We start from the raw sequence: 112,347 nt of genomic DNA on the forward strand, positions 1-112,347 counted from the left end.
TCGGCCAACTGCTTCAGCTGCTCCACCGACAGGTTCCGCAGGTCCGCCGGGCAGGACACCCGGTCCAGAAGCGGAAAGCGACCCCGCGTCGGCACCGATCCCGCCTGCTGCCCTTCTGACTGCTGTTCGGTCATGATTGTCAGCTCCTGCGATCGACCACGTAATGGATGAGATCCCGGAGCCTGTCGGCCTCGGCACCGAAAATATCGAGATGGGATTCCGCCTGCTCGGCCACGCGTCGCGCTTCCCGCGCCGCGCCGTCGACCCCCAGCAGGGCGACATAGGTGGACTTGCCGGCAGCCTGGTCCTTGCCCGCGGTCTTGCCCAGTTCCTCGGCGCTGGCCGTCGCGTCCAGCACGTCGTCCGCAATCTGGAACGCTGCCCCGAGATCCCGTCCGTAGGCGGCGATGCGCGATCGCACCGACAGGTCGGCATCGCCCAGGATGGCGCCGGCTTCGGCGGAATAGCGGATCAGGCAGCCGGTCTTCAGCGCGTGCAGGCGCTCGACCTCCTGCAGGGCGAGGGCGCGTCCTTCTCCCTCCATGTCGATCATCTGGCCGCCGACCATGCCAGCGGCGCCGGATGCGGCGGCCAGGGCGGCGACCAGACCGATTCGCACGCCGGCGTCGGGATGGGTCGCCGCGTCGGCCAGGATCTCGAACGCCATGGTCTGCAGCGCGTCGCCCGCCAGGATCGCCGTGGCCTCGTCGAACTTCCGGTGGGTCGAGGGCTGGCCGCGGCGCAGGTCGTCGTCGTCCATCGCCGGCAGATCATCATGAACCAGGGAATAGGCGTGCAGCATCTCCACCGACGCGGACACGCGATAGGCACCGGATTCGGCAACGCCGAACAGGCTGGCCACTTCGGCGGCCAGATAGCCGCGCAGCCGCTTGCCCCCGCCCAGCGTGGCGTAGCGCATGGCGTCGACAACCCGCGCCTCGCTGCCCGGAACCGGCGGCAGAAGGCTGTCGATCGCGGCTTCGACCGCCGCGGCCCGCTTCGCCATGGATGCACGCAGAAGGCTGCCCCGATCTCCGGAATTCCCCACGGGGGCTGTCGCTATTGTCTGGCTCATCGGCGCATCAATCCATAGATTTCGTCTCCAGCGTGCCATCGGCCCGCTGGATGATCGCCTGAACGCGGGCCTCGGCCTCGTTCAGCTTGCTCTCACAATGTCGTCTCAGGGCCGCGCCACGCTCGTAGGACGCGATGGCGTCCTGGAGCCGGAGCTGCCCGCCTTCCAGTTGACGAACGATCTCCTCCAACTGGACGAGGGCGTCTTCAAAGGACAGCAGGGACAGGTCGTCCGTCATGGGTGCGGTACTTCCATCATGAGGCGGAGGAATTACTCCCTGCCGGGCGCATCTGCCAAGGGCATAGGGGGAATGGCAGGAATTTGTGGAAGATGTGGCATCCACGCAACGTGTTCGGAACGCTGAAGGAAAAGCCTCTTCAGGTCCCTGGAACTGCGTCGGGGCGGCGGCGGATGACGAAGGACAGGACCCCGCCATCCTCGCCGAAGGCGATCAGCGCGTGGCCTGTTTCCCGGCAGAACGCCTGGAAATCGGCGACGCTGGCACGGTCGGTCGCAATGACGCGCAATCGCTCGCCCGGCTGCATGCCGCGCAAGGTGCGATTGGCCTTGAGAACGGGAAGCGGGCAACTTAGCCCTTTGACGTCGAGCACAGTCTCGCTCATGAAAATGGGGGCTCCGGCGGGGGGCGGCCGCGTCCGGCCTGGTGCGGGTGCGATGTTTACGACACATCTCGACGCATCATATGATGAAACAGCCAGCGGATAAAATATGACGACGGACAATGGGACGGACATGACCGGCTATCGGATCGGTATCGATTTCGGCGGAACCAAGATCGAGATCGCGGCCCTTGCGGCCCGCGACGGGCGCGAACTCGTCAGGCGACGCATCGCCAACCCCGGCTATTATGACGGGGCGATCCAGGCCATCCGCGATCTGGTCGCGGGCGTGGACGGGGAACTGGGCGGGCAGGGCACCGTCGGCATCGGAATTCCCGGCTCGATCAGTCCCGACAGCGGCGTCATCAAGAACGCGAACGCCACATGGCTGAACAACCAGCCATTCGGCCGCGACCTGACTGCCTCCGTCGGGCGAGAGGTCCGGGTGGAGAACGACGCCAACTGCTTCGCCCTGTCCGAGGCCGTGGACGGGGCGGGAGCCGGGCATCGCGTGGTCTTCGGTGTCATTATCGGTACGGGAATGGGCGGTGGAATCGTCGTCGACGGCAAGCTGCTGACCGGCGCGCACCACATCGCGGGCGAATGGGGACATGTCCCGCTGCCCTGGCCGAGGCTCGAGGAAATGCCCATGCCTAAATGTTTCTGCGGAAACGAGGGCTGCCTGGAACGCTTTCTCAGCGGTTCGGCCCTGGCCCAGGACTGGAAGGGGCCAGGCAACCGCAGCACCGCCGGAATCGAGGATCAGGCCGAAGCCGGCGACCAGGCTGCGATCGGCGCACTGGACCGCTACATGGACCGCCTGGCCCGGGCGTGCGCCATGGCAATCAATTTCATGGACCCCGATGTCATCGTCCTGGGGGGCGGGGTGTCGAACCTGAATTCGATCTATGAACGCGTGCCGCTGCTGATGCCGCGCTACGTCATCACGCCTCGCTGCACCACGCCGATCATACGGAACCGGCATGGGGACAGTTCGGGCGTGCGCGGGGCGGCATGGCTGTGGTCGGACGGCGAGGTGCCGGCCTAGAGTAAAGAATCGGCCAGATCTGGCGTTGCGGGCATCTTCACGCGTTCGGGTCCTCGTTCCAAACGTGATCCAGAAGCGTGAAGACACGCGGAAGAGCAGGTCGCGCGGCCGGTCAGGTATCCTGTTTGATCCGATCGGGCCGGAAGCCCGTGGCTACCACATATAGCTCGCTCGATTCCTTGCGGCTGGCCGGCGGCTTGGCATGGCGGACCGTGGCGAAGGCCTGTTTCATCGGGGTCAGCATCTGCCGTTCCGATCCGCCTTGGAAGACTTTCGCGACGAACGCCCCGTTTTCCGCCAGCACCTTGGTCGCGAAATCGAGCGCCAGTTCAGCAAGGCCGATGATGCGCAGATGGTCGGTCGGCGCATGGCCCGTCGTATTCGGTGCCATGTCCGACAGCACAAGGTCGGCCGGCCCCCCCAGTAGCGCGATCAGCCGATCAGGCAGGTCGGGATCGTTGAAATCCCCTTCCAGGATCGTCGCGCCGGACACGGGATCGACCGGCAGCAGATCGACGCCGACCACATGCGCCGCGCCGCGCTTGACCGCGACCTGCGTCCATCCTCCGGGTGCCGCCCCCAGATCCACCACGCGCATTCCGGGCCGGATCAGGTGGAAACGGTCGTCCAGTTCGATCAGCTTGAAGGCCGCGCGGGACCGCCAGCCCTGCTTACGCGCCGCCAGGACATAGGGATCGTTCAGCTGCCGGTTCAGCCAGCGCTGCTGCGCGGTTGTGCGGCCACGGGCGGTGCGCAGCGATACGGCCTGCGCGCGCGTGGTTTTCGCGGCGCCGGCATCCGCCTGTGCGGACGTGCCGCCCGGCGTTGCGCTGCTGGAAAGGGACTTGCCGGGAACCCGCGACTTGCCGTTTCCGGCCGGGGGACGTCGCTTCATGGACGAGAGACGCCGACCGTGGTCAGTCTGGGCCGTGCAAAGGGCAGGGCGGGAGGGAATGGCGAAAGGGGCGCCATGGCCGAATCGTTGATCATGCGCAGCAGCATACCATCGCGCAGTCCCCGATCCGCCACGACGATCTCGGGAACCGGCCATATTTTGTGGATGGCTTCGAAAATCGCGCATCCCGGCAGGACATAGAGCGCACGTTCCGGCCCAACGCAGGAATGCTGCCGCAGGCCGTCCGGCCCCATGCCGGCCAGGGTCCGGATCGCCGCCAGGGCCGCCTCGGACGGCAAGATGGTGCCGTCCACCGCCGAACGGCTATAGCGCGCCAGGGACAGGGCGATGCTGGCCAGTGTCGTGATGGTGCCGCTAGTTCCCATCAGGCTGACATTGCCGCGACTGATTTCCCGCCCGATGCAATGGACGTCCTCGAACGCGCGCAATTGCCGCGTCACGGCGTCGACCATATGGCGATAGCCGTCCTCAGTGAGGGCCGCGTCGCCGAATTGCTCGGCCAGGGTGATGACGCCGACCGGAAGGCTGAGATAGCCGATCAGCTCCTGGCTGCGCGACCGTCGCTCCGTCCGCACCCATGCCACTTCGGTCGAGCCGCCGCCGATGTCGAACAGGACCGCGCGGTTCCGTGCGGGGGACAGTCTTTCATCGTGCAGAAGCGCCGAGCAGCTGTCCATGGCCAGCTCAGCCTCCTCGCGGGGCGAGATCACGCCGATATCCAGGCCCGTCTCGCGCCGGACGCGCTCCAGGAAGGCGCTGCCGTTTCCGGCGCGGCGGCAGGCCTCGGTCGCCACGGCGCGATACCGGCGCAGCCGACGCCGTCCCATACGCGCGGCACAGATCTTCAACGCGTCGACGGTCCGATCCATCGCGTCCTGGTCCAGCAGTCCCGTCCGCTGCAGACCCGCGCCCAGCCTGACGATGCGGCTGAAACTGTCGACGACGCGGAATCCGTCGGCCGACGGCGTCGCGATCATCAACCGGCAATTGTTGGTCCCGAGATCAATGGCAGCGTACATGCCCGACATCCCGTGATTCGTTGTGAATCCGGAGGCACGGGAGAATGGTTGTCCCTCCTGGCCATCGCGCCAGGACATGCTGTTGTCCATCGGACGGTCCCTTTGCCGCTGCTGGATTCATAGTGGATTCCGACCTGCGCGAAGGGCAAGTCAAATATGCCGCATGCAGGAAACTTCGCCAGAAAGGTGCTTGTCACACCGATCCGCCGATGCTATCAGCCGCTCACCGCACGGCACGACACGCCGCAAGGCAGTGTTGGGGGATAGTTTAGCGGTAGAACTACCGGCTCTGACCCGGTCAGCCCTGGTTCGAATCCAGGTCCCCCAGCCATTTCCCTGAATGGGTGAAATCACTTCGGCTTCCGCTTCTCTATCGCGGAGAGCTGTAGGAAATGCCAGGCCAGTCATATGACCGAGGCAGGTATTTCGGATTTTCCTGATTAGGCTGCCGGACCGGCAAATCCCGTTCAAATTTCTCACCCGCTGCAACCGGATTGACGCCCGCTTTTCGGCTCGGATGTGTCGAGCACCGAAGCCGAGCGCGGAAAAGGCGTGTCGGGCCACCGCGCGCATTTTCAAGCATGCGCCGCATATTCGTCGAATGTGGTGCATGACGGATGCTGCGACGACCTTTCAGATCGATACGATATGATGATAATTTCAGGATCGGAGGGCGTTGCGACGCCGTGGGCCAGGGAGCAGCAAGGATGACACGCCAGATTTGCGAACCCGCTCGGATGATCGATGTCATCGTGGAAACCGACGTCCTGGTGGTCGGCAGCGGCCCCGGCGGTCTGGCCGCGGCCCTCGCGGCGGCACGTGCCGGGGCACGGACCATCCTGCTGGAGCGCAACGGGTGTTTCGGGGGCAATATCACCCAGGTCGGAGTCGAGGGATTCGCCTGGTACCGACACGAACACACCATCGACAGCGAAGGCATCGGCGTGGAGTTCGAGGAGCGTGCCCGGGCGATGGGCGCGACGACGCCGGAACCTCAATCGATCAGCCACGCGCTCGACGCCGAGATGTTCAAGTACGTCGCCGACTGCCTGGTGGAAGAGGCAGGCATCACGCCGATGCTTCACCGCACGTTCGTCGCCCCGATCGTCGAAGAGGGGCTGCTGCGCGGCATCATCACGGAAAGCAAGGCGGGGCGCGAGGCCATCATGGCCGCGCGGATTGTCGATGCAACCGGCGACGCCGATGTCGCCACGCGGGCCGGCGCGCCGGTCCACAAGACCCCGCGCGCGGATATGATGTCGGTGTCGGTGATGTTTTCGATGAACGGCGTCGACAAGGCGCGATTCATCGAACAGGTGAAGGCCGACCCGCAGACCTACGCCGACTGGGCCGGCAATGGCGAATGGGACATCGAGACGACAGGAAAGGAGGACGACATGTTTTCTCCGTTTCTGCGCAAGCCCTTCCGGATGGCAGCCGAGGCCGGACTGATTCCGCCGTCGCTGGCGACCATTGCGGGAACCTGGGGATCGGTGACGGATCAGGGAGACCTGACCTATCTCAACCTTGTGCATCTGTCGGAGTGCGATGGCACCGATCCCGACGATCTGACGCGCGGCGAAATCGCCGGCCGGCGGCAGGCTGTGCTGGCGGTCGAGGCGCTTCGGCGCTTCATGCCGGGGTGCGAAGGGGCGAAGCTGCGTAATTTCGGCATGACGCTGGGCATCCGCGATACACGCAAGATCGACGCACAATACAACCTTACGGCCCACGACGTGCGCGGACAGGCGCGCTTCGAGGATTCGATCGGTATCTTTCCTGAATTCATCGACGGGTACGGTCTGCTGATCCTGCCGACCACCGGCCGTTATTTCCATGTGCCCTATCGCGCCCTGCTGCCCAAGGGGGTTGGAAACCTGATCGTCGCGGGCCGGTCCATCGGGGGCGACAGGGTGTCGCATGCCGCCGTGCGCAACATGATGTGCTGCGCGGTCAGCGGACAGGGGGCCGGGGTCGCAGCTGCGTTGTCGGTGCGCACCGGGCAGCCGTTCGATTGCCTGGATATTTCATTGGTCCAGGCCGAATTGCTGCGACAGGGGGCACGCATCCGTTGACGGCGAGCAGCGGCGGGACAGCCGCAGCGGCGCGCCGCTGGTGGATGCTCATGCTGTTCAGCCTCGCGATCGCGGGAAATTATTATGCATATGATTCGATCGCGCCGGTCGCGGACCTGCTGCGCCGATGGGCGTGCTGGTCGCAGGACCGCATAGGGCTGCTGAACGCCGTTGTCAGCCTGCCGAATATCGTGGTGGCGCTGGCGGGTGGATTGCTGATCGATCGTCAGGGCGTGACGCGCGTGCTTCTGGGCACGGCCGCCCTGTGTTTCATCGGCGGCGTGCTGACGGCCATGGGCAGTGCCTATCCGGTCATGGTCGCGGGGCGCCTGTTCTTCGGACTGGGCCAGGAAACGCTGCTGATCGCGTTGCTGGGCGGTCTGGCGCGCTGGTTTCCGGCCGACCAGATGGCCTTCGCAATGGCGTCGTTCTTCAGTCTGGCGCGCGTGGGGTCCTCGCTGGCGGATCTGTCGCCGGTCTGGGCGCATGGGCTGTATGCCTGGGGCTGGCAGGCCCCGCTCTGGTTGGCGGCGGCGTTGACGGGGGTCAGTCTGCTGGCCGTGTGCGCCTATGCATGGCTGGACCGGCGGGCGATGGCGGTGGCGTATCCCGGGGGGAACGTCCCCCATGGCACGGTGCGCGACGCATGGGTCGGGTTAAAGGAGTTCGACCTGTCGTTCTGGTATATCCTGGCATTGAACGTGCTGTTCGCTTCGGCGGTCTTTCCATTTCGCAGCACCTTCGCCATCGCCTATTTCCAGGACGCACGGGGCCTGACATTGGCCGATGCGGGGCGGATCAACAGCCTGGTCTTCCTGGCCGCCATTTTCGTCACGCCGCTGTGCGGCATGGTCGCGGACCGCTTCGGGCACAGGACGTTGCTGATGGCGTTTGGCGCGGGCCTGATGCCGCTGGCCTTCCTCATCCTAGGGATCACCGGCTGGAGCCCGTGGATTTCGGCGGTGTTGATGGGTGTCAGCTTTTCGATTGTGCCGGCCGTGATCTGGCCGTCCACCGTAAGGCTGGTGGATCGACGGGTGCTGGGCACGGCGCTCGGCCTGGTCAACGTCCTGCAGAACGCCGGGCTGACACTTGCTAACCTGCTGATCGGTCGGATCAACACGGCGTGGGGGGCCGGTCCGGACAACCCGTCAGGCTATGACGGGATGTTGGCATTCCTGGGATTGGTCAGTTTCCTGGGATTCCTGTCGGCCGCGCTGCTCTGGCAGCGGGAGCGCGGACCGAACGGGCATGGCCTGGCGCTGCCGGGCGCCGCATCGCATGGTCAGGAATAGCGATAGACCACGTCCGGAAACTGGTCGGTCGCGAAGACATAGAAGAATTTCAGGTCCGCAGCGGATTCGTTGCGTATGCCATGTTCGGCATTGCCGGGAATGAAGATCGTCGTCCCGGGACCGACATTGGTGTCCTGGCCATCGATAGTCATGATCCCGGTGCCTTCGACAATGAAATAGATTTCTGGATCTTCATGCCGGTGAAGCTCCAGCCTGCCTTCGCGGGCGGGGACCGTCGCCAGACCGGCGGTCAAAGTGTCCGTAGGAGTGATGTTCCCGCTGATCAGCGTATGCCAGGAGACAAATCCCGTGGCCGAATGTTCGACCGGGCGCTCGGCCGCGCTGGTCACGACGGGTGCGATAGGGGTCTTCACGTCGAATGCTCTCCTGTAACCGGCGGATTTTCCGTCATTGCGGCATCGGATCGTAATGCCCTGGAAACCTGGTGTCTGCATCCTTCATGCGACGCGGGCGTGGACAGCCATGCCCCATCGGCGATACTCACCGCTTTTAGAGTCCGCTTGGAGAAGATGCTGTTGCGATATTGTGTCGTAGGCGCTGGTTTCAGCGGGGCCATCATGGCCCGTGCCCTTGCCGAGGCCGGCCACAAGGTCCTGCTGCTGGACGAACGAGCGCAAGTGGCGGGAAACTGCCATACCAGCCGCGATGACGAGACCGGTGTCATGGTCCATCGGTTCGGACCGCATATCTTCCATACGGCCGACGAACGGGCATGGACCTACATCAACCGCTTTGGCGTGATGAAGCCCTACGTCAACCGGGTAAAGGCGCAGTCGCAGGGTCGGATCTACAGCCTGCCCATCAACCTGATGACGATCAACCAGTTCTTCGGCACGACGCTGCGTCCGGACGAGGCCCGGCAGTTCATCGCCGCGCGCGCCGACCAGTCCATCGCCACGCCCGAATCGTTCGAGGAGCAGGCGCTGTCGATGATCGGTCCGGAACTGTACCGGGCGTTCTTCCATGGGTACACCAAGAAGCAGTGGGGCGTATCGCCGACGGGGCTTCCGGCCTCGATCCTCAAGCGCCTGCCGGTCCGATTCAATTATGACGACAATTATTTCAGCCATCCGTGGCAGGGCATGCCGGAGAACGGCTACACCGCGATCATAGAGAACATTCTGAAGGCCGAGGGGATCGAGCTTCGTCTCGGCCAGTCGTTCGAGACGGTGGACGAGCGTTTCGCCCATGTCTTCTATACCGGGCCGATCGACCGGTATTTTTCCTACGCGCTGGGACGCCTCGGCTACCGGACCCTGGATTTCGAGGCTTTCGTCGCCGACGGGGATTACCAGGGAACGGCGGTCATCAACTACTGTGACGAGACCGTACCCTATACCAGGATCACCGAACACAAGCATTTCGCGCCGTGGGAGCAGGAGCGTTTCACCCGCACCATCTGCTTCCGCGAATACAGCCGCCAGGCCGGTGCCGACGACATCCCGTACTATCCCATCCGTCAGGTCGGGGAGAAGGCGCTGCTGACCCGCTATATCGAGATGGCGCGGGCAACGCCGGGCGTGTCGTTCATGGGACGGCTGGGAACCTACCGTTACCTGGATATGGATGTGACGATCTCCGAAGCCCTGGCGGCCTCGGATCGCGTGCTGGACGTCGCACGGCAGGGCGGCGTTATCCCGACTTTCTTCGTCGATCCGTCCTGATGGTTTCCTTCTCCCCGGCCGGGTGTTGGCCGAGAGGGAGCAGACGTTCGGTGACCCGCCGATGAAGGTCGGCGGCCTCGCCTCCCGGCAACAGGGCCAGTGTTTCCCGCATGGCCTGCAGAATGTCCTGGGTCGCGTCGGGCAGGGCGCGGGTCCACCACGCCAGGGCGTCGGGGACCTGACCCGCTTCGGCCAGAAGGGTGGCAAGATTATGCTGCCCGCGATAATCGCCGGCCTCGGCCGACCGGCGATACCAGGATAGCGCCGCGACGCGGTCCTGCGGCACGCACCAGCCTTCATCGAGAAAACGCGCCACCAGATTCATTGATTTTGCATGGCCGTCCTGCGCCGCCGCCAGGAACAGCCGCCATGCCTCGTGCTGCTGCCGTGGAACGCCGCGTCCGCGCATCAGCATGTTCGCCAGATTGTAGCGCGCCCAATTGTCGCCGGTGATGCTGGCCGCGCGATACCATGTCGCGGCATTGGCCGGATCGGCGGTGCATCCCCATCCGCGCTCCAGGCAACGGCCCAGCATGTTCATGGCCGGCGCATGGCCGGCCCGCGCCGCGATCGTGAACCACGCGAGCGCCTGCGCCTGGTCCCGTTCGATCAGGACACCGTCCAGAAGGGCCTGACCCAGAAGCAGCTGGGCCGCGACATGACCGCGTTCCGCCCCATCGCATACATCCCGCATTTTGGGCGACAGGGGCACCGCCATGGGCCGTTGTCGTCGCACCGCATGACGACGCAAGCCGTCAAAAATACGGTCGAAGGGAATTGTCACAGTTTGACACCTAGGCTAGTTGGTGAGAGCAATTCTGATAATCATTATCAACTGGTGACCTTCATGACAATCCGATCCGGTCTTCCTGCACCGTCCGGCCAGAAGAACGTGGGCTCGACGACACTTGGTCTGATGCTTGGGGCGGCATGGCTCTTTCCCCACGACGCGGGGGCGGCCGACATGCAGACCCCCGCCACCCCGTCACGGGACAAGAGTGCCGAGACGGCGGAAAAGGAAAAGAACGACGCCCGACACCGTGCGGAGCACCTGATCGTCACCGGACATGTCAACGACTATCAGGAAACCCGCCCGCATCTGGATCGCATCCTGACGAAGCTGGTGGATACGCCGCAAACCATTGCGGAGATCCCGAAGGAGCTGATGCAGGATCAGAATACGACCAACATGCTCGACGCGCTGAAGACCGTGCCGGGCATCAGCATCGCGGCCGGCGAGGGCGCGCAGCAGGGCGATAATCTGTCGATTCGCGGTTTCAATGCGCAAAACGATTTCTATCGTGACGGCATGCTGGATTTCGGCAGCTACTACCGCGACCCGTTCGACCTCGAGACCGTGGAGGTCCTGAAGGGGCCGTCCGGCACCCTGTTCGGGCGCGGATCGACCGGTGGCGTCATCAACCAGGCGACGAAGCACGCGGACATGACATCCCGGACGGCCGGCACCCTATCCTTTGGTACCGATGCGACGAAGCGCCTGACGATCGATATCGACCGGTCGTCGAATATGCTGGGCGGCATGGCATTCCGACTGAACGCGATGGTCCACGATGCCGGAATCGCGGGCGTGAATTTTGGCGAAACCCGCCGCTATGGCATCGCGCCGTCTCTGGCGTTCGGGCTGAACACGTCGACACGGGTTCGGATCGACTATCTGCGTCAGCAATCCTATGATTCCCAGTCCTATGGCATCCCGTGGCTGAACGGGTCTCCGGCGCCGGTCTCGCGCTCCAACTTTTATGGCTATGACGGGGACTACCTGCGTTCGGCGGTCAATATCGGAACGGTGCGGGTCGAGCACGATTTCAGTCGCCATTTCACCGTTCACGACCAGATCCGCTATTCGACCTACAATACCGGCCAGCGCGCGGTGGAAGGGCAGCTGCTGGGTTATACCTCGTCCACTGATATCGTGCCGGCCGGCGTTCCACTGTCCCAGATCCAGGTGTCGCGCAACACGCTGGCCCTGAGTGGCCCGTCGACGCTGCTGGACAACCAGACGGAGGGCAATGCCGATTTCCAGACCGGCATCCTGCGCCATCAGATCGTGCTGGGGCTGGAGGAGCAGCGCCAGACGGCGGACATCACCCGCTACACCTACCCGAAAAGCCTGACGTCCCTGCTGGATCCGGTGCAGGTTCCATTCACCTACGTGTCCCAGCTGCGAAGCATGTCGGGCAGCGTGTCGAACGATCTGGCGCCGTACCTGAACTATACCCTGTCGATCGGCAGGCACTGGCAGATTCTCGGCGGATGGCGCTGGGATCATTACACCACCGAATACAAGCAGATCGTCGCCCCGGCGACGTATGTCACGCGGGACGACAAGGTTTCGACCTGGCGCGGGGCGATCGTCTACAAGCCCACCGAAGACAGCAGCATCTATTTCAATTACGGCACATCCTTCGACCCGTCGGGGGAAAATATCTCGCTGACGGCCTCCACGGCCGCCGTGGCGCCGGAGAAGTCGCGCACCTTCGAGTTCGGCACGAAATGGAATTTCGACCGGTTGTCGCTGACGGCGGCCGCCTACCGGATCGAGATGACGAACGTGCGCGAGACAAACCCGGCCGACGCGACCGAAACGATTCTGGCGGGCAACTACCGTTCGCAGGGGTTCGAACTGTCGGCATCCGGCCATATCACGCCGCGATGGAGCGTTTTCGGCGGATACAGCTATGATGACGTGACGGTGGTCGCATCGCCCAACATCCTTGAACTTGGCAACCAGCCGCCGAACGCGCCCAAGCATACGATCGCCTTCTGGACGGAATATCACCTCCCCTGGCTTCCCGTCGAAGTGGGCGGCGGCGTGAATTATGTTTCCAGCCGGACGGCAAGCTCTCTGCCTGTGACGGGAACGACGGTGATCGAACGCGCCCCGGGCTACACCACCGCGCAATTGATGGTGAAATATCGCATCAACCCCAACCTGTCCGCCCAGGTGAACATCGCCAATATATCGAACACCTATTATTACAGTGGTCTGCATCCGACGCATATCGTCGTCGGCCCCGCCCGCTCCGCACTGTTCTCGCTGAGCGCGAGCTTCTGATGCTTCTGGCGATTCCGCATGTTCTGGACGACGCGGAAATCGCGTCGTTTCGGACGCGCCTGATGACGGCGTCCTGGACCGACGGCCGCGCGACTGCGGGACATCAATCGGCGCGAGCGAAGCAGAACCTGCAGATCGCCGAGGACGATCCATTGGGGCGCGAACTGGGCGAGGAACTGGCGCGGGCGCTGGGACGGATGCCGTTATTCGTGTCCGCGGCCCTGCCTCAGCGCATCTTTCCCCCGCTCTTCAGCCGTTATCGGGCGGGGGCAGGGGACAGGTTCGACAACCATGTGGACAATGCCATTCGCTACGACGCGCGCGGAACGATCCGGACGGACGTGTCGGCGACGTTGTTCCTGACGCCACCCGACGAATACGACGGCGGCACGCTGGTGATCGACGATGTCTTCGGCCCGCGTGAGGTACGCCTGCCGGCGGGTTCGCTGGTGCTTTACCCGTCGTCGTCGTTGCACCGCGTTACTCCCGTGACGCGTGGGGAACGGCTGGCGGCGGTATTCTGGATGCAAAGCCTGGTTCGCGACGAGGGCCAGCGCCGTATCCTGTTCGACCTGGACCGCAGCATCCAGGACCTGGCCGCGGATCTCGTCGACGATCCGCGCATCCTGTCGCTCACCAACATCTATCATAATCTGGTACGGCGCTGGGGAACGCCGTGACGCCGTTCCCCCCGACCTTCAATGGGCGAAGGACAGGAGGCGCGACGACGGTCGGGCTGACGATTTAACGGACGGTCGCCAGCTTCGCCGCTGCGGTCGCACGTTGGCGGATTTCGGCCACATCCGGTACGCCGGGGGGAACGAGCCACGATCCGCCAACGCAGCGTACCGACGGCAGATCCAGCCATTGGGGCGCCCGTTCGAGGTCGATGCCGCCGGTCGGGCAGAAGCGGATGCGGCCGAACGGCGCGGACAGGGCCTTCAGCGCCTTGATGCCGCCGGAGGCCTCGGCCGGGAAAAACTTGAAGCGATCAAGGCCCAGGTCCAGTCCGCGCATGATGTCGCTGCTGTTGGCGATGCCGGGCAGGAAGGGAATGCGGCGGGCGATCGCGGCCTTGGCCAGACCGTCGGTCAGACCCGGACTGACGATGAATTCCGCGCCGGCCTCGATGCTGGCATCCAGGTCGGCCTCGTTCAGCACGGTGCCTGCGCCGACGACCGCCCCTTCGACCTTGGCCATTTCCGCGATGACGTCCAGCGCGGCCTCGGTGCGCAGGGTCACCTCCAGTACGCGCAGCCCGCCTGCCACCAGTGCCTCGGCAATCGGGCGGGCGTGGGCCGCGTCCTGCACCACAAGCACCGGGATGACCGGGGAGAGGCACATGATGCGATCTATTTCGGACATGGCTGGTTCTTTCTTCCTATGGGGCGGCAGGCCGGGCGATCGGATGACATGACGACCGCCCGGCGAAATCTGTTGGACGGGCCTATTGCTCCATCGCGGCCAGCATCGCCGACGCGCCACGCTCGGCACTGTCGGCGCCACGGCGCATGAAGGTGAACAATTCGCGGCCGGTGCCTTCCTCCGCCCGGGGCGGGGGACACAGTTCCCGGGCGTCCCATTCGGCCTGGTCGACCAATGCGTCGATCCGGCCGTCCTGGGCGCTGAGCCGCACCAGGTCGCCGTCGCGCAGCCGGGCAAGCGGGCCGGTGGGGAGGGCCTCGGGCGAGAGATGAATCACCGCCGGGACCTTGCCGCTGGCGCCCGACATGCGTCCGTCAGTCACCAGCGCGACCCGATGTCCCCGATCCTGGAGCACGCTCAGCGACGGCGTCAGCTTGTGCAGTTCCGGCATGCCGTTTGCCGCCGGTCCCTGGAACCGCACGACCACGACAACGTCGCGGTCCAGCCGGCCCGCGCGATAGGCGGCCAGGACCTCTTCCTGGTCGTTGAAGACGGCTGCCGGGGCCTCGATGGTCCAGCGGTCGCTGGATACCGCGCTGGTCTTGAAGATGCCGCGTCCGAGATTGCCCTGAAGCAGGCGCATGCCGCCGTCGGCGCTGAAGGGGGCTGAGGCAGGGCGCAGGATCGTCTCGTCACCCGGAACGGATGGCGTATCCGTCCAGACCAGCCGGTCATCACGCAATTCCGGCGTGCGTGTGTAGGCCCGGAAACCCTCGGGGGCCACGGTCAGGATGTCCCCATGCAGCAGGCCCGCGTCCAGCAGCGTCGAAATGATGAAACCCATGCCCCCCGCCGCGTGAAACGCGTTCACGTCCGCGGCGCCGTTCGGATAGACGCGCGCCAGCAGGGGCACCGCGCCGGACAGACGGTCCAGATCTTCCCAGTCGATGACGATGCCGGCGGCCCGAGCGATCGCCGGCAGATGGATTGCGAGGTTCGTGGACCCCCCCGTCGCCAGCAGCCCCACCGCCGCGTTGATGATGGCCTTCTCGTCGACGCAGTGCCCCAGCGGGCGGTAGTCGTCGCTATCCATGCCCATCGCCAGGACGCGATGCACGGCCTCGCGCGTCAGTTCCTGGCGCAGCCGGGTCGTGGGGGGGACGAAGGCCGCGCCCGGAACGTGCAGGCCCATCACCTCCATCATCATCTGGTTGGTGTTCGCCGTGCCGTAGAAGGTGCATGTCCCGGCGCCATGATAGGACGCTGCCTCGGCTTCCAGCAGTTCCTCGCGGCCGACCTTTCCTTCCGTATAAAGCTGGCGGACCTTCTGCTTCGTCTTGTTCGGCAGGCCGGACGACATCGGGCCGGCCGGCACCAGCACCGTCGGCAGGTGGCCGAAGCGCAGGGCGCCCATCAGCAGCCCAGGGACGATCTTGTCGCAGATGCCCAGCAGCGCGACTCCCTCGAACATGCCGTGGCTGAGGGCCACCGCCGTCGACAGCGCGATCGTGTCGCGGCTGAACAGCGACAGTTCCATGCCCGGCTGGCCCTGGGTCACGCCGTCGCACATGGCCGGGACGCCCCCGGCTACCTGGGCCGTAGCCCCCTTTTCACGCGCGAACAGGCGCATCTGGTCGGGATAGCGGGCATAGGGCTGGTGCGCCGACAGCATGTCGTTATAGGCGGTGACGATTCCGATATTCATCGCGCCGCCCGCGCGGATCGCGGACTTGTCCTCGCCCGACGCGGCAAAGCCATGGGCCAGGTTCCCACACGCCAGGCGCGGACGGGCGACGCCACGGTCCCGCTGACGGGCGATCAGGTCGAGATAGGCGGTGCGAGTCGGCGCGGAGCGACGGATCACGCGATCCGTCACCTCGGCCAGGAGAGGGTTCATCTGCATGGGAGGTGACCGTGACAGCAGCGTCGGATTCGATGCAGAGCAGGCAAGACCGTAACTCCTGAATGTCATGTCCATGCGCGCCGAAGGCGGGGCTAGTTATGCATGACACGCATAGGATGGGAAAGTCGGGACTGATACCGTCTAAATATAAGGTGATCAAGTTAATTATTGATATAAATGAAGCGTTATGAGGGCGTATTTTGTAATATTATTACAATGAGCGCTATGCCGCCATAGGCGGCGATGCGTACCAGAAGCGGGCCGAGGGTGAAAACCTGCGCCCGTTCCCGTTCGGTCAGGCAGGCGTTCATGGCTTCGGCCAGCCATTCGTCCCGCCGCCGGCGATTCTGCCGCAAAATTTCGCGTCCTTCATCCGTCAGACGGACGCGAATCCTGCGTCGATCCACCTGATCGGGCGTGCGGGTGACCAGGGCCGATGCCTCGAGATCCCGCAGGATAGCCGCCAGGTTGGGCGACCGCATGTTTTCCGCTCGGGCCAGCGCCGATGGCGTCGCCTCATCGCCCAGGCGGTCGATAGCGCTGATGACCAGCATCCGCGTCCACGATTCGGGATCGTTCCGGGCTTCCTGCCGCAGGCGACGGGCCAGGCGGGTCAGGTCGCCACGCAGGCATGACACAGCGGTTGCGTCCATGCCGCATATCTCTATTTCCTGCACCTGGAACCTCTCTTTTTTTGCTACTTTATAATATCTATTAATTCATAGCAATATGCCGTCGTGAATGCCCCTTGCCAGGAGAGAACGATGACCGGGACGGAGTTCATTGCGGGTCGCATTCTTCTGACCAACGATGATGGCATCGACGCGCCGGGATTGCAGATCCTCGAACAAGTTGCGATGTCGCTGGCCCGCGAAATCTGGGTCGTCGCCCCTGAGCATGATCAGAGCGGCACCTCCCATTCCATCAGCCTGCACGATCCGTTGCGGGTCAGCCGGAAGGGGGAGCGGCGCTTTGCCGTGCTGGGCACCCCCGGGGATTGCGTCGTCATGGGCGTGCGGCACCTGATGGCGGGCCAGCCGCCCGACCTGATCCTCTCGGGCGTCAATCGCGGGGCGAATTTGGGGGTGGAAACGGTATTTTCGGGCACGGTCGGCGCGGCCATGACCGGCATGCTGCTCGGTCTCCCGTCCATCGCCCTCAGCCAGGCCTTTACCGGCGGGCAGGCGGTACAGTGGGATACGGCGCGCCGTCTGGCGCCGGATGTCATGCGTGCCCTGCGCTGCCTGGATTGGGCGGGGGCGTGCCTGAATATCAATTTTCCAGATTGTCCGGCAGAGCGTGCGGGACCGATGATCTTGACCGAACAGGGGGCTGGCCTGCTGGACGGCATCGACGTCGCGACAGGTTCCGATCCCCGAGGACTGGCCTATCATTGGCTGAAACTGTCCCGTTCCGCGAAGGATGACGCGGCAGGCACGGAAACCGCGGCGATCGCCGCCGGGCATGTCGCGGTAACGCCCCTGCGGTTTGAACGAACCGATGACGCCGTCCTCGCGCGGATGCGTGCCACGTTGGCGAAGCGCGAACAGGACGGCGCCACCCGACAGGCGACGTCCTGAAATCCGTTTTCAGACGGCTGCTGACATCAAGCTGAAAAAACGACGTCCTGCCGTCCCGCATCGCATCACCGCCTGAGGCGGGTGCGGGCAGGGACCATGGGCGCGCACGCGATCCGCCAAGGGGATGCGCGTTTTCGCGCGATATCCATGCCGGCATAAAAAGACTATTGCAAGGAACCGGTGAATGATGGCTATCTTGCATAGAACAGTTCCGCGCCGTGCGGGACCGCTCCGAGGATCGACACGCCGTGGACCCTAATCTCGTCCAGTTCAAAAAAGGGGTGCTGGAACTCTGTGTCCTGGCGCTTCTGTCCCAGGCCGACTCATACGGATACGACATCGCCAGCCGCCTGGCGGATGCGATCGACATGGGCGAGGGCACGATCTACCCGCTGATGCGCAGGATGCAGAAAGACGGGATGGTCACGACCTACCTGGTCGAATCCGCCTCGGGCCCCCCCAGGAAATATTACCGCCTGACCGCGAGCGGTCGGGACAGCCTCAATGCCCAAAAGGCCGCGTGGACCGATTTCACACGCTCTGTCGCCGCCGTCCTGGAGCAGCATCAGGAGAAAACGCCATGAATGAGCGACAGATGTTCCTTCGGCGGCTGAAGGCCGGCCTGAAGGGGATGCCGCGATCGACCGTCGCGGACATCGTGGCCGATTACGACAGTCATTTCGAGGCAGGGCAGGCGGCCGGTCGAAGCGAGGCCGAAGTCGCCTTCCGTCTGGGGGATCCGACGCGCCTGGCGCGGGAATTGCAGGCGGAGGCCGGCCTCCGCCGGTGGGAAGACGAACGCAGCATGGCCGCCGCCCTGGGCGTGATCGTCGGCGTGCTGGGATTGGCGGCGCTGGACCTGTTCATCGTCCTGCCGCTGCTGATCGCAGCGGTGGCATCCGTCTTTTCGTTCTTTGTCGCAGGCCTGGCCGTCTGCCTGAGCGGCAGCGTGATGCTGCCCTTTGCGCTGATCACCAACCTGCCGGGCTTCGCGGGCGATCGCCTCCAGGCCGGCTTGCTCAGCCTGGGCCTGGCCAGCGGCGGGGCGTCGCTGATCGCGTTCTGCATCCTCTTTACCATCGGGCTGATCAACGTGCTCGCCCGCTACGGCCGCGCGCATTATCGCCTGATCGCGCCCCAACCCTCCGTCTGATAACAGGAGAATTGTTTCATGATCCGCGGGATCGCACTTGTGGCCGTCGGTGGGGCGGCGCTTTCGGTGGCATGTTTCAGCGTGGCGGCCGTCCGGGGGCCCATGCAATGGCACATTCCGGACATGATATGGTCCGATGATGACGAGGACGCTGGCAAGGAGACATCGCCGGCAACGCGCACCATCGCCTGGGCAGGGGCCGAGAACCTGACCTTCGACGTGCCGGCCACGATCGTCTATACGCAGGGGCCGGCCCCAAGCATCACCGTCAGCGGCCCGCGCAAGGTCGTTGATCGGGTCAGCCTGCAGGACAATACGCTCCAGGCGGACGAGCATGGCCACCACCACTGGCATTCGGGTCGTCTCCGCATCGTCGTGACGGCGCCGGCGCTGAAGGCCATCACCGTCAATTCGGCCGGGACACTGACCCTGCAGGGCCTTGCGGTGGATCATCTCAAGCTGACGGTGGAAGGGGCGGCGGACGTGGTCGGCCATGGCAGGGCGGACAAGGTCTCGCTATCCGTCGCCGGTGCGGCGAATGCCGATCTTTCCGACATGATCGTGACGGATGCGGATATCGAGATCGAGGGCGCCGGCCATGTCAGCATCGGCCCCACAGGGCACGCGGCCGTTCATCTCAGTGGTGTCGGCGCGGTCGAACTGACCAGAAGGCCGGCATCCCTGACGAAGGACATCGAAGGGATCGGGACCGTTTCGGTTCCTGATGAACCGAAAGGGACACGGTTGTAAGGACGGTCCACGTTCGGATCAGACGCGCGGCAACTGGATTGCGTCCGGTCGTCGCGCGTCTGAGCATGTTGTTCATTGCCTGAACCAAAAGTCGCATAAGATATATTATGCCAACTCATATGGCCGAGCATGCGGGGGAGGACGGCATGTTTGGCAACGGTGGCGCAGCTGGGCTTCCGAATTCCGGTTTCTCGGTTACAAACGATCATTCCGGGAAATTGTCTGACGATCGGGAGCGCATGACCATATCCACTGTGTTGGGCTTTGCCTTTTCGGGCATTGAGGCAATCCCCGTGCGGGTGGAAGTGCAACTGGCGTCGGGGCTGCCATCGTTCCTGATCGTCGGCCTGGCGGACAAGGCCGTCGCCGAAGCGCGCGAACGCGTCCGCGCGGCGCTGTCCGCCATGGGACTGGCGTTGCCGCCCAAGCGAATCGTGGTCAATCTGGCCCCGGCCAACATCGTCAAGGAAGGCTCGCATTTCGACCTGCCGATCGCTCTGGCGCTGCTGACGGCGATGCAGGTGGTGCCGCCGGAGGATAGCGGACGTTTCGGGGCAATCGGCGAATTGTCGCTGGACGGGCGAATCAATGCGGTGCCCGGTGTCCTGCCGGCGGCCATCTGCGCGGTGGAGCAGTCCGTGGGGCTGGTTTGCGCCGCAGCCCAGGGGCGCGAGGCGCGATGGGCGGGTGACGGCCTGGATATCCTGGCCGCGGAATCCATTCTGGCTCTGGTCAACCATTTCACCGGCGAGCAGGTTCTTCCGTCCGTGGAACTGCCCGAGCGTCTGCCCGACGCTTCGGAGGGTCCGCATCTGGACCTGGCCGACGTGCGCGGCATGGAAACCGCCAAGCGCGCGCTGGAAATCGTGGCGGCAGGAGGCCATTCCCTGCTGATGACCGGGCCACCGGGGGCAGGAAAATCGATGCTGGCCGCGCGCCTGCCCTCCCTGCTTCCGGACCTGACGACCGAGGAAATCCTGGAGATCAGCCGCATCCACAGTGTCGCCGGGCATCTGCCCATGGGCATCCCGATCTTTCGCCCCCCATTCCGCGACCCGCATCATTCGACCAGCCAGGTCGCACTTGTGGGTGGTGGCTGAAAATTCTCACGGATAACTGCAAAGCACAAAGGATATTTGCACCGAAATGACTCGGATCGGTAGCTCCGTCGCCGTATGCTGTTAGGGCTCGGTATGATTCCGGGCGACTTCATAGTAGTCTGACGGGCATCCTGTATTTTGATTTCTCATTCGAATAACGGACTGGCTAAACCGGCTGTCGGACCGACAACCAGCCCAGATTCGCGTGAGCGATCGGCTCCATGACCGATTCAGGAAGACTTCGATATGACGGTTTTCCGATGGATGGCCGTCACCGCTGGCTGAGGTGGATTGATGGGCTCGATCTCCACGGTCCGACCGGATCGCCGACGATCAAAGCACATCTCGTCACCCTCCCCGACGCTCCGAATCCAGAAAACCTGCTGACGCTCGCCGTAGTCGCCGCCAGTGGCGCGCCTATTACACGGCATGAGGTGGTTGTGGGCTCCCTGCCCGCCCTTCGATTAGGAATGGTGTTTCTGGACGGCGAGCACGTAGGTGACCTCCGGATGGAACGGTTCGAACGTCGATCGCTGGGACCGTCCCGCGACGCTGAACTTATCGCGGCCAATAGTCCGGTGGAAACGCCGGAATGGGCTTCGGTCCGCTGGACCGTTCTCCCTACTACGAGCTATCCGCTTGGAAATGTGAGAAACTCGTTTTGCCTGCGACTGGTCTATGGTGGCTGCGAGGTCATCATTCCGGCATCCGAGGTATTCCGGGTATTCTGCGCTCCGGAAAGGCTACTGGCCAATGTGATCCTGTCGGGGGAATGGAAGGATGTCGCCGGAAAGCTCCTGAACGAATCTTTCTGCGAAAAGACCCCCACCGAATGGCGGGTCGGTCTGCGCACAGGCCTAACGGGGGCATCGGCCGCGGTTCTGGCGGCCTATCGGTGGACGGACGCCGGAGCTGCGGTAAGAAACCAGCTCAGATCCGGCTTGCTTCAGAACGACCATCGCCTTCAGGCGATGATCCCGTATGGATTTGAAGGAATTGAACTTTCTGGCGAAGGTTTGAAGCTGAGTAACCGGGAAGGAACGAGCCGGTTCCTCATGCTGAGAATCTCGGCGGTAAGGATAACCGGCCTTCATGAGATGAGAGTCCCGGTGCGTTTCCGGCTGGATAATTACACTGTCAAGCGATCATCCGATCGGGAGATGAAAGATAGGACTCCGTTCGTGCAGACCGCGCCCATCGTGGAGGAGTCGACGTCCGAGCCGATTGCGCTGTCCATCGCCGAACCGCCTTCCTCGGCGGCCATCGAGCGACAGTCGCCTTGCGAAGCCGCTGCCATAGAGGGACTTCCGGAGGTTTCTCGCTTGCCGCTGGATCCTCCGATGCGGCCCGAAGCTGAGCGGCGAAGGCGTCTCACGGTGCTGGAACCCACGAACGTCGGCTCGACAGCAATGCATCAGCGTGGCCATCGGCCCGTGGGTTCTTTCGCGCATCTCCCCGAGGTGCGAGCATCCCTTGGCTTCGATGCGGTGGGGACCGTCCTGAACGAGCTTCTGCGCACGAGGGACATTACATCCTGGATGCCAGTCATTCCTTTGGACCGGCCATGGAGGACGGTGTCTGGCCTCGAAGCATGGGATTTGCCGGCTGAGATTAAAGCGAAGCGGGCTGCGTTCTCTTTTCTGCGCGATGGAAATCGGCGTACCTGCTTGGTGATCGAGATCACGTTGGGCCAAGAAAAAGTCTTTTGGCTCGAACTCGAACGGCGACTTCCTGTTGGAAAGCATTCTGACGGATTCTGCTATCTTCTTTTGAAAGTTCGGCCTGATTACTTGGAAGACGCTATCGGTCGTCTCCTGATGTCAGCGGTGAAGGAGAAAGGGGTATGGAAGCTCGGGGATGTGGACAAAGGGACGTTTGCGGCGAAGGCGTTTCGGCATGCCTATTACGACACCGGTGCCATACGTATTGCTTCGGCAAGCCGTTCGATTCGCTCATTTATTTTGCAGAACAGATCCGGGCCTGTCGCATCTGAATAATGTTTTTTCAGGATCGTGCAATTATGGGCTTGGGTGAAATAAGCTTTCTTCATCTCCTTTTCTTGCTTCCAGAAACACGTCAAGCTCATCTTTGGCGTCTGGATCGAGATGGCCCTAACGGAGCACAGTCCCTTTTTCAGAAGGCATTCCCTTCCTCTCAACGTCACACATGGCGATCGACTTCAGTTAAGGTTTCGATGAAACGGACCACACAGCAACACTGCTGCGAAAATAGCACATCCTGAGGGTGGCAGTGTAACAGAGCGAATTCCCGACAAATTGCAGATCAACCACCACATCTAGTCGAAAATGAAAAAATAACCGCAAAATATTGAAAATTTGTGATTTGATGCAAAAATGCTATAATAATCAAAATTGTCGACTTGTGTTGCTCAAATGGCGCAATAAATTTGCGGTAGGTTTAGTGATGACCGAATGGTTCCTGCAACATGTGAGGCTTACTGCTTTTTCACCGCTCCTCAAGGCGTTGAGAAGCGAGGGCTCTGAAGCCCTATTCGAAGGCCTAACTGGAATAGAGCCTGAATTTGATGAAAAGCGCTTACAGGGAGGCTTTAGACGTCGAGCTGGTGTAGCTGGAATAACGCGGTTCGAATTGCTTGAGCAACTTCATCGGGTAGATTTGACGATGCAAGGTCCAGTTGACCCTCTCGCGGCTGCGTTAGAGGGAAGAGTAAGCGAGGCGGCACTGGGAAATATTTCCAATATTCAGGAATTTGTAGACGCGGGATGGCCGCTCTTGGATCAATGCGCTGATATTACACGTTTAGCTTTGGGTGCATTGTTATTTATTCCATATTCATCGGCTGAAGACGCCTATGCCGAGTTATCACGTAAAATAGATTGGACTACTGCTCGATATCCCAAAACGAAGGATTTTATGCTTCAAATAAATTACCCCACTGTTGTAGAAATTCAGGGGGGGATACCTTTAAATCGGATATTCTCTTGGGCCGTTGCGACTGCTCGTTTCGACCCTGCGCTTGTTATTGAACCGGCAACCTCAAATGAAGTATGGCTACAACTGACGATTGACATCAATACTGATGTAAAAAACCAAGTCGTGCTGCGTCAAGATGATTTACAGGAAATAAAGAATCAATTTATACGCCAGGCGATTGGCATGTCCAGAGGATTATTCCATGACTGATAATAAAAAATTGTCATGTGAAAATAAAAATCTATGGAAATTTTGCAGTGATAAAAAAATTTATGCTGTAGAGCGTCCCATGCTCAAGAGTTTTCGTGCAAATTCGTCAGCAATCGAGAATCGTCCGGAAATTTTTTATTCGACGGATTCTGTTGATTATAAAGAATATTCTTCATTAAACGATTTATGTATGAATTTTTCAACAACAGAGAGTGGTGTAGAGAATAATACTGCAAAATTTAATTTGATGACAGCTAAAGATTCTACGTCAGCATATGTGTTTGACGTAGGGAGATCTTTAGATCGTCTAAGCAAAATGAATGCTGAGGTGACGAAGCGAATAGGGCTGTTACAGAGCTTTAAAGGAGATGAAGAAGCTGGTTATCCTCGGCCAAGTCGTGCCGTGGTGGACAAAACAGTAACGCTTGTTTGTCAACTCTATCAAGCAGATCCTGTGCTTGAACCTCCAATGATTTCCCCCTCACTCGATGGGGATGTCCTTATCAGTTGGCGCACAGCTGGCCGCTATTTCATTATATATGTAGACCAAGACGATAAATCCGATGTTACATTCAAGTTTAGGAATTCGGGGTCTGGAAATATTGATACTAAAAATAACGCAATTATCAGAGGATTGACCCAGATAGTATCCGCTTTCCATGGAAAGCAATACTCTCCAAGCTGTGACACTTCGCTCAAATCGGGTGAGTCCACGATGAAATTAATGTCGCTTTAATGGCTTAATGTACGATGCCCAGCGTTTGGTCTTATGAAAAGCACGATTGTGATGAGAAAATCGGTCTTGTGGTATCCTACCCAAGGCATTTTCCACACGGTGTTTTTGATCCTTCTGCAACTCTAAAAAAAGACGATTTGGTAAAATGCAGTTGCTCAGTAGTGCGGTTATATTTTAGCAGCCCAAATGAAATAAATGATCAAGTAATATCGCCGCAGGCACTAAAAAATCCGAAATTTCGGCTTAGGGGAATTTTAGTTGCCTTTGAATCAGAAATAAAACAAGAAAAAAATGAAGAGGGTTGTCCGATATTCTTGGTGATACCGGATGGGATTCCAAATTTTCGGAGTCATTCAGTTCTGGGATTTGACCCAGAACTAAATATTACCTCCAAGCAGAAGCAAAGAGAATATCGAGACATTCTCGTGAGTATTTTCTACCCTCACGCAAACGAACAAGCGATTCCGGACGTGATTTTGTCCTGTTCGTCATTTTGTTCGGCCTCGTGTAGTCAACCATCAGAGCTTCGCCAAGACAGGCACGGAGGTATCATTTAATGCTTGGAAAGGCCGCCTATCCGAGACGCCGTTGCTCAGACTGAACATGTTACCTTCGCGGTCCTGATAATCGGCGCCCGCCAGGCATCTGGGGGGATCAAGCTCGGTAGCTGGCCTTTTTGATATTCTTGATGCGAGTTCCACGAAGAAAATAACGCGCGCTATCGACGGAGTACGGGGCGATGCCTGCGCGGCCGGCAAAAGGCATGTCAGCCGATCTGTCGGCGAACCGGAGAAAAGCGTTCGAAAGGATTGGACAGAGATCCACGATCGTATCGTCAATCCGTAGTTCGACGCGGTCCACTTTTGGGACCACATCGTTCCTGCGCATGGCCAGTACCTTTTCGAGCCGGACGCCGTGGATTGTGGTGATGGCCCATGCGAGGAGTGCGCGGCCTTTTCGCGGGTCGTCGCAAGCGGTCAATTGGTCGATAAACGTTTTCGCTTTTCGCAGCGTGGCGCACTCGCGCACGCGGACCGTCTTTCCGGCGCGGAACCGAACTTCGAGTTCCGGGCCGCCGGCTTCCTTGAGCCAAGACAAGAAGCAGTACACGTCGTTGGTCCTGCCGGGCCGGTGCCGTAGCCAGCTCTTCACATGACGCTGGGTCAAATCCGATGCATGCTCGATCCCGGCGGCTTCCAGTAGACCCCGCGCGGCGCTGACGTAGGACTTCACTGTGCGATCGGAGAGAGGCCTCGCTGACTGTCTAAGGGTCGCGGAGAACGCGACCAGATCTTCGTGCCAGCCTGCGTCAATCGATTCGTTCAACGCCGCCAAGGTGACTCTGCGTGCGGAATGCACGGCACCGGCCCGGGCGTCCCATGAGAGTCCAAGCCGCTTTACCAGGAATGTGACCAGCCTTTCCTGCCGGCGCAGCCCTTCGCGGCCGTGGAGATCGATCAGCGTCGTTTGGTCGATCTCCGTTGGGCGGGACAGAACACTATCCAGCGACGCGAGGAAGGTGGCGCTGGCAGCCACGCGTCGCGTCATATCGCCGGGCATGCGTCCATAGTCGAGCGACTCATGGAAAGCGATGAGGAGTTCCTTCGCCCAGGACTGCCGGAGATCTTCCGCCGCTGCGTGGACCGCCCGCATCGTGCGGCGGCGCAGCCCGCATGACGCGCAAGGTGTGAGACCGCCACCAGGAATCGTACGACCGCAGATTGGACAGCTATGGGTGACGGGCACGGCCCCTGCGCAGTCACGGCAGAGGGGATATCCGTCATCATTCCTCCGTGAAATCGGCCGGTGCCGACGGCAGACGCTGCATGTCGCATGGGTGTTACGGCGAGCGCATGGCTCGCAGATGAGACCACCGTGTGCCTCCGATCGGACGGGACGCCTCGTCGAGCGGGTGCAGGCCACACAGATCACAGGAGGGCGAGTTGCGTTGCCGCATGTCGGACAGACCGGCTTGCCGTTAACGATCCGGCCCGCCTTGGTGAACGACTTGATGCAGCGCGAGCAGATCCTGCGGGTGACGTGCGGATCAGGCATCGGTATGGACGCCGATAGCGTGCAAGATTCGGCATGCACGGAGCGCACTGTAGGCGGTCCGGTCCGTCCGGCGAAGACGGTTGATGACCGGTTCGTTCAGGATTGGTTTCCACTGCTTCCGGGCCGCCTTGCGCCGTGCTGGTAATTGGGCGACCTGCCGCGCGAGGGTTTGGGACATGGGACACCGCGCAAAGGTTCGATGGCTAGCGCCGATGGCCTCCGCGCCGAGGAAAAAATTGCGGGGCCAGTTCTCCATCCAGGCTGCCACCGTTTCCAGCCATGGCGTCCGGACAGCAAACCGCGCGTGCTCGAAACGCCGACGGTCGGCATCATCGTATGTCGTGGTTGGCGCGAGACCGAGCGCCTCACGGAGCGTAGAATATGCTGACCACGGTGCTGATGCGGCGATGAGGCCCCGGACTGTTAACGGGAGTTCGGCCCGTCCCGTTTCCAGCCATGCGAAAGCTGTCGGCCTCCGATCCGCTTGGGCCAGAAGATCAAGCAGTTGATTCTGCAAGCGTCGCGCGGACTGCGGGACGGGTCCCCCCCGAATCTCCCGCCCCCCCTTGGTAAGGTCCCTGCCGCATTGGTGGCAATCGATCAAGCGAATGGACATGGAGCGGTGCGGGATCACGGCGGCATCACAGTGCGGGCAGGCGTCCCGAAGCGGCCGACCATGACCCGAGCACCAAGTGGAGAATCCAAGTCGCCATTCCCGTCGGAAATACGGGATGCCGTCGGCGAGGCAGTTGGGGCAATACTGAAGTGCATGGCGGGTTCGCGTCCGATGGTAGATACCGGCGGACAGAATGAGCCGGCTGTCGGCGGCACTGACCGCGATGTTCGTCCCGAGGACCTCCCGCCAGCCCGTTAGAGTTGCGCCAATCACGGTTTCATAGGGAACACTAAGACGTTCGGCGATGTCGTCCAGCCAGGTTCTTGCTTCTGGGGTCCGGTTCATCCGGAGAAGGGTTTCTGGATCACGATCGAAATCGCGGTTCCAGACGGGATCGTGGTCCCAGATGAGGTTCAGAAAGCGATAAGGCGACAAGCCGTGCGCGAATGCGTTTCGGGTAAGGCAGGAGGATAGCAGTTCGCCGGGCAACGGTGGTAGGCGGCGCGTCCAGCTTTTGTTCGTCACAGGCTGCGCGCCCTTTCGTTGCGCGCATCGTCGGTTTCGACGCGGACGGATTGCAACATGTCCAGATCAATGCGATCGCGTCCGTTCCGAATAGCTAGAACCGCCGCCTCCTTGACCAGGCGTGCGATGCTGCCGATGCTGCCGTCGGTTCGCAAGCTGATGAGAGTCGCGGCCTGCTGGTCCGCCAAGCCTGAGGGGGCTGGGAGTGGTAAGACCTTCTCGAGGCTGCGTAGCAGGCGCAGGAATTCGGCATTAAGGGTCCATTTCGGTAATTCGAAGCGGTCGAGGCGGCGCTTGAGCTGTTCGTCGCTAAGAACGGCGGCTTGCGCGTCTTGGGTGCCGGCAAGGATCAGGTGCATCCTGAAGCGATTCGTCAGATCCTTGAGTTTGCCCAGGATGAGGCGTTGGTTGACGCCGGAGCCGGATAGGAGGTTGTTGATCTCGTCGCTGATAATGATCCTCGGTTCGAGCGTGCCCAGAACGGCGTAGGCCTGACGCAGCAGCAGCGCGGCTGGGTCAGTGGCTCGGTGGCAGGTCTGACAAGCTTGCAGCAGTTCCGACCACAGGTCCTTTTCCGTGGCTCCGGCCGGCATGGCCATTCGCACAACATCAACAACGAGGTCGCCGTTTTGCGTGGTTCGCGGCTGGAACTGTGACGCAAACCTTTCAAGAATAGTTGTTTTGCCGTTCCCAGGGCGGCCGAGAAGCAGCATGGCGGGAGATGTCGTAGTGCGAGGCCTGCGCACCAGATCGGCCATGGCGGCGAGCGCGGCGTTCGCTGCCGAGTAGCCGATCCAGCGATCCTCGCGGGCGAACCAGACGCGCTCTTCCACCGTCAGGTCCAGCACGTTTCGCGTGCTCGGCGCCAGATGGTGCAGTTCCTTATCCTGATCAGCAGACATTGGTTTTCCACAAGCGTTGTTCATGCTATGTGCCTTTGCATGCTAACAGTCGCCCCTTGGCTAGCGAAACAACCACTTCTTTCAGGCGTCGATGTCGTCAAACGGCTCGACAGGGATGTCGAACAGGCTCGGGACTTTCGTTGTGGGCGCTGGCGCGTCCGACTTTCTGGCATCATTGCCGGCCGGGAGTCTGACTGACGGTTTCCTGGCCGAGGCGGCGTGTCTGCGAGTATCTGCGGCGCGCTGGTGGACCTTCCGTGCGGCCTTGGTCTTTATGGCAGATTCTTCCGCGCGCTTGCGGAGGCGATCGTAAGTGCTGAATAGGAGCGGTTCGTCCACGGCCTTGGCTCCCTCGGATCGAAGTTGCCGCTGCACCGCTTTCCATTCCCAGCGGCTGATGGGCGGCCTGGTTTTGTCGAGGGTCGAAATGGGCAGATATTCTCTTCTGTCCGGGTCAAGAAACCAGACCCGAGAGATGTCGCGGGGGTCTACCCGAATCAGGAATTTCATGAGCTGTTTGGGCTGGCCCGGATCGGTCCTGCCGATCCAGTGCCTTAGTTCGTTCTCATAGTAGTGGAGGTGGTCGATGATGATGCCTCTGCGTCCCATGGTCCTCCATTCGAACGGCAGGAAGTCGAGCTGCAATCGTTGCGGGTCGCTCGGCGGTCTGGGCAGCCCGATGCGCTCGATGCCCTGTCGCCATTTCTCGATCGGAGGCATTCCGTCGAGCCGGGAGTGCGGCTGCTGGTGATAGCGGTTGACGACGTGATCGACGAGCCAGGACTCGAATTCGGCGAGCGTCATGACGGCCTTCGCGTCTGAGTCGTAGCCGGTCCGTTCTTTCGGGTTGGAGAAGGTGGCGCCCGGCAGTTCGCGGATGGCCTCGCCCAAGGTTCGCATGAGCCGTTCGATATGACCACCGTAACGCGGGGTTTTGACCCGGCGGAACTGGATGTCGATGCCGTACTCGGCGCAGGCAGTCTTCAGGACTTCGCCCCTGAATTCCTTGGCGTTGTCCATGTGGACGATGTGAGGCTTTCCGTATGCCGGCCAGTCTCCGGGAACCCCCTGTTCCCGGAGATATTCATCCTTGGGCGTCATGGCCTGGGCAATGCACCGTCCCGCCGCGAACGCGCTCGGAGCTTCCATGGAGACGACTAATCCGACGATCATGCGAGTATGGACGTCAATGGCGACGGTGATCCACGGCCTGTTCAGAGGTAGACGCAACGCCTCGTCGACGATCATGACATCGGCCTCGGAATGATCGATCTGCACGATGGACAGCGGGGCGACGGCGCCAGGAAGGCTACCGATCATCGGCCGGAACGCATCCGCCTCGTCCGATCGCCCCTGGCTTTGAAGGAGTTCCGCGCGGGGAATGGTTTTTACCCTGCGACGAATGGTGTTGGCATGAGGCGGCTCGATCCCGGCTTTCTGGCAGGCGTCCTCGACGGCCTCGATGACGTGGCTCACCCGTTTTCTTTGGGGCACCTTGAGGTTCGTTTCGATGGCGTGATCAATGATGGCGTCTAGCCTGGGATCGAGCGTCTTCTGCCCTGGCGCCGGGCCGCGCGGAGTAGGAATGAGCGAGGAGAGTTGCGGCGCGTCGTGATAGGCGGACAGCCAGTTGTAGATCGTGCGCACGCTTCTGCCGGCCGAGGCGGCCACGGCCTCGACCTGTGATCGCGGCCTCACCACGGCGCCGACAAGGGGCCTGATGATTTCCAGACGCTGCTGGGCAGTCGCGTAGGCGGGGGCGTCCGCCACGAGATCATGGGCGTTCGGCATGACGGCTGCCGTTTCGGTGGCCGGGGAGAGCGTCGCGATACGCAGGGTCTCGTATCGGCCATCGTCCGCTTTCTGGGCAAGAACGGTCTGCTCGGAGGTCTGCGCTTCGATCCGGTATCGGGCCTGCCCGACCTGGACCATCGCTCCTTTCGATATGTCGAGAAACCTGGGGTTCGGTGTCATCGGTCGGTTTCCGTTTGCATGAGGTGCTTGCGTGAATATGGATTGCAGCGCCGCCAGTCGGAATCCCGGTCAATCCAGAGGGGCGTGGTCCTGATGTCGATCTGGCCCTCATCGAGCCCCGCCATAATCCGGCGTGTGGCGACCAGCTTCCACATGTGAGGAATAGCTTGGATCCGATTTGACTCGGTCATGAACGCGGCCGCAAGCAGTCTCTGCGGCGTCGAAGGGCCGATGCCGGCGAGCGTGTGGACCAGGTGCTCCTCCATGGAATCGTCGTCCGGCAGAGTTCTGAATGGAGCCAGAAAATGATAGGCGTCGAGCGGCCAGCGATGGAGCTGGCGCTCCGTTAGGAGCTCGAAGGCCAGGCCGTTCTCGTGGGCAAAAGTGCGTCCCGCGTGCAGGCGAGGCTTGAGCGTGCGCCAGTCCCGTCGGAGGTCGGCCATGGGCTTGATCTCGACCACGAAGCCGCGCGGGCGGGAGCCTTTGTGGATTGTGAGAAAATCAGGCGTGTAGCGGGTCTGCCTGCCATTGGCTCCGACGCAGGGGATGGTGAAGGGCTGGGCGCGGATGGCGGCGAGCGTTGGGTCGAACTGCATAATGAGGAGAAAGTCGCGCTCGAGATGGGACTCATGATCTACAGACTGGCCGAGAAAGGACATGCGTCCGCGATTTCCGCGATGCCCGTAGCTAACCGTGCGCGCCGGTTTGGCTGGAACCAGTGCAAGCAATCTTTGTAATTCGTCCATTGGCGCAGTCATCCATGGTTTCTAGTGCAATTATCCGTAGTTGGAACAGGGCCGCAAAATCGACCTACAGTGCAGTTATCCATGAGAGTTTACAGTGGCAGCCGGGTCCGGCCGGGCGAGGTCAGCCTGGCCCATCGCGGCGTTCTGTTTCTGGACGAACTGCCCGAATTTTCGCGCCCTGCGCTCGAGGCCTTGCGGCAGCCCATCGAAACCGGGACGATCACTATCGCACGCGCATCCGCCCATGTGACCTACCCTGCCCGCTTCCAGTTGATTGCCGCGATGAATCCCTGCCGGTGCGGCTACCTCGGCGATGCCGCGCAGGAATGCCGGAAGGCCCCGCGCTGCGGCGAGGATTACGTGTCGCGGATTTCCGGCCCGATGCTGGACCGGATGGACGTGGCCGTGCACGTCGAACCCGTGCCGCCGTCGCAACTGGCCGGCCTGCCGACCGGCGAGACCAGCGCGGTGGTGGCGGCACGGGTTGCGGCAGCCCGTGCACGGCAGAAAGCACGCCAGAACGGCCTGTACAATGCCGAGGTCGCGCCGGACCTGTTTCCCACCGCCGCCGCCGCGCGCGATTACGCCGTGCTGGCGGCCGAGCGGCTGCATCTGTCCGCGCGCGGTTTCACGCGGCTGCTGCGGGTCGCCCGGACGATCGCCGACCTGGCAGGCGACGAGGAAATCGCGCAGCCCCATGTGGCCGAGGCCGTGGGGTACCGGCTGCGACGGCCGAACCGGCGATAGGACATCATCCGGCCAGGAAGAATTGCGTTTGTTGGGAGCGGCAGGCCGGAGGCAGTTATTCCCCCTGCCCGTTCATTCAGTCCTGGATCTACCCGACAGGACGTCCAGTCCCGCCGCCAGGTCGGCAATCAGGTCGTCCGGGTTTTCCAGCCCGATATGGAGGCGGCAGGCAGGACCGTCGTCGCCTGGCACGGGGTATGATCGGGTGATGCCGTGGGTCGTAGGCAGGACCAGACTTTCGTAGCCGCCCCACGACGCCCCCAGGCCAAACATGGTCAGGGATTCGATCATCGCGGTCATGTCCGCCATTGCGTATTCCGGTTTGAACACCAGGCCAAACAGCGCCGACGCACCGGTGAAATCGCGTTCCCACAGGACATGTCCCGGACAAGACGGCAGCGCCGGATGCAGCACGCGGCTGACTTCCGGCCGCTGGGCCAGCCACAAGGCAACATCGATGGCCGCGCGGGACTGCTTTTCCAGGCGGGCGCCCATGGTGCGCAGGCCCCGAAGCGTCAGCCAGCAATCGTCCGGCCCGGCCACCTGCCCGATCTGGATGCAGGTGTCGCGCAGCACATGCCAATCCTGTTCATCCGCGACGGATACCGCGCCGACGATGGTGTCGGAATGGCCTGACGGATATTTGGTCAGGGCCTGGATTGAAATGTCGACGCCGTGCCGGAAGGGCTGGAACACGCCGATGCCCCAGGTGTTGTCCAGCATCACCCGTGCGCCATGTTCATGGGCCACGTCAGCGATCATCCGGATGTCCTGGACCTCGAACGTATGGCTGCCAGGGCTTTCGGTGAACACGATCTGGGTATTGGGGCGCATCGCGGCGTGCAGGCCGGATGCGTCGATCGTCGGCGGATAATAGGTCGTCTCCACCCCGAAGCGGCGCAGCACGGTATTCGCGAATCGTCGCGTCGGGCCATAGACCGAATCCGGGATCAGGCAATGGCCGTTCCTGCCCAGGAAAGCCAGCAGCGGGGTCGTGCAGGCCGCCAGACCCGACGATACGATCTGGGTATGGCGTGCGCCCTCGACGGCCGCGATCGCGGTCTCAAGCTGATGCTGGATGGGCGTTCCCATCGCGCCATAGATCAGTTCATGGTCATAGCGTCGCTGGCCATTGCGCTGCATGGCATCGATCGTGGGAAACAGGACCGTCGATCCCCGCGTCACCGCCGGGTTCACGAGCGCGCCGGCCTGGTTCGTCGGCAGATCGCGGGCCACCTGGACCAGCAGCGTCGCCATTTCCCGCCATCCGCGCGAAACTTTTCGATGCAATGCGTCGCGGTCTAACGTCACGCCATCTCACTCCGTCCCGGGCCTGTCTCGATCGGCACCCCCGGGGTCGCCGCCCATTCGGCCCATGACCCGTCATAAAGGGCATGCAGGCTCCAGCCGCATGCCGCAAGACCCAGCGACAGGACGGATGCCGACAAGCCGGACCCGCATGTCGTGACCACGGGCCGGCCGTCGGTGACGCCCGCGCGCACGAAGCGTTGCCGTAGCGCCGTGCATGGCAGGAAGGCCCGGCTTTCATCGAGCAAATCGCCGTAAGGCAAACTGGCCGCACCGGGCATATGGCCCGACGGCAGGCCGGCGCGTGGCTCCGGCGCCGTGCCTTCGAACCGGCCCCGGGAGCGTGCGTCGAGGATCAGCACGTCGTCCCGTCCGATGGCATCGCGCATGTCGCCCAGCCCCCGTACCCTTCCGAACCGGGGGGCGGCCTGGAAGGTGGCGGTTGTCGTCTCGGCGGAACCGGCCTCCCCCGGCATCGGCCCCGGCTGTACCGGCCCCCCGGCACGCAGCCAGGCCGGCAGCCCGCCATCGAGGACCTGCACGCGATCCAGGCCGAACAGTCCGGCCAGCCACCACGCGCGTGCCGCCGACGCCGCGTTGCCCTGGTCGTAGAAGACGATACGGGAGTCGCCGCTGATCCCCAGGGCCCGTGCCAGCCGTTCGAATCGCGCCTGCGATGGTATCATGTGCGGCAGGGCCGAATCCGGATCCGAGAACAGCTCGATATCGAAATATCTGGCGCCGGGAATGCTGGCCTGGCTGAATCGCTGCACGGGGTCGAACTCCTCCCCCGGCAAGGCGAGCGTGGCATCGAGGACAACCAGGCCAGGTGAGGACAGGCCGTCCAGAAGTCGGGCCGGCGAAATCAGAGGATGCATGCGCAGGTCCCTCACCGGTCCGGCGCACAACAGACGCGCGCCGTCGACCGATCCTGTCCTTGTCCTTACCGGAGCGTGCGTGCGGCGATCAACTGCCATTGGTCCGGCCCCGTGCGGCCCCGCGTCATCACGACCGCGAACGAATGACGGACGCGGCGTGGCCGGGTCTTTACCGCCCTGCCGGTCTGCCACATCATCAGGTCATGCCGGATGCCGTCCGGCACCGGACGGAATGGCGGGAGCGCATGGCCGAACGCATCATGATGGGGCTGTTGCTGGGCGGGGTGGCCTTCGGGTGCGGCGCCATTCTCTATCCGTTCATGTCCGCGCTGCTCTGGGCGGCGATCCTGACATTCTCGACCTGGCCGATCCATGTCCGGTTGCGCCGGCAGTCCAGCCCTGTCCTAGCCGCGATGGGCATGACCATCCTGTCGGCGCTGGTCGTGGTGCTGCCTTTCGGTCTGGTCGTTTCCAGCAGCATCGCCGACCTGCCGGGAACCATCGAGAATTTGGTAGGCACGGTGACCCAATCGATCCACCTGCCCCCGCCGCCCCTGTGGCTGTCGCGTATTCCGCATTTCGGCCCCGACCTGGCCGATATCTGGACCCATTGGGGAACCGACCTGGGACATGCGGAACGCATGATCCGCCCCTATGCCGGCAGCATCGCGCAATCCATGCTTGCCGGCCTGATGCTGATCGCAAGCGGCCTTGCGCATTTGGGCATGGCGCTGTTCATCGCGTTTTTCTTCTGGCTGGGCGGGGATTCGCTCGGTGCTACCTTTGCCGCGATCATCCGGCGGATTGCCGGATCGTATGCCGATCGCATCCTGAACATCATCGGCCGGACCATCAGGGGAACGGTCTACGGTATCCTGGGAACGGCCATCGTCCAGGGAATCCTGACGGGGATCGGCTTCGCGATCACCGGCCTGCCCTATCCCGTGCTGTTCGGCGGGATCGCGGCGTTCGTGGCTGTCCTGCCGATCGGCGCCCCGCTGATCTGGATTCCGGGGGCTGTCGCCCTGCTTCTCTCCCATCATGTCGGCTGGGGCGTCTTTCTGATCATCTACGGAATCGTCATCATCTCCGGCGCGGATCATATCATCCGTCCCATGTTCATCTCGCGCGGTGCGCAACTGCCTTATCTGCTGACGGTTCTCGGTGTACTGGGCGGGGTGTGGACGTTCGGGGGGCTGGGGATCTTCCTTGGGCCGGTACTGCTGGGCGTCGGCTACACGCTGACGGCGGAATTCGCCGCCAATGGATCCGGGCGCGCGCGACACGGCGACCCGCTACAGGAGCCTTTTTTCGAATCATGACCCTCGCCCGTCCTTCCTCGTACGTGTCGGTTCCCCTGCCCCCTGGGCAGCGCCCGCGCCCGATCCATCTGCCCGCGACCGCAAGTGGGTCCGAACGCAAGATCGTCAGCTGGAACCTGCTGCGGCGGGTCGGCGCCACGCCGCGTGATGTCATCCACCTGATCGAGGAAGAGACACCCGATCTGCTGCTGATGCAGGAGGCGACGTCCGATTTCGATGCCCTGCCCGGCCTGATCGGCGGCTATTATGCCCGGGCCCCGCTGCCCGGCCGGATCCATGGCGTCGCGTGCTGGAGCCCGTGGCCCTTTCGTCGCCCCCCCCTGGCCTGCACGCTGCCGTCCGGGCCACTGGTCAGGCGTGTTGCCCAGATGATCGAATGCGCGCCGTTTACATTCACGGTTGCGAACGTCCATCTGTCGCACGGCCAGATCATGAACCGGCGGCAATTGCGCCGTATCGCGGAAATCCTGCCGCCGCACGCGGCCGTCCTGGGTGATTTCAATCTTGTCGGGCCCACCATGATGCCGCATTTCCGCGATGTCGGTCCGCGGGCCCCGACCCATCGCATGGTGGACATGGTGCCGATCCGTATCGATCGCTGCCTGGTTCGGGGCCTCACCTGCACCGAGGCGCGGGTGCTGGACAATTACGTGTCCGATCATCGCCCGATTACGGTCCGGCTGGAACTGTCGGGCTACAAATAAGGAAGACTACAAATAGGGAAGAAGAAGCCGGGCCCCGGCGTCGCGGATCCGGATGGGAAGCCGACGTCGGTCCAGATCGTGATGGGTCAGGCGATCGTGCCGGTGACGGACGACGAAATCGTCGATCATGCCAGCCAGCGCGTCGTCATAGGCCTCCAGATTGATTTCGAAATTCAGCCGCAGGCTCCGGACATCGAGATTGGAGCTGCCGACGAACGTCCAATGCCGGTCCACCACCATCAGTTTCGAATGATTGAACGGCGGGCTGGCCTGCCAGACCCGGCAGCCTGAATCCAGGAAGCGCGGCAGATTGGCCGCACGCGCCCAGTCGATCAAGGTGTGGTTGCTGTGCCGGGGAACGACAATATCGACCTCGATTCCACGCAGCGCCGCCAGCGCCAGTTCCGTCAGGAATCGTTCGCCCGGCAGGAAGTAGGGGGTCATCAGGCGGACGGAACGACGGGCCAGGGTGATGGCCTGCAGCATCGTGTATTCGATCTTCTCGAGGTCGGAATCCGGGCCGGCGGTGACGATGCGCGTCAGGGTCTCGCCGCTTCGACTCACGTCCGGGAAGAACGGATCGGCATGCAGGTCCTCGCCGGAGGTGAAGGACCAGTCCTGGGCGAATGCCTCGGTCAACTGGTGGATGATCGGCCCTTCGATACGGAAATGCGTATCCGAAACCGGATGTGCGGGCCGGCTGGCGATCAGGTTTTCCTGCCCGATGTTCAGGCCGCCGAGGAATCCCACGCGTCCGTCCGCCACCAGGATCTTCTTGTGGTTGCGCATGTTGATGAACGGCATGCGCCAGGGCAGCATGGAATGCATGAATCGTCCGACCGGGACGCCCGCGGCATGCAGCGCACGGGCGATGGGGCATCGGAAGTAACCGCTGCCGACGCCGTCGACCAGCACGCGGACGGCCACGCCCCGCCGATGGGCGGCGACCAGTGCGGCCACGAACCGCGCGCCCACCTTGTCGTCGCGAAAGATGTAGGAACACAGCAAGACGCTGGTGGTGGCGTTCGCAATGGCATCGAGCATCTGCGGATAGGCTTCGTCCCCATCATGCAGCATGCGGATGCTGTTCCCCGCCATCAGCGGGCGTCCGGTCAGCTTGCTGACCATGTCCGCCAGTGGGGCGAAGCCGCCCTGCTCTGCCCGCTTCCAGCGCGAGGTCAGGGTGCGACTGTGCCAGGATTGTCGCCCGATCAATTTGCGCGCCCGTCGATGGACGCGATTGATACCGAACATCGCGTAGAGCGCGCCGCCGGTCAGCGGCATCAGCACCGCGATCCCGATCCAGCCGATGGACGCGCCGACATCGCGTTTCGTCAGAAGCACATGCAGGCTGACCGTTCCCGCAACGACCACCCGCGTCGCCAGGACAAGATACAGGAACGTCTGCAGGTAAATGGGAAACATGAAACCACTTCGATCCAACATGCAGCCTGACGGGATTGCCGAATCTGCCCGGATGGGTCACCGTCGTTACGCGACGGCGTTCAGGCGGCAAGAACGGGGCATGGTAAATTCACGGCGAACGGACGGACAGGAAACGGCCGGCCCGACGGCACGGCGTATTGCCGGGGCGGCCGCATATCGGCGCGGTCGACGCGCCGAACAGGTCGCGATGGAAAGGCTGGCGGGTGAAGGCTGGACGATCCTGAAACATCGTGCCCGTACCCCATGGGGCGAAATCGACCTGGTTGCCGTGCGAGGCGGCATGATGATCTTCGTCGAGGTCAAATGCCGTCCGACATTCTCGCTGGCGGCGTCCAGTCTCGGTGCCCGCCAGATTCGCCGTCTGATCGACGCGGCGTCCATGCTGTGCGCCGAAAACCCCGGGTGGATTTATGACGAAATGCGTTTCGACGTCATGGTGGTGACGGCAGACGATACCGTTCACCAGATCGCTGACGCCTTCAGGCTGGAATAAGGGAAGAACAGACTCTCAGGTCCGGTGACGTGCCTTGCGCGCCGCCGCGTGATGTACGGCCGCATGCGGATGGTAGACAATGTTATGCACCAGTCCCCGGCTGCGGACGGTTGCCATGGCCGAGGCGTGATGGGCCAGGGTTGGCAGGGCATGGACGGGCCGGCTGTAGACCACATGCCGCACCGGTGGCGGCGCTGCGGTCAGGGCGTCGAGCGTCAGGCGGCCTGCTTCGTAATCGGTGACCAGATGCTGCGCCCGTGCCGAATGAGTTCCGACAGCCATCAGAAGGCTCCCTGTTCCGACCACGCACAGGGCGACTTTTCTGATCACGACCTGAAGCATCATTGTCCTCATCACCAACCGGGTGGGCCGAGGCTAGGCGAAAGCCCGGTGCGGCGACAAGAGCCACGTTGGAAAATGGTATAAAAAAACGGACCGGATGAATATCCGGTCCGTCCTTTCCAGCCCCGAGGCGGTGTACTCTTACGCCGATGCGGGAACGATGCCTTTTTCCTCGAACAGCTTTTCCAGTTCGCCGGTCTGGAACATCTCGGTCACGATGTCGCAGCCGCCGATGAACTCGCCCTTGACATAGAGCTGCGGCACCGTCGGCCAGTTCGAGAAATCCTTGATCCCCTGGCGCAGTTCCGGATCTTCCAGAACGTTTGCGGTCTGGAACGGGGCGCCCATGTGGGTCAGGATCTGCACCACCCGGGCCGAGAAGCCGCACTGCGGGAACAGGGCGTTGCCCTTCATGTACAGCATGATCGGATTGGTATCGATCTCGTTCTGGATACGCTGGGTAATGGTGTCAGCCATGGTTCGGTCCTGTCCGAAGGGCAGCCGGGGGCGGCCGCGCGATTGTTTTCTTATCGGGTCGTCTTATCGGTCCGGAGCACTTGTCTGCAGCGCCAGGGCATGGAGCTTGCCGCCCATATGGCCCTGCAACGCCGCGTACACGATCTGATGCTGGCGCACACGCGACAATCCGCGAAAGGATTCGCAGACCACCGTGCAGGCATAATGATCGCCATCACCGGCCAGATCCTCGATACTGATCGAGGCGTCCGGCAAGGCGGTGCGGATATAGTCTTCTATTTCCTGTGCCGTCATTGCCATCGGCGGGGAACTCCTTCTCCGGCGCGTTACGCCTACTGGTCCATCAGGGCGGGGAAAAACGCCGAATTGACCGCATTCAGCCGCGCCGTCGATATTGTGGCGCCACTGGGCAATGTCAAACCGCTGCCGCCCGAATGGCCCAGAACCCGCGTTTCCACACCGGCCTGCGTCGCGGCGAGGGTAAAGGCGTCTACGTCGCGAACCGCCACAACATATCGTGACTGATCCTCGCCGAACCAGAAAGCCTCGGGTCGCATGCCGGACTGCGGGGCCAGCAGCACGCAGCCGACATCGCCAGCCATGACCATTTCCGCCAGGGTGACCAGCAGGCCGCCGTCGGCGACGTCGTGGCATGCCAAGATGTCACCCGCCAGGATCCTTGCCCGGACGAAATCGCCATTCCGGCGTTCGGCCGCGAGGTCCAGCGTCGGCGGCGGCCCGTCCTCGCGCCCATGAACCTCGCGCAGCCACAGCGACTGGCCCAGTTCGCCCGCCGTGGCGCCCACGAGGACGAGCGTGCAATCGGCGGGCATCGACAGGCCGATCGCCGCGGTGACGTCGTCCAGCACGCCCAGCCCGCCGATGGCCGGCGTCGGCAGGATCGATACCGACGATCCATCCGGCGCACGCGTTTCGTTGTAGAGCGAGACATTGCCGCTGACGACCGGGAAATCCAGCGCGCGGCAGGCCTCGCCCATGCCTTCGATGGCCGAGACGAACTGGCCCATCACCTCGGGCTTTTCCGGCGACCCGAAATTGAGGTTGTCGGTGACCGCCAGCGGGCGCGCGCCGGTCGCGACGATATTGCGCCAGGCCTCTGCCACCGCCTGGGCCCCGCCCATGCGGGCGTCGGCGCGGCAATAGCGCGGCGTGCAGTCCGTAGTCAGCGCCAGCCCGATGGAGGTGTCCTCGATCTTGACGATCGCGGCATCCGCCGCACCGGGACGCTTGACCGTCTGTCCGCCGACCGTGCTGTCGTACTGGTTGTAAACCCAGGCGCGCGACGCCAGGTCGGGGCAGCCGATCAGGCGGATCAGGGCCTGCTCGATCCCGATCGGGTCGGTGATGGGCCCCAGCGGTGCCGGCGCGGGCGACGGCGCGGTCGGCCGGCGATAGATCGGGGCCTGTTCGGCCAACGGATCCAGCGGGATATCGGCCTCGACCTGTCCCTGGTGACGGACCACGATATGGCCGGTATCCGTCAGATGGCCGATCACCGCGAAATCCAGTTCCCACTTGTCGAAGATCGCGCGCGCAACCTCGGTCCGGTCGGGCCGGATCACGATCAGCATGCGTTCCTGACTTTCGGAGAGCATCATTTCGTACGCGGTCATGCCGCGTTCGCGCTGCGGCACGGCGTCGAGGTCGAGGTCGATCCCCACCCCGCCCTTGCCGGCCATTTCGACGGACGAGGACGTCAGGCCAGCCGCCCCCATGTCCTGGATGGCCACGATCGCATCCGTCGCCATCAGTTCGAGGCACGCCTCGATCAGCAGCTTTTCCACGAACGGATCGCCCACCTGCACGGTTGGACGTTTGGCCAGCGCGTCCTCGTCGAATTCGGACGATGACATCGTGGCGCCGTGGATACCATCGCGGCCGGTCTTGGACCCGACATAGATGACGGGATTGCCGACGCCGGCCGCGGCGGACAGGAAAATCCGATCCTGGCGCGCGACGCCCACCGTCATGGCGTTGACCAGGGGATTGCCGTCGTAGGCCGGATGAAAATTGATCTCGCCGCCCACCGTGGGCACGCCGACGCAATTGCCGTAGCCGCCGACGCCGCGCACCACCCCATCGACGATACGACGGGTCTGCGGATTGTCCGGGCTGCCGAAGCGCAGCGCGTTGAGGTTGGCGACCGGGCGCGCGCCCATCGTGAAGACGTCGCGCAGGATGCCGCCGACGCCGGTAGCCGCGCCCTGGTAGGGTTCGATGAAGGACGGGTGGTTATGGCTTTCCATCTTGAAGATGGCAGCCAGCCCCTGCCCGATATCGACAACGCCCGCATTCTCGCCCGGGCCATGGATCACCCACGGTGCGGTGGTCGGCAGCGTCTTCAGCCACACGCGCGACGATTTGTAGGAACAATGCTCCGACCACATCACCGAAAAGATGCCCAGTTCGGTCAGGGTCGGCGTGCGTCCCATGATCGACAGGACGTTGCCGTATTCATCGGCGGTCAGGCCGAATTCCTGCGCCAGGCCTTGATCGACGGGCTTCTGCCCCGCGCTACCGCTGCTCATCGGACCAGAGCCTCCACCAGCCCCTCGAACAGGGGTTTTCCGTCTTCCCCGCCCATCAGCGGATCAACCAGGTCTTCGGGATGCGGCATCATGCCGCAGATGCGCAGGTTGGCGCTCAGCACGCCTGCGATCGCGTTTATGCTGCCGTTGGGATTGCTCAGCCTGTCGCCGGGATCGACCCGGCCGTCGGGCCGGGCATATCGGAACGCAACCCGGCCTTCGTCGTCCAGGGCCCGGATCGTGTCGGCATCGGCGATGTAATTCCCGTCGCCATGTGCCATCGGGGTGCGGAACACGTCGCCCGTCGTCCAGTTGCGGGTAAAGGGCGTGTCGTTGCGTTCCACCCGCAGATGGCAATCCTGCGACAGGAACCGCAGCGCCGCGTTGCGCAGCAATGCGCCGGGCAGCAGCCCGGCCTCGGTCAGGATCTGGAACCCATTGCAGACGCCCAGGATATGACCGCCGGCTTCGGCAAAGCCGCGGATGGCGGTCATGATCGGGGCGTGGGCCGCCATCGCGCCGCAGCGCAGATAATCGCCGTAACTGAATCCACCGGCCAGCACGACCAGGTCCAGGTCCGGCAGTTCGGTCTCACGATGCCAGATCATCGCCGGGGCCTTCCCGGTCACGGTCCGGAGCGCGATCGCCATGTCCCGTTCCCGGTTCGTCCCGGGAAAAACGACGATCCCCGCCTTCATTTGCTACCGCCGCAGGGATAGGATTCATGCAGGGCGGTGAAGACCAGGCCACCAACGGGGCTGGTCAGCTGGTCCGAATGGCCTTTCAGCCATGTCACGACCTTGGTCCGCATCTCCGCGCTGCTGACGCCGGAGGCGACGCAGAAGCCGGTCGGCGCGGTCTTGTCGCCCTCGTTCTTGTCGTACACATGCGTCAGCGCCACCGCGTCCGCCAGCCCGGAAATATAGGCATCGCAGATCCCGACGCTGGGCGCGCGGGTGCAGAGCTGAAGGAACCGTCCGCCCTGAAGCGGGGATACGCGCTGGGCCAGCGCCGAGCCCGCCGGCAGGCCGAGCGCCAGACCCGCGGCAAGCAGAAGGGTGGAGCGTCCCGTGGTCATGCCACGACCTCCGTCACGAAATCCTCGATGACCAGGTTCGCCAGCAGGCCGCGCGCCATGGCATCGGCCTTCTCGCGCGCCTGGACCGGGTCGGTCTCGTCCAGCTCCAGCTCGATGACGCGGCCGATACGGACTTCGCCGACGCCGCCGAACCCCAGGACATGCAGCGCATGGGCCACGGCCTTGCCCTGCGGATCCAGCACGCCGTCCTTCAGCATGACAGTCACGCGTACCTTCATTGCATTACCTCCGGCCCCTTCATGTCGGAATTCGTGGCTTCCGGCAGGATGCCCAGCCGCCAGGCCACTTCCTGATATGCTTCCTCGACCCGTCCCAGGTCCCGGCGGAAGCGGTCCTTGTCCAACTTCTCGCTGGTCTTCGCATCCCACAGGCGACAATTATCCGGCGAGATCTCGTCCGCCAGGACGATCCGCATCTCCTCGCCTTCCCACAGACGGCCGAATTCCAGCTTGAAATCGACCAGCGTGATGCCAATGCCGACAAACAGGCCGGACAGGAAATCATTCACCCGCATCGTCAGCGCGACCATGTCGTCCAGGTCGTTCGTGCAGGCCCAGCCGAACGCCGTGATGTGCTCCTCGCTCACCATCGGGTCGTTCAGGCTGTCGTTCTTATAGTAGTATTCGATGATCGTCCGGGGCAGGCGCGTGCCTTCGGGGATGCCCAGGCGCTTGGCCAGGCTGCCCGCGGCGACATTGCGGACCACGACCTCTAGCGGGATGATCTCCACCTCTCGGATCAGCTGCTCGCGCATGTTCAGCCGGCGGATGAAATGGGTGGGAATCCCGATATCATGGAGGCGCAGCATCAGATGCTCGCTGATCCGGTTGTTCAGGACACCCTTGCCGGTGATGATACCCTTCTTGGCGCCGTTGCCGGCGGTCGCATCGTCCTTGAAATATTGGACCAGCGTTCCCGGTTCCGGACCCTCGAAGAGGATCTTGGCTTTTCCTTCATAGAGCTGACGGCGGCGGGCCATACTCGTCCTTCATACGGCTGTGGAGGCATGCCCGGGCATCCTCCCGATGAGACGTCCAACGAGGTCTCGATAATGCGAGAGCCTCATAGCAACGATTGCACGCGGAAGATACCACTCCCTTTCATGGAAACGCCGCCCTGCCCCGCAGTCATGTCGCAACGGCCCTCAGGCGGGCGTGCGGCCCAGGTCGAGGGGGCGATAGCCGACGCGGTCCGGGGCGCCCGCGGCGAAATACCATGAGGCGGATGCGTTCCGGTCCGCCGGAATGCCTATGGCCGAGGAACTGCACGTTCCGAAACCCGACCGTGGGGGGATGTTCAGCTCGCTGCCCGCCGGCAGCGAGCGGTCGGACAGCAGCCGCGTCCAGGACGTCCAGTCCGGTGGAACGGGGCGCGTCGCCTCTCGGAAACGGGGAAGATGACGGCCGATCCGCGGAATGGCCATGTCGTCCGGCCCGGTGGTCGCGGCCATGTGGACGCCGGGTTCCAGTGTCGCGACCTCGGGGGTCGCATAACCCAGTCCCGAAATGTAATACGCGGCGTGGCGGTCGGCGATGACCATGTTGAACGACCGCCAGGCCCCGGCATCCAGCGCCGCGATGGCCAGCATCGCATCAGTCGCCTTGTCGTGTTCCAGCGCGATCAGCGGCAATTCGCCGCGCGATCGCTTGCCCGGTGCCGGGCCCAGACTGCCGACCCGGTTCATGACGCCGGCGACGACGCCGTCGTCATTCAGGGCCAGCCACGACCCGCCGGCGACGCGGTCGCGCCCGCCGACGATCGCCGGCCGTTCCGGCCAGTGCCGACCCGGCGGGTCCCAGGGACGGTCCAGGCGTTCGTCACGGTTTGCGGCGACCAGAAGCGGCCATGCGGAACCAGGGGCAAAGGACAGGACGATGGTACACACGGTTCTCTCTTCTATCCTGAGCGCCGCCCCGGTTGCGGCCGTGGATTGCGGTCAGCCCGCGCGGGAGGGTCCGGTCTCGCCGAAGACGCGGGCATAGGTGTGGTCCAGCGCCTCCAGATGGGCGTCACTGTTCATCGCGGCATCCAGAACCGCCGGCGCCACACGCCCGGCGACCTCGGGATCGGCCGCGAGGTTTTCGCGGAAGCTGCGCCCGTCGGGCTTGCCCAGCATGGTCCAGGTAGCCATCGCGTTGCGCTGGACGATGCGGTAAGCATCCTCGCGCAGGATGCCCGCGCGTGCCAGGGCCAGCAGGACTTCGCCGGAATGGACGACCCCGCCGAGGCTTTCCAGGTTGGCGATCATGCGATCCGGATAGATCACCAGCTTGTCCATCATGCCGGCCAGGCGGACCAGCGCGAAATCCAGGCCGATGGTGCCGTCGGGGCAGATGTTGCGTTCGACGGCCGAATGGCTGATGTCGCGCTCATGCCACAGGGCCACGTTCTCCAGCGCCGGGATGACGTGGGCACGCACCAGGCGCGCCAGACCGGTCAGGTTTTCCGACAGGACCGGGTTGCGCTTGTGCGGCATCGCCGACGACCCCTTCTGGCCGGGATGGAAGAATTCTTCCGCCTCCCGCACCTCGGACCGCTGCAGGTGCCGCACCTCGACCGCCAGGCGCTCGATCCCGCTGGCGATCACCGCCAGCGCGCAGAAATAGGCCGCATGGCGGTCGCGGGGAATGACCTGGGTCGACACGCCCTCGGGCGCCAGGCCCAGGCGCTCGGCCACGAATTCTTCCACCCGCGGATCGACATGGGCGTAGGTGCCCACGGCGCCCGAAATCGCGCAGGTCGCGATTTCGGCGCGCGCGCGCAACAGGCGTTCGCGATTCCGGGCGAATTCGGCGTAATGCCCCGCCAGCTTCAGACCGAACGAGGTCGGTTCGGCGTGGATCGCGTGGCTTCGGCCGATGGTGATCGTGTATTTATGTTCGAACGCGCGGCGCTTCAGGGCGTCCAGCACCGCATCCAGGTCGGCCAGCAACATGTCGGTCGCCTGCGTCAACTGGACGGACAGGCAGGTATCCAGCACGTCCGACGATGTCATGCCCAGATGCACGAAGCGGCTGTCCGGCCCGATCTTTTCCGCAAGCCACGTCAGGAAGGCGATGACATCGTGCCGGGTCTCGGCCTCGATCTCGTCGATCCGGTCCAGGTCAGCCTGCGAGAACGCGGCCATCGCGGCATCGCCCTTTTCCCGCACGACCTTCGCGGCTTCGGCGGGCACGGCGCCGTATTGCGCCATGGCCTCGCACGCCAGGGCCTCGATCTCGAACCAGATGCGATACCGGTTCTCGGGGGCCCAGATGGCGGCCATGGCGGGACGGGTATAACGCGGAACCATCGTGGTCAGCTTCCTCTTGTCGGCAAATGCGGGCGGGCCGCCCCTTTAGCCGATTTCCGCCGCCGCGTCTCCTGCCGAAAAGGGCAACCCTTGCGGAAGCCCGCTCGCGGTGGGCAAGATCACGGCGCGCGTCATCGCATTGGGCGTGCTATCCCAAGCCGGCCCGCATGAAGCAGTCGAGATCCTTTTGCCGATGATTATGTTTTCATGAGCGATATTTTTTCGCTCTCCGCCCTCGCCTCGCTCCTGCAGGTTATCCTGATCGACTTGACCCTCGCGGGGGATAACGCCGTCGTTATCGGGATGGCTGTCCGCGGGCTGCCGGCCGATCATCAGCGCAAGGCCATCCTGTCCGGCGTCGCGGCGGCGGCCCTGATCCGGATCGGACTTGCCATCGTCGCAGTCAGGCTTCTGGCCATCATCGGCCTGACCCTGGCGGGGGGATTGCTGCTGCTCTGGGTCTGCTGGCGGATGTATCGCGAATTGCGCGGACCGCATGATGGGGCTGCGGGCGGGATGTCCCGGCCCCCGGCCTCGCTGCGCACCGCGATCATCAGGATCGTGGTCGCCGACCTGTCGATGAGCCTGGACAATGTGCTGGCGGTCGCCGGTGCGGCGGGCGAGCATATATGGGTCCTGATCAGTGGCCTGGCGGTATCGGTGCTGATGATGGCCGTCGCCGCGGCGCTGATCGCGCGGCTGCTGGAACGCTATCGCTGGATCGCCTGGGTCGGCCTGCTGATCGTGCTGGGCGTCTCGATCGAATTGATCGTCAAGGGGGGCGGCGAAATCTGGCATTCCGTGGCATGATCGCGTTTCCCCGCCATCAGGTCATGCCGGCCCATGCAGCGCGTACGACATCCGCCCACCCTATCGCGGGCCGCCCGACCCCGGGTTGACAGGGCCGGCCGGTGCCTGGCCTGGCTGGGCGTCGCGACCTTCGCCATGTTCCCTGCCGGCGGCCACGCCGCGTCCGCCCCGTCCCCGCCCCCGATCGTCGCCGAGGACGCCGATGTCGCGGCGCGGTTGGATCTCTATTTGCGCCTGCTGTCGCCACAGGGCGGCACGATCGCCGAATATGTCGCGTTCCTGGCCCGGACACCGGCATGGCCGCGGCATCAGGCGATGGTGGCCCGTCTTCTGGCACAAATGGGGGCCGGTTTGCCCGAGCCCGGCATGGACGACGCCTGCGTGACGCTGCCATTGACCTCGGCCCCGGCCCTGGTCGCCTGCGCGCATCGCCCGGTACCGGCGCGGGATCTGCCGGCCCGCGCGCGGCGCGCCTGGATCGCCGGTATCGATTCGCCCCGGGACGAGGCAATCTTTCTCGCCGATTTCGGCGCGTCGGTGACGGCCGACGACCAGTGGGCGCGGTTCGGACGGCAGGAACTGGCCGGACATATGGATGATGCGGCCCGGCAGGTCGGGCGTCTGGATGCCGGGTACCAGGTCCTGGCGCAGGCGCGGCTTGCGTTGCGACGCGGTCGGGCGGACGCGCCTGATCTTCTACGCGCCGTGCCGCCGGGCCTGTCCGGCGACCCGGTCCTGATTCTGGACCAGGCCAGGTGGCTACGCCGGGCCGGGCAGTTTGACGACGCCTATGCGGTGTGGGTCCATTCCGGCCTGGCGGCGGAACGGCGTGCGCGCCTGCCCGCCTTCTGGGCGGAGCGCGAGGCGCTGGCCCACGACATGCTGCTGGCCGACAATGACGACGCGGCGCTCGCCCTGGCATCGGCCACGGATGACATGCCCCCCGTCGGCCGGGATGAAGCGCGTTTCCTGGCAGGCTGGATCCTCTTGCAGCGGCGGCATGATCCGCGGGCTGCCGAAGCGCAGTTCCGGCCCCTGTGCGATGCCCGGGCGCTGATTGCTCGCAGCCGGGGATTCTACTGGACCGGCCGCGCGCTGGAGGCCGCCGGCGATCTGCCTGCCGCGCGCGCTGCCTGGACCGAGGCGACGCGCATGCCCGGTACATTCTATGGCCAGATGGCCCTGTCCAGGTTGGGCGGCGATACGTTCAATCCCCTGCTGTTTCCGGCACGGTCGGGTGAAGGGCTGCGCGACCTGTTGCGGCGACAGGCCGAACCGGCCTGGACGCGCGCCGACATGGCGCGTTTCGAGGGCAGCGACCTGGTCCAGGCCGCACGAATTCTGGCCGCGCGCCAGGATGTCGCGCACGCGCGCGATTTCGTCCTGTTGCAGGACGCACGGACCGATACTCCTGCCGGGCATGCCTTGGCCGCGATGCTTGCCCTCCGGCTTGGCATGCCCGATGTCGCGGTCGCCGTTGCGCGCCGCGCGGGGCGCGAGGGGATCGCGCTGCTGCAATCCGGCTGGCCCAGCCCCGTTTTCCCCGATCCGGTCCTGCCGCCATCGGGGGACAATCTGCCGCCCGGCTTCGTGATGGCGGTCATCCGGCAGGAAAGCGGGTTCGATCCCGCCATCGTCAGTCCGGCGGGGGCCTACGGCCTGATGCAGCTTCTGCCCGCGGCGGCGCGGGACGTGATGCGACAGGCCCGCATGGCCAGCGGCCCGGTTACGGCCACGGCCCTGATCGATCCCGGCCTGAACATGCGGATCGGCACGACCTATCTTTCCCGTTTGATGCAGAAATTCGGCGGTGCGATTCCCTACGTGCTGGCCGCCTATAACGCCGGACCACACCGGGCGGACAAATGGCTGGGGCAACTGGGGGATCCGGCCAGGGGTGCGCCGACATCCGATGCCATGCTGGACTGGATCGAGAGCATTCCGTTCGCGGAAACCCGGGGCTATATCCAGCGGGTGGAGGAAAGCATGGCCATCTACCAGGCCATGGCTTCCGATTCCCGGTCGGAGGCGACACCATGACCCCTGCCCGCCTGATCGCCAGTTTTGGCGGCTGCGGCTTTTCCCCCAAGGCCCCCGGCACGGTGGGGTCGTTTGCCGCCCTTGTGTGCGGGGTGCCTTTGCTGTCCAGTCCCGTCCTGATGGGGGTGGCGATCCTGCTCTGTTGCTGGATCGGATATCGTGCGACCGAACGGGTCAGCGGCGGCGAGGACCATGGATGGATCGTGATCGACGAGGTCGCTGGCATGTGGATCGCCATGCTGCCCCTGGCGCCCGTCGATCCCCTGCACCTGCATGGACGGGACATCCTGATGCTGGTTCTGGCGTTCGCACTGTTCCGTCTGTTCGACATCACCAAGCCCGGCCCGGTGGGCTGGTTCGATCGGCGTCACGATTCGGTCGGGATCATGGGCGACGATGTCGTTGCCGGACTGCTTGCCGCGTCGATCCTGCTCGTCCTCCGTTACCTGCCTGCTCTGTCCTGACCCGACCGCGAGGCCGCCCATGCCGCCCTTCCTGCTGGACAACGTGACCCTGGACCAGGCGGGGCGACTGCTGGCCGTTCTGCGCGGGGCCGGCCTGCGGGTCGCCACCGCCGAAAGCTGTACCGGCGGTCTGGTCGCTGCATCCCTGACCCACCACGCAGGGTCGTCCGACGTGGTGGAAGGCGGGTTCGTAACCTATTCCAACGGCATGAAGACCACCCTGCTGGGCGTCGATCCCGGATTGCTGGCCCGTCATGGCGCGGTCAGCGCCGAAACTGCCGCCGCAATGGCAGACGGCGCGCTGGTCCGCGTGCCCGCCACCGACATCACCGTGTCCATTACGGGTATTGCGGGGCCTGGAGGAGGATCGGCCGCCAAGCCGGTCGGGCTGGTCTGGTTCGCCACGGCCCGCCGGAATGGGGCGACGGTCACGCTGTCGCGTGTGTTCGACGGGGATCGCGCCTCCGTCCGTCAACAGGCGGTGGCGCAGGCGCTGGACCTGATCGGACAACGTGTCCATTCCTCCTGAAGCCGGGCGTCGGCGACCCGCAGTCCCTTGTCGAGGGCGCCCGACCGATAGTTAAAAATATCCTGGGTCCGAAGGTCATGCACGATCTTCAGGCCCAGGATATCGGAAAAGGCAGGCCAGCGTCCGGATCATGCGGACGCCGGGGATCAATTGCCGCCGGGGCCGTTTCCAGGCATCGAGGGCGCCGGAGCGGTCGGCGGGGTGGTGACCCCGGTCCCCGACGGCACGACAACCGACGGTGCCGTGGGCGATGGCGCTTCAACTGATGGCTCGGCCGGCATGCCCGGGGTCGTCATGCTGGCGCGCGCTGCGGCGAGGCTCTTGGCGTTCAGATCTTCCGTCGCGTTGACTTCGGATTTCTTCTCGGTCCCCTTGGCCATGTGTTTGTGCCTGGCCATATGGGTCGGCGTGGCGGCAAGTGCCGGAACGGTGGAGACGATCGTCGCGGCGACGAGGATCGCGCCAAAAGACATCTTCATCGGGTAGGCTCCTTCAACTGGGTCGTGTCCGTCCATGACGCATGGCGCATCGGTGGCGGAACCACCCATGCGGCCGGACATGGGGGAAACGCCCGTCAGATGCCTCCGGTTCCGGCGGGCTGGATATGGCCCGGCGCCATCGCATTCCGTCCTGAAGGGGGGCCGTAGATTTCCCTGGCACGACGGATGAAGGCCGAGACCATCAGGCGTACGGCCTCGTTGAACACCACCCCGATCGCGGCCTGCAGCAGGCGGGAACGGAATTCGAATTCGACGAAGAAATCGATCAGGCACCCGCGCTCGTCCGGCGTGAAGGTCCAGACATTGTTCAGATAGCGGAATGGGCCTTTTTCGTACTGCACGCGGATCCGCGACGGGCGTTCCAGTGATACCCGGCTGGTGAACGTCTCGCGGAACGGGCCGAACCCGATGGTCAGATCGGCGACCAGTTCCGTCGCTGTGCGCGTGCGGACACGGGCACTGGTGCACCAGGGCAGGAATTGCGGGTATTTGCCCACGTCGGCGACCAGATCGAACAATTGCTCCGACGAATAGGCGATCAGGCGACGTTCGGCATGAGTCGGCATCAGGAAACCTCCGCCACGATACGCGTCGCCGCGAGTTTTGCCTCCCGCGTGGCACGAAGTTCCGCGAAATCGGAATCCGCATGATAGGACGACCGCGTCAGCGGCGAAGCGCTGACCTGCAGGAAGCCCTTCGCACGCGCCATTGCCGCATAATCGGCGAACTCGTCGGGTGTCACGAAATGCCGGACCGCCGCATGCTTGACCGTCGGCTGCAGATATTGGCCCAGCGTGATGAAATCGACATCGGCGACGCGCAGGTCATCCATGACCTGCAGGATCTCCGGGCGTTCCTCTCCCAGGCCAACCATCAGGCCCGACTTGGTGAAGATCGACGGATCGAGGCGTTTCACATCGTCCAGGAGGCGCAGCGACTGATAATAGCGCGCGCCGGGCCGGATACCAGGATACAGGCGGGGAACCGTTTCCAGGTTGTGGTTGAAGACATCCGGCCGGGCGGCGACCACGACCTCCAGCGCACCCGGCTTGCGCAGGAAATCGGGGGTCAGGATTTCGATCGTCGTGTCGGGCGCGGCGGCCCGGATCGCGGCGATGACCCGCGCGAAATGCTGTGCGCCACCATCCTTCAGATCGTCGCGGTCGACCGAAGTGATCACCACGTGGCGCAGGCCCAACTTCGCCACGGCGTCCCCCACGCGGGTGGGTTCGTCGCCGTCCAGCGGGTTCGGCATGCCGGTGGTCACGTTGCAGAACGCGCAGGCCCGGGTGCAGATCTCGCCCATGATCATCATGGTGGCGTGGCGCTGCGACCAGCATTCGCCGATATTCGGGCAGGCCGCTTCCTCGCAGACCGTGACCAGCTTCTGCTCGCGCATCAGCGTCCGGGTCTCGTGATAGATCGGGTGATTGGGTGCCTTGACGCGAATCCAGTCCGGCTTGCGCGCGATCGGGTTGTCCGGCCGGTGCGCCTTTTCCGGATGGCGGACGGAAACACCGCCTTTTCTATGGTCGATCAACAGGCGCGTGGACATGGCGGCAAACCCAGCAGGACAATAGACACCCAGAAGTGGAACGGCGCGGAGAACGCGTCAAGCAAACATCTCCGGCGCCGGGGCAGCGACGATCACAAGCAGCGGAGGCCGTCCGCCCGGAAAGGAGGGCGGCCCCGATGCCTGGTCCTTACCGCCGGACATGCATGTCAGATATGCAGGGCACCGTCGTAGGCAGCCAGGACGGCCTCATGCATCGTCTCCGAAATCGTCGGATGCGGAAACACCGTTTCCTTGAGTTCGGCCTCGGTCAGTTCGGACGTCCGGGCGATGACATAGCCCTGGATCATTTCCGTCACCTCGGCACCGATCATGTGGGCCCCCAGCAATTCGCCGGTGGTGGCGTCGAAAACGGTCTTGACCATGCCTTCGGGCTCGCCCGCGGCGATGGCCTTGCCGTTGCCGATGAAGGGAAAACGCCCGACACGGACCTTATGCCCGGCATCCTTGGCCCGGGCCTCGGTCAGGCCGACCGAGGCGATCTGGGGACGGCAGTAGGTGCATCCGGGGATGTTGGTGGGATCGATCGGATGGATCGTGTGGCCTGCGATCGCCTCGACGCACAGGACGCCCTCATGGCTGGCCTTGTGTGCCAGCCAGGGCGGGCCTGCGATATCGCCGATGGCATAGATTCCGGGTTCGCCGGTTCGGCAGTACGGATCGACCTTGATATGGGTCCGGTCGACCGCGATCGCCGTCCCGTCCAGACCGAGATTTTCCACGTTGCCGACAATACCCACCGCCGAGATGACCCGATCGACAGTGATCTCCTGGCTCTTGCCGCCGGCCTCGACGGGGACGGTCACGCTGTCGCCATTCTTGCGGACGGCGCCGATCTTCGCCCCGGTCAGGATGGTCATGCCCTGCTTCAGGAAGGCCTTGTGGGCCAGGGCGCTGATCTCCTCGTCCTCGACCGGCAGGATGCGGTCCAGGACCTCGACCAGCGTAACCTCGGCCCCCATGTTCCGGTAGAACGACGCGAATTCCACGCCGATGGCCCCGGATCCGATCACCATCAGCCGCTTCGGCAGTTCGGTCGGCACCATGGCCTCGCGATAGGACCAGATCAGCTTGCCGTCGGGTTCCAGCCCCGGCAGGACGCGCGCCCGCGCGCCCGTGGCCAGGATGACGTGCGGTGCCGTCAGGGTCGCGACGGGCTTGCCGTCCTTGCTGACCTCGACCTTGCGGCGCGCGCCGTCCTTGTCCGCCAGCTTGCCGAACCCGTCGAAGACCGTAACCTTGTTCTTCTTCAGCAGGTGCGCGACACCGGAGGACAATTGGCCCGCGACCTTGCGGGAACGCTTGACCACCTTGTCGAGGTCGAAGCGGATATTATCCGCCGCAAAGCCGAATTCGCCCAGATGATGCAGAAGATGGTTGATCTCGGACGACCGCAGCAGCGCCTTGGTGGGAATGCATCCCCAATTGAGGCAGATGCCGCCCAGATGCGCGGCCTCGACCACGGCGATGTTCAGGCCCAACTGGGCCCCGCGGATGGCGGCGACATAGCCGCCGGGACCACCGCCGATGATGACGATGTCGAATTCTGTCTTGCTCATGGATTATGTCCTCAGACCACCAGGCTGAACGGCGATTCGACGACCGAGCGGAAGGTCGATACCCATTCGGCGGCCAGGGCCCCGTCGACGACGCGATGATCGACCGACAGCGTCACCGTCATGACGGTGGCGATCCGGATCTCGTCGCCCTTGACGACCGCCCGCTTCTCACCGGCCGCGATGGCCAGGATCGCCGCCTGCGGCGGGTTGATGATGGCCGAGAACTCCTTCACCCCGTACATTCCCATGTTGGAGATCGAGAACGACCCCCCCTGGAATTCCTGCGGCTTCAGCTTTCCCGCCCGCGCCCGCGCGATCAGATCCTTGGCGTCCTGGCTGATCTGGCGCAGGGATTTGCTGTCGGCATTGCGGATGATCGGCGTGATCAGCCCGTCGGGGATCGACACGGCAACGGAAATATCCACGTCGTCGTACAGGATCGTCGCGTCCTCGGTGTACGACGCATTGACCCCGGGCACCCGGCGCAGCGTCACGGCGGCAGCCTTGACCAGCATGTCATTGACCGACAGCTTGAAGGCATCAGGTCCGTCGGCCGGGGATGCTGCGTTCAACTGCGCACGCAGCGCCAGAAGGGCATCGAGTTCGACATCGATCGCCACGTAGAAATGCGGAATGGTCGATTTGGCCTCGGTCAGGCGCTTGGCGATGACTTTGCGGATCGTCGAGTTCGGGACCGCTTTGTATGAGGCCTCGATGGCCACGGGGGCGGACGCGGCCGGGCGGGCAGGCGCAGGGGCAGCCGACGCGGGGGCGGCCGACGCGCCCTCGACATCGCGGCGGACGATGCGGCCATTCGGGCCGGACCCCGTCACGCCGGACAGGTCGATACCTTTCAGCTTCGCGATCCGGCGTGCGAGCGGTGAAGCAAAGACGCGTGTGCCATTTTGGGCCGCGGCTGGCGTGGCAGCAGCCGGCGCGGCTTTCACGGGGGCCGAAGCCTCGACCGGTGCCGACGCCTCGGGGACCGGCGTGGACGCGGGTGCAGGCTCCGCGCCCTCGGGCACGGTTTCACCCTCGGCCACCAGGATGGCGATCGGCGCATTGACCTTCACGCCCTCGGTGCCCTCGGTGACCAGGATACGTCCCAGGGTCCCCTCGTCGACCGCCTCGACCTCCATCGTCGCCTTGTCGGTCTCGATCTCGGCGATCACGTCGCCGGACTGGATCTGCTCGCCTTCCTTCTTCAGCCAGCGGGCCAGCTTGCCTTCGGTCATTGTCGGCGACAGGGCCGGCATCAGGATATTCACAGACATCGCGGCGCCCCCTCAGACCAGCTTGCGAACCGCATCCACCACCCAGGCCGGGTTGGGAAGGGCCAGCTTTTCAAGATTGGCGGCAAACGGCATCGGCACGTCCGCGCCGGCGACCCGTGCGGGCGGGGCATCGAGATAGTCGAACGCATGTTCGATGACCTGCATCGAGATTTCGGCGCCGATGCCGGCGAACGGCCAGCCTTCCTCGACGCAGACCAGGCGGCTGGTCTTCTTGACGCTGGCGACGATCGTCTCGGTATCCAGGGGACGGATCGTCCGCAGATTGATCACCTCGGCATCGATCCCCTGTTCGGCCAGGATCGCCGCCGCTTCCAGCGCGGTACCGACCATGATCGAGAACGCGACGATGGTGACGTCCTTGCCCTCGCGCTCGATCTTCGCGCGACCGATCGGCAGGATGAAATCCTCATCGACCGGACATGGGAATTTCTGGCCGTAGAGAATCTCGTTCTCCAGCACGATCACCGGGTTGGGATCGCGGACCGCGGCACGCAGCAGGCCCTTCGCGTCGGCCGACGACCATGGCGCCACGACCTTCAGGCCGGGAATATGGCCATACCAGCTGGCATAACACTGCGAATGCTGGGCCCCCACGCGCGATGCCGCCCCGTTGGGGCCGCGGAAGACGATGGGGCAGGACATCTGGCCGCCGGACATATAGCGGGTCTTGGCTGCCGAATTGATGATCTGGTCGATGGCTTGCATCGCGAAGTTCATGGTCATGAACTCGACGATCGGTTTCAGCCCGGTCAGCGCCGCGCCGATGGCCATGCCGGTGAAGCCATGTTCGGTGATAGGGGTATCGATCACCCGCTTCTCGCCGAATTCGTCCAGCAGCCCTTGCGAAACCTTGTAGGCGCCCTGGTACTGCGCGACTTCCTCGCCGATCAGGAAGACATCCTCGTCCCGGCGCAGTTCGGCCGCCATGGCGTCGCGCAGGGCTTCGCGGACCGTGATTTCCACCGTCTCACCCCATTCCTTCTCAGGTGCGAGGACGGGCGCGGCAACGGGTGCCGGCGGGGCCGACGCCTGCGGCGCCGCGGGCTTGGCGACGGTCGCGGTCGGGGCGGGGGATTCGGCCGCCGGTGCCGTCTCGCCGCCCTCGGACTGCAGGTTCGCGATCGGTGTGTTGACGGCGACGTTTTCCGTGCCCTCGGCGATCAGGATGTCGCCCAGCGTGCCCTCGTCGACGGCCTCGACCTCCATCGTCGCCTTGTCGGTCTCGATCTCGGCGATCACGTCGCCGGCCGCGACATGGTCGCCCGTCTTCTTCAGCCAGCGGGCCAGCTTGCCTTCGGTCATCGTCGGCGACAGCGCCGGCATCAGGATCTGCGTGCTCATGACCGCTCAGCCCTCCACCAGAACGTCGGTCCAGAGTTCCGACGGATCGGGTTCCGGGCTGGTCTGCGCGAAATCGGCGGCGTCCACGACGATGGTCCGCACCTTGTCCTCGATGGCCTTCAGTTCGGCCTCGTCGATTCCCATGCCCAACAGTTCCTTGCGGACCCGATCGATCGGGTCGTGATTCTTCCGCATTTCGTCAACCTCGGTCCGCGGGCGATATTTCGCCGGGTCGGACATCGAGTGACCGCGATAGCGATAGGTCGCCATCTCCAGCAGGAACGGCCCCTTGCCCTGGCGGCAATGCGTGATCGCGTCGCGCGCGGCATCCCGCACGGCCTCGACATCCATGCCGTCGACCTTGCGGCCCGGGATGCCCCAGGGCTCGCCATTGCGCCACAGCTCCTTCGAGGCCGAGGACCGCTCGACGCTGGTGCCCATGCCGTAATGGTTGTTTTCCAGCACGAACACGCACGGCAGCTTGTGCAGGGCGGCCAGGTTGAAACTTTCGTAGACCTGGCCCTGGTTCGACGCGCCCTCGCCGAAATAGGTGATCGAGACCTCGTCCGAGCCACGATATTTGTTCGCGAAGGCCAGGCCGATGCCCAGCGATACCTGGGCGCCGACGATTCCATGCCCGCCATAGAAATGCTTCTCGGACGAGAACATGTGCATGGACCCGCCCTTGCCGCGGGAATATCCCCCCTCGCGCCCGGTCAGTTCGGCCATGACCCCGCGCGGATCCATGCCGGCCGCCAGCATCTGCCCGTGGTCACGGTACGAGGTGATGATCTTGTCACCCTGCTTCAGTTCCATCTGCACGCCGACGACCACGGCTTCCTGCCCGATATACAGATGGCAGAAACCGCCGATCAGCCCCATGCCGTAAAGTTGCCCGGCCCGTTCCTCGAACCGCCGGATCAGGACCATGTCATGGAACGCGCGCGTCAGATCCTCTGCGCTCATGGACGGACTATTGCGTCCGGTCTCTGTCTTGGGTTCTTGCTTTTCGCTCATTCTGAACGCTCCCTTGTTATTGTTATAACAGACAACACCGCATACTGACGCCGCCGGGCCGGACATGGTCGGCGCCTAATCCGCTCCCGGTGATCCCGCCCCTGCCCCGGGTCTTTCGTACAGGCCGGACCGCCCACCCGATTTACGCTCCAGATACACGCCTTCGATCGTCATGCCGCGATCGACGGCCTTGCACATGTCGTACAGCGTCAGCGCCGCCACGCTGACCGCCGTCAGGGCCTCCATCTCCACCCCGGTTGGTCCGGTGGTCCCGACGCAGGCCTCGATGTCTATCCCCGTCCCGTCCCTGGCCGCCGCCAGTCCGACGCGTACCGACGACAGCGGCAGCGGATGGCAAAGAGGTATGAGGTCGGCCGTCTTCTTTGCCGCCATGATGCCGGCGACCCGCGACACCGCCAGGACGTCCCCCTTCGGCATGCCGCCGGACAGGATCAGTTCCAGCGTTTCCGCGCGCATGCAGACCCGTCCTCGCGCAAGCGCCTGCCGCGCCGTGGCCGGCTTGTCCGACACGTCGACCATCACCGCATGTCCGGCCGCATCGAGGTGGGACAGTTTTCCGGCGTCCGTCATCTTACGAGAAGCCGAGCAACGCGCGGGCGGCATCGCCGGGGTTATCGTGACGGAGCAGGCTTTCCCCGACCAGGAAGCCGCTGGCCCCCACGTCGCTGAGGCGCAAGACATCGCCATGCGTCCTGATGCCGCTTTCGGAGACGACGATCCGATCAGGGGGAACCAGGGGGGTCAGCTGGATCGTTGTCTCAAGGTCCGTCTTCAACGTCTTGAGATTACGGTTATTGATGCCGATCAGCGACGTATCCAGGGCCAGGGCGCGATTGAGTTCCGTCTCATCATGCACTTCGACCAGGACGTCCATATCCAGGCCCCGCGCCACATCCAGCAGTTCCGATGCCTCGGCATCGGTCAATGCCGCCAGGATCAGCAGGATGCAGTCGGCCCCGATCAGGCGGCTTTCATGGACCTGCCAGGGATCCAGGATGAAATCCTTGCGCAGGATCGGCAGGCCGCATGCATCGCGGACCCGTTCCAGGTCCTCGGTGCAGCCATGAAAGCACGATCCTTCGGTCAGGACCGAGATGCAGGCGGCCCCGGCCTTCTCGTATTGCGCGGCGATCGCGGCCGGATTGTAGTCGGGGCGCAGGATGCCCGCCGACGGAGATGCTTTCTTGATTTCCGCGATCAGTCCGATCTGGCGATCCGCCGTCCGCTGCTTCAGCGCCTGGCCGAAACCGCGCGTCGGCGTATTGATCTCGCGCGCGCGGGCGGTCACGTCCTTCAGCGGCATAATCGTCGCACGCTGGGCGACATCGACCCGTGTCCTGGCGCAGATCCGCGCCAGGACGTCCGGAATGTCGTCCGGGTCCGGCCCGCTTCCGCCAGCGGTCTCAGCCTGATTCGTCGGCGTGTCGTTCATCATATAGCCTGCACAATCCCCTCTACGGTAACGGCACTGCGGTCGCGCACGGTGTTCAGCACGGCCAGCGCCGCCCCGTTATCGAGAACCCGGGCGGCATCGGCGACCAGCGTCCGCAACGCCGCCGGCCGGATGGCTCCATCGTGAAGCACCTCCCCGCGTCCCGCAACATGAAGTGCGGCAGCGGCATTCAGCAGGACCGTGTCGCGATAGGCGCCATGGGCGCCGGCCAGCATCGCCGCCAGGGCCTCGGCATTTTCCCGGGGGCTGCCCCCCGTGATCGCCTCGATCGGCGCGGCGCGCAAGCCCGCGTCTTCAGGCTCCAGGCTCAGTTCATGGATCTGCCCGTCCTGAAGCGCCACGATAGCGGTCGTCCCTGCCAGCGTCAGTTCATCAATCCCGCGCCCCGCCCCGCACTGGCCATGGACCGCCCATACGCGCTCGCTTCCCAGAAGCTGCAACGTCTCCACGACCGGCCGCAGCCAGACGGAACCGGGAACGCCGACCAACTGGCGCGTCACGTTGGCCGGATTGCACAATGGCCCGACCAGGTTGAACAGCGTCCTGATCCCCAGCGCCACCCGTACCGGCGCCGCATGCCGCATGGCGGGATGATGGGCGGGGGCTGCCATGAACGCCAGGTTCAGCCGGGCGAGCCTGTCGCTGATGACGGCCGGGTCGTCCGACAACGGCACGCCCAGTTCCCCCAGCACATCCGTGGCGCCCGATCGCGACGACAGGGCGCGATTACCGTGCTTCGCCACCGGCACGCCCAGCGCGGCCAGGACGAAGGCCACGGCGGTGGAGATATTGAGGGTCCCCAATCCGTCGCCGCCGGTGCCGCAGACGTCGATCGTGCCGGCGGGCACCGGGGCGACACTGCGCATGCGGGACCGTACGGCTCGGACGGCGCCCAGCAATTCCGCGCGCTGCTCGCCCCGCACGCGCAGGCCCATCAGGAAGGCGGCGATCAGCGTGTCGGGCACGCCGCCGTCCATGATAAGGCCAAATGCCTGCTCGGCCTCGCGTTCGGTCAGGCGTTTGCCCTGTGCCAGACGGCCCAGGATGGCCCGAAACGCTCCGGCTGGATCGACGGACTGGGGCACACCCTCCATGATCGGCTCAGGCCGCTTTCCGCGGCGTGTTACGGCCCCGCGCGATCGCCATGAAGTTGGCCAGGATATCGTGCCCGTGTTCGGACGCGATGCTTTCCGGATGGAACTGGACGCCGAAGATGGGCAGGACGCGATGACGCAGCCCCATGATGACTCCGTCCTCGGTCCGGGCGACCGGCACCAGGTCGGACGGCAGGCTTGCCGGATCTACCGTCAGGCTGTGGTAACGCGTGGCGCGGAAGGGGTTGGGCAGGCCTTCAAACACGCCTGTTCCGTCATGCATGACCGGGCTGACCTTGCCATGCATGGGCGTCGGGGACCGGACGACCGTGCCGCCGAAGACCTGGCCGATCGCCTGATGCCCCAGGCACACGCCGAGGATGGGAACATGGCCCGCTGCCTTGCGGATCAGGTCGCAGCAGATCCCCGCCTCGTTCGGTGAACAGGGGCCGGGCGACAGCACGATGGCCTCCGGCTTCAACGCCAGGGCTTCGTCGGCTGTCAGGGCGTCGTTGCGACGGACGTCGCACACTTCCCCCAGGTCGCCCAGGTAATGGACGAGGTTGAAGGTGAAGCTGTCGTAATTGTCGATCAGCAGGATCATGGCAATATGATGACCTCCCGTTTCAGCCCGGTCAAACAGCAGATCGGGAATTGATCGAAATAATCTTTATCTGCGGAAACGTAAGGTTTTGTTGCGTTAAACCCCAATTTCGGCGCAAGTTTATAACCCGATCGGTGGAGTCCGTCCGCGCCCCCCTACACTTCGTTCCGGCCGCGCGTGAACTGGGTGGCGGCTTCCGCCGCACGGAACAGCGCCCGCGCCTTGTGCTGCGTTTCTTCGTACTCGGCCTCGGGGATGCTGTCGGCGACGACGCCGCATCCGGCCTGCACATGCATCTCGCCGTCCTTCACCACCGCCATGCGCAGGCCGATGCAGGTGTCCATGTCGCCGCTGGCCCCGAAATAACCGATGCAACCGGCATAGGCTGCACGGCGGGTCGGTTCGACTTCGTCGATGATCTCCATCGCCCGGATCTTCGGTGCCCCGGTCAATGTGCCGGCAGGAAAGCCGGCGACCAGGGCGTCCAGCGCCTCCAGCCCCGGGCGCAGCGTTCCCTCTACGTTGGAGGAAATATGCATCACGTGGCTGAACCGCTCGATCACGAATTTTTCCGTGACGCGGACCGAGCCGATTTTGCACACGCGCCCGACATCGTTGCGGCCCAGGTCGATCAGCATCAGATGTTCCGCCCGTTCCTTGGGATCGGCCAGAAGCTCTTCCTCCAGGGCGCGGTCTTCGGCGGCAGTCCGGCCGCGCGGGCGTGTGCCGGCCAGCGGACGCACGGTTACCTGCCCCTTGCGCAGGCGCACCAGTATTTCCGGTGACGACCCCACCAGGCTGAAGCCGTCCAGCGCCAGATAAAACAGGAACGGCGCCGGATTTATACGACGCAGCGCCCGGTACAGCGCTAGCGCCGGCAGCGTGAAGGAAGTCGAGAAACGTTGGCTTGGCACGACCTGGAACGCATCGCCGGCGGTGATATAATCCTGGATCCGCCGGACGGCGTCGCAGAAGGCCTCTCGGGTGAAGGTCGATCGCGGCGGATCGACCGGCCCGGCATAGGTCGGCATGATCTCCTGCAGCGCCAGCGGTTCCGACAGGGTCTGGCGTGCCAGTGCCAGAAGGTCCTGCGCGTGTTGCCAGGCCTCCTCAGGTGACCGGTCGTCGCGGAGGCGGATCGGGACGGCCAGGGTCAGCTCGTCGCGCACGGTGTCGAAGATTGCGAACAGCCCCGGCCGGATCATGATCCCTTCCGGCAGGCCGAGATCATCGGGCGGCATGTCGGGCAGATATTCCATCTGCCGCACCATGTCGTAGCCCAGATAGCCGAACACGCCGCCCGTCATCGGCGGCAGGCCGTCGGGAAGCGTCATCTGGCTGTCCCGGATGATCGTCCGGAGTGATTCCAGCGGTCGGCCCGCCACCGGCTCGGGGCACGCGGCCGTGTCGTCGGGGTTTCGGGTGACCGTGGCCTGGCCGTCATGGCAGCGCCAGATCAGGTCGGGCAGCAGCCCGATGACGGAATAGCGTCCGCGCGCCACGCCGCCCTCGACGCTTTCCAGAAGAAAGGCATTGCGCGGGGGGCACATGTCGCTGGCCCCGGCCAGCCGGGACAGGCGCATGAATGCCGAAACCGGCGTCAGGAGGTCGGCGACCTCGACACTCCAGACGATAGCGGCGTCCCCCTGGCGCAGGACCAACAGGGTTTCCTCGCGGTCGGGCGGGATCGGACGGGACGAATCGGAAAGGAAGGTCACCTGACACCGCCTTCCGCGCCATCGGCACCGGTCACGGAGGACAGGACCGACTGGATCGCGGTCATGTTGGTCTTGGGCTTTACGTCGTTCTGCAGGGCCATGGCGTAGGACATCTCGATATCGTCCGCCATCGACTGGGTCAGGCCCGTGCGGATCCGGCCGACCTGCATCAGTTGCGTGGACGGGTCGGGATGCGTGATGGCGGTCAGGGTCGCGACGTAGAACCCGTCGGCGTCCTCGATCATAACCGACTGGCCGGTCGAGCCGATCCGGAACGCCAGCTGCGCGAGGCTGTCGGGGATGCCGGCCGTCTGGCGGCCGCGGACCAGTGGGGCGCTATGCACCACGGTCTGGCCGGTCGAAGCCGCCTGCGACACCCCGCCCCTGGTCTTCGCCGCCAGATACAGCGCCGTCGCCTGCACATTCGCCGCATGGCGCCGGGCCTCGTCCTGCCATGCCGCGCCGACCTGGTCCGAAATGGACGAAAGGGGCTGGAGCTGTCCGGGCGTTACGCTGTCGACCGACACCGCGTACCATGTCTGGTCGGGCCCCTGGACCAGGGCGGGGTTCGCCCCTTTCGCCTGGCTGAAGATCCGCGCCACAATCGCCTGGCGGGCCGCGCCGGAGGCGGGAATGGGCGCTTCGTCGCCGGACTGCGTCTGGCCATGGGCATCCAGTGTGCCGGCGGTGGCGCTGGCGCCGAGCGTGTCGGGAATCCGGTCCAGGCCGCCGCCGGCGATGGCGTCCTGCAGCTTCTGGACGCGGGCGCCGATCAACTCGCCGGCATGTGCCTGGGCGATCTGGTCGTGCAATTCCTGCCGGGCGGCGGCGAAATCCGTGTCATGCGGCGGGGTGACCTGCGTCACCTTGAACACGACCCACCCGGTATCGGTCTGCGCGGGACCCTGCAGGGTGTCCACGGGGGCCGCAAAGACCAGCTTGGACAGGGAAGCCGACGGAATGGATGCCGCCCGGACACCGTCCATCTGCACCGACGCGCTGTCCTTCGCGGCGGCCTGGACCTGCGCCCAGGTCGTGCCTGCCTGCCATTGGGCAACGATCGCGCGGGCGCGGGCTTCGTCGGAAGCCGTCACGATCTGTACGGTCCGGGTTTCCGGCTGATGGTATTTCGCCTGCTGGGCGTCATACAGGCGGTGCAGTTCCTCCTCCGGAACCTCCACTGACCGGGCGATCGTCTCGGGCGACAGGACGACGATCCGGGCATGGCGATATTCCGGCGTCTGGAACAGCCATGGATGATTGTCATAGAAGCGACGCAGCTGCGCAGGGTCCGGCGTGGGGGCGGACTGATCGCCGACGGCGACGCGGACCAGGTCGAGCGTGCGGGTCTGGGCGTCGAACTCGAAAGCCCGGCGCACCATCGTCTCCGGCGCGCGCACGCCGTTGCGAATCGGTTCCATCAGGGCGCGGGATGCGATGTCCATCCGGACCAGGTCCAGAAGCCGCCCCTCGGTCATGCCGATCTGCCGCAGGCGCGCGTCGAACAGCTTGCGGTCGAAGCGGCCGTCGGCGCCCTTGAAGGCCTGCAGGCCAAAGACCTCGTCGCGCAGCACGTCGTCGGGAACGATCAGGCCATGCCGTTCGGCCGACAGGGCAATCTCGGCCTGCATGACGAGGCGTTGCAGGACCTGCTGGGCCGCTTCCCGGCGGGTCGCGGGCGGAAGCTGCGATGCATCGGCAACCCCCATCTGCCGCGCGACCTGGGGCATCTCGTTCTGCACCGCCGACATGAACGCATCGGTCGTGATCGTGCGGGGCCCCACATGTGCCACGACGTCGGCACGCTCGCTTCCCATGTTCGACAGCACGTCGCCGACCCCCCAGCCGACGAAGGCAAGAAACAGCAGGCCGGCGATGACACGCCCCACCCAGGAATCGACGAAGGCATGGCGCAGAAAGGAAATCATAAAGTACAGGATCCGAACATAAGCGGCAGAGGCGTCGCGACCGGCAGGCGGCCACCTTTTCGGCCGCGCACCATAAGGACAGGACCGCAGCTTGACCAGAACCCTGTTCGGGTCCGTGCGGGATTCAGGGACATTGCGGCATTGCCACGGGATGGCGCGCATGGTGTAGGGTACAATATCCGGTCGATACTCCCCCTGGAAAAGATAAAGACCGTCGAAAGACCGGACAAAACGGCGGCACGCAGGCAGAGGGATCAAGACATATGAGGCAGATGATCGTCGGCAACTGGAAAATGAACGGGCTGTGCGCCGCGTCGCGCGACCTGGTCACGGCGGTGGCGGAGGGAGTGGCCGCCATGCCGTCTCCGCCCCAGGTCGTGGTCTGCCCCCCTTTCACGCTGCTCGCGCAGCTGGGGGCGGCGCTGAAGGGGACGGGCATTTTCCTTGGCGCGCAGGATTGCCATCAAACAGCGTCCGGCGCGCATACCGGCGATATTTCCGCCGCGATGCTGGCGGATGTGGGCGTCGAATACGTCATTCTCGGTCATTCCGAGCGTCGCCGCGATCATGGCGAACTGGACGAGACGGTACGTGAAAAGGCGGTCGCCGCGGCGGCGGCCGGATTGACGCCCATCGTCTGCGTGGGCGAAAGCGAGGACCAGAGGGCATCGGGCGACTGCCGTGATGCGATCGGCTGGCAGATCAAGGGGTCCCTGCCCGACGGGTTTACCGGGATCGTGGCCTATGAACCGGTCTGGGCGATCGGTTCGGGCGTGCCGGCATCCAGCCAGGATATCGCGGACATGATGGCCTTCATTCGCGCCGAATTGGTGCGGCAGTTCGGCGCGGCTGGAAAAACGATCCGGATCCTCTATGGTGGGTCGGTCAACGGGCGCGACGCGGCGACCATACTGCCCATCGCCGAGGTCGGGGGCGCGCTTGTCGGCGGTGCCAGCCTGCAGGCCGATACATTTCTCCCGATTGTCCGGGCCGCCGTCGAACTGTAGACGGTCCGTCACGTGGCGTCTCATCTGGAAGCGAGTATGATTACCGTCCTTCTCTTTTTGCATCTGTTCGTCACCCTTGCCCTGATCGGAACGGTCCTGATCCAGCGCAGCGAGGGCGGTGGTCTGGGAATCGGCAGCAGCCAGGGCATGGGAACCTTCATGTCCGGTCGCGGGACCGCGAATCTGCTGACGCGTGCCACCTCGATCCTGGCGGCGATCTTCATGATGCTGTCGCTGACGCTGGCCGTCATGAATCGCGGGGCTTCGACCGGCGCGGGCCATGACATCCTGGCGCAGCCCGCGGCGCCGGCGCCCACGCCCACTCCGGCTCACTGAAGACGCATGGACATCCCCGCGCCCGGGCATGGGCGCGGGCTTTTATCGCTCCCGTCCAGTCGGCGTATTCGACTATGGGCTTCCCACGGCGGGGGGAAACGGTGTAGGGAGGCCATCCATGACGCGGTTTGTATTCATCACTGGCGGCGTGGTTTCCTCCCTCGGTAAAGGCATCGCCTCAGCAGCCCTCGCGGCACTGCTGCAGGCGCGCGGCTACCGGGTCCGGCTACGCAAGCTCGATCCCTATCTCAACGTCGATCCGGGCACCATGAGCCCGTATCAGCACGGCGAGGTCTTCGTTACCGATGACGGTGCGGAAACCGACCTGGACCTTGGGCATTATGAACGCTTCACCGGCGTTCATGCCACCAGGGCCGATAACGCCACCACCGGACAGATCTATTCCGACGTGATCGCCCGCGAACGGCGCGGCGATTACCTGGGCGCGACGGTTCAGGTCATCCCCCATATCACGGACGCCATCAAGGAAGCCGTGGTGGCCGGCACGGACGACCTGGATTTCGTCCTGGTGGAAATCGGCGGAACGGTGGGCGATATCGAAAGCCTTCCGTTCCTGGAGGCGATCCGCCAGTTGCGCAACGACCTGGGCGCGGCCCAGACGATGTTCGTCCACCTGACGCTGCTACCCTGGATCCCATCGGCCGGTGAACTGAAAACCAAGCCGACGCAGCATTCCGTCAAGGAACTGCAGAACGTGGGTATCCAGCCCCAGATGCTGCTCTGCCGGTCCGATCGTCCGATTCCCGACAACGAGCGTCGGAAAATCGCCAATTTCTGCAATGTGCGGCCCGAAGCTGTGGTTGCGGCCCTGGATGTCGACACGATCTACGCCTGCCCGATCTCGTACCATGCCGAGGGCATGGATACCGAGGTCCTGCGCCATTTTGGCCTGCCCTTCGACCAGGAACCCGACCTTGCGGCGTGGCATCGGGTGCTCGAGGCCATGCGCCATCCCGAGGGCGAGGTCCGGATCGCAGTCGTGGGCAAGTACACCGCCCTGCTCGACGCCTATAAATCCCTGATCGAGGCGCTGCAGCATGGCGGAATCGCCAATCGCGTGCGCGTCAAGCTGGACTGGGTCGAATCGGAGATTTTCGAGAAATCGGAAACGGCGATCGAAGCCCTGCGGGACGCGCATGCGATCCTGGTCCCCGGTGGCTTCGGCGAGCGCGGAGCCGAGGGCAAGATCCAGGCCGTCCGCTTCGCGCGGGAACATAATATTCCGTTCCTGGGAATCTGCTTCGGCATGCAGATGGCGGTCATCGAATGTGCCCGGAACCTGGCCGGGCTGCCGAACGCCTCGTCGACCGAGTTCGGCGCCACCGACGAGCCGCTGGTCGGCCTGATGACCGAGTGGGCACGGGGCAACGACTGGCTGCGCCGGCGCGAAGGCGGGGAACTGGGCGGCACCATGCGCCTGGGGGCCTATCCGGCGAAGCTTGTCCCCGGGTCGCGGGTGGCCGAGGTCTATGGCGAGACGGAGGTCCGGGAGCGGCATCGTCACCGCTACGAGGTGAACGTCCATTACCGCGACATCCTGGAGAAGGCGGGCCTGCGCTTCTCCGGCATGTCCCCGGACGACATCCTGCCTGAAATCGTGGAATATCCGGACCATCCCTGGTTCATCGCCGTGCAGTACCATCCGGAACTGCTGTCCAAGCCGTTCGATCCGCACCCGCTGTTCTCCGGCTTCGTCGGGGCGGCGGTAAAGAAGATGCGCCTGGTATGACCGGTTCCGTCGCCGTCTCCGTCGGTGGGCTGGTCGTCGCCAATGACCGGCCCTTTGCCCTGATCGCGGGGCCGTGCCAGATCGAATCCGAATCCCATGCGATGGAGATGGCCGAGGCCCTGCACGCGATCGCGCACGAAACCGGCGTCGGGCTGATCTATAAAAGTTCGTTCGACAAGGCCAACCGGACCAGTCTGGGGGCCGCGCGCGGCGTCGGCATGGCCGCGGGGCTGGAGATCCTGGCTCGCGTGCGCGAACGATTCGCTGTCCCGGTCCTGACCGACGTGCATACGGCCGAGCAATGTGCGCCCACGGCCGAGGCGGTGGACGTGCTGCAGATCCCTGCTTTCCTGTGCCGGCAGACCGATCTGCTGCTGGCCGCGGGGGAAACAGGGGCCGCGATCAACGTCAAGAAGGGGCAGTTCCTGGCCCCCTGGGATATGGCCAACGTCGCTGCCAAGATCGCGTCGACCGGCAACAGCCGTATCATGCTGTGCGAACGGGGCACCACGTTCGGCTATAATACCCTGGTCAACGACATGCGCGGCCTGCCGATCATGGCCGCGACGGGATATCCGGTCGTCTACGATGCCACCCATTCGGTCCAGCAACCGGGCGGACTGGGGGGCGCGTCGGGCGGCCAGCGGGAATTCGCGCCGATTCTGGCGCGCGCTGCATTGGCGATCGGCGTGGCCGCGGTATTCATAGAAACCCACCAGGATCCGGACAGCGCGCCCAGCGACGGCCCCAACATGATCCCGATCAGGGAGATGAAGGCGCTGGTGACGCGCCTGGCGACGTATGACCGCCTGACCAAGGGCGGTGTCTGAAGGACCCGGCCCGGCCCCTTATATCAGCCGCGCCAGAAAGACGGCCAAAAGGCACGTCAGCACGACGACGGTGATGCACAGCCGCAGGGCGAGATAGCCCGACGGCAGCTCTCCCCTGCGCCATGCCGCCCTTTCCATCAGGAAGATGCCCCCAAACGCGGCCAGCAGGACGGCAAGGGCCGCGGCCGTGTGGCCCAGGAAGGTCAGGTGGATGGCCAGCCAGCCGATCAGGACAGGGAGTCCGCCCAGCAGCAGGCGCCGGTTATCGGTCCGTGCCGTTCCGGGGGCGGACAGGATCGCCGGTGCCTCCAGCGCCAGCCCCCAATGAACCGCCCCGGTGAAGGCCAGCAGAAGGGCGGAATATTCCACCAGCGCCATCATGGGGCCGGGTACCGGACGATCCGCCGGAAAAAAGATCACTCCGACCGAACAGACGATGACTGGAAACAGGCTGACGATCCCCATTATGATCGCCAGAAGGGGCAGGCGCTTCATGTTCTTCTCCATCACCTCCTGCTAAGGTCCCCACCGCGACGGGTGGCGCCCCATTATGCCGGATCGTGACGGACGATGGGACATCCGCCTCGTCTTGTCCGGTCTTCAAGGGGGGGGCGAGCCGGTCGCCGTTGCGTCTTCCGGCCGAACCTGCAACGGGCCCAATATCCACATAACGAGGAAGCAGATCCATGAGTGCTATCGTCGATATCATCGCGCGCGAGATCCTGGACAGCCGTGGCAATCCGACGGTCGAGGTCGATGTCGAACTGGCGTCCGGCGCCAAGGGCCGCGCCGCCGTCCCGTCGGGCGCGTCGACCGGCGCGCACGAGGCGGTCGAACTGCGTGACGGCGACAAGTCACGCTATGGCGGCAAGGGCGTCCTGAAGGCCGTCGAGCATGTCGAGAAAGAGATCCTGGAGGCCCTTCAGGGCGCCGAATCGATGGATCAGGTCGCGATCGACGAGGCGATGATCGACCTGGATGGCACGCCGAACAAGGCCCGACTGGGCGCCAATGCGATCCTGGCCGTGTCGCTGGCCGTGGCCAAGGCGTCGGCCGAGGAATTGCAGGTTCCGCTCTATCGCTATGTCGGCGGTGTCTATGCCCGCACCCTTCCCGTCCCGATGATGAACATCGTCAATGGCGGGCAGCATGCCGACAACCCGATCGACATCCAGGAATTCATGATCCAGCCGGTCGGGGCGCCTACCCTGGCCGACGCGGTCCGCGTCGGGTCCGAGATCTTCGCACAGCTGAAGAAGAACCTGTCGGCCGCCGGCCACAACACCAATGTCGGTGACGAGGGCGGTTTCGCCCCCGGCCTGAAATCCGCCGACGAGGCGCTGGGCTTCATCACCAAGGCGGTCGAAGCCGCCGGCTATCGCCCCGGCGAGGACGTGACCTTCGCGCTGGATTGCGCGTCGACCGAATTCTATCACGATGGCCGCTATGTGATGGAAGGCGAAGGCAAGACCCTGGATTCGGCGGGAATGGTGGCCTACCTGGCCGACCTGGCCAGCCGCTACCCGATCGTGTCGATCGAGGATGGCCTGGCGGAAGACGACTGGGAAGGCTGGGCGACCCTGACTGCGACCCTGGGCAAGACGGTCCAGCTGGTGGGTGATGATCTGTTCGTCACCAATCCCGACCGCCTGCGGCGGGGGATCAAGGCCGGGGTGGCGAATTCGCTGCTGGTGAAGGTCAACCAGATCGGCACGCTGAGCGAGACGCTGGAGGCGGTCGAGATGGCCCATCGCGCCGGCTATACCGCGGTCATGAGCCATCGGTCCGGCGAGACCGAGGATTCGACGATCGCCGACCTGGCGGTCGCCACCAATTGCGGACAGATCAAGACCGGGTCGCTATCGCGTTCCGACCGGACGGCGAAATACAACCAGCTGATCCGTATCGAGAACGAACTGGCCACGGCCGCCCGGTACGCGGGTCGCACGATCCTCAAATCGGCCTGATTGCCCGAAAATTTTCCCCGATCCGGCGGAAACTGGAAGAAAAACAGTTCCATGCCCCTGGCGGATCGGGAATACTTTCGGGCGAAAACCGCCCCGACCCCGTGTCCGGGGCCTGGCGGAAGGGAACCTAGACCATGCAGATCGGCCGGATCATCCGACGGGTAGTCCGCATGGTCGTTCCCCCTGCCCTGTTCATCGGCCTGACCGCCTATTTCGGCTGGAACGTCATGCAGGGGGACCATGGGTTGCACAGCTACGCCGCCCAGCTTCACCTGCTGGATGAGGCCAGGGCCGCCCAGCAGGACGCAATATCGGAACAGGCGGCCTGGAGCCGGCGCGTGCGCGGCCTGAAGGAAAGCGCGCTGGATACCGATACGCTGGACGAGCGGTCGCGGGCGATGCTCAACCTGGGGCGCCCCGACGAACTGATCGTTCCCTACGGGCCGCACGACCACCTCTACTGACTGACAGGCGGGACAGCCTCCAGACAAAAAAAAGCCGGGCGGTCCGATGACGGACCGCCCGGCTTTTTCATGACACGCGATCCGTAGGGGAAATCCCCTGACGGATCGTCGGCTCGTTATTTGATCTTCGCTTCGCGGAAGGCAACATGCTTCCGCGCGACGGGATCGTATTTCCGCATCTCGAGCTTGCCGGTCTGGGCACGGGCATTCTTCTTCGTAACGTAGAAATACCCGGTGTCCGCCGTCGAGACGAGCTTGATCTGGATGGTGTTGGTCTTGGCCATGGAATCCTCAGCACTGCTCCGCCGCTGCTGGAACAATCAGGTGCAGCAGTGGTTCAAGTCGGCGGAAAATGCGCATACACAGCCTTCAGGTCAAGCGTTAGTCGCACGAATCGGCGAGATATATGTCGATCCCGCCGGGAAACAGGGAGAATCCGATAGATGCTGAGTGTCTCCGAGGCCCAGAAGCGGATTCTGGCGGACCTTACGCCCACGGGAACCGAACTGGTCTCGCTGGCCGAATCCTGGGGACGGGTCGCGGCGGCCCCTATCTGCGCCCGGCTGGACAACCCGCCGGCGGATGTGTCGGCCATGGACGGCTATGCCGTACGCGCGGTGGATTGCCGATCGGGCGACACGCTGCGCATTGTCGGCGAAAGTCCGGCCGGCCACCCCTTCCAGGGCCAGGTGGAGGCCGGAACCTGCGTGCGCCTCTATACCGGCAGCGTCCTGCCGGACGGCGCGGACAGTATCCTGATCCAGGAGAATGCGCGGACGGAAGCGGGCGATCGCATCGCCGTGCTGTCCGGGGTAGCCACAGGCCAGCATATCCGCAGGCGCGGGCAGGATTTCGCGCTGGGGTGGCCGGTCGTGCCGGAAGGGCGACACATCCTGGCGCGGGAGGTCGGGCTGATCGCGGCGGCAAACCATGCCTGGGTGCCGGTGTACAGGCGCCCCGTCGTCGCGATCCTGTCGACCGGGGATGAGGTCAGCCTGCCTGGGGGGGACATTCCCCCGGGCGGGATCGCCAATTCCAACGCGCCGATGCTGGCGGCGCTGGTGCGGGCCTGCGGCGCGACGCCGCTGATCCTGCCGACCGCCCGCGACGACGCCGCCGAGATCGCGCGCCTCGCCAGCGGCATCGAGGCTGCCGACCTGCTGCTGACCGCGGGGGGGGCCAGCGTCGGGCGCTATGACCTGGTGCAGGAGGGGCTGGGACGGATCGGGCTGTCGGTCGATTTCTGGAAGATCGCCATGCGCCCGGGCAAGCCCCTGATGCATGGCCGGATCGGCCGGGTACCGGTCCTGGGGCTGCCCGGCAATCCCGTGGCGGCGCTGGTCTGCGGCATCCTGTTCATCATGCCGGCGATTCGCGCGATGTCCGGCCGGGCGGACCTGACGGTCGACCATGACCTAGCGCGCCTGGGCAGCGCGTTGCCGGCCAACGACCTTCGGATGGATCATTTGCGCGCCAGCCTGGCCCGCGCGGACGACGGTGCGCTGGTCGCGACGGCGTTTTCCCGGCAGGATTCCGCCATGTTGCGCACCCTCGCTGACAGCCAGGCACTGATTGTCCGCCCGCCGCACGCCCCTGCGGCGGAACGGGGCGAGACGTGCCGGATCATCCGGCTGGACACGCTGTTCATCTAATATCCGGACCGTCCGGGATGTTGACGGAACACCCGGAACCAATATAGAACACGCCGGAGAGGTTTCCTGTTTGTTCCAAATTCTGGCAACGGAACGGTCAACCATCGGAATGGCAAGATCACGGGGGCCCGAATGCTTACGCGCAAGCAACATGAACTCCTGCTGTTCATCGACCGGCACCTGAAGCAGACAGGTTTTTCACCCTCTTTCGACGAAATGAAGGATGCGCTGAACCTGCGTTCGAAATCCGGTATCCATCGCCTGATTTCCGCATTGGAGGAGCGCGATTTCCTGAAGCGGCGCCATCACCGTGCCCGTGCGCTGGAGGTTCTGCGCCTGCCCGAGGTGGCGCTGCCGGCGCAGGAGAAGGATACCCCTGCCCCGCTGCTGGCCGGGGCCTTCGTGCCCAACGTCATCAAGGGTGATTTTGCCAGCCGCCTGACCGGCGCCCATGTCGCGACCGAGGCCGGGGCCATCAACCTGCCGTTCTATGGGCGGATCGCGGCGGGCCAGCCCATAGAGGCCATGCGCGACACCGGTGCGCAGATCGAGGTCCCGCTGACCCTGCTGGGCCAGGGCGATCATTATGCGCTGGAGGTCGCGGGCGATTCGATGATCGAAGCCGGGATCCTGGACGGCGACACCGTCATCATCCGGCAAAGCGATACTGCCGAGAACGGGCAGATCGTCGTCGCGCTGATCGACGATCTGGAGGTCACGCTGAAACGGTTGCGCCGGCGCGGCAGCACGATTGCCCTGGAACCGGCCAATGCGCGCTATGAGTCCCGCATCGTTCCGTCGGACCGCGTGCGGATTCAGGGACGACTGGTGGGCCTGCTGCGGCAATATTAGAAACCGCTTTCAACCGGCTTCTTATCGGGGCGTCACATCCCCGTCGTCAGGGCGTCCGTGCCACAGGGCGCCGAAGGGCGGCAGCATTTCGGCCAGATGCCCGACCTGTTCCGGCCCGACCTGGTCCAGGTGCGGAAATTCCGCCAGAACCCTGGCCCCCCCGAACAATGTAATTGCCCGCCGGGCCTCGAGAGACGGCGGTCCGTTCAGGATCACCCCGGCCACGGCAATTCCCCGCTGCCTCAAGGCAGCCAGGGTCATCAGCGTGTGGTTGATCGTGCCTAGCTGGCTGCGTGCGACAAGGACCACCGGCAGCGCGAAGCGGGCGATCAGGTCGATCATCATGCAGTCTGCGGTGACAGGAACCATGATTCCCCCCGCCCCCTCGACCACCAGCGGCCTGTGGTCGATCACTGTCGGCAGGGCGAGGGCCGTGGCGTCGATCGAAACCCCCTCCCGCTCCGCCGCGTCGAAGGGGGACAGGGGGGCCGCCAGGACCGCCGCAGGCGCATGCAGTCTCTCGGCAGTCAAGCCAGCCAGAGCCGTGACCGTGTCGCTGTCGGCGGTGTCTTCGGCGATGCCGGTTTGCAGCGGCTTCCAGTAGGACGCCTCCCATGCCCGCAGCAGGCAGGCCGACACCAGCGTCTTGCCCACGCCGGTATCGGTGCCGGTCACGAAGACTCCCTGCCGCGCCGGCATGCGAAAGAGGCCGTAGCCGATTTCATAGGTCGCAGTGACCGCTCCGTCGCGCTCCAGATGGTGGAGAAGGCGCCGCAACATTCCGGGAGTGGTGGGGCGTACCCCCTCGCGCGGCAGCGATGCACCGATCTGGCGCAATTCCCGCACGAAATCGAGCGCCGTGCCCGGACGATCGAGGATGGTCTCGGCGTTCCATCTTCCCTGGACTGGCCAAGGCCTGTCCGCATCCAGCTGGTGCCGGTCCGGATAGGACGGTACGGGACAGACCAGACCCTGTTGGGCGTGGACTGCGCGCCATTCCGCGAAGCTGCCGGTGCACAGGGTAGACAGTGCCAGCGTACCCCCCGGCGCCAGCAGGCCGGCCAACCGGGCGAGCGTCCTTGCGCGGTCCGCAAACCATTGCATCGCCAGGCTGGAACAGATCAGGTCGAAATTTTCCCCCGCCAGGGCGGGGCATTCCGCGTCCATCGCCAGGAATCGGGTCTCGCCCCCCAGGGGGGCCAGCCGCCGTCGCGCCCGTTCGACCATCTTGGGGGCCAGGTCCGTGACCGTCAGGACGGCATCGGGAAACATCCGTCGCAGTATTTCGCTCAGGAATCCGGTGCCGCACCCAACCTCCAGAATGCGGGTGGGCGGGCAGGCAGCGGCGTGAGCCGACGCGATGCGATTGGCCAGCCGGTTCGCCACCAGGAACTGGACCCGAGCGGCCGCATCGTACGATTCGGCACCACCGAATCGCGCGGCAATGAGTTGCCTGCGTGTCGTCACGACACCCTTCCCCGCCGCGTCATGCCGGATATGGCGGCGGCGCAGATGGCCGGATGGGTCAATGGCAGCAGGTGGCCGCCCTCCGCCACCCACTCGATCGGCACGCGCGTGCTGAAACAGGCCCGTGTCATTTCGGCCGTCACGATCGGATCGTTCCCCCCTGCGAGAATGGCAAGGGGCGGCATTGTCCTACCGATCGCCGCATCAGCCAGGGCGGGACGGGCGTCCTCGTCACGCAGTATCGCAAGTCCCGCCGCCAGTCGTTCCGCCTGCGCCGGACCCGGCAGGTCGGCGGCGATCCCGGCACGACGGCGGAATGTCAGGACGACATCGTCAGCGTTTTGATCCAGGCCCTGGATCATGCGCCCCACGACGCGCGGGGGGACGCCTGCCGGAAAGTCCACCGCCGCGCTGAAGCGGGCAAAACCGTTGATCAGCACCATCCCGGCACATCCTTCGGGGCGACGGCGCAACAGCCACAGCGCCCCCAGCGAATGACCCACGGCGACAAAGGGACGCGACGGGCGAGCGGTCATTCGTTCCGGCCCGAAAAAGCCGAAATCGAGGTCGATTCCATCCGTTCTGTCCAGGGCGGAGCGGACCGGGGCCCAGAAATCGGGGGTAAATCCCCAGCCATGCACGAACATAAGGCCCGGCACGCCCCCCGTCCCCGCCCGATCTGACAGATCAGGCGCCAAGGCCGAAATCCTTCGCGGCGGCGCCCAGTGCGTGCAGCAGGCTGTCGATCATGCCATCCTCATGCGCGGCGCTGAGTGCCAGGCGGATGCGGGCCCCGCCGGCCGGCACCGTCGGTGGCCGGATTGCCGTACCGACGATGCCCCGTGCCGCCAGAGCCTGCGCAAGGGACAGCGCCGCGCCGGAATCCCCCACCATGACCGGGATGATCTGGGTGCTGGACGGCCCCGTGGACAGCCCCAGGGCCGCGACCCCTGCCCTGACCCGCTCGCCTAGGCCGGCCAGGCGGCAACGTTCGTCGTCCAGCGTCGGCACGAGGTCGAGCGCCGCGTCGATCGCACCCAGGACCCCTGGTGGCAAGGACGTCGTATAGATGAACCCCGAGCAGGTGCTGATCAGCCAGTCGCACAACGCCCGCGAACCCGCGACATAGGCGCCGAACCCGCCCAGGGCCTTGCTGAACGTTCCCATGGCCAGATCGACGCCGCCGGCCGCGACGGACAATCCCCCGCCGTGAGGGCCCAGGACGCCCGTCGCGTGTGCCTCGTCCAGGTAGAGGAATGCATTGTGACGGTCGGCCAGCGCGCGCAGGGCGGCAATGTCCGCGCGGTCGCCGTCCATGCTGAACACGCTCTCGGTCACGATGAAACGCAGGCCGGCCTCGGCCTCCCGTTGTTCCAGAAGACGTTGCAGATGAGTGATATCATTATGCGCAAAGCGGATCTGCCGCACGCCGGCGGCCATGCAGCCGTGATGCAGGCTGGCGTGATTCAGCCGATCGGTAAAGACCAGGGCCGGCGCCCCGGTCTGCTCGACCGACAGGCGGAACAGCGCCGGCAGGACGGCCGCGTTGGCCTGCCAGCCCGAGGCCAGCAGCAGGGCGGCCTCCGCTCCCTTGAAGCGGGCCAGCTTCTCCTCCACCGACAGATGCAGGTCGCTGGTCCCCGTCACCAGCCGCGACGCGCCGCTGCCCGTCCCGAACCGGTCGGTCCATTCCGCTGCACGCTGGCGCAGGGCGGGATGCCAGGACAGGCCCAGATAGTCGTTCGACGAAAAATTCAGCAGCCGTGTGCCGTCCCTGTGGACGACCACCGGTCCCACGCGCTCGACGGCCGACAGGCCGCGACGCACCTGTCGTCGGGACAGTGCGTCCAGGGCGGTCTGGAAAAAAGGATCGAAACGGGTCATGAAGCGACGTTTTCTGCCGGACCCCAAGGTGCCGGTCAATTCCCGTCTATTCTGTCGGAGGACGCAGCGATGACCGCACCGGACTGGTTCGAGGCAGGATTGCCCCATATCTGGCTGCCCTATACGCAGATGCGGACGGCTCCCCCCCCCCTGGCCGCCGTCGCGACCGACGGATGCCGGATCCGCCTGGCCGACGGCCGGGAACTGATCGACGGCATCGCATCGTGGTGGACGGCCTGCCATGGCTATAACCATCCCCATATCCGGCAGGCTGCCGTCGAACAGTTGGCGCGCATGCCGCATGTCATGTTCGGCGGGCTGATCCATGAACCGGCCCTGCGCCTGGCGCATCGCCTGGCCGGGTTGCTGCCGGGTGACCTGGAACGCGTGTTCTTCACCGATTCCGGTTCGGTCGCCGTCGAGGTCGCGATCAAGATGGCCGTTCAGTACTGGCTGAACCGGGGTGAAAGCCGGCGCACCCGCCTGGTGGCGTTTCGCGGTGGCTATCACGGGGACACTCTGGCGACGATGGCCGTCTGCGATCCCGAGGAGGGGATGCACAGCCTGTTTTCAGGGGTCCTGCCGACGCATTTCATCGCCGATCTGCCCCGTGATGACGCATCGCGGGGGGCGTTGGATGCCCTGCTCGCCAGCGAAGGGGGCAACGTGGCGGCCATCCTGGTCGAACCGCTGGTCCAAGGCGCGGGCGGAATGGTCTTCCATGATCCGGCGACCTTGCGCCATCTGCGCAGCCTCGCCGATCGTCATGGGATCCTGCTGATCTTCGATGAAGTCTTCACCGGATTCGGACGCACCGGGACATTGTTCGCCTGCCAGCAGGCCGGGGTGGTGCCGGATATCGTCACCCTGTCCAAGGCACTGTCGGGTGGCACCGTCCCCCTGGCTGCGACCGTCGCCCGGCGACATGTCTATGAGGCGTTCCTGTCCGACGATCCCATGCATGCGCTGATGCACGGCCCGACCTTCATGGCCAATCCGCTGGCCTGCGCGTGCGCCAACGCATCGCTGGACCTGTTCGAGCGCGAGCCGCGCCTGGAACAGGTCGCGGCGATCAGTGCGCAGATGCGCATGGAACTGGAATCGTGTCGCGGCCTGCCCGGTGTGCGGGATGTGCGGGTCATGGGGGCCATCGGCGTCGTGGAACTGGACCGGATCGAGGACATGAATCGCCTGAAGGCCAGTCTTGTCGCGCAGGGCGTCTGGATCCGTCCGTTCCGGACGATCGTCTATCTGACGCCCTCCTTCACCATCGCCCCGGCAGAACTGACGCATCTGACCCGCGCCATCCGGACCGTATTGTCCGATCCCGCCTGATCCGCGATCGGGCCTGTCCGGGACAGCGCGTCCCGGGCAGGCCTTCGGAGAAGATCAGACCTCGGCCGAGGCCAGTTCGACGTCGGCTTGCGGCTTGCCCTTGTCGTTCGACAGTTCTTCCGCCGGCCCGGTCTCGTCACCCTCGCCGTCATCGCTTTCCGTTGCGGCGGCGGCGGGACGCTGACGGGCCTGCCGTTCCTGCTGGTTCTGTTGCGCCGCCTGGGTCATGGCATTGAGGATGCGGAAATAATGCTCGGCATGCTGGAAGTAGGCTTCCGCCATGACGCGGTCGCCCGAACCGCTGGCATCGCGGCCCAACTGCAGATATTTTTCAAATAATTGCTGGGCCGTTCCGCGAATACGCAGGTCAGGCCCATTGCTGTCGAACACATGGTTCCGGTTCAGCGGGATCTGGCCGTTCTGCTGGCGTACACTTCCGCCGCCACCGCCGCCACTGCTGCCGCCCGAACGATGGTGACGGCCTCGCATGCGTTTCATGTTCATAAGCTGTCGCAGCACTTTCCTGTTAACGGTCACCATAGGGAGTCGACCGTCGGGACCACCTGTCCCCTATTGTCATTTTGGGTGCCCGGCATACCACCAGGCATGTGATCCCATCGCCCTACGCAACGATTGCAGTTTTCTGCCGCGCCTGCGGTCAGATACGTTGTCATGCGTTCAGGATCGGGACGCGGCAGTTATAAGGGTCATATGCCCCTGCCAGCATTCCGCAGCCAAGTTATTCCCTTATACACGGTCTGCCAAATGGTTTTTTGTTCAACGCCTGCCGTGCTGCATCAGGACCGCCCGTGGAATACCGCCCAGATCGGCGCGGATTTCCAGGATTTCCAGCCCCGCCTGCCGGGCCAGTCGCGGCATGTCGCGTTCCTGGCCGATCCCGATTTCGAAAATCGCAATACCGTCATGCGCCAGAAGCGACGGTAGAGCCTCCGTCAGGACACGATAGGCGTCCAGCCCGTCGACCCCGCCATCCAAGGCCCTTGCCGGCTCGTGGTCGCGGACGTCGGGCATCAGGCCGGCCAGGTCGCCATGCGGGATATAAGGCGGGTTGCTGAAGATGACGTCGAACCTGCCCTGGATCGCCGACGTCCAATTGGCGTTCATCACGGCGCAACGTGTCGCAAGACCCGTGCGGCGGGCGTTACGGGCAGCCAGGCGGGCGGCGCCGGGCGCGATATCGACCCCTACCCCCCATGCATCGCCATATTCGGACAAGGCGGCCAGCAACAGGCAGCCCGTGCCCGTTCCCAGGTCCAGCACGCTGCGGACCGACGCGCGATCCCGGCGGTGGTGCAGCAGGGCCTCGATCAGCGTCTCGCTGTCGGGCCGCGGGATAAGGGTCGTCGACGAGGTCTCGAGGTCCAGGGACCAGAAACCGGCATGACCGGTAATATAGGCGATCGGTTCATGGGCCGCCCGGCGGTCGATCGCGTCAAAGAACGCCCGGCTGGCGGACATGTCCACATTCTGCCGCGCCAGCAGACCGGCAAGATCGGTCTGTAGGACATGGGCCATCAGCAGCCGTGCCTCGCGCCGCGGGTTGTCCAGGCCGGCCGCCCGCAGGCGCTCGGTTCCTTCGGCCAGGACGGGTCCCGGAGCCTGCTGGCCTGCCATGTCCAGCCCCTTCATTTCAACGATGATCCATCCTATTCTTGCCCCCATGAACGTTCCTGTCCGCCCACGGATATGCGTTTGCGTCCTGTGGGCCTGCCTGGCCCTGGCGGTATCGCTGCGACAGGCCCGCGCCGGGTCGTTCGTCGTGGCCGACATGCGGGCCCAGGCCGAGATATCGGAAATATCCCGACTTTATGTCGATGACCAGCTTGCGGCCACGTTCCGCCTGGACGCCGGCACCCCGCAGCAAACCGTCACGATCGAGACACCGGCCGGCCGCCTGAACCACAGCTATGTCCTGTGTGGCGAGATTACCCTGCGCCTGGCCGACGGGCGCACGGAAATTCATGCGGTCAATGGCGAAGGCGTCCTGCATCATCCCGACGGGCACACGCTGGACGCCCTGGGCACACGGAATTTCACCGAATTCTATCTGTCCGATCCTGACGATCCGACCGTGGTCGAACGCCATGCCGGCCGGTCCAGCCTGTGCGCGGCGCCATCCTCGTGACCGGTGCGGCCGTTTCCGCTTGTCCTATAGCCCTTCCGCCGCCAGCAGGGTCGCCTGTTCGTCCTGGCTCAGCGCATCGACGAATTCGTCGAATTCGCCTGCCATGACCCGATCGATCTTGTAGGCGGTCAGGTTGATGCGGTGGTCGGTCACCCGGCCCTGCGGAAAATTGTAGGTCCGGATTCGTTCCGACCGGTCGCCGGTTCCCACCTGCGACTTGCGGTCGGCGGCACGGGTGGCGTGGGCAGCGGCGCGTTCGCGTTCGTATAGCCGGGCCATCAGGATCTTCATCGCCTTGGCGCGGTTCTTGTGCTGGCTCTTTTCCTCCTGCATCGCCACGACCAGCCCCGTGGGCAGATGGGTGATGCGCACGGCGCTTTCGGTCTTGTTGACATGCTGCCCGCCCGCGCCCGACGCGCGATAGACATCGATCCGCAGTTCGCCGTCATTGATCTGGACGTCGACGTCACCGGCCTCCGGCAGGACGGCCACGGTCACGGTCGAGGTATGGATGCGTCCCTGGCTTTCGGTCGCCGGCACGCGCTGCACCCGGTGCACGCCGGATTCGTATTTCAGCCGCGCGAAGACGCCACGCCCGGTGATGTTTGCAATGCCTTCGCGCAGTCCGCCCAGTTCGGATTCGTCGAATTCCATCACCTCGAAGCGCCAGCCGCGCAACGCAGCATAGCGGCGATAGGCGTCGAACAGGGCCGCAGCGAACAAGGCGGCCTCATCTCCGCCGGCCGCCGGGCGGATTTCCAGGATCGCGCTGCGTTCGTCGGCCTCGTCGCGCGGCAGCATGGCGATGCGAATCGCCTGCCGGATATCGGGAATGCGGGCACGCAGCGCGTCCAGTTCCATCTCCGCCAGATCCCGCATCTCGGGATCGGACAGAAGGGTCTGGGACTGGTGTTCTTCCCGCTCGGCCTGGCGCAATTCGCCGATCTTCGCCACGATCGGTTCCAGCTCGGCATATTCGCGCGACGCCTTGCTGAAGGCTTCGCCGTCCAGCCCCTGGGACAGCATCGCCTGCAATTCCTCGGATCGTGCGACGATCCTGTCCAGCCTGTCGTCGAGCCCCATGATTCTTACCCGCGCACGGCCCCGGCGAGGTACTCTGCCACCGCGTCCAGCGCGATTTCGCCCTGGCTTCCTTCGTCCAGCGACTTGACCTGCGCCACGGCGCGCGCGACCTCGTCCTCGCCGATCAGGATGGCGTGTGTCGCCCCGATCCGGTTCGCCCGTTCCAGCCGGCGCTTGGCGTTGCCGCGATAGGCGATCTCGGCCCGGATGCCGCTGGCGCGCAGAGCCTGCAACAGCGTGACGGAAACACCGGTGGCCGCATCACCCAGCGGCACGACCGCCACGGGACGCGGTGCGGGCGGCGTCGCCTCCAGCAGCATCGACAGCCGCTCGATCCCGCCGGCCCAGCCGATGGCCGGCGTGCGCGGCCCGCCCATCTCGGCCACCAGCCCGTCATAGCGGCCGCCCGCCAGGACCGTGCCCTGTGCGCCCAGCCGCTCGGTCACGAATTCGAAGGCCGTATGTCCGTAATAATCCAGGCCGCGCACGATACCCGGATTTTCGCGGAACGGCACGCCCAGCAGGTCCAGCGCCGTCCGCAAGCCGTCCCAGAAGCTGCGTGCGTCGTCCGTCAGGAAGGCGCCGATCATCGGCGCATCGGCGACCAGCGCCCGGTCCTGTGGCGCCTTGCTGTCCAGGATGCGCAACGGATTGCGTTCCAGGCGGTTGCGGCTGTCCTCGGACAGCTGATCCTTGACCTCGGTGAAATAGGCGACCAGCGCCGCGCGCCATGCGACCCGGCTTTCGGTATCGCCCAGCGTATTCAGGTCCAGAACCGTCTCGTCCGCGATGCCCAGCGCCTGGAGGATGTCACGGCCCATCGCGATGGCCTCGGCGTCGGCCAGGGGCTCGGCGGCACCGATCAGTTCGGCCCCGATCTGATGGAACTGCCGGTAACGTCCCTTCTGCGGACGTTCGTAGCGGAACATCGGTCCCGCATAGAATATTTTCTGCGGCAGCGACTGCGTCAGGCCGTTGGTAACCAGGGCCCGGCACACGCCCGCCGTGCCCTCGGGCCGCAGGGTCAGGGATTCGCCGCCGCGATCCTCGAACGAATACATCTCCTTGGATACGACGTCCGAGGTATCGCCCAGGGACCGGGCGAACACGCGGGTATCCTCGAAGATCGGGGTCGCCCATTCGTCGAATCCGTACAGGCCCGCGATCCGCCGCGCGGTCTCGACCACATGGGCATGACGCCGCTGCGTCTCGCCGATCAGGTCATGGGTGCCACGGACGGGCTGCAAGCTGCTCACGAATGGAATTCCTGACATGGACCAATGTCCTGTCTCTGAAATTCGCAAACGCATTTCAGAGGCAGGACATCAAGATAGTGTTTTATCGGGTGTCCCGAACCTGAACTGGCCGGCCGCCGGGGTCATTCCCGGACGGTCCGGGTCCTTAGACCGCCGTGGACAGGACGGCCTGGGCAGCTGCCTCGGCTTCCGCCTTGCGGGCGGCTTCCTCGGCCTGCATGAGGTCGACCTTCTTTTCGACCAGGTCGACGATGTGCTCGATCATGTCTGCGGCCGGGATGGTGTGGTCCTGGCGACCGGCCGCATAGACCATATGACGGCCGGAGCCGCCGCCGGTCAGGCCGATATCGGTCATCAGCGCCTCGCCGGGGCCATTGACGACGCAGCCGATGATCGACAGCGTCAGCGGCGTCTGGATGTGTGCCAGCCGGTCTTCCAGCGTCTGCACAGTCTGGATGACGTTGAAGCCCTGACGCGCGCAGGACGGGCAGGAAATGATCTTCACCCCGCGATGGCGCAGGCCAAGGGATTTGAGGATGTCCCACCCGACCAGGACTTCTTCCTCCGGTTCGGCCGACAGGGACACGCGCATCGTGTCGCCGACGCCCGCCCACAGCAGATTGCCCAGACCGATCGAGGACTTGACCGTGCCGGCGCGTCGGCTGCCCGCCTCGGTAATGCCGATATGCAGCGGATGGTCGCACACTTCGGCCAACTGCTGGTAGGCGGCAACCGCCAGGAAGACGTCGGACGCCTTCACGCTGATCTTGAATTCGTGGAAATCGTGGTCCTGCAGGATCTTGGCATGTTCCAGCGCGCTTTCCACCAGCGCATCGGGATTCGGCTCGCCGTATTTTTCAAGCAGGTGCTTTTCCAGCGATCCGGCATTCACGCCGATCCGGATCGAACAATTATGATCCTTCGCCGCCTTCACGACCTCGCGCACGCGCTCGGCGCTGCCGATATTGCCCGGGTTGATCCGCAGGCAGGCGGCGCCGGCCTGGGCGGCCTCGATCGCGCGCTTGTAGTGGAAATGGATGTCGGCGACGATCGGCACGTTCACCTCGCGCACGATCTCGGCCAGTGCGGCGGTGCTTTCCTCGTCGGGGCAGGACACGCGCACGATATCTACGCCCGCCAGTTCGGCCCGGCGGATCTGGGCGATCGTCGCCTCGGCATCCGTTGTAAGGGTGTTCGTCATCGTCTGCACCGAAACCGGTGCGTCGCCGCCGACGGGGACCTTGCCGACATGGATCTGACGCGACTTGCGGCGTTCGATATGCTGATACGGACGATAGCTGCTCATGGTCTGCCCTCCGGATGAGGCGATGATAACACGGTTCTATCCGACGGCCTGACGGCCAGGTGCGTTCCCGTCGGTGCTTCCTGCCAAAAAGCGCCCCTCTTGACCAGCCCGCAGCGGAACAAGATCAGTGACCGCCCCCAGGAGGCACGGCCGGGAGAGGCACTGGCGAAACGGTCGACGGCGCGATCGCGCGGGCGGCCCCTGCCCCATCGATCGGGAGCTGCGGATTCGCGACGGGGTGCGGCGCGGCAGGCGCGGACGGGACGGCGACTATGGTACCGCTGCGGATCGTATCAGGCGTCAGCGGCAGGTTCCGGCGCACGGAGCCGTTCCGGCCCAGCGGCGGGGTGGTCACGCCTCCGGCGCTCAACGTCAACCCGCCGGCGTTACCCACCGTCAACAGAAGATCACCCTTGTCCGGCGGCGGGGACCAGCTCTCGCCGGCTTGCAGGATATGGTCGTAAATGACCGGACCGCCTGCAACCCTGACCTGCACCCAGGTCTGGGCAGATGCGCGGAGCGTCATCTGGCCCGGAACGGATGCTGGGCCAGCCGGCACGGTATCGGCGGTTTCGGGGGACGGAACGGTGGAAAGCGGTGCGCCGGTTACGCCGGGGGACGGAAGCGGCGCGCCTGTCGGTTCTGGGACCTGGACGGGTGCCTGGGCTGGGACAGGGGTCGGCGCGGCTGGTTGTGTCGGCGTGAGCGATAGGGGCGCCGATGGAGTATTATCCCCGGTAAGGGCCGATTTTTCGGCGCTGGACAAGGGCTGGGGCAGACGAACCGGTGTCTGGCCCGGCGGCGGCAGGACGGACGCTACCTGCGGCGAGGTTGCGGCCTGGTGCGCCATGCCCGGGATCGCTGATGAAACGGATGGCACCTGCTGCGGCGGCGTGGTCTGGAATCCCGTCATCCGATACCAGCCGATATACGCCCCGACGAGGATCAGGCCCCCCAGCAATGAAATAACGCCCGCCGGCACGCTGCGGTCGGGTACAGGGGCTGGAAACGACAGTTCCGGCTTGTAGTCGATGCTGCCCCGCGCCTCTGTCTTGAACCGATGGACCATCCCTTCGCCGTCCAGTCCCAGCGCCGTGGCATAGGTGCGCAGGAAGCCCACGGTATAGACGTTCCCCGGCAGGTCGTTCAGGCGACCGTCTTCCAGAGCCTCGAGATAGGACAGGCGAATGCGCAGCCAGGTGGCCACGTCGGGCAACGCCCAACCCAGCTGTTCCCGACGCGCACGCAGGGTCGGTCCCACCCCTTGCGGGCTGTCGGCCCCCTTGGTCCCGGCAGCTGGTTCGGTCGTGCCGCCGCCTTCGGTCACGACCCCTCCGTCGGCGCCTCGCGCCGGACCAGCGCATCGACGGCCTGGTCGATCAGTTCGGCAATGATGGAAGCGACCGGTTGTACGCCGGAAATCATGCCCACCGACTGCCCGGCCATGACGGATCCGTTTTCCACATCCCCTTCGATCACTGCCCGGCGCAGCGAGCCCGCCCAGAAATGCTCGATATCCAGCTGGGCCTGTTCCCGCGTCAGCTCGCCGTTCAGGAACCGCTGGATCGTTTCCGCCTGATGCTGCAGGAAGCGCCGGCCGCCGGCATTCGACAGGCCCCGCACCGGGATGACGGGGAATCGTTCGTCCAGCTGGACCGAGGTCACCGCGTCACGTGCATGCGCACGCACGAACGCGGCCTTGAAGCGTTCGTGCGCGATGCTTTCCTCGGAAGCCGCGAAGCGGGTTCCGAGCTGTGCGCCGGCGGCCCCCTGCTCCAGGTAGGACAGGATGGCCTCGCCCCGCCCCAGGCCGCCGGCCACGAAGACCGGGACCGTGCGGATGAACGGCAGGACTTCCTGTGCCAGGACCGTCAGCGACACCGGGCCGACATGCCCGCCGGCCTCCGCCCCTTCGATGACCAGGGCGTCGACGCCCATCCGGACCAGGCGCTTGGCCAGGACCAGGGCGGGCGCGAATGCGATCACCTTCGCCCCGCCATCCTTGAGGGCGCGGATCGCCGGCCCCGGCGGGATGCCGCCGGCCAGCACGACATGCGTCACCCCGGCCTCGATGCAGACACGGACCAGGTCGTCAAGGCGCGGATGCATCGTGATCAGATTGACACCGAACGGGCGGCTGGTCAGGGCCTTCGTGGCGGCGATTTCCTCAGCCAGCCGGTCGGGTTCCATCGCTCCGCACGCCAGCACCCCGAATCCCCCGGCGTTGGAAATCGCCGATACCAGATTCCGTTCGCTGACCCACGACATCGCCCCGGCCAGGATGGCGAACTCGGTGCCCAGGAAGGACGTGCCGGCGGCCCACAGCTGATCCAGCCGCGCGCGGGCGGCGGTCCGCAATGCAGTTTCATCCATCGGCGGTCGTGCGACGAAATTGTCCATCACCATCTCAGGCAGCATCAAGGCCATAGGCGGTGTGCAGGGCACGAACCGCCAGTTCGGTGTACTCCGCTGCGATCAGCACCGAAACCTTGATCTCGCTGGTGGAGATGACCTGGATATTGATATTGCGGTCCGACAGGGTTCGGAACATCGTGTTGGCCACCCCCGCATGCGACCGCATGCCGACGCCGACGACGCTGATCTTCACCACGTCGTCGTCCGTGACCAGCTCGCCGTACTGGATGATATCGCGGGCCTGCTCCAGTGACTGGATGGCGCGGGCGAGGTCCGATTTGCTGGTAGTGAACGTCATGTTCGTCAGACCGTCGGCGCCCGTGCTTTGCACGATCATGTCGACATTGACGTTCGCGGCCGTCAGCGGTCCGAAAATCGCGGCCGCGATTCCCGGTCGATCAGGCACCCGCCTGACGGAAATCTTGGCTTCGTCGCGGGAATAGGCGATGCCGGCGACCAGTTCCTTTTCCACTATTTCATCCTCATCCACCACTAATGAACCGGGCAGGTTGCCTTCGGAAGGTGCTGGGCCGTCGGCGAAGCTCGACAGCACCTGTACGCGTACCCGTTCCTTCATCGCCAGCTCGACACTGCGGGTCTGGAGCACCTTGGCGCCGACCGATGCCAGCTCAAGCATTTCCTCATACGTAATCTTATTCAGCTTCCGCGCCCTCGCAACAATGCGGGGGTCCGTGGTGTAGATTCCGTCCACGTCCGTATAGATGTCGCAGCGGTCGGCCTTCAGCGCCGCAGCCAGCGCGACCGCCGATGTGTCCGACCCGCCCCGACCCAACGTCGTGATCCGGCCATCAGGACCAACCCCCTGGAAGCCGGCAATGACGGGCACCTGACCGGCCCGCATCCGTTCGATCAGCGCCGCGCCATTGATCGACCCGATCCGGGCCTTGCCATGCGCGTCGTCCGTGTTCAGCGGAATCTGCCATCCCTGCCAGGATCGCGCGTCCACTCCGATCGCCTGCAGGGCGATGGCCAGCAGGCCGCTGGTAACCTGTTCGCCCGTCGCGACGACGGCATCATATTCGCGCGCGTCGTGCAATGCCGACAGCGACTGGCAATAGCCGACCAGCCGGTTCGTTACGCCGGACATCGCCGAAACGACGACCGCGACTTCGCATCCCGACATGACCTGCTTGCGCACTTTTTCCGCAACGGCACGAATGCGATCGATATCGGCCACCGAGGTGCCACCGAATTTCATCACGATCCGTGGTACGGTAGGAAACATGGACGAGGCTCTCCAGCTCAGCGCGACGGCCGATCCAGCCCGACGGGTGCCGCCTGGGCGGCAGCCGGGGCATTGCGGTTATATGCAAGGCGCGTCACATAGCCTTCCCCCGCTGCGCCGTCCAGCGGGAGATGGCAAAGTGGAAAGGTAGTGGCGTCATGCAGGACAACGATTCGTCCCTTCCGGCAGGATTGTCCGTCGCACCGGACGAAATCGCGCGCTTCAGCGCCCTGGCCGACCGGTGGTGGGATCCGTCCGGTCCGATGCGCCCGCTGCACGCCATGAACGGCCTGCGGATCGACTGGGCGCGTCGCCACCTGCCCGCGCCGCGTGACGGCGACGGACGACTGCGGCAGGTTCTGGACATCGGATGCGGGGCCGGCCTGGCCAGCGAGGGGCTGGCCAGGCTGGGATATGACGTGCTGGGCCTGGATGCGGCGGCCGCGGCGATTGCCGCCGGGCGGATGCACCTGGACCGCAATCCCCTGCCCCCCGGCAGCGGCCCCCTGTCCTATCGGGTCGGCAGCGCCGAGGATCTTCAGGCCGAAGGGGCGCGCTTCGACGCCATCACGGCGCTGGAGGTGATCGAGCATGTGACCGACCCTGCCGCCTTCCTGCGCCTGCTGTCCGGCATGCTGCGCCCTGGCGGCACTATCATCCTGTCGACGCTGAACCGTTCGCTGCGCGCGCTGGCGACGGCCAAGATCGGGGCGGAATACATTCTGCGCCTGCTGCCGCCAGGGACCCATGAATGGCGGAAATTCATTACGCCGGCCGAACTGGGCGGCTTTGCCAGTCAGGCCGGCCTGCGGGTATCGGACATCGCCGGCATGGTGCCCGCCATTGGCGGCTGGCGCGAAAGCCATGATCTGGGCGTGAATTACATCGCATGCATGGTGGCTGACTGAGAGTCCGTCTGAAAACGCGCGCCGAGGGTATCCGACACGCGTTTGGGGGCGGCTCAGGCCGTCTGCATGAAGGCGAAGGTCGTCGGGCTGCCGACCGGGGTGAAATGCCAGGTGAAATCTAGGGCGCCGGTTGTCGGGTCGACCTTGAAGGACGTCACCGAATCGCTGCGCTGATTGGCGCAGAACAGGAATTTTCCGCTGGGGTCGAACATCATCGCGCGCCCGTAATCGGCATGCATCCAGACTTCGTCAATCAGGGTCAGCGAGCCGTCGGGACTGACCCGAAAGATCGCGAGCGAATCGCCCAGCCGATTGGAGGCATAGACAAAGCGACCATTCGGCGACAGGAGGATTTCGGCCGCGAGCGTGCTTCCCTGGAAATAGGGGGTCACGGTGCTGACCTTCTGCTGCGGGACCAGCGCACCGGTCCGGGAATCGAAGGTCGCCACGATTACCTTCGAATCCTGCTCGCACAGGATATAGACCATCCGCCCGTCAGGGCCGAAGGCGAAGTGGCGGGGGGCCGATCCCGGCATCAGACTGACGAAAGGTGTCGCGGCCGGTCGCAATTTTCCCGTCGCGAGGTCGAGCGTCCAGACATATACCCGATCCAGCCCGGCGTCGCAGGCCAGCACGTACCGGCCGGACGGGTCGCAGGCCACCATATGCGGATGGGGTCCGGAATGGTCGCTGACGGCGTAATTTCCCGGCGGATTGTCCTCGGCGCGTTCCGGCATCCTGGGGCCGATATTGTGCACGACGTCCGTCGGATCCCCAAGGCTGCCGTCCGGCCGCACGGGCAGGACGCCAATGCTGCCGCCGACATAGTTGGCGACGAGGACGTAGCGTCCGGAATGATGCAGGCTGAGATGTGCCGGGATGGAACCGCCCGAGGTCTTCTGGTTCAGCATGTTCAGTTCGCCGGACGTGCGGTCGACCGAGAATGCCGTGACGCACCCGTCATGAGCGGCATTGAAATCGTCAATCTCGCTCAGGGCGTAGAGGAAACGCGTATCGGCCGACATCGTGATGAATGACGGGCTGGCGATGTCGACATAGGTGGTGACCGGGGTCAGGACACCCGTCTCCTGGTTCATCTCGAAGACCGAGATGCCCTGCCCGTTGCCGGCGCCGCCCGGCGGGGCATGCTTGTTATAGCCGCCGATATAACAGATCGTGCGAGACCCGGCCGGTATGGCGGCCCGGGCCGGCGCGAACCGGAACAGCGGCGATGCGCCGGACGCGGCAAGCGAGAGGAGAAGGGCACGTCGCGAAAGGGGCAGATTCATGGATCGGCGGTCTCGGCTAACAGGATGGACAGGTCAAGGCATCTGGCAGCGCGGTCCGATCGTTCCGGTATAGCGCGTCCATGTATGGGTCTCGCCGAACAGGGGAATACCGATATAACCGCGCAATTTCAGCACGCCTTCCCGAGGGGACCAGATCTGCGCGTGATAGACCCGTCCCGTATCCGGATCCAGAATATGTCCATTCAACCGCCCGGCCTCCTCGGAATCGGGCGTAAAACCGGTCAGCATCAGCAAACCGCATTCCGATCCGCCATCCTTGGCCTTCGGAACCTCGCCAGTGTAGCGCATACCCACCAGCCGGCCGCAGATTTGCCCGCCCCCACAGGATCTTACGTCGAATACACCATCGTGTTCCTGGGTTTCCCACAACCCCAGGGTGGATAATATTCCCGTGTCATTCGCGGGGGCCGCCCATGCGGCCATGGCCGGAAGACCGCCCAGGGCGATGATCCCGGCCGCCACGGCTAGACGCGGCAGTCCTCCTCGCATCACCCGGTTCCAGGCAGGGAAAGCCGCGTCCGGCCTGTCTTTTCTGTCCTGCATACGTCCCATTTTCCCCGGTCCTGCCTCAGGCCGTGCCGCCACATCCATCCCGACGATTCTCAGCTGTCGGCGCGCCTGACCCAGGGCACCGATATGATGTCCACGCCTTCATCGGCCAGGCGTTCCCTCTCCTCTTCGGTGGCGTTACCGTAAATGCCGTGCTCTTCCGTCTCGCCACGATGAATCTTCAGTGCTTCTTCCGCGAAACGGTCGCCGACATCCTCGCATCTCCGTTCGATTTCCTGTCGCAATCGCTGCAATGCCGCCAGCATCGCGGCCGGCATCGTCATGTCGCGTTCGGCGGGTAATGCCGGAATCTCAACTGGTGTCGGACGCGCCGCCCCGGTACGGACCGCCGGGGCCATCAGCGCACGGGTCACGTCGGCGGCGCCGCATTGCGGACAGGATAGCAATCCCTGCCCGGCCTGGTCATCGAATGCATCGCTGCTGGGAAACCAGCCGTCGAACGCGTGCCCGTCTCCGCAACGCAACTGATAGCGGATCACATGCTCCCCCTGGCTGTCAGGCGGCGGCGAGAAGCGGGTCGAGCTTGCCGTCGCGTTCCAGCGCCATCAGGTCGTCGCATCCCCCAATATGCCTTCCGCCGATGAAGATCTGCGGCACCGTCGTGCGACCGCCCGAACGCTCCCGGGCTTCCATACGTTCGGCTGTGCCGTGCAGGGCGCGGATCTCGGTAAATTTCATGCCCTTCTGGTCGAACAGGCGGAGAGCGCGGACACAATAGGGGCAACCCGGCTGGGTGTAGATCTCGATTTTGGGCATGTTCGTCCTCGGCTTGGCATATGGGATGTCAGAGGCTGGTTTGAAATTCGTCCTGTTGACGATCCGATGCGATTTTTCTGCGCCTCGGCACTTTCGCTCCACAGGACGAATTTCAAACCAGCCTCTCAGGCATAGCCCACTAGACATAGCGCATTCATCCCACCACGGCATACCGTTCCCGCAACACGGCATTTTTCTCGGGACGGCGCGGTTCGCCCGGTGCCGGCGCGCGGGCCGCGACCAGCACGTCGACCGATGCCGCCCCGGCGGCCAGCAGCACGTGCGCGCATTCGCCCAGGGTCGCACCTGTCGTCATGACGTCGTCCACCAGAAGGATATGTCGATTCGCGACGGTGTCGCGTCTTGTCGGCCGGATCGCGATTGCACCCCGCAAGGCATCGCGCCGTGCCGCAGGGCCCATCCGCCCCAGCGGCGCAGTCGACCGGACACGGACCAGCATGTCCGGACTGACGATCGTACCGGTCGGCCGGCCCAGGGCCCGCGCCAGCAGGGCCGCCTGGTTGTAGCGACGCCTGAACAGGCGCCCCCGATGCAGCGGGACCGGCACCACGATGTCCGCATGCTCCAGCAGGGACCGGCCAATCCGGCCCATGTGGGCGGCCAGGACCGGCGCCAGTTCGGTCCGGTCGCCGTATTTCAGCCCCAGGACCAGCGGACGCGACCAGTCGTCATAGACCAGCGCAGCCCGCCCGGCGCGCCATGGGGGCGGTGTATCCTCGCACGGCCCGCACATCATCCGGGGGCCGCCGAACGATGCCGATATGAAGGGCTGCCCGCAACGCGTGCAGCACGGGTCGGCGATGAAGGTCAGTTGCCTGAAACAGGTCGGGCAGAAATGTCCGATACGGTCCACGTCTCCATGGCAGCAGGGGCAGTCCGGCGGCAGAAGGGTATCGAGCAGCCATGATCCGGCACGGCGTGCCGCGCGCACCGTGCCTGGAATGATCCCCCGGCCCGTCCCCTTGCCCGGTTCAGCGTCACGATACAGAATCATCACGTAAAGGTGCCATTGGCGGCGCCGGGTCGAAAGAGCACATCCTGCCTTATGAACGATTCCGTGATTTTCGATCGCCGCGCCGTGCGCCGGCACCGTGATCGCGCCGCAGGGCTGGTGGGAAGCGTCGCCGCGGTCCTGGACGAGGTCGCCGAGCGCCTGCTCGACCGTCTGGACGATACGACATATCGTTTCTCCGCGGCCTTGGATATCGGTGGACGTGGTGTCGTGGCGCCCCGCCTGCGGGGTCGGGGTATCGACAGCGTCATCTCCTGCGACCTGTCGCCTGCCATGGCCCGGCTGAACGGCACGCCCTGCCTGTGCGCCGACGAGGAATGGCTGCCGTTTGGGGCCGGCGCGTTCGATCTGGTGGTCGCCAACCTGTCGCTGCACTGGGTCAATGACCTTCCCGGCGCCTTGGCGCAGATTCGTCATGCCTTGAAACCCGACGGGCTGTTCCTGGCCAGCCTGCCGGTGCTGCCCACCCTATCTGGCTTGCGCAGTGCATTGACCGATGCCGAATGCGCGCTGTTGGGGGGGGCTTCCCCGCGCGTGTCGCCCTTCCCCGACCTGCGGGACTGCGCTTCACTGCTGCAGCGCGCAGGATTCGCGCTGCCGGTGGCGGACGCGGACACGATCATGCTGGATTATCGCACGCCCTTTGGCCTGCTGAAGGATTTAAGGGCCGCAGGAGAAACCAACGCCCTGACCCTGCGAAGCCGTCGGTTTGCACCCCCGGGGCTGTTTCCCGTGGCGCTGGCGGACCTGGTCTCGTCCGAAGGCGACCGCCACCTGACGGTGCCGCTGCGCCTTGCCATCATGACCGGCTGGGCCCCCGATGCCCGTCAACCGAAGCCGCTGCGCCCCGGGCAGTTTACGACGCCCTTGGAAGATGCCCTTAAAAACATAAAATAATCATCTAATAATAAAATAAAAACTATCCGCCTGTGACGCTCATGTGTCGCTTGATCGCGGCGGGGTCGTCGGGCCGACGGCCGATCACGAAATCATGGCCCTTCGGCTTGCGGCCGATGGCATCCCGGACCAGGTTCAGCAACTCCGCATTGCTGGCTCCGTCCCGCACCGGCTGACGTAGGTCGGTCGCCCCTTCATGTCCCAGGCAGGTATAGAATTGTCCGGTGCAGGACAGGCGAACCCGATTGCAGCTTTCGCAGAAATTGTGGGTCATCGGTGTGATCAGGCCCAGCAATCGACCGGTTTCGGCAACCCGCAGGTAACGGGCCGGGCCGCCCGTTCGAAGGGACAGGGGCTCGAGGGTCCAGCGCCGTTCGAGATCGGCGCGGACCGTCGAGAGCGGAAGATAACGATCGGTCCGGTCCTCGCCGGTCTCGCCCATCGGCATCGTCTCGATCAGGCACAGATCGGCGCCGATCTCGCCGCACCAGGACAGCAGGCTGTCGAATTCGTCGTTGTTTACGCCAGCCATGGCGACGGTGTTGATCCGCACCGCCAGGCCGGCCTCTTGCGCAGCGCGGACGCCTTCCAATGTCTGGTCCAGGCGGCCCCGGCGCGTAATGCAGCTGAATCGTTCGGAATCAAGAGAATCCAAACTGACATTCACGCGCCGTACGCCGGCCCGGCGCAGCATTTCCGCATGAACCGACAGGCGAGAGCCATTGGTCGTAAGGGTCAGTTCTTCCAGATGGCCGTCATCACCCGATTTATGAATATATTTCCCTAATGCATTGAAAAAACTATCTATGTCACGGCGAACGAGAGGTTCCCCCCCCGTGATGCGGATCCGTGTCACGCCATTGCGGATGAACGCCGCGCAGATACGCTCCAGTTCCTCGAAAGACAGAATTTCGTCCTTCGGCAGGAACACCATATTTTCGGACATGCAGTAGACACAGCGCATGTCGCACCGGTCGGTAACCGACACGCGCAGATATGTCACCGATCGACCGAAGGAATCCTGGAACGGCATCATCACGGCATGGATCCTCAGGACAGGACCGTCAGCACGATCACCGAAGCATCGATGAGCACTTTTCCCTGGTGCTCGAAATTGACCGTTACGCGATGGGCAACCGCCGATTGCACCTGTCCCCGCCCCCATTCGGGATGATCGGGATGGATGACGGACTGACCGGGTTCAAGAAACGATCGGAAGGTTGGGAGAGCGGGCATGAAATCACGGAACTCCGGACCGATCGTGCGGCCCTGACGGTAATCGCCATGGGCCGTACGCGTCTACCGGCCATAACGAAAAACGGCTTGGCAGGATACCAAGCCGTTTCCGAATATTCAAAGCCTATGAAAGCCGGCGGTCAGTGACCGGCGTTTTCTCCGGAGAAATCGGGGGCTGCGAGGCCCGATTTCTCCAGTTGCTCCGTCAATGCGGTCTTCAAATGCTCCAGGCCGGCTTCGGTGTTACCCTCCGCCCGCGCTACAAGCACGGCCTGGGTGTTGGAGGCTCGAAGCAGCCACCAGCCATCCTTCGTATTGACCCGGACCCCGTCGATCAGGGACACGTCGGCTCCGCTGTCCTTCAGACGGGCCGCGACTTCCTCGATCACCGCGAACTTGCGGGTGTCGGCACAATCGAACCGCAATTCGGGGGTGGAGATCGTCTCCGGCAACGCGTCACGCACCGTCGAAAGCGGCACGTCCAGGCGCGCAACGATACCCAGCAGCCGCACTGCGGCGTACAGCGCATCGTCGAATCCGTACCATTTGTCGGCGAAGAAGATATGCCCCGACATCTCACCGGCCAGCGGCGACGCAGTTTCGGCCATCTTCGACTTGATGAGCGAATGGCCGGTACGCCACATCAGCGGCGTGCCACCGGCCTTGGCGATTTCGTCGAACAGGACCTGGCTGGCCTTCACGTCGGCGATGATCGTGGCGCCCGGCCGGTCGCGCAGGACGTCACGTGCCAGGATAACCAGGATCTGGTCGCCCCACAGGATCTGTCCCTTGTCATCGACGACGCCGATACGATCGGCGTCGCCGTCGAAGGCGATGCCGATATCGGCATGCGTCTCACCCACCTTGGCGATCAGCTGTTCCAGGTTCTTCGCCACCGTCGGATCGGGATGATGGGCCGGGAAGGTTCCGTCGATCTCCCCGTTCAGGATGGTATGTTCGCCCGGGATCTTCTTGACCAGTTCGGCCAGGACCTCGCCCGCGACAGAATTGCCATTGTCCCAGACGACCTTCAGCTTGCGCGTGCCGCCGTCCCAGTCCTGGACCAGGCGGGCAACGTAATCGTCCTTGATGTCGATGCTGCGAACGGTCCCCGCGGCTTCTGGCACGACGTCGCCGGCGGCGGAGAGCGCGCCCAGTTCCTTGATCTGCTCGCCGAAGAACGGCTTGCCGGACAGCATCATCTTGAAGCCGTTGTAATTCGGCGGATTGTGGCTGCCGGTCACCATGATCGCGCCGTCAGCCTTCAAGGTTACGGATGCGAAATAGAGCATCGGCGTCGGACCGCACCCGACGCGTACGACCTCGACACCGGAGGCCAGGGCGCCCTTGACCAGCGCCTCTTCCAGCGAGGGGGACGACAGGCGGCCGTCATATCCGATCACGACCGTCCGGCCACCCTTGCGGGCAACGATGCTGCCGAACGTGCGGCCGATCGCGAAGGCGTCCTCGGGATGCAGGGTCTTGCCCACGATTCCGCGAATGTCGTACTCGCGAAGGCTGGTCGGATCGAAGCTATGCGTGAAGGACATTAAAGTTCACCGGTATAGGTTTTCAGGAACTCGCGCACCGCCTGGCCCAGGTCCGGGCGGTCGATCGAAAACGCGATCTGGGCTTCCAGGAATCCGATCTTGTTGCCGCAATCGAAGCGACGTCCTTCGTAGCGCAGGCCGTGGAAGGGCACATGGCCGATGACCTTGGCCATCGCATCGGTCAGCTGGACCTCGCCGCCCGCGCCGCGCTCCAGCTTCGCCAGGTGGGGCATGACGTCAGCCGTCAGGATATAGCGTCCGATGATGGACAGGTTCGACGGCGCCTCCTCCGGCTTCGGCTTCTCGACCAGCCCCGCGACCTCGACCAGCTTGCCGTCGTCCGCACCGGTCTTGAGGATGCCGTAGCGATTGGTGTGCTCGCGCGGAACCTCGCTCACTGCCACCACGTTGCCGCCGGTCTGGTTGTAGGCATCCACCAGTTGCTTCAGGCAGGGCACATCGCTCTTGACGATATCGTCGGGCAGCAGGATCGCGAACGGATCGTCCCCGATGAAGCTGCGGGCGCACCAGATGGCGTGGCCCAGGCCCAGGGGCTCCTGCTGGCGAACGGCGCTTAGCGCTCCGGCTTCGATGCTGGAGGGGGCAAGCGCCTCGAGCGCCTCGATCTTGTTACGTTCTCGAAGCGTCGTTTCCAGTTCGAAGGCGACGTCGAAATAATCGATCAGCGAATCCTTGCCCCGCCCCGTGATCAGGCAGAACTGATCGATCCCGGCGGCGCGCGCCTCGTCGATCGCATACTGAATCAGCGGCTTGTCGACGACAGGCAGCATTTCCTTTGGCATCGCCTTGGTTGCCGGGAGGAATCGCGTGCCAAGGCCCGCCACCGGAAGGACGGCTTTTCGCAAGGGCTTTATCACAAACGTCACCTTCTATCCGCGTTATGAATCCAGAACATTCAACCGCTTCCGCCTGGCGGAAACAACAGCCGTTAACCGGTTGCTCCTGAAATTCTTCTATCCGCAAAATTCGAAAAAAAAATGACTTATGTGAGGCATCGTCGAACTATCGACCTGGTTTCCAGGTCCTCATCTTCAATTTCAGGCGCATCCGGTCTGCCTTCTTGCAGGCAGCGAAGTGAACGATAACACGTCCTGGAACGTTGCGGGAAAGTGAAAAAATAGTCCCCCTAGGACGGTCGGCCCCGGATACACCTGCCATCGGGGCGATTCGGTTTCCCGACGAGGCTCTGCCGGGAGAATGACCGGGCCGGCGGCGGGACCGGTTTGGGACGTGATTAAGTAGCGAAGACGCCGCCGACGACTGCGACGGCCCAAACTCTTGCATCCCGACCGGGGCTCAATGTGTGCCAGAACGCGTCAAAGGCTGTGTGATTTCCGCCTCCCCGTAGCGCGCGCCGATGCGGCCGTTCCGGGTAAAGTCGGCCATCATCTGGAAATATCCCGGCGCATAGCGCGTCGAGACGCGTTCGCCATTGGCGTTCAGCTCGTACTCGGTCATCCCGTGTTCGGCGCCGGGGTAGACGGCCAGGGTGTAGGGTTTGCCTGCGGCAATCAGGGATTTGATACGGCGGCCGGTTTCGGCGCTGGGCGCGTCGAGGTCGTCGCCGCCCAGGACCCAGAGCTGCGGGGTGGTGGAGCGGCTGAGCACCGGCATCGGCTCGTAACGGAACGGCGGCGGTTCAGCGCCGAACTGTTTGGCGGCCTGTTCGATCTCGGTCTTGTCCAGGGGCAGGATGAAGAAGATGAAATCACCGTGGACGTCCTTGTACCAGGGCTCGGTCTTGTATTTCTGGCGCAGGGCCTCGAACGCTTCGTAGCCCTCCTTGCCATTGGTCTCGAGGACGTGTTCGCCCGCGCTGGCCAATTCAAGCGCCTTGGGCGTGTCGGCCTCGTGATGGTGGAAATGCATGTCGAGCGCGACGCTCTCCTGGTCCTCCTGCAGGATGGTGACGGCAAGGCCGAAGCTGACGATGGTGAAATCGACAGGCGCCTTCTCGGCCGCCAGTGGCGCGACCCAGCCGCCTTCGCTGCCGCCCTGATAACCGATGCGTCCCACGCGGACGCCGCCAAGCCTGCGCGCCTCGCGCATCGCCAGCACCGCATCGTCGGCGAGAGTCTCGAAGTTCTGGGTATAGGCGCCGCCGGACGCCCCGGTGCCGCGCTTGTCATAGACGAAGGCACCGATGCCTTGTGCCGGGAACATGCGCTGCAGGGAATAGAAATCCAGGGCAGAGGTATGCTCCGAGCCATGTACCAGAACCACCACGGGAACCTTGTCGCGACTTTTGGGCATGACCAGACGGCCGACTAGTGTAACGCCGTTGCTGAGGAATTTCGTGTCGGTAACGTCGAAGGCGATGCGATGGCCAACGTCGGCATCGAACCTGACGTCGCCCTTGTCGCAATCGGAAAAGGAAACGATCTTTTCGTCCGGCCGACCGGTCCAGCCTGAAGTGCTCTTCCACGTGCCGTCGGCCTGCTGAAGCAGTTGTCCGGTCTCGCCGTTGAACAGTCGCCAGCGCAGCGTGTCTCCCTCCGACGGCGCGATATCCAACGCCGCGCCACTCGCCAGCCGATAGGAGCCGATATGGCAATTGATCGCGGAATCCGCGAACGCCGGGTGAGAAGCCAGCAGTCCGAAACCACAAATCGCGGCATTGAGGATTGCCTGGACAAGAGGTCTCCAAGGCCTCTTCGCCGAATCCCGCCGTGGCCGACTGGCCAGTTTGGTCGATAGGAATGAAGTTAACACAACACTTTCGGCGAGGGTGCTCAGGTTCGACTCAATCATTAGGTCTAACAACTTTTTTGCCGTAGGCACGATGGTGGATGCTCGCGTCCCGGCGTGTGGCTGTCCCGTTAAACATTCATCATTTTGATTCGCGCGCAGCAACTGCGCGCTGCGCCGCCGGACGGCTGTAAACGCTAGGCCAAGGGGGCAATCATGGCCGCCGACACTTAGCGAGGATCGTAATACCCGATCTTCCAGAACAGCCGCTCACCGGCGAGACCGAATGCCCCGAACCGCTTGGACTCGAGAGCACGTTCATGGGGGCAGAGGGCGGCGGGATTGATCTTGCGGCTCGAGGTCGAGGCTGTGGGTCTTACCGGTATGTTTGCGGGCTGTTCCGGTTCTGGTCGGGACGCAGCGATACAATGCCGTAAGGTACGGGCGTTATTCAGCTTTGTTTTTATGAGAGACACAGGATGCCCTGAAACGTCATAAGGCGTCGACGAACCAGCCGTCAAACGTCTTTTGGTGCGGTCGAGAAGACTCGAACTTCCACGGGGTTTCCCCCACAAGCACCTCAAGCTTGCGCGTCTACCATTCCGCCACGACCGCACCGTGACAACGGCCACCGCCTGAGCGATACCGTGTGACGGAGGCCGTATAACTGATGCATGACCGACGGGCAATGACCGAAAACACGATTCTCTGGAATTCCAGCAGTGGCCTTGTGCCCTACCCCGACGCCATTGCGGAGATGGAGCGCCAGGTGGCGGGAATCCGCGACGGAACCGCGTCCGAACGGGTCTGGCTGCTGGAACATCCGCCCACCTTCACTGCTGGAACCTCGGCCCGGGACGAGGATCTGTTCAATCCCCAGGGCTTTCCGACCTATGCCGCTGGGCGTGGTGGCCAGTGGACCTATCACGGGCCGGGGCAGCGTGTCGCCTATGTGATGCTGGACCTGACCCGGCCGCATGGCGTCGTGCCCGCGCGTGATTTGCGCGAGTATGTCCATGCATTGGAAGAATGGCTGATTCGGACCCTGCATCGCTTCGACGTCACGGGGGAGCGGCGCGACGGCCGTATCGGCGTATGGGTCGCCGATCCCCGTACCGGGACGGAAAACAAGATCGCGGCCCTGGGGGTCCGGGTATCCCGCTGGACGAGCTGGCATGGCGTCGCGCTGAATGTGGCGCCGCGTCTGGACGATTTCGGCGGGATCGTGCCCTGCGGCATTCGCGAACACGGCGTCACCAGCCTGCATGCGCTGGGACGGACCGTCACGGTGGCAGAGGCCGACGCGGCGCTCCGCGCATGCTGGCAGGAACTGTTCGGCAGTGTCCCCTATTCCCCTGCGGACAACGAGAAATAGCCGTCGGGGAACACGGTTCCCGTCCGCACGTCCGTCAGGTGCAGGCGCGTGCGGTTCCGCCGCTCGTCCAGGATTTCGATGGCGACCAGCGAGAGCTGGCCCGCGAAGTCGGAAAAGCCCAGCGTCAGCAGGCCTTGCGAGGGATTGGAGGTCCGGGCCAGCGAGATCTGCACGACATTGCTGCCGTGCTGCACCGATGTCACTGCAATCGCCCCCCCGAGATGTACCGGGGTGGCCAGCAACAGGCCCAGCGGCTGGCGGGACAGGTTCATGCGCGTCACCGACTGGCGCACTGAATCGCGAAAGACCAGATGGCCGTCCGCCGCCACCAGCTCCATGCGGTGGGGCGTGTCGTAATCCAGGCGCAGATATCCGGGATCGTAGGACAATCGTCCCTCACCGATGCTGCCGTCCGGCCAGGTCTGTACCACGTGCGCCGTTAGGCCTCGGGTGGTGTTCAGATAGTGCGCAATCCGTGTGACGTCATGTCCCCCCGGCGATCCGGGCATGGCCTGGCAGGCCGCAAGCGCCAGCGGGGCGCCCAGGACCAGGCGACGGCGGGTCAGGGGACGACGGATCGGAGGGGGCGCACTCATCCGCGGGGTATCCGGCCATGTTCCTCGGGGGTGCGCAGGGTCAGCGACAAGGCATGCAGGCCCGATGTGAATTCCCCGCCCAGCAGGTCATGCACCAGCCGCGACCGCTGGACCCGGCCCATGCCCTCGAACGCCGTGCTGACGACCAGGACATTGTAATGCGTCTCGCCTCCCGGACCCGCTCCGCGCATGCCCGCATGGTGGGCGTGACGGGCGCTGTCGTCCACGATATCCAGCGTGGCCGGGGCAAGGCGGTCGCGGATGAGGCGTCCGATCCGGGCCGCGCGGTCCGGTCCTGTCTGGGTCACTGGTCTGCCCTCCTGTTTGCAAGCGCGCTTCGCTCTTGCACGAATACGGTCCGGACGCACATAACGCCAGATGATGAACCGAAGGAACACACGACACAGGGCTTTCGATCCCGATCCGGACGCACCGAGCCGGTGTTGCGACATGGCCGGCTGCGAGGAGGCCGCCGGATACCGTGCGCCCCGGTCGCGTGAGACGCTGAATGAATATTTCTGGTTCTGCCTGCCGCACGTGCGCGAATATAATGCCCGGTGGGATTATTATAAGGGCATGTCCCCCGGCCAGATCGAGGCCCACATCCGCGACGACGTGTCCTGGAACCGGCCATCCTGGCGGCTGGGCCAACGCGGAGGCCCGCATTTCTCGGAAGAGGACGTGCTGGATCCGCTGGACCTGCTGAACGGTGCGCGCCGTCCGGGCGCGCGCGGCACGACTCCGCCCCGACCGGAGGTGCCCGAGGCCCTGCGGCAGCCATTGAGCGCGCTGGGCCTGGAATGGCCATTGTCGATGGACGAGCTCAAGGTCCGGTACAAGGATTTGGCGCGCCGCCATCATCCCGACGCCAACGGCGGTGACCGGCATGCCGAGGAACGGCTGAAAATCATCAACGTGGCCTATACCGCAGTACGGACCCATCTTGCGTCCTCGCGGCAGGCTGATCTGGAAAAGACCGCATAGGCATGGTCACGCGGCCGATCCGGTCTATACTCCTTCAAGAAGACGATGCGTCCCGTCGCATTGCTCGCATTGCGGCGCCGCCGGGACGAACCAGCCGTGACGGATGCCATCCTGATGAATGATTTAGCCACCCTGACCGCCGGATCCCTAGCCGAAAACGGCGATGCCCTTCCGCCGATCTCGGCCCTGACCGCACCTGACCGCATGGTTTCGGCGCGCGATGTCTTCGGTATCGACAGTGATCTGCAGGTGCCCGCGTTTTCGGTGCGGACCGACCATGTGCCCGATGCCGATCCGACCTACCGGTTCGACCACGACACGACCCTGGCCATCCTTGCCGGGTTCGCCTTCAACCGTCGGGTGATGATCCAGGGGTATCACGGTACGGGCAAGTCGTCACATGTCGAACAGGTGGCATCGCGCCTCAACTGGCCGTGCGTGCGCATCAACCTCGACAGCCATATCTCGCGCATCGACCTGATCGGGAAAGACGCCATCGTCCTGCGCGACGGCATGCAGGTAACGGAATTCCGAGAGGGCCTGCTGCCCTGGGGCCTGCAGCATCCCTGTGCGCTGGTCTTCGACGAATACGATGCCGGCCGGCCCGACGTCATGTTCGTCATCCAGCGCGTGCTGGAAATCGAAGGCCACCTGACCCTTCTGGACCAGAACCGCGTCATTCGGCCCCACCCCTTCTTTCGGCTGTTCGCCACGGCGAACACGGTGGGCCTGGGGGATACGACGGGCCTGTATCACGGCACCCAGCAGATCAATCAGGGCCAGATGGACCGCTGGAACATCGTCACCACCCTGAATTACCTGCCCCATGCCGAGGAAACCGCGATCATAATGGCCAAGATGGGCGTCGATACCAGCGACGTCCCGGGCCGCAAGCGGATCGAAAGCATGGTCGCATTGGCCGATCTGACGCGGTCGGGCTTCATCGCCGGGGATATTTCCACGGTCATGTCCCCCCGTACCGTCATCAGCTGGGCGGAAAATTATCGGATCTTCCACGATCTGGAATTCGCCTTCCGGGTGTCGTTCCTGAACAAGTGCGACGAGGCGGAACGTCCGACCGTGGCGGAATATTACCAGCGCTGCTTCAACGTCGATCCGGTCGGCACGGCGTTGCGGGCGCGCTGACCGGGCGGGGTACGCGCATGGCGGACAGGAAAGACAACAGCCGTTCCGGGCGGTCGAATGCGACGGCGGAGCGGGCCGATGCGTTCAAGCGCGCGACGGTTGGCGCGGTTCGGGCGCTGGGCGGTCGAGCGACGGCCGAAGTCACGTTCCAGAGCGGGCCGATCCCGCCCGCGGGGGCGCTGACAGGCGAGCACGTCCGCCTGCCCCAGCCGGCCTTGCAACTGCCTGAGGCCGATATCCGCAGGCTGCGGGGCGCGGCCGATGCCGCGGCGTTGCAATTGCGCCACCATAGCCAGGCGATCCACGATTCCGCCCGCCCCGACCCGGGCGAGGCCCGTGTCGCGTATGACGTGCTGGAACAGGCGCGGGTGGAAAGCGTCGGCGCGCGCTACATGGCCGGTGTCGCCGCCAATCTGCGCGACCGGCTGGAACAGGATTATCGCGACAGCGGCCATGACCGGGCGGAGACGGTCGACCAGCTGCCGGTCCAGGTGGCGCTGGGTCTCCTGGCCCGGGAACGCCTGTCGGGCGAACCGGTGCCCGCCTCCATGCGGGGCATCGCCGACAAGTGGCGGGACCATCTGGGGCCGGCGGCGCGACGCGCCCTGGACGACATGGCTGCGACCCAGGACGACCAGACCGCGTTCGCCCGCGCCGCGCGACGTCTTCTGGTGGCCTGCGACCTGATCGAGGGCGAGGCCGAAATCGAAGACAGCCCGGAAGGCGACGACACAGCCCCGTCCGATGAAGCCGACGAGGAACCGGGCGAGGCCCCCGAGAAGCCGCAACAGCAGGACGAGGACGGTACCGGACAGGAGGAGGATGAAACCGGCCTGCAGCCCCAGATGGCGCAGGGCGCCGGGACAGGCGAGGAGGATTCGGACGAATCTGAAACCGGTACGGCGTCGGGGTCGGACCAGGCCGGTGGTCCACGCTCGGGTGACGACCAGGATACCCCTGATCCGGCGCTGACCTATCACGCCTACACGACTGCCTTCGATGAAGAGGTCGGGGCCGAGGATCTGTGCGACGCCGACGAGCTATCGCGCCTGCGCCAGCAGCTGGACCAGCAACTGGTCAGCCTGCAGGGGGTGGTGGCGCGGCTGGCCAACCGGTTGCAGCGGCGCCTGCTGGCCCAGCAGACGCGGGCATGGGAATTCGACCTGGAGGAAGGCATTCTTGACGCCGGCCGGCTGTCGCGGGTTGTGGTCAACCCGACCCTGTCGCTGTCCTACAAGCATGAACGGGACACCGATTTCCGGGACACTGTCGTTACGCTGCTGATCGACAATTCGGGTTCGATGCGCGGACGCCCGATTTCGGTCGCTGCGATGTGCGGCGATATCATGGCCCGGACACTGGAACGCTGCGCCGTGAAGGTCGAAGTCCTGGGCTTCACGACCCGCGCCTGGAAAGGTGGCCAGAGCCGCGAACGCTGGGTTGCGAACGGCAAACCCCGCAATCCGGGCCGGCTGAACGATCTGCGGCACATCGTCTACAAGGGGGCCGACATGCCCTGGCGGCGGGCCCGGAAGAATCTGGGCCTGATGCTGCGCGAAGGGCTGCTGAAGGAAAATATCGACGGCGAGGCCCTGCTATGGGCATGGCGGCGGCTTCAGGGACGGCCGGAAAGCCGAAAGATCCTGATGGTCATTTCCGACGGCGCGCCGGTGGATGACAGTACGCTGTCGGTCAATCCGGGGTCGTATCTCGAAACCCACCTGCGCGAGGTCATCGCGCAGATCGAGGGACGCAGCGCCATCGAACTGGTGGCCATCGGTATCGGCCACGACGTGACCCGCTATTACCGGCGGGCGGTGACGATCACCGACGCCGAGGAACTGGGCGGCACGATGATGCAGAAACTCTCCGAACTGTTCGATGAAAAGGCGGCGGCAGGACGGCGGCGCGTCGCCTGACGCAGCCGTCCCTACGCGGCCCCATGCCGCAGCCGGGTCAGACGCAGCACTTCGTCCACCATCCGGTCGACATCCCCCGCCACGGTCCTGTGGTTGACGATCGCGGCCCGAATCGCCTTCACCCCGTCGACGAGGGTTGTCGATGGCGCCGCGACCCCCGATTCATGAAGATCCTTGACCAGTTCGCCGTTCAGCGCGTCCAGATCCATCCCCGCCACCCGCACCCGGAAGCAGACGATGTTCAGGGTGACCGGGGCCAGCAATTCCAGCAGCGGCTCGCGTTCGACCCGGTCGGCAAGATGGCGCGCCACGGCGCAGCATTCCTCGACCATGCGCCCCATGCGGGCCGTGCCGTAGGTGCCCAGTGTCATCCAGACCTTCAAGGCGCGAAAGCCGCGCGACAGGTCGGGACCCAGGTCGCAGAACCACGGCGCGTTTCCCGCGAGGCCACGATCCTCGCGCGACAGGTAAGCCAGCGATTGCGCAAAGGCCGCCGCCTGCCGCCCCGGTTCGCGCACCAGGATGCAGCCGGCGTCGTAGGGAACCTGCGCCCATTTATGGAAATCGAACGCCACGCTGTCCGCACGCTCCAGCCCGCGCAGGGCCGGGCGCATGTCCGGCGACAGCATGGCCAGCGCGCCGAAGGCGCCGTCGACGTGGAACCACATTCCGTCCTGCCGGGCGATCGCGGCGATCCCGTCCAGATCGTCGATCGCACCGGTATCGACCGTTCCCGCCGTGCCGATCACGATGAACGGCTCCGCTCCGTCGTCACGGTCGGTCCGAATCGCGGCGCGCAGTGCGGAGAGGTCCATGCGGTGACGGTCGTCCACGGGAATGATCCGCAGGGCATCCGTGCCCAGTCCGGCAAGGTCGAACGCGCGGGCGATGCAGCCATGGGCCGTGGCGGCGGCATATCCGACCAACCGACGTCCGCCGATCCCCGTGCGGCGCAAGGCCTCTCCCTCGGGCACAGACCGGCTGGCGGTGATGACGGCGATCATGTTCGCCATCGACGATCCCGTAACCAGCAGACCGGAACACTCCCGGGGGAAGCCCAGCATGTCGGCGGCCCAGCGGATCACCTCGCGCTCGACTTCGATCGGTGCATGGTCGCGGCCGCCGCAATTCGCGTTCAGGCCGCCGGCCAGCAATTCGGCCAGCATGCCGACCGCCGTGCCGCCCCCATGCACCCACCCCATGAAGCCGGGATGGGTGTTGCCGGTGGCGTAGGGCGCGATCACCTCCCGGAAGCGATCGTACAGCATTTCGGGCGATGTCGGTTCGACCGGCAGGCCGGTTTTCAGCGCCGCACGGGCGGCGTCGGGCATCGGGCGCCAGACCGGGCCGTCCCGTTGCGTCATCAGCCGATCGATCATGTCGTCCAGCATCCGGTGCCCCAGGCCCCGCAATTCGTCCCAGTTGTCCGGGTCCAGTCCGGTCATGCGGTCCTGTCGTCCCTGTACCTGCGTGATAGGCGTGTGCCCGATCCGGGCAATGCACCCGGTTCTGTCCATCCTCGGATAATGCCCTTATAGTCGGGTCGTGTCTTTTGTGGATCTTCCATGTTTTTCGGCCAACTCAAACTGACGGAACTGGCGTGGGGCGGAACCCGCTGCCGTGCGCGGATCGGTGGCAGCGGCCCTCTGGTGGTCTTGCTGCACGGACGGGCGCAGAGCCACGTCGCATGGCATGAGGTTGCCCCGATTCTGGCCGCTACACACACGGTGGTCTGTCCCGACCTTCCCCCGGACAGTGACTTCGCGACGCAGGGACGCGATCTTCTGAACCTGGCCACGGCGCTGGGGCACGAGAGGCTGTCCATCGCAGGCCACGGGACCGGGGGGCATGTGGGTGCCTATGCTGCTGCCGCCGCGCCCGATCGGGTCAGCCACCTGGCGGAAGTCGAGTGCATCCCCTCGCCCGGTCATCACGGTCGCGCCGATTTGGCATTTGAACTCTCGCGCTACCAGGCTTGCTGGTTCGCGCAGCTTCATCCGAAGCCCGAATCCACGACGGTCGCGATTCCCGACGAGTGGACGCAGCCGGACGGCGAGTCGTCGGGTCCGTTCAATCCATCGGCCGTGGCCGACTATCTGGAGGCCGCCCCCGGACAGACCCCAGGAAGCGCGGGCCATTCCCGTTTTCCGCCCTATCCCGGCACGATGCGGATTTGTTGCCCGGTCCTGGTAGTCTGGTCGCGACACGGCCGGATCGGCGGCTGGTATGACCCCTGCGACCTGTGGCGCCCCTATGCGCGCGACAGTGTTATGGGCCTGGAACTGGATTGCGGCTATTATGTTCCCGAGGAAGCGCCGGAAGCCCTTGCCGGCGCGTTGACGCGCTTTTTCGACCCAAACTGACTGCGGAAACCTATCGCAAGGTCAGAGGGGAAGAAGCGCGATCCACCGGACCTCGGGCCGCGTCCTGTGCCGCCGCATATCGCCGGGCCAGCATCGCGCAGACAAAGAGCTGGATCTGGTGATAGATCATCAGGGGCAGCACCACCAGACCGACGGTGCTTGGTGCGAACAGCACGTTGGCCATCGGCACGCCGGAGGCCAGCGTTTTCTTCGACCCGCAGAAGACGATGGCGATTTCGTCGTCCTTGGGAAATCCCAATACCCGGCTGCCCAGCGTGGTGGCCAGCAGGACCAGTGCCAGCAGAACGCCATCCACGACCATGACCAGGCCGATCTGCGACAGCGGCAGCGTGTGCCACAGGCCCTGGACCACGGCCTCGCTGAACGCGGTGTAGACGACGATCAGGATCGATCCCCGGTCGCTCAGCGACAGCAGCTTCTTGTTGCGGTGCGCCCATTTGCCCAGCCAGGGCTGGAGTACCTGCCCCAGGATGAAGGGCAGCAGCAATTGCGTCATGATCGCCAGGACGCCGCCATGCCCGGCCGAGGCGCCATGCCGGGCCAGCACCAGCCCGGTCAGGATCGGGGTAATGAAAATTCCCACGATATTGGATGTCGTGGCCGCGCAGACGGCCGCGGGGACGTTGCCCCGGGCAATGGACGTGAACGCGATGGACGACTGGACGGTGGATGGCAGGCAGCACAGGAACAGGATGCCCAGCCAGACCGACGGTTCCAGCAGGTTGGGAAACAGGACGTGCAGCGCCAGCCCCAGCACGGGAAACAGCGCGAATGTGCACAGCAGGATCGCCAGGTGCAGCCGCCAGTTCACGATGCCGCCCAGCACGGCGTCGCGCGACAGGCGGGCGCCCTGCATGAAGAACATCAGCGCGATAACCGCGATCGCCAGGTCCTGGAACACCGGCACCGCGGCGCCGTGACACGGCAGGACCGTCGCGAGAACGACGGTGCAGATAAGGCTGAGCAGAAACGGATCCGGCTTGAGCATCGGTGGGCCCTGGGCAGTAGAGGAAGACATCGTAGGACCGGCCGAAGGGGGGATATCGCCTCTCGGCCGTCACACTCTCGTGCCAAATTGCCTTATGGACGCGGTCGCGTCACCCTCTGGCCGAGATGAAGAAAATGCGAATCCTTTCCCCTGCCGTCCTTATGGCCATCGTCCTGGGCGGCACCATGGCGATACTCCCGTCCGCCATGGCTGCGCCGCTGCCGGGCGATTGCGCCGTCGCAGGTGCTGACAGCCCGGCTGGCGGTGGAGGCACCGCTACGGCCCATGGCTATCGCCTGCGCTTTTCCGGCGGCATGGAGCCTCCTTCTCTTCACGCCGCCACCGTCAGTGTCAAGGGGAGCGGCGGGACCGCGACGCCGGGTCGCGACATCCTGGACGCGGCGTCCGTGGTGCTGCTGGGGGCGCTGACCAACCACCACGTCCCGGGCTGCACGCCCGGCTACTTTACCGACACCGTCAGTCCCGTCCTGCGTGGGCTGGGGGCGGACGGGTCCTACGATCTGACCTGGTCCCACCCGACGATCGCCAATGGATTGACCCGGATGTCGTTCAGGACGATCCACCTGCATCTGGCAGGTGCCGGGACGGACATGCCGGTCGTGGCTTCTCTCGAAATCCAGGATGCGGCCACCACTGGTCAGGGCGGCCTGTCATCCCTGCTGCCGCAGCAGGCACGGTCTGTCTTCTCGATCCCGGCCCGGTCTCTCGGCCCGCTTCTGGCGGCGGTCAGCGGGCGGCCGACACAGGGGGTCGCCGTGCCCGTCACCATTCGCAGCCTGACGGCCCAACGTTCGGACATGCGCCTGGACGGCAGCGGCTCGGCGGTCCTGACGGGCAATCCGGACGCCGCGTCGGCGACCGGGCATATGAGCATGCGCAACCTGCCCGACCTGATCGCCGCCGTCCGCGCCATGGGACAGACCCGGGTCGCCACCGCGCTGATCCTGGCCAATCTGGTGGGGCATCATGCCGATGCCGACGACACCTCGTGGGACGTGGCGTGGCAGGGAGGAATCCTGACGGTCAACCGGATCCCCCTGCCCCTCCGTTGATTCCCCCTCCGGCTGTGCTCCCTCAGCCCGGGTGGCGCAGCAATCCGCCTTCGACCCGCAGCGTGGCGCCGGTCGTCGCCGATGCCTGTGGCGAGCAGATATAAGCCACCATGCTGGCGATCTCCTCCGGTTCCGCCAGACGGCGGATCAGGGAGGTCGGACGGTGCGCGGGCACGAATTCGGCCTCGATCTCCGCGACCGGACGACCACTCTCCTGGGCAGCGTGCTCGAACATCGCCATCACGCCCTCCGTCCGGGTCGGGCCCGGCAGGACCGAATTGACGGTGACGCCTGTGCCGGGAACGCTTTCCGAGATTCCGCGGGCGATCGCGACCTGGGCGGCCTTGCTGAAGCCGTAATGGATCATGTCAGGTGGAATGTTCAGTGCGGATTCACTGGAGATAAAGACCACCCGTCCCCATTTTTGCTCGACCATTCCCGGCAGATAGTGACGGGTCAGGCGGACGCCGCTCATGACGTTGACGTCGAAGAATCGCTGCCATGCGGAATCGGGGGTCTGCAGGAAATCCGCCTGTTCGAAGATCCCCAGATTGTTGACCAGGATATCGGCCCGAGGCACCGCGCGGACGAAGGCATCGGCCCCCGCCTCGGTACCCAGATCGCCCGCGACCCCGCGCAACCGCGCCGTCGGAACGCGCGCGCGGACATGGGCCAGGGCCTCGTTCACCCGGGCCTGGCCGCGTCCGTTCACGATGACCTCCGCCCCGGTTTCAGCCAGGGCCACGACGATGGCCAGCCCGATTCCCGCCGTGGAGCCCGTGACGATGGCCGTTTTGCCCGTCAGATCGATCTTCATGTCGCCTGTTCCTTTCGTGCTGTCGCCGTCAGGCCGCCTTCTCCTGGCTTGCGAGCCGGCCGAGCGTCAGGACCGTGTCCTTGGCCAGACGAATGCGCTGCGCGTTCGTCATTTCCCGCACCAGGGCCAGCTTGTGGTCCGGGCGGAGGCGGACATTGCCGTCCTTCTGCGTCGCGATCCACGTCACCAGTCCACCCGGATTGGCGAAATGGTTGCCCCGGAACTGGATGACCATGCCCTTCGGTCCGGCTTCCAGCCGTTCCACCCCGGCCTCGCGGCACAGTCGCTTGATCGCGACCACGTCCAGAAGGTTCCGGACTTCGTCCGGCAGGGTACCGAAGCGATCGACCAGTTCGGCCTCCATTGCCTCGACCTCCGCATCGCTGGCCAGGGCGGCGATCCGGCGATAGAGACCCAGCCGGACCGGCAGGTCGGTCACATAGGTTTCGGGGATCAGAACCGGCAGGCCCAGGATGATATTGGGCGTCCAATCGCGATCCTGGATCTTGCGGCGTCCCTTTTCCGCCCGCATCTCGGCGACCGCGTCCTCCAGCATCTGCTGGTAGAGTTCGATCCCGACCTCGCGAATATGCCCCGACTGCTCGTCGCCCAGCAGATTGCCCGCTCCGCGCAGGTCCAGATCGTGCGAGGCCAGGGTGAAGCCCGCGCCCAGCGTGTCCAGGGTCTGCATGACCTCCAGCCGCTTTTCCGCGGCGGCGGACAGCACATGGGTCTGCGGCCAGGTCAGGTAGGCATAGCCGCGCTGCTTGCCGCGCCCCACCCGACCACGCAGCTGGTACAGCTGCCCCAGGCCGAACATGTCGGCGCGATGGATGATCAGCGTGTTCACCGCCGGCATGTCCAACCCGCTCTCCACGATATTGGTGGACAGCAGGATGTCGTACTTGCCGTCGCTGAACTCGGTCATGACCCGTTCCAGCTCTGTCGGCGACAGGCGTCCGTGGGCCTGGACCAGCCGGGCGTCGGGCACGATGTCGTGCAGACGGGTGGCCATCCGGTCCAGATCCTCGATCCGCGGCACGACGCAGAAGATCTGGCCGCCCCGGAAGCGTTCGCGCTGGATCGCCTCGCGGATCACCACGCTGTCGAACGGCATGATGAAGGTCCGCACGGCCAGGCGATCCGTCGGCGGGGTGGCGATCAGGCTCATTTCCCGCACCCCGGTCAGAGCCAGCTGCAGGGTACGCGGCAACGGCGTCGCCGACAGGGTCAGGACGTGCACGTCCTCGCGCAGGGCCTTCAGCTTCTCCTTGTGGGCGACGCCGAAATGCTGCTCCTCGTCGATGATCAGCAACTCCAGGTCGGCGAACTGCACCGTTTTGGCCAGCAGCGCATGGGTGCCGATGACGATGTTGACCGTCCCGTCGGTCAGGCCCTTGCGCACGGCGGCGGCGTCCTTGGCGGTGACCATGCGCGACAATTGCGCGACCGTGACCGGCAGGCCCGCGAACCGGGCGGAGAACGTGCGGAAATGCTGGCGCGCCAGCAGGGTCGTCGGCACCACCACGGCCACCTGGGCGCCGGACATGGCGGCGACGAAGGCCGCGCGCAACGCGACCTCGGTCTTGCCGAACCCGACGTCGCCGCAGACCAGGCGGTCCATCGGACGACCCGATCCCATGTCCTCCAGCACGTCGGCGATGGCGCGCGACTGGTCCTCGGTCTCGACAAAGGGGAAGCGGGCGCAGAATTCGTCCCATAGCCCCTCGGCAGGCGTCAGGCTCGGCGCCTCGCGCAGGGCCCGCAGGGCGGCGGTGCGGATCAGTTCGCCCGCCATGTCGCGGATGCGCTGCTTCATCCGGGCCTTGCGGTTCTGCCAGGAGGCCCCGCCCAGCTTGTCCAGCGCCACGCCCGCCTGGTCCGAGCCGAAGCGACTCAGCAGTTCGATATTTTCGACCGGCAGGAACAATTTCTCGTTGCCGTCATAGACCAGGCGCAAACAATCGTGCGGCGCGCTCCCGACGCCGATCGTCTCCAGCCCGTCATAGCGACCGATGCCGTAATCCTGATGGACGACCAGGTCGCCCTCGGCGATTTCCGATGCCTCGGCAATGAACTGATCGGCCTTCTTTCGACGGCGGGGCGGACGCGATATCCGCTCGCCCAGCAAATCCTGCTCGGACACGAAGGCCAGGTTATCGGCGACGAAACCCCGTTCCAGACCCATTGTCAGCAGGCCCACCGTCCCGGGCTTCAGGCCCTGCGCACGCGTCCAGTCCTCGTAGAGGTCCACTGCCATGCCGTGTTCGCGCAGCAGAGTCGCGATGCGCTCGCGCGAGCCACGCGTCCAGGCCGTGACATAGGCCCGGCGTCCGACCTCCGCCCATTGCCGCACCTGCGTGTCGAGCAGCGCGAACACATTTTCCCGTGATTCGGTGCCGGTGCCGCGCGCGAACAGGATTCCGGGCCGGCCGCCGGCATCGATCCCCGGCCCGTCTTCGGGGCGGGCGAACGGGCTGAACGCCATGACTGGACGGCCCGACAGGATGCCGTCCCAGCCCTTGCGGTCCAGATACATCAGGTGCGGCGGCAGAGGGCGGTACGGGACCTCGCCCTCGCGCACGGGCTGGCGACGGGCTTCGAAATGATCGGCGATCATCTCCAGCCGTGCGGTCAGGACGTCCTGCGCCTGATGCGCCAGGATGACCGATACGCCGGGCAGATAGTCGATCAGCGTTTCCAGATGGTCGTGGAATAACGGCAGCCAATGTTCCAGGCCGGCATGGCGCCGTCCGTCGGACACATGCTGGTAGATCGGATCGGCCGCCGCCGCGGGGCCGAACAGGTCGCGCCATCCCGTCCTGAAACGCGACACGCTCGCCTGGTCCAGCGAAAAATCTGCCACGGGCCGCATGATGAACCGGTCCAGTCGTTCCGACGACCGCTGGGTGGCGGGGTCGAAGCGGCGGATATTCTCGACCTCGTCACCGAACAGGTCGAGGCGTACGGGCTCGGCCTCGCCAGCCGGGAAGATATCGAATATTCCGCCCCGGGTCGCGAATTCGCCAGGCTCCATGACCGTGTCGGTACGGTTGTAGCCGTTGGCCACCAGCAATTCGATCAGAAAGGCCTGGTCCAGGCTTTCACCGGTGGCAAG

General features: G+C 64.6%; 109 protein-coding genes, 2 tRNA genes and 2 pseudogenes (1 of these 113 only partly in view). 42 read left to right on the top strand and 71 right to left on the bottom strand.

Annotation, left to right across the window (positions count from 1 at the left end):
- Positions 1-139 precede the first annotated feature (139 nt).
- The 3 genes from HLH28_RS08535 to HLH28_RS08545 all read right to left on the bottom strand — a co-directional run bounded on the left by HLH28_RS08535 (position 140) and on the right by HLH28_RS08545 (position 1,698).
- Positions 140-1,075 carry a polyprenyl synthetase family protein gene (locus tag HLH28_RS08535; RefSeq protein WP_182957683.1) on the bottom strand — a complete coding sequence of 312 codons (936 nt, stop codon included), beginning with the start codon at positions 1,073-1,075 and terminating at the stop codon, positions 140-142.
- A 7-nt stretch (positions 1,076-1,082) separates the two neighbouring features.
- Entirely contained in the window at positions 1,083-1,313 is a 231-nt protein-coding gene (locus tag HLH28_RS08540; RefSeq protein ID WP_182943693.1) for an exodeoxyribonuclease VII small subunit, read from the bottom strand.
- Between the two features lie 139 nt (positions 1,314-1,452).
- Entirely contained in the window at positions 1,453-1,698 is a 246-nt protein-coding gene (locus HLH28_RS08545) for a sulfurtransferase TusA family protein (RefSeq protein WP_182957686.1), read from the bottom strand.
- A gap of 130 nt (positions 1,699-1,828) precedes the next feature.
- Between HLH28_RS08545 and HLH28_RS08550 the strand changes: the two genes are divergently transcribed.
- The gene (locus HLH28_RS08550; RefSeq protein WP_182958214.1) at positions 1,829-2,743 is read left to right on the top strand and encodes an ROK family protein; all 915 of its coding nucleotides are present in this window, start codon (positions 1,829-1,831) and stop codon (positions 2,741-2,743) included.
- Between the two features lie 112 nt (positions 2,744-2,855).
- Here the strand turns inward: HLH28_RS08550 and HLH28_RS08555 are convergent, their stop codons facing one another.
- Together HLH28_RS08555 and HLH28_RS08560 are read right to left on the bottom strand one after the other, a co-directional pair.
- A complete protein-coding gene (locus HLH28_RS08555) occupies positions 2,856-3,638 on the bottom strand; it encodes an RlmE family RNA methyltransferase (protein WP_182957689.1) in 783 nt (260 codons plus the stop codon).
- The gene (locus HLH28_RS08560) at positions 3,635-4,768 is read right to left on the bottom strand and encodes a Ppx/GppA phosphatase family protein (RefSeq protein ID WP_182957692.1); all 1,134 of its coding nucleotides are present in this window, start codon (positions 4,766-4,768) and stop codon (positions 3,635-3,637) included. Before HLH28_RS08560 ends, HLH28_RS08555 begins: the two co-directional genes overlap by 4 nt.
- A 167-nt stretch (positions 4,769-4,935) precedes the next feature.
- Here HLH28_RS08560 and HLH28_RS08565 point away from each other — a divergent pair.
- The 3 genes from HLH28_RS08565 (at position 4,936) to HLH28_RS08575 (ending at position 8,048) form a co-directional block, all read left to right on the top strand.
- Positions 4,936-5,009 (top strand) — tRNA-Gln (locus HLH28_RS08565).
- Between the two features lie 376 nt (positions 5,010-5,385).
- Entirely contained in the window at positions 5,386-6,753 is a 1,368-nt protein-coding gene (locus HLH28_RS08570) for an FAD-dependent oxidoreductase (RefSeq protein WP_182957695.1), read from the top strand.
- Complete coding sequence (locus tag HLH28_RS08575) at positions 6,750-8,048, top strand: MFS transporter (protein WP_182957700.1); 1,299 nt, start codon at positions 6,750-6,752, stop codon at positions 8,046-8,048. Before HLH28_RS08570 ends, HLH28_RS08575 begins: the two co-directional genes overlap by 4 nt.
- Here HLH28_RS08575 and HLH28_RS08580 read toward each other — a convergent pair.
- Positions 8,039-8,422, bottom strand: coding sequence for a cupin domain-containing protein (locus HLH28_RS08580; protein WP_220790006.1), 384 nt, complete (start codon positions 8,420-8,422; stop codon positions 8,039-8,041). The two genes, HLH28_RS08575 and HLH28_RS08580, sit on opposite strands and share 10 nt — an antisense overlap.
- A 162-nt stretch (positions 8,423-8,584) precedes the next feature.
- Between HLH28_RS08580 and HLH28_RS08585 the strand changes: the two genes are divergently transcribed.
- Entirely contained in the window at positions 8,585-9,733 is a 1,149-nt protein-coding gene (locus HLH28_RS08585; RefSeq protein WP_338029701.1) for a UDP-galactopyranose/dTDP-fucopyranose mutase family protein, read from the top strand.
- Here HLH28_RS08585 and HLH28_RS08590 read toward each other — a convergent pair.
- Entirely contained in the window at positions 9,702-10,451 is a 750-nt protein-coding gene (locus tag HLH28_RS08590; protein ID WP_182957709.1) for a tetratricopeptide repeat protein, read from the bottom strand. The two genes, HLH28_RS08585 and HLH28_RS08590, sit on opposite strands and share 32 nt — an antisense overlap.
- A gap of 129 nt (positions 10,452-10,580) precedes the next feature.
- Between HLH28_RS08590 and HLH28_RS08595 the strand changes: the two genes are divergently transcribed.
- Both HLH28_RS08595 and HLH28_RS08600 read left to right on the top strand, forming a co-directional pair.
- Positions 10,581-12,809: a TonB-dependent receptor gene (locus tag HLH28_RS08595; protein ID WP_182957712.1), complete on the top strand. Its 2,229-nt coding sequence runs from the start codon at positions 10,581-10,583 to the stop codon at positions 12,807-12,809.
- Positions 12,809-13,489 (top strand): Fe2+-dependent dioxygenase, encoded by a 681-nt coding sequence (locus HLH28_RS08600; protein WP_182957715.1) that lies wholly within the window; start codon positions 12,809-12,811, stop codon positions 13,487-13,489. The genes HLH28_RS08595 and HLH28_RS08600 overlap by 1 nt, the downstream gene beginning before the upstream one ends.
- A 64-nt stretch (positions 13,490-13,553) precedes the next feature.
- On the opposite strand, the gene eda is transcribed toward HLH28_RS08600, so the two are convergent.
- The 3 genes from eda to HLH28_RS08615 form a co-directional block, all read right to left on the bottom strand.
- On the bottom strand, positions 13,554-14,174 hold the full coding sequence (gene eda / locus HLH28_RS08605) for a bifunctional 4-hydroxy-2-oxoglutarate aldolase/2-dehydro-3-deoxy-phosphogluconate aldolase (protein WP_182957718.1): 621 nt from the start codon (positions 14,172-14,174) through the stop codon (positions 13,554-13,556).
- A gap of 82 nt (positions 14,175-14,256) precedes the next feature.
- The gene (gene edd, locus HLH28_RS08610; protein WP_182957721.1) at positions 14,257-16,077 is read right to left on the bottom strand and encodes a phosphogluconate dehydratase; all 1,821 of its coding nucleotides are present in this window, start codon (positions 16,075-16,077) and stop codon (positions 14,257-14,259) included.
- 185 nt (positions 16,078-16,262) lie between these two features.
- Entirely contained in the window at positions 16,263-16,730 is a 468-nt protein-coding gene (locus HLH28_RS08615) for a MarR family transcriptional regulator (RefSeq protein ID WP_182957725.1), read from the bottom strand.
- 111 nt (positions 16,731-16,841) lie between these two features.
- On the opposite strand from HLH28_RS08615, the gene surE reads away from it, so the two are divergent.
- From surE to HLH28_RS08655, 8 genes and pseudogenes are all read left to right on the top strand, one after another.
- Entirely contained in the window at positions 16,842-17,657 is an 816-nt protein-coding gene (gene surE, locus HLH28_RS08620; RefSeq protein WP_182957728.1) for a 5'/3'-nucleotidase SurE, read from the top strand.
- Positions 17,658-17,905: 248 nt separating this feature from the next.
- Positions 17,906-18,241: a helix-turn-helix transcriptional regulator gene (locus tag HLH28_RS08625; protein ID WP_182957731.1), complete on the top strand. Its 336-nt coding sequence runs from the start codon at positions 17,906-17,908 to the stop codon at positions 18,239-18,241.
- Positions 18,238-18,810 (top strand): DUF1700 domain-containing protein, encoded by a 573-nt coding sequence (locus HLH28_RS08630; RefSeq protein ID WP_182957734.1) that lies wholly within the window; start codon positions 18,238-18,240, stop codon positions 18,808-18,810. The genes HLH28_RS08625 and HLH28_RS08630 overlap by 4 nt, the downstream gene beginning before the upstream one ends.
- Before the next feature lie 18 nt (positions 18,811-18,828).
- Positions 18,829-19,560 (top strand): GIN domain-containing protein, encoded by a 732-nt coding sequence (locus HLH28_RS08635; protein WP_182957736.1) that lies wholly within the window; start codon positions 18,829-18,831, stop codon positions 19,558-19,560.
- Positions 19,561-19,799: 239 nt separating this feature from the next.
- A pseudogene (locus HLH28_RS08640) lies at positions 19,800-20,657 on the top strand (YifB family Mg chelatase-like AAA ATPase); the annotation flags it as partial.
- A 224-nt stretch (positions 20,658-20,881) separates the two neighbouring features.
- Positions 20,882-22,657, top strand: a complete 1,776-nt coding sequence (locus tag HLH28_RS08645) for a hypothetical protein (protein ID WP_182957738.1) — start codon at positions 20,882-20,884, stop codon at positions 22,655-22,657.
- 349 nt (positions 22,658-23,006) lie between these two features.
- Positions 23,007-23,825, top strand: coding sequence for a hypothetical protein (locus HLH28_RS08650; protein WP_182957740.1), 819 nt, complete (start codon positions 23,007-23,009; stop codon positions 23,823-23,825).
- The gene (locus HLH28_RS08655; RefSeq protein WP_182957742.1) at positions 23,818-24,561 is read left to right on the top strand and encodes a hypothetical protein; all 744 of its coding nucleotides are present in this window, start codon (positions 23,818-23,820) and stop codon (positions 24,559-24,561) included. Before HLH28_RS08650 ends, HLH28_RS08655 begins: the two co-directional genes overlap by 8 nt.
- Before the next feature lie 654 nt (positions 24,562-25,215).
- Here the strand turns inward: HLH28_RS08655 and HLH28_RS08660 are convergent.
- From HLH28_RS08660 to HLH28_RS08680, 5 genes are all read right to left on the bottom strand, one after another.
- Positions 25,216-26,214, bottom strand: coding sequence for a hypothetical protein (locus HLH28_RS08660; RefSeq protein ID WP_182957744.1), 999 nt, complete (start codon positions 26,212-26,214; stop codon positions 25,216-25,218).
- Positions 26,215-26,608: 394 nt separating this feature from the next.
- On the bottom strand, positions 26,609-27,757 hold the full coding sequence (locus HLH28_RS08665) for a TniQ family protein (protein ID WP_182957746.1): 1,149 nt from the start codon (positions 27,755-27,757) through the stop codon (positions 26,609-26,611).
- Complete coding sequence (locus HLH28_RS08670) at positions 27,754-28,659, bottom strand: TniB family NTP-binding protein (protein WP_182957749.1); 906 nt, start codon at positions 28,657-28,659, stop codon at positions 27,754-27,756. The genes HLH28_RS08665 and HLH28_RS08670 overlap by 4 nt, the downstream gene beginning before the upstream one ends.
- An 81-nt stretch (positions 28,660-28,740) precedes the next feature.
- A complete protein-coding gene (locus HLH28_RS08675) occupies positions 28,741-30,633 on the bottom strand; it encodes a Mu transposase C-terminal domain-containing protein (protein WP_182957752.1) in 1,893 nt (630 codons plus the stop codon).
- Positions 30,630-31,379, bottom strand: a complete 750-nt coding sequence (locus tag HLH28_RS08680) for a TnsA endonuclease N-terminal domain-containing protein (protein ID WP_182957755.1) — start codon at positions 31,377-31,379, stop codon at positions 30,630-30,632. Before HLH28_RS08680 ends, HLH28_RS08675 begins: the two co-directional genes overlap by 4 nt.
- Positions 31,380-31,472: 93 nt before the next feature.
- On the opposite strand from HLH28_RS08680, the pseudogene HLH28_RS08685 reads away from it, so the two are divergent.
- A pseudogene (locus HLH28_RS08685) lies at positions 31,473-32,126 on the top strand (ATP-binding protein); the annotation flags it as partial.
- 72 nt (positions 32,127-32,198) lie between these two features.
- Here HLH28_RS08685 and metC read toward each other — a convergent pair.
- Together metC and HLH28_RS08695 are read right to left on the bottom strand one after the other, a co-directional pair.
- Complete coding sequence (metC, locus tag HLH28_RS08690) at positions 32,199-33,383, bottom strand: cystathionine beta-lyase (RefSeq protein WP_182957758.1); 1,185 nt, start codon at positions 33,381-33,383, stop codon at positions 32,199-32,201.
- 50 nt (positions 33,384-33,433) lie between these two features.
- Positions 33,434-34,312 carry a sulfurtransferase gene (locus tag HLH28_RS08695; RefSeq protein ID WP_182957761.1) on the bottom strand — a complete coding sequence of 293 codons (879 nt, stop codon included), beginning with the start codon at positions 34,310-34,312 and terminating at the stop codon, positions 33,434-33,436.
- Positions 34,313-34,557: 245 nt separating this feature from the next.
- Between HLH28_RS08695 and HLH28_RS08700 the strand changes: the two genes are divergently transcribed.
- Both HLH28_RS08700 and HLH28_RS08705 read left to right on the top strand, forming a co-directional pair.
- Entirely contained in the window at positions 34,558-35,634 is a 1,077-nt protein-coding gene (locus HLH28_RS08700; RefSeq protein WP_182957764.1) for an AI-2E family transporter, read from the top strand.
- Complete coding sequence (locus tag HLH28_RS08705) at positions 35,631-36,338, top strand: endonuclease/exonuclease/phosphatase family protein (RefSeq protein WP_182957766.1); 708 nt, start codon at positions 35,631-35,633, stop codon at positions 36,336-36,338. Before HLH28_RS08700 ends, HLH28_RS08705 begins: the two co-directional genes overlap by 4 nt.
- A 6-nt stretch (positions 36,339-36,344) precedes the next feature.
- On the opposite strand, the gene cls is transcribed toward HLH28_RS08705, so the two are convergent.
- Positions 36,345-37,763, bottom strand: a complete 1,419-nt coding sequence (cls, locus tag HLH28_RS08710; protein WP_182957769.1) for a cardiolipin synthase — start codon at positions 37,761-37,763, stop codon at positions 36,345-36,347.
- A 100-nt stretch (positions 37,764-37,863) separates the two neighbouring features.
- On the opposite strand from cls, the gene HLH28_RS08715 reads away from it, so the two are divergent.
- Complete coding sequence (locus HLH28_RS08715; RefSeq protein ID WP_182957771.1) at positions 37,864-38,277, top strand: YraN family protein; 414 nt, start codon at positions 37,864-37,866, stop codon at positions 38,275-38,277.
- Positions 38,278-38,292: 15 nt separating this feature from the next.
- Here the strand turns inward: HLH28_RS08715 and HLH28_RS08720 are convergent, their stop codons facing one another.
- The 10 genes from HLH28_RS08720 to purB form a co-directional block, all read right to left on the bottom strand.
- On the bottom strand, positions 38,293-38,559 hold the full coding sequence (locus HLH28_RS08720; RefSeq protein ID WP_246395868.1) for a hypothetical protein: 267 nt from the start codon (positions 38,557-38,559) through the stop codon (positions 38,293-38,295).
- A gap of 201 nt (positions 38,560-38,760) precedes the next feature.
- Positions 38,761-39,096 (bottom strand): Grx4 family monothiol glutaredoxin, encoded by a 336-nt coding sequence (gene grxD / locus HLH28_RS08725; RefSeq protein ID WP_182957774.1) that lies wholly within the window; start codon positions 39,094-39,096, stop codon positions 38,761-38,763.
- 63 nt (positions 39,097-39,159) lie between these two features.
- Entirely contained in the window at positions 39,160-39,396 is a 237-nt protein-coding gene (locus tag HLH28_RS08730) for a BolA family protein (protein ID WP_182957777.1), read from the bottom strand.
- Between the two features lie 32 nt (positions 39,397-39,428).
- Positions 39,429-41,645, bottom strand: a complete 2,217-nt coding sequence (purL, locus tag HLH28_RS08735; protein WP_182957779.1) for a phosphoribosylformylglycinamidine synthase subunit PurL — start codon at positions 41,643-41,645, stop codon at positions 39,429-39,431.
- Positions 41,642-42,343: a phosphoribosylformylglycinamidine synthase subunit PurQ gene (gene purQ / locus HLH28_RS08740; RefSeq protein WP_182957782.1), complete on the bottom strand. Its 702-nt coding sequence runs from the start codon at positions 42,341-42,343 to the stop codon at positions 41,642-41,644. The genes purL and purQ overlap by 4 nt, the downstream gene beginning before the upstream one ends.
- On the bottom strand, positions 42,340-42,723 hold the full coding sequence (locus HLH28_RS08745) for a Rap1a/Tai family immunity protein (protein ID WP_182957785.1): 384 nt from the start codon (positions 42,721-42,723) through the stop codon (positions 42,340-42,342). Before HLH28_RS08745 ends, purQ begins: the two co-directional genes overlap by 4 nt.
- On the bottom strand, positions 42,720-42,962 hold the full coding sequence (gene purS, locus HLH28_RS08750) for a phosphoribosylformylglycinamidine synthase subunit PurS (RefSeq protein ID WP_182957787.1): 243 nt from the start codon (positions 42,960-42,962) through the stop codon (positions 42,720-42,722). The genes HLH28_RS08745 and purS overlap by 4 nt, the downstream gene beginning before the upstream one ends.
- Positions 42,959-43,723, bottom strand: a complete 765-nt coding sequence (gene purC / locus HLH28_RS08755; RefSeq protein ID WP_182943712.1) for a phosphoribosylaminoimidazolesuccinocarboxamide synthase — start codon at positions 43,721-43,723, stop codon at positions 42,959-42,961. Before purC ends, purS begins: the two co-directional genes overlap by 4 nt.
- A 165-nt stretch (positions 43,724-43,888) precedes the next feature.
- Positions 43,889-44,629 (bottom strand): NRDE family protein, encoded by a 741-nt coding sequence (locus HLH28_RS08760; RefSeq protein WP_182957789.1) that lies wholly within the window; start codon positions 44,627-44,629, stop codon positions 43,889-43,891.
- 51 nt (positions 44,630-44,680) lie between these two features.
- The gene (purB, locus tag HLH28_RS08765; RefSeq protein ID WP_182957791.1) at positions 44,681-46,036 is read right to left on the bottom strand and encodes an adenylosuccinate lyase; all 1,356 of its coding nucleotides are present in this window, start codon (positions 46,034-46,036) and stop codon (positions 44,681-44,683) included.
- A 207-nt stretch (positions 46,037-46,243) separates the two neighbouring features.
- Here purB and HLH28_RS08770 point away from each other — a divergent pair, with 207 nt between their 5' ends.
- The 4 genes from HLH28_RS08770 to HLH28_RS08785 are packed head-to-tail and all read left to right on the top strand — an operon-like array spanning position 46,244 to position 49,879.
- The gene (locus HLH28_RS08770) at positions 46,244-46,846 is read left to right on the top strand and encodes a YjbE family putative metal transport protein (protein ID WP_182957793.1); all 603 of its coding nucleotides are present in this window, start codon (positions 46,244-46,246) and stop codon (positions 46,844-46,846) included.
- Between the two features lie 33 nt (positions 46,847-46,879).
- Positions 46,880-48,886 (top strand): lytic transglycosylase domain-containing protein, encoded by a 2,007-nt coding sequence (locus HLH28_RS08775; protein WP_246395870.1) that lies wholly within the window; start codon positions 46,880-46,882, stop codon positions 48,884-48,886.
- Positions 48,883-49,350: a phosphatidylglycerophosphatase A family protein gene (locus HLH28_RS08780; RefSeq protein WP_182957795.1), complete on the top strand. Its 468-nt coding sequence runs from the start codon at positions 48,883-48,885 to the stop codon at positions 49,348-49,350. The genes HLH28_RS08775 and HLH28_RS08780 overlap by 4 nt, the downstream gene beginning before the upstream one ends.
- A gap of 19 nt (positions 49,351-49,369) precedes the next feature.
- On the top strand, positions 49,370-49,879 hold the full coding sequence (locus tag HLH28_RS08785) for a CinA family protein (RefSeq protein WP_182957797.1): 510 nt from the start codon (positions 49,370-49,372) through the stop codon (positions 49,877-49,879).
- Between the two features lie 146 nt (positions 49,880-50,025).
- Here the strand turns inward: HLH28_RS08785 and HLH28_RS08790 are convergent, their stop codons facing one another.
- The 13 genes from HLH28_RS08790 to HLH28_RS08850 all read right to left on the bottom strand — a co-directional run bounded on the left by HLH28_RS08790 (position 50,026) and on the right by HLH28_RS08850 (position 63,982).
- Positions 50,026-50,439, bottom strand: coding sequence for a hypothetical protein (locus HLH28_RS08790; protein ID WP_246395872.1), 414 nt, complete (start codon positions 50,437-50,439; stop codon positions 50,026-50,028).
- A 14-nt stretch (positions 50,440-50,453) separates the two neighbouring features.
- Positions 50,454-50,945, bottom strand: a complete 492-nt coding sequence (locus tag HLH28_RS08795) for a type II toxin-antitoxin system RatA family toxin (RefSeq protein ID WP_182957800.1) — start codon at positions 50,943-50,945, stop codon at positions 50,454-50,456.
- Positions 50,945-51,934, bottom strand: coding sequence for a lipoyl synthase (lipA, locus tag HLH28_RS08800; RefSeq protein WP_182957803.1), 990 nt, complete (start codon positions 51,932-51,934; stop codon positions 50,945-50,947). The genes HLH28_RS08795 and lipA overlap by 1 nt, the downstream gene beginning before the upstream one ends.
- Positions 51,935-52,101: 167 nt before the next feature.
- The gene (gene lpdA, locus HLH28_RS08805) at positions 52,102-53,511 is read right to left on the bottom strand and encodes a dihydrolipoyl dehydrogenase (RefSeq protein WP_182957807.1); all 1,410 of its coding nucleotides are present in this window, start codon (positions 53,509-53,511) and stop codon (positions 52,102-52,104) included.
- An 11-nt stretch (positions 53,512-53,522) separates the two neighbouring features.
- Entirely contained in the window at positions 53,523-54,785 is a 1,263-nt protein-coding gene (locus tag HLH28_RS08810) for a pyruvate dehydrogenase complex dihydrolipoamide acetyltransferase (RefSeq protein ID WP_182957810.1), read from the bottom strand.
- A gap of 12 nt (positions 54,786-54,797) precedes the next feature.
- Positions 54,798-56,147, bottom strand: a complete 1,350-nt coding sequence (locus tag HLH28_RS08815) for a pyruvate dehydrogenase complex E1 component subunit beta (protein WP_182957813.1) — start codon at positions 56,145-56,147, stop codon at positions 54,798-54,800.
- A gap of 6 nt (positions 56,148-56,153) precedes the next feature.
- Complete coding sequence (gene pdhA / locus HLH28_RS08820; RefSeq protein WP_182957816.1) at positions 56,154-57,164, bottom strand: pyruvate dehydrogenase (acetyl-transferring) E1 component subunit alpha; 1,011 nt, start codon at positions 57,162-57,164, stop codon at positions 56,154-56,156.
- Positions 57,165-57,239: 75 nt separating this feature from the next.
- Positions 57,240-57,755: a cyclic pyranopterin monophosphate synthase MoaC gene (gene moaC, locus HLH28_RS08825; protein ID WP_182957818.1), complete on the bottom strand. Its 516-nt coding sequence runs from the start codon at positions 57,753-57,755 to the stop codon at positions 57,240-57,242.
- A 1-nt stretch (position 57,756) separates the two neighbouring features.
- On the bottom strand, positions 57,757-58,617 hold the full coding sequence (gene trpC / locus HLH28_RS08830) for an indole-3-glycerol phosphate synthase TrpC (protein ID WP_182958223.1): 861 nt from the start codon (positions 58,615-58,617) through the stop codon (positions 57,757-57,759).
- The gene (gene trpD / locus HLH28_RS08835; protein WP_182957821.1) at positions 58,617-59,732 is read right to left on the bottom strand and encodes an anthranilate phosphoribosyltransferase; all 1,116 of its coding nucleotides are present in this window, start codon (positions 59,730-59,732) and stop codon (positions 58,617-58,619) included. The genes trpC and trpD overlap by 1 nt, the downstream gene beginning before the upstream one ends.
- Before the next feature lie 7 nt (positions 59,733-59,739).
- Entirely contained in the window at positions 59,740-60,336 is a 597-nt protein-coding gene (locus tag HLH28_RS08840; RefSeq protein ID WP_182957824.1) for an anthranilate synthase component II, read from the bottom strand.
- Between the two features lie 155 nt (positions 60,337-60,491).
- Positions 60,492-62,054 (bottom strand): anthranilate synthase component I, encoded by a 1,563-nt coding sequence (gene trpE / locus HLH28_RS08845; RefSeq protein ID WP_182957827.1) that lies wholly within the window; start codon positions 62,052-62,054, stop codon positions 60,492-60,494.
- Positions 62,051-63,982, bottom strand: a complete 1,932-nt coding sequence (locus HLH28_RS08850) for a peptidylprolyl isomerase (protein ID WP_182957830.1) — start codon at positions 63,980-63,982, stop codon at positions 62,051-62,053. Before HLH28_RS08850 ends, trpE begins: the two co-directional genes overlap by 4 nt.
- A 263-nt stretch (positions 63,983-64,245) precedes the next feature.
- On the opposite strand from HLH28_RS08850, the gene tpiA reads away from it, so the two are divergent.
- The 4 genes from tpiA to kdsA all read left to right on the top strand — a co-directional run bounded on the left by tpiA (position 64,246) and on the right by kdsA (position 67,905).
- Complete coding sequence (gene tpiA / locus HLH28_RS08855) at positions 64,246-64,989, top strand: triose-phosphate isomerase (protein WP_182957833.1); 744 nt, start codon at positions 64,246-64,248, stop codon at positions 64,987-64,989.
- 36 nt (positions 64,990-65,025) lie between these two features.
- Positions 65,026-65,325 (top strand): preprotein translocase subunit SecG, encoded by a 300-nt coding sequence (gene secG, locus HLH28_RS08860; protein WP_182957836.1) that lies wholly within the window; start codon positions 65,026-65,028, stop codon positions 65,323-65,325.
- 118 nt (positions 65,326-65,443) lie between these two features.
- The gene (locus tag HLH28_RS08865) at positions 65,444-67,075 is read left to right on the top strand and encodes a CTP synthase (RefSeq protein ID WP_182957839.1); all 1,632 of its coding nucleotides are present in this window, start codon (positions 65,444-65,446) and stop codon (positions 67,073-67,075) included.
- Complete coding sequence (gene kdsA / locus HLH28_RS08870; RefSeq protein WP_182957842.1) at positions 67,072-67,905, top strand: 3-deoxy-8-phosphooctulonate synthase; 834 nt, start codon at positions 67,072-67,074, stop codon at positions 67,903-67,905. The genes HLH28_RS08865 and kdsA overlap by 4 nt, the downstream gene beginning before the upstream one ends.
- Positions 67,906-67,923: 18 nt before the next feature.
- On the opposite strand, the gene HLH28_RS08875 is transcribed toward kdsA, so the two are convergent.
- Complete coding sequence (locus HLH28_RS08875) at positions 67,924-68,400, bottom strand: DUF3429 domain-containing protein (RefSeq protein WP_182957844.1); 477 nt, start codon at positions 68,398-68,400, stop codon at positions 67,924-67,926.
- Between the two features lie 191 nt (positions 68,401-68,591).
- Here HLH28_RS08875 and eno point away from each other — a divergent pair, with 191 nt between their 5' ends.
- The gene (eno, locus tag HLH28_RS08880) at positions 68,592-69,872 is read left to right on the top strand and encodes a phosphopyruvate hydratase (RefSeq protein WP_182957848.1); all 1,281 of its coding nucleotides are present in this window, start codon (positions 68,592-68,594) and stop codon (positions 69,870-69,872) included.
- A gap of 134 nt (positions 69,873-70,006) precedes the next feature.
- On the top strand, positions 70,007-70,336 hold the full coding sequence (locus tag HLH28_RS08885) for an FtsB family cell division protein (RefSeq protein WP_182957851.1): 330 nt from the start codon (positions 70,007-70,009) through the stop codon (positions 70,334-70,336).
- 116 nt (positions 70,337-70,452) lie between these two features.
- Here HLH28_RS08885 and rpmG read toward each other — a convergent pair whose 3' ends face one another.
- On the bottom strand, positions 70,453-70,620 hold the full coding sequence (gene rpmG / locus HLH28_RS08890) for a 50S ribosomal protein L33 (RefSeq protein ID WP_176640578.1): 168 nt from the start codon (positions 70,618-70,620) through the stop codon (positions 70,453-70,455).
- Positions 70,621-70,779: 159 nt separating this feature from the next.
- On the opposite strand from rpmG, the gene HLH28_RS08895 reads away from it, so the two are divergent.
- A complete protein-coding gene (locus HLH28_RS08895; protein WP_182957856.1) occupies positions 70,780-71,988 on the top strand; it encodes a molybdopterin molybdotransferase MoeA in 1,209 nt (402 codons plus the stop codon).
- Between the two features lie 132 nt (positions 71,989-72,120).
- Positions 72,121-72,840: a transcriptional repressor LexA gene (gene lexA / locus HLH28_RS08900; RefSeq protein WP_182957859.1), complete on the top strand. Its 720-nt coding sequence runs from the start codon at positions 72,121-72,123 to the stop codon at positions 72,838-72,840.
- A gap of 21 nt (positions 72,841-72,861) precedes the next feature.
- On the opposite strand, the gene bioD is transcribed toward lexA, so the two are convergent.
- Genes bioD through HLH28_RS08915 form a run of 3 tightly spaced genes read right to left on the bottom strand, consistent with a single transcriptional unit; the run spans position 72,862 to position 76,191 of the window.
- Entirely contained in the window at positions 72,862-74,307 is a 1,446-nt protein-coding gene (bioD, locus tag HLH28_RS08905; protein ID WP_182957862.1) for a dethiobiotin synthase, read from the bottom strand.
- Positions 74,304-74,966, bottom strand: a complete 663-nt coding sequence (locus HLH28_RS08910; RefSeq protein WP_338029692.1) for an alpha/beta fold hydrolase — start codon at positions 74,964-74,966, stop codon at positions 74,304-74,306. The genes bioD and HLH28_RS08910 overlap by 4 nt, the downstream gene beginning before the upstream one ends.
- 28 nt (positions 74,967-74,994) lie before the next feature.
- Positions 74,995-76,191 (bottom strand): aminotransferase class I/II-fold pyridoxal phosphate-dependent enzyme, encoded by a 1,197-nt coding sequence (locus tag HLH28_RS08915; protein WP_182957865.1) that lies wholly within the window; start codon positions 76,189-76,191, stop codon positions 74,995-74,997.
- A 69-nt stretch (positions 76,192-76,260) separates the two neighbouring features.
- Here HLH28_RS08915 and HLH28_RS08920 point away from each other — a divergent pair, with 69 nt between their 5' ends.
- Positions 76,261-77,526 (top strand): adenosylmethionine--8-amino-7-oxononanoate transaminase, encoded by a 1,266-nt coding sequence (locus tag HLH28_RS08920; protein WP_182957870.1) that lies wholly within the window; start codon positions 76,261-76,263, stop codon positions 77,524-77,526.
- Between the two features lie 54 nt (positions 77,527-77,580).
- On the opposite strand, the gene HLH28_RS08925 is transcribed toward HLH28_RS08920, so the two are convergent.
- Positions 77,581-78,030 (bottom strand): DUF4167 domain-containing protein, encoded by a 450-nt coding sequence (locus HLH28_RS08925; protein WP_182958230.1) that lies wholly within the window; start codon positions 78,028-78,030, stop codon positions 77,581-77,583.
- 273 nt (positions 78,031-78,303) lie between these two features.
- A complete protein-coding gene (prmC, locus tag HLH28_RS08930; RefSeq protein ID WP_182958232.1) occupies positions 78,304-79,176 on the bottom strand; it encodes a peptide chain release factor N(5)-glutamine methyltransferase in 873 nt (290 codons plus the stop codon).
- A 31-nt stretch (positions 79,177-79,207) separates the two neighbouring features.
- Between prmC and HLH28_RS08935 the strand changes: the two genes are divergently transcribed.
- A complete protein-coding gene (locus HLH28_RS08935) occupies positions 79,208-79,672 on the top strand; it encodes a hypothetical protein (protein WP_182957873.1) in 465 nt (154 codons plus the stop codon).
- 24 nt (positions 79,673-79,696) lie between these two features.
- Here the strand turns inward: HLH28_RS08935 and prfA are convergent, their stop codons facing one another.
- The 6 genes from prfA to HLH28_RS08965 all read right to left on the bottom strand — a co-directional run bounded on the left by prfA (position 79,697) and on the right by HLH28_RS08965 (position 86,978).
- A complete protein-coding gene (gene prfA / locus HLH28_RS08940; RefSeq protein WP_182957876.1) occupies positions 79,697-80,755 on the bottom strand; it encodes a peptide chain release factor 1 in 1,059 nt (352 codons plus the stop codon).
- A 5-nt stretch (positions 80,756-80,760) separates the two neighbouring features.
- Positions 80,761-82,011 carry a histidine--tRNA ligase gene (gene hisS / locus HLH28_RS08945; protein ID WP_182957879.1) on the bottom strand — a complete coding sequence of 417 codons (1,251 nt, stop codon included), beginning with the start codon at positions 82,009-82,011 and terminating at the stop codon, positions 80,761-80,763.
- A gap of 145 nt (positions 82,012-82,156) precedes the next feature.
- On the bottom strand, positions 82,157-83,317 hold the full coding sequence (gene ispG, locus HLH28_RS08950) for a flavodoxin-dependent (E)-4-hydroxy-3-methylbut-2-enyl-diphosphate synthase (RefSeq protein ID WP_182957882.1): 1,161 nt from the start codon (positions 83,315-83,317) through the stop codon (positions 82,157-82,159).
- A gap of 124 nt (positions 83,318-83,441) precedes the next feature.
- Entirely contained in the window at positions 83,442-84,644 is a 1,203-nt protein-coding gene (locus tag HLH28_RS08955) for a RodZ domain-containing protein (RefSeq protein ID WP_182957886.1), read from the bottom strand.
- Positions 84,641-85,717 carry an NAD(P)H-dependent flavin oxidoreductase gene (locus HLH28_RS08960; RefSeq protein WP_182957889.1) on the bottom strand — a complete coding sequence of 359 codons (1,077 nt, stop codon included), beginning with the start codon at positions 85,715-85,717 and terminating at the stop codon, positions 84,641-84,643. Before HLH28_RS08960 ends, HLH28_RS08955 begins: the two co-directional genes overlap by 4 nt.
- A 7-nt stretch (positions 85,718-85,724) precedes the next feature.
- A complete protein-coding gene (locus HLH28_RS08965) occupies positions 85,725-86,978 on the bottom strand; it encodes an aspartate kinase (RefSeq protein ID WP_182957892.1) in 1,254 nt (417 codons plus the stop codon).
- Between the two features lie 158 nt (positions 86,979-87,136).
- Here HLH28_RS08965 and ubiG point away from each other — a divergent pair, with 158 nt between their 5' ends.
- Positions 87,137-87,886, top strand: a complete 750-nt coding sequence (gene ubiG / locus HLH28_RS08970; protein WP_182957897.1) for a bifunctional 2-polyprenyl-6-hydroxyphenol methylase/3-demethylubiquinol 3-O-methyltransferase UbiG — start codon at positions 87,137-87,139, stop codon at positions 87,884-87,886.
- 53 nt (positions 87,887-87,939) lie between these two features.
- Here the strand turns inward: ubiG and HLH28_RS08975 are convergent, their stop codons facing one another.
- The 5 genes from HLH28_RS08975 to HLH28_RS08995 form a co-directional block, all read right to left on the bottom strand.
- Positions 87,940-89,175, bottom strand: coding sequence for a lactonase family protein (locus HLH28_RS08975; RefSeq protein ID WP_182957900.1), 1,236 nt, complete (start codon positions 89,173-89,175; stop codon positions 87,940-87,942).
- A gap of 33 nt (positions 89,176-89,208) precedes the next feature.
- The gene (locus HLH28_RS08980; RefSeq protein ID WP_246395876.1) at positions 89,209-89,685 is read right to left on the bottom strand and encodes a DUF2147 domain-containing protein; all 477 of its coding nucleotides are present in this window, start codon (positions 89,683-89,685) and stop codon (positions 89,209-89,211) included.
- A gap of 113 nt (positions 89,686-89,798) precedes the next feature.
- Positions 89,799-90,245, bottom strand: coding sequence for a DUF1178 family protein (locus HLH28_RS08985; RefSeq protein ID WP_182957906.1), 447 nt, complete (start codon positions 90,243-90,245; stop codon positions 89,799-89,801).
- 16 nt (positions 90,246-90,261) lie between these two features.
- Entirely contained in the window at positions 90,262-90,522 is a 261-nt protein-coding gene (gene grxC, locus HLH28_RS08990; RefSeq protein WP_182957909.1) for a glutaredoxin 3, read from the bottom strand.
- A 154-nt stretch (positions 90,523-90,676) separates the two neighbouring features.
- Positions 90,677-91,537, bottom strand: a complete 861-nt coding sequence (locus HLH28_RS08995; protein WP_182957912.1) for a ComF family protein — start codon at positions 91,535-91,537, stop codon at positions 90,677-90,679.
- Between the two features lie 51 nt (positions 91,538-91,588).
- Here HLH28_RS08995 and HLH28_RS09000 point away from each other — a divergent pair, with 51 nt between their 5' ends.
- The gene (locus HLH28_RS09000) at positions 91,589-92,452 is read left to right on the top strand and encodes a methyltransferase domain-containing protein (RefSeq protein ID WP_182957915.1); all 864 of its coding nucleotides are present in this window, start codon (positions 91,589-91,591) and stop codon (positions 92,450-92,452) included.
- Between the two features lie 22 nt (positions 92,453-92,474).
- Here the strand turns inward: HLH28_RS09000 and moaA are convergent, their stop codons facing one another.
- From moaA to galU, 4 genes are all read right to left on the bottom strand, one after another.
- Positions 92,475-93,491, bottom strand: coding sequence for a GTP 3',8-cyclase MoaA (gene moaA / locus HLH28_RS09005; protein WP_408869831.1), 1,017 nt, complete (start codon positions 93,489-93,491; stop codon positions 92,475-92,477).
- Between the two features lie 11 nt (positions 93,492-93,502).
- Positions 93,503-93,688, bottom strand: a complete 186-nt coding sequence (locus HLH28_RS09010) for a DUF3553 domain-containing protein (protein WP_182957920.1) — start codon at positions 93,686-93,688, stop codon at positions 93,503-93,505.
- 140 nt (positions 93,689-93,828) lie between these two features.
- Positions 93,829-95,238 (bottom strand): phosphoglucomutase/phosphomannomutase PgmG, encoded by a 1,410-nt coding sequence (pgmG, locus tag HLH28_RS09015; protein ID WP_182957923.1) that lies wholly within the window; start codon positions 95,236-95,238, stop codon positions 93,829-93,831.
- Positions 95,238-96,116 (bottom strand): UTP--glucose-1-phosphate uridylyltransferase GalU, encoded by an 879-nt coding sequence (gene galU / locus HLH28_RS09020; RefSeq protein WP_182958236.1) that lies wholly within the window; start codon positions 96,114-96,116, stop codon positions 95,238-95,240. Before galU ends, pgmG begins: the two co-directional genes overlap by 1 nt.
- Between galU and HLH28_RS09025 the strand changes: the two genes are divergently transcribed.
- Positions 96,010-96,240 carry a hypothetical protein gene (locus HLH28_RS09025; RefSeq protein WP_182958267.1) on the top strand — a complete coding sequence of 77 codons (231 nt, stop codon included), beginning with the start codon at positions 96,010-96,012 and terminating at the stop codon, positions 96,238-96,240. The genes galU and HLH28_RS09025 overlap by 107 nt on opposite strands.
- 315 nt (positions 96,241-96,555) lie before the next feature.
- Here HLH28_RS09025 and HLH28_RS09030 read toward each other — a convergent pair whose 3' ends face one another.
- Together HLH28_RS09030 and HLH28_RS09035 are read right to left on the bottom strand one after the other, a co-directional pair.
- The gene (locus HLH28_RS09030) at positions 96,556-98,010 is read right to left on the bottom strand and encodes an alpha/beta hydrolase family protein (protein WP_182957926.1); all 1,455 of its coding nucleotides are present in this window, start codon (positions 98,008-98,010) and stop codon (positions 96,556-96,558) included.
- A 466-nt stretch (positions 98,011-98,476) separates the two neighbouring features.
- Positions 98,477-98,562: transfer RNA gene (locus HLH28_RS09035), tRNA-Leu, on the bottom strand.
- 55 nt (positions 98,563-98,617) lie between these two features.
- On the opposite strand from HLH28_RS09035, the gene lipB reads away from it, so the two are divergent.
- Positions 98,618-99,322 (top strand): lipoyl(octanoyl) transferase LipB, encoded by a 705-nt coding sequence (lipB, locus tag HLH28_RS09040; RefSeq protein ID WP_182957930.1) that lies wholly within the window; start codon positions 98,618-98,620, stop codon positions 99,320-99,322.
- On the opposite strand, the gene HLH28_RS09045 is transcribed toward lipB, so the two are convergent.
- Both HLH28_RS09045 and HLH28_RS09050 read right to left on the bottom strand, forming a co-directional pair.
- Positions 99,295-99,918 carry a LolA family protein gene (locus HLH28_RS09045; protein WP_182957933.1) on the bottom strand — a complete coding sequence of 208 codons (624 nt, stop codon included), beginning with the start codon at positions 99,916-99,918 and terminating at the stop codon, positions 99,295-99,297. The two genes, lipB and HLH28_RS09045, sit on opposite strands and share 28 nt — an antisense overlap.
- Complete coding sequence (locus HLH28_RS09050) at positions 99,915-100,226, bottom strand: BolA family protein (RefSeq protein WP_338029693.1); 312 nt, start codon at positions 100,224-100,226, stop codon at positions 99,915-99,917. Before HLH28_RS09050 ends, HLH28_RS09045 begins: the two co-directional genes overlap by 4 nt.
- Before the next feature lie 70 nt (positions 100,227-100,296).
- On the opposite strand from HLH28_RS09050, the gene HLH28_RS09055 reads away from it, so the two are divergent.
- The 3 genes from HLH28_RS09055 (at position 100,297) to cobT (ending at position 103,967) form a co-directional block, all read left to right on the top strand.
- Positions 100,297-100,902 (top strand): J domain-containing protein, encoded by a 606-nt coding sequence (locus HLH28_RS09055; protein ID WP_182957937.1) that lies wholly within the window; start codon positions 100,297-100,299, stop codon positions 100,900-100,902.
- A gap of 114 nt (positions 100,903-101,016) precedes the next feature.
- Positions 101,017-102,048, top strand: coding sequence for a cobaltochelatase subunit CobS (gene cobS, locus HLH28_RS09060; RefSeq protein ID WP_182957940.1), 1,032 nt, complete (start codon positions 101,017-101,019; stop codon positions 102,046-102,048).
- 17 nt (positions 102,049-102,065) lie between these two features.
- Positions 102,066-103,967: a cobaltochelatase subunit CobT gene (cobT, locus tag HLH28_RS09065; protein WP_182957943.1), complete on the top strand. Its 1,902-nt coding sequence runs from the start codon at positions 102,066-102,068 to the stop codon at positions 103,965-103,967.
- An 11-nt stretch (positions 103,968-103,978) separates the two neighbouring features.
- Here the strand turns inward: cobT and HLH28_RS09070 are convergent, their stop codons facing one another.
- Positions 103,979-105,412, bottom strand: coding sequence for a pyridoxal phosphate-dependent decarboxylase family protein (locus HLH28_RS09070; protein ID WP_182957946.1), 1,434 nt, complete (start codon positions 105,410-105,412; stop codon positions 103,979-103,981).
- 120 nt (positions 105,413-105,532) lie between these two features.
- Between HLH28_RS09070 and HLH28_RS09075 the strand changes: the two genes are divergently transcribed.
- Complete coding sequence (locus HLH28_RS09075) at positions 105,533-106,330, top strand: alpha/beta fold hydrolase (RefSeq protein WP_182957948.1); 798 nt, start codon at positions 105,533-105,535, stop codon at positions 106,328-106,330.
- A gap of 10 nt (positions 106,331-106,340) precedes the next feature.
- Here the strand turns inward: HLH28_RS09075 and HLH28_RS09080 are convergent, their stop codons facing one another.
- Positions 106,341-107,369, bottom strand: a complete 1,029-nt coding sequence (locus tag HLH28_RS09080; protein ID WP_408869832.1) for a bile acid:sodium symporter family protein — start codon at positions 107,367-107,369, stop codon at positions 106,341-106,343.
- A 104-nt stretch (positions 107,370-107,473) separates the two neighbouring features.
- Here HLH28_RS09080 and HLH28_RS09085 point away from each other — a divergent pair, with 104 nt between their 5' ends.
- Positions 107,474-108,412: a hypothetical protein gene (locus HLH28_RS09085; protein ID WP_182957951.1), complete on the top strand. Its 939-nt coding sequence runs from the start codon at positions 107,474-107,476 to the stop codon at positions 108,410-108,412.
- A 22-nt stretch (positions 108,413-108,434) separates the two neighbouring features.
- Here the strand turns inward: HLH28_RS09085 and HLH28_RS09090 are convergent, their stop codons facing one another.
- Complete coding sequence (locus HLH28_RS09090; RefSeq protein WP_182957955.1) at positions 108,435-109,229, bottom strand: SDR family NAD(P)-dependent oxidoreductase; 795 nt, start codon at positions 109,227-109,229, stop codon at positions 108,435-108,437.
- 28 nt (positions 109,230-109,257) lie between these two features.
- Positions 109,258-112,347, bottom strand: partial view of a transcription-repair coupling factor gene (mfd, locus tag HLH28_RS09095; protein WP_182957958.1) — the 3' portion only. It continues 384 nt past the right edge of the window; the window shows 3,090 of its 3,474 coding nt (coding positions 385-3,474); its start codon lies beyond the right edge, outside the window; its stop codon occupies positions 109,258-109,260.

This window comes from Gluconacetobacter tumulisoli (assembly GCF_014174155.1).
GTDB classification, from domain to species: domain Bacteria; phylum Pseudomonadota; class Alphaproteobacteria; order Acetobacterales; family Acetobacteraceae; genus Gluconacetobacter; species Gluconacetobacter tumulisoli.

Excerpts from the sequence above, each read along its gene's own strand:
- grxD (WP_182957774.1), bottom strand. The coding sequence starts at position 39,096 with ATGGCTGACACCATTACCCAGCGTATCCAGAACGAGATCGATACCAAT.
- surE (WP_182957728.1), top strand. The coding sequence starts at position 16,842 with ATGACCGGGACGGAGTTCATTGCGGGTCGCATTCTTCTGACCAACGAT.
- HLH28_RS08915 (WP_182957865.1), bottom strand. The coding sequence starts at position 76,191 with ATGACCCGTTTCGATCCTTTTTTCCAGACCGCCCTGGACGCACTGTCC.
- HLH28_RS09055 (WP_182957937.1), top strand. The coding sequence starts at position 100,297 with ATGATGAACCGAAGGAACACACGACACAGGGCTTTCGATCCCGATCCG.
- purL (WP_182957779.1), bottom strand. The coding sequence starts at position 41,645 with ATGAGCAGCGGTAGCGCGGGGCAGAAGCCCGTCGATCAAGGCCTGGCG.
- HLH28_RS08795 (WP_182957800.1), bottom strand. The coding sequence starts at position 50,945 with ATGCCGACTCATGCCGAACGTCGCCTGATCGCCTATTCGTCGGAGCAA.
- HLH28_RS08560 (WP_182957692.1), bottom strand. The coding sequence starts at position 4,768 with ATGGACAACAGCATGTCCTGGCGCGATGGCCAGGAGGGACAACCATTC.
- lipA (WP_182957803.1), bottom strand. The coding sequence starts at position 51,934 with ATGTCCACGCGCCTGTTGATCGACCATAGAAAAGGCGGTGTTTCCGTC.
- HLH28_RS08680 (WP_182957755.1), bottom strand. The coding sequence starts at position 31,379 with ATGGACGAATTACAAAGATTGCTTGCACTGGTTCCAGCCAAACCGGCG.
- prfA (WP_182957876.1), bottom strand. The coding sequence starts at position 80,755 with ATGGGGCTCGACGACAGGCTGGACAGGATCGTCGCACGATCCGAGGAA.
- eno (WP_182957848.1), top strand. The coding sequence starts at position 68,592 with ATGAGTGCTATCGTCGATATCATCGCGCGCGAGATCCTGGACAGCCGT.
- moaC (WP_182957818.1), bottom strand. The coding sequence starts at position 57,755 with ATGACGGACGCCGGAAAACTGTCCCACCTCGATGCGGCCGGACATGCG.
- HLH28_RS08815 (WP_182957813.1), bottom strand. The coding sequence starts at position 56,147 with ATGAGCACGCAGATCCTGATGCCGGCGCTGTCGCCGACGATGACCGAA.
- edd (WP_182957721.1), bottom strand. The coding sequence starts at position 16,077 with ATGCAGATGAACCCTCTCCTGGCCGAGGTGACGGATCGCGTGATCCGT.
- HLH28_RS08790 (WP_246395872.1), bottom strand. The coding sequence starts at position 50,439 with ATGTCCGGCCGCATGGGTGGTTCCGCCACCGATGCGCCATGCGTCATG.
- tpiA (WP_182957833.1), top strand. The coding sequence starts at position 64,246 with ATGAGGCAGATGATCGTCGGCAACTGGAAAATGAACGGGCTGTGCGCC.
- HLH28_RS08850 (WP_182957830.1), bottom strand. The coding sequence starts at position 63,982 with ATGATTTCCTTTCTGCGCCATGCCTTCGTCGATTCCTGGGTGGGGCGT.
- pgmG (WP_182957923.1), bottom strand. The coding sequence starts at position 95,238 with ATGTCCTTCACGCATAGCTTCGATCCGACCAGCCTTCGCGAGTACGAC.
- pdhA (WP_182957816.1), bottom strand. The coding sequence starts at position 57,164 with ATGAGCGAAAAGCAAGAACCCAAGACAGAGACCGGACGCAATAGTCCG.
- HLH28_RS08745 (WP_182957785.1), bottom strand. The coding sequence starts at position 42,723 with ATGACCACGGGACGCTCCACCCTTCTGCTTGCCGCGGGTCTGGCGCTC.
- HLH28_RS08960 (WP_182957889.1), bottom strand. The coding sequence starts at position 85,717 with ATGGACAATTTCGTCGCACGACCGCCGATGGATGAAACTGCATTGCGG.
- HLH28_RS08980 (WP_246395876.1), bottom strand. The coding sequence starts at position 89,685 with ATGCGAGGAGGACTGCCGCGTCTAGCCGTGGCGGCCGGGATCATCGCC.
- HLH28_RS09010 (WP_182957920.1), bottom strand. The coding sequence starts at position 93,688 with ATGCCCGCTCTCCCAACCTTCCGATCGTTTCTTGAACCCGGTCAGTCC.
- HLH28_RS08720 (WP_246395868.1), bottom strand. The coding sequence starts at position 38,559 with ATGGCTGTCGGAACTCATTCGGCACGGGCGCAGCATCTGGTCACCGAT.
- HLH28_RS08935 (WP_182957873.1), top strand. The coding sequence starts at position 79,208 with ATGAACGTTCCTGTCCGCCCACGGATATGCGTTTGCGTCCTGTGGGCC.
- HLH28_RS08545 (WP_182957686.1), bottom strand. The coding sequence starts at position 1,698 with ATGAGCGAGACTGTGCTCGACGTCAAAGGGCTAAGTTGCCCGCTTCCC.
- HLH28_RS08615 (WP_182957725.1), bottom strand. The coding sequence starts at position 16,730 with ATGGACGCAACCGCTGTGTCATGCCTGCGTGGCGACCTGACCCGCCTG.
- HLH28_RS08570 (WP_182957695.1), top strand. The coding sequence starts at position 5,386 with ATGACACGCCAGATTTGCGAACCCGCTCGGATGATCGATGTCATCGTG.
- HLH28_RS08670 (WP_182957749.1), bottom strand. The coding sequence starts at position 28,659 with ATGTCTGCTGATCAGGATAAGGAACTGCACCATCTGGCGCCGAGCACG.
- HLH28_RS08775 (WP_246395870.1), top strand. The coding sequence starts at position 46,880 with ATGCAGCGCGTACGACATCCGCCCACCCTATCGCGGGCCGCCCGACCC.
- HLH28_RS08865 (WP_182957839.1), top strand. The coding sequence starts at position 65,444 with ATGACGCGGTTTGTATTCATCACTGGCGGCGTGGTTTCCTCCCTCGGT.
- HLH28_RS09075 (WP_182957948.1), top strand. The coding sequence starts at position 105,533 with ATGTTTTTCGGCCAACTCAAACTGACGGAACTGGCGTGGGGCGGAACC.
- HLH28_RS08550 (WP_182958214.1), top strand. The coding sequence starts at position 1,829 with ATGACCGGCTATCGGATCGGTATCGATTTCGGCGGAACCAAGATCGAG.
- HLH28_RS08770 (WP_182957793.1), top strand. The coding sequence starts at position 46,244 with ATGAGCGATATTTTTTCGCTCTCCGCCCTCGCCTCGCTCCTGCAGGTT.
- HLH28_RS08675 (WP_182957752.1), bottom strand. The coding sequence starts at position 30,633 with ATGACACCGAACCCCAGGTTTCTCGACATATCGAAAGGAGCGATGGTC.
- HLH28_RS08810 (WP_182957810.1), bottom strand. The coding sequence starts at position 54,785 with ATGTCTGTGAATATCCTGATGCCGGCCCTGTCGCCGACAATGACCGAA.
- HLH28_RS09045 (WP_182957933.1), bottom strand. The coding sequence starts at position 99,918 with ATGAGTGCGCCCCCTCCGATCCGTCGTCCCCTGACCCGCCGTCGCCTG.
- lexA (WP_182957859.1), top strand. The coding sequence starts at position 72,121 with ATGCTTACGCGCAAGCAACATGAACTCCTGCTGTTCATCGACCGGCAC.
- HLH28_RS08785 (WP_182957797.1), top strand. The coding sequence starts at position 49,370 with ATGCCGCCCTTCCTGCTGGACAACGTGACCCTGGACCAGGCGGGGCGA.
- HLH28_RS09085 (WP_182957951.1), top strand. The coding sequence starts at position 107,474 with ATGCGAATCCTTTCCCCTGCCGTCCTTATGGCCATCGTCCTGGGCGGC.
- rpmG (WP_176640578.1), bottom strand. The coding sequence starts at position 70,620 with ATGGCCAAGACCAACACCATCCAGATCAAGCTCGTCTCGACGGCGGAC.
- HLH28_RS08975 (WP_182957900.1), bottom strand. The coding sequence starts at position 89,175 with ATGAATCTGCCCCTTTCGCGACGTGCCCTTCTCCTCTCGCTTGCCGCG.
- HLH28_RS08660 (WP_182957744.1), bottom strand. The coding sequence starts at position 26,214 with ATGCGGGCGGTCCACGCAGCGGCGGAAGATCTCCGGCAGTCCTGGGCG.
- HLH28_RS08635 (WP_182957736.1), top strand. The coding sequence starts at position 18,829 with ATGATCCGCGGGATCGCACTTGTGGCCGTCGGTGGGGCGGCGCTTTCG.
- HLH28_RS08965 (WP_182957892.1), bottom strand. The coding sequence starts at position 86,978 with ATGTTTCCTACCGTACCACGGATCGTGATGAAATTCGGTGGCACCTCG.
- purC (WP_182943712.1), bottom strand. The coding sequence starts at position 43,723 with ATGGCCCGCCGCCGTCAGCTCTATGAAGGAAAAGCCAAGATCCTCTTC.
- HLH28_RS08920 (WP_182957870.1), top strand. The coding sequence starts at position 76,261 with ATGACCGCACCGGACTGGTTCGAGGCAGGATTGCCCCATATCTGGCTG.
- prmC (WP_182958232.1), bottom strand. The coding sequence starts at position 79,176 with ATGAAGGGGCTGGACATGGCAGGCCAGCAGGCTCCGGGACCCGTCCTG.
- purQ (WP_182957782.1), bottom strand. The coding sequence starts at position 42,343 with ATGAAGGCGGGGATCGTCGTTTTTCCCGGGACGAACCGGGAACGGGAC.
- HLH28_RS08875 (WP_182957844.1), bottom strand. The coding sequence starts at position 68,400 with ATGAAGCGCCTGCCCCTTCTGGCGATCATAATGGGGATCGTCAGCCTG.
- HLH28_RS08925 (WP_182958230.1), bottom strand. The coding sequence starts at position 78,030 with ATGAACATGAAACGCATGCGAGGCCGTCACCATCGTTCGGGCGGCAGC.
- HLH28_RS09090 (WP_182957955.1), bottom strand. The coding sequence starts at position 109,229 with ATGAAGATCGATCTGACGGGCAAAACGGCCATCGTCACGGGCTCCACG.
- HLH28_RS08655 (WP_182957742.1), top strand. The coding sequence starts at position 23,818 with ATGACTGATAATAAAAAATTGTCATGTGAAAATAAAAATCTATGGAAA.
- secG (WP_182957836.1), top strand. The coding sequence starts at position 65,026 with ATGATTACCGTCCTTCTCTTTTTGCATCTGTTCGTCACCCTTGCCCTG.
- trpC (WP_182958223.1), bottom strand. The coding sequence starts at position 58,617 with ATGAACGACACGCCGACGAATCAGGCTGAGACCGCTGGCGGAAGCGGG.
- eda (WP_182957718.1), bottom strand. The coding sequence starts at position 14,174 with ATGTCCGAAATAGATCGCATCATGTGCCTCTCCCCGGTCATCCCGGTG.
- HLH28_RS08695 (WP_182957761.1), bottom strand. The coding sequence starts at position 34,312 with ATGCATCCTCTGATTTCGCCGGCCCGACTTCTGGACGGCCTGTCCTCA.
- ubiG (WP_182957897.1), top strand. The coding sequence starts at position 87,137 with ATGCAGGACAACGATTCGTCCCTTCCGGCAGGATTGTCCGTCGCACCG.
- HLH28_RS09030 (WP_182957926.1), bottom strand. The coding sequence starts at position 98,010 with ATGATTGAGTCGAACCTGAGCACCCTCGCCGAAAGTGTTGTGTTAACT.
- metC (WP_182957758.1), bottom strand. The coding sequence starts at position 33,383 with ATGGCGACGCTGCTGGTCCAGGTGGCCCGCGATCTGCCGACGAACCAG.
- purS (WP_182957787.1), bottom strand. The coding sequence starts at position 42,962 with ATGAAGGTACGCGTGACTGTCATGCTGAAGGACGGCGTGCTGGATCCG.
- HLH28_RS08600 (WP_182957715.1), top strand. The coding sequence starts at position 12,809 with ATGCTTCTGGCGATTCCGCATGTTCTGGACGACGCGGAAATCGCGTCG.
- HLH28_RS08780 (WP_182957795.1), top strand. The coding sequence starts at position 48,883 with ATGACCCCTGCCCGCCTGATCGCCAGTTTTGGCGGCTGCGGCTTTTCC.
- HLH28_RS08700 (WP_182957764.1), top strand. The coding sequence starts at position 34,558 with ATGGCCGAACGCATCATGATGGGGCTGTTGCTGGGCGGGGTGGCCTTC.
- HLH28_RS08535 (WP_182957683.1), bottom strand. The coding sequence starts at position 1,075 with ATGAGCCAGACAATAGCGACAGCCCCCGTGGGGAATTCCGGAGATCGG.
- cobS (WP_182957940.1), top strand. The coding sequence starts at position 101,017 with ATGAATGATTTAGCCACCCTGACCGCCGGATCCCTAGCCGAAAACGGC.
- HLH28_RS08895 (WP_182957856.1), top strand. The coding sequence starts at position 70,780 with ATGCTGAGTGTCTCCGAGGCCCAGAAGCGGATTCTGGCGGACCTTACG.
- HLH28_RS08885 (WP_182957851.1), top strand. The coding sequence starts at position 70,007 with ATGCAGATCGGCCGGATCATCCGACGGGTAGTCCGCATGGTCGTTCCC.
- HLH28_RS09070 (WP_182957946.1), bottom strand. The coding sequence starts at position 105,412 with ATGACCGGACTGGACCCGGACAACTGGGACGAATTGCGGGGCCTGGGG.
- HLH28_RS08590 (WP_182957709.1), bottom strand. The coding sequence starts at position 10,451 with ATGGCGGTGCCCCTGTCGCCCAAAATGCGGGATGTATGCGATGGGGCG.
- HLH28_RS08840 (WP_182957824.1), bottom strand. The coding sequence starts at position 60,336 with ATGATCCTGCTGATCGACAATTACGACAGCTTCACCTTCAACCTCGTC.
- HLH28_RS08715 (WP_182957771.1), top strand. The coding sequence starts at position 37,864 with ATGGTAAATTCACGGCGAACGGACGGACAGGAAACGGCCGGCCCGACG.
- HLH28_RS08650 (WP_182957740.1), top strand. The coding sequence starts at position 23,007 with ATGCAAAAATGCTATAATAATCAAAATTGTCGACTTGTGTTGCTCAAA.
- HLH28_RS08705 (WP_182957766.1), top strand. The coding sequence starts at position 35,631 with ATGACCCTCGCCCGTCCTTCCTCGTACGTGTCGGTTCCCCTGCCCCCT.
- kdsA (WP_182957842.1), top strand. The coding sequence starts at position 67,072 with ATGACCGGTTCCGTCGCCGTCTCCGTCGGTGGGCTGGTCGTCGCCAAT.
- HLH28_RS08730 (WP_182957777.1), bottom strand. The coding sequence starts at position 39,396 with ATGGCAATGACGGCACAGGAAATAGAAGACTATATCCGCACCGCCTTG.
- HLH28_RS09080 (WP_408869832.1), bottom strand. The coding sequence starts at position 107,369 with ATGTCTTCCTCTACTGCCCAGGGCCCACCGATGCTCAAGCCGGATCCG.
- HLH28_RS08540 (WP_182943693.1), bottom strand. The coding sequence starts at position 1,313 with ATGACGGACGACCTGTCCCTGCTGTCCTTTGAAGACGCCCTCGTCCAG.
- cobT (WP_182957943.1), top strand. The coding sequence starts at position 102,066 with ATGGCGGACAGGAAAGACAACAGCCGTTCCGGGCGGTCGAATGCGACG.
- grxC (WP_182957909.1), bottom strand. The coding sequence starts at position 90,522 with ATGCCCAAAATCGAGATCTACACCCAGCCGGGTTGCCCCTATTGTGTC.
- cls (WP_182957769.1), bottom strand. The coding sequence starts at position 37,763 with ATGTTTCCCATTTACCTGCAGACGTTCCTGTATCTTGTCCTGGCGACG.
- purB (WP_182957791.1), bottom strand. The coding sequence starts at position 46,036 with ATGGTTCCGCGTTATACCCGTCCCGCCATGGCCGCCATCTGGGCCCCC.
- HLH28_RS08995 (WP_182957912.1), bottom strand. The coding sequence starts at position 91,537 with ATGATTCTGTATCGTGACGCTGAACCGGGCAAGGGGACGGGCCGGGGG.
- HLH28_RS08595 (WP_182957712.1), top strand. The coding sequence starts at position 10,581 with ATGACAATCCGATCCGGTCTTCCTGCACCGTCCGGCCAGAAGAACGTG.
- trpD (WP_182957821.1), bottom strand. The coding sequence starts at position 59,732 with ATGGAGGGTGTGCCCCAGTCCGTCGATCCAGCCGGAGCGTTTCGGGCC.
- lpdA (WP_182957807.1), bottom strand. The coding sequence starts at position 53,511 with ATGAGCAAGACAGAATTCGACATCGTCATCATCGGCGGTGGTCCCGGC.
- HLH28_RS09000 (WP_182957915.1), top strand. The coding sequence starts at position 91,589 with ATGAACGATTCCGTGATTTTCGATCGCCGCGCCGTGCGCCGGCACCGT.
- lipB (WP_182957930.1), top strand. The coding sequence starts at position 98,618 with ATGCATGACCGACGGGCAATGACCGAAAACACGATTCTCTGGAATTCC.
- HLH28_RS08555 (WP_182957689.1), bottom strand. The coding sequence starts at position 3,638 with ATGAAGCGACGTCCCCCGGCCGGAAACGGCAAGTCGCGGGTTCCCGGC.
- HLH28_RS08630 (WP_182957734.1), top strand. The coding sequence starts at position 18,238 with ATGAATGAGCGACAGATGTTCCTTCGGCGGCTGAAGGCCGGCCTGAAG.
- ispG (WP_182957882.1), bottom strand. The coding sequence starts at position 83,317 with ATGAGCAGCTATCGTCCGTATCAGCATATCGAACGCCGCAAGTCGCGT.
- HLH28_RS08645 (WP_182957738.1), top strand. The coding sequence starts at position 20,882 with ATGACCGATTCAGGAAGACTTCGATATGACGGTTTTCCGATGGATGGC.